Annotated in this window: 117 protein-coding genes and 2 pseudogenes (2 of these 119 running past the window's edge); 66 read left to right on the top strand and 53 right to left on the bottom strand. The window is 65.6% G+C overall.

Going from position 1 to position 111990, the window contains the following annotated elements:
- Both ACPXYO_RS17135 and ACPXYO_RS17130 read left to right on the top strand, forming a co-directional pair.
- Window positions 1-282: the 3' end of a beta-ketoacyl-[acyl-carrier-protein] synthase family protein gene (locus ACPXYO_RS17135; protein WP_423923139.1), read on the top strand. It extends 744 nt beyond the left edge of the window; only the last 282 of its 1026 coding nucleotides appear in the window; the start codon falls outside the window, past its left edge; the stop codon is at window positions 280-282.
- A gap of 228 nt (window positions 283-510) precedes the next feature.
- A pseudogene (locus tag ACPXYO_RS17130) lies at window positions 511-678 on the top strand (oxidoreductase); the annotation flags it as partial.
- A gap of 11 nt (window positions 679-689) precedes the next feature.
- Here ACPXYO_RS17130 and ACPXYO_RS17125 read toward each other — a convergent pair.
- Window positions 690-899 carry a type II toxin-antitoxin system HicA family toxin gene (locus ACPXYO_RS17125; protein ID WP_423923137.1) on the bottom strand — a complete coding sequence of 70 codons (210 nt, stop codon included), beginning with the start codon at window positions 897-899 and terminating at the stop codon, window positions 690-692.
- The gene (locus ACPXYO_RS17120) at window positions 896-1072 is read right to left on the bottom strand and encodes a type II toxin-antitoxin system HicB family antitoxin (protein ID WP_423923135.1); all 177 of its coding nucleotides are present in this window, start codon (window positions 1070-1072) and stop codon (window positions 896-898) included. The genes ACPXYO_RS17125 and ACPXYO_RS17120 overlap by 4 nt, the downstream gene beginning before the upstream one ends.
- Window positions 1073-1406: 334 nt before the next feature.
- On the opposite strand from ACPXYO_RS17120, the gene ACPXYO_RS17115 reads away from it, so the two are divergent.
- Together ACPXYO_RS17115 and udp are read left to right on the top strand one after the other, a co-directional pair.
- Window positions 1407-2639 carry a Fic family protein gene (locus ACPXYO_RS17115; protein ID WP_423923133.1) on the top strand — a complete coding sequence of 411 codons (1233 nt, stop codon included), beginning with the start codon at window positions 1407-1409 and terminating at the stop codon, window positions 2637-2639.
- Between the two features lie 16 nt (window positions 2640-2655).
- Window positions 2656-3426, top strand: a complete 771-nt coding sequence (gene udp, locus ACPXYO_RS17110) for a uridine phosphorylase (RefSeq protein WP_423923131.1) — start codon at window positions 2656-2658, stop codon at window positions 3424-3426.
- Between the two features lie 184 nt (window positions 3427-3610).
- Here udp and ACPXYO_RS17105 read toward each other — a convergent pair whose 3' ends face one another.
- On the bottom strand, window positions 3611-3826 hold the full coding sequence (locus ACPXYO_RS17105; RefSeq protein ID WP_423923129.1) for a hypothetical protein: 216 nt from the start codon (window positions 3824-3826) through the stop codon (window positions 3611-3613).
- Between the two features lie 331 nt (window positions 3827-4157).
- Between ACPXYO_RS17105 and istA the strand changes: the two genes are divergently transcribed.
- Together istA and istB are read left to right on the top strand one after the other, a co-directional pair.
- A complete protein-coding gene (gene istA, locus ACPXYO_RS17100; RefSeq protein WP_423918612.1) occupies window positions 4158-5642 on the top strand; it encodes an IS21 family transposase in 1485 nt (494 codons plus the stop codon).
- Window positions 5639-6403: an IS21-like element helper ATPase IstB gene (istB, locus tag ACPXYO_RS17095; protein WP_423916039.1), complete on the top strand. Its 765-nt coding sequence runs from the start codon at window positions 5639-5641 to the stop codon at window positions 6401-6403. The genes istA and istB overlap by 4 nt, the downstream gene beginning before the upstream one ends.
- Window positions 6404-7084: 681 nt before the next feature.
- Here istB and ACPXYO_RS17090 read toward each other — a convergent pair.
- The 5 genes from ACPXYO_RS17090 to ACPXYO_RS17070 all read right to left on the bottom strand — a co-directional run bounded on the left by ACPXYO_RS17090 (window position 7085) and on the right by ACPXYO_RS17070 (window position 12555).
- The gene (locus tag ACPXYO_RS17090; protein WP_423923127.1) at window positions 7085-7894 is read right to left on the bottom strand and encodes a D-2-hydroxyacid dehydrogenase; all 810 of its coding nucleotides are present in this window, start codon (window positions 7892-7894) and stop codon (window positions 7085-7087) included.
- 43 nt (window positions 7895-7937) lie between these two features.
- Complete coding sequence (locus ACPXYO_RS17085; RefSeq protein WP_423923125.1) at window positions 7938-8603, bottom strand: maleylpyruvate isomerase N-terminal domain-containing protein; 666 nt, start codon at window positions 8601-8603, stop codon at window positions 7938-7940.
- Window positions 8604-8657: 54 nt separating this feature from the next.
- A complete protein-coding gene (locus ACPXYO_RS17080) occupies window positions 8658-10016 on the bottom strand; it encodes an LLM class flavin-dependent oxidoreductase (protein WP_423923123.1) in 1359 nt (452 codons plus the stop codon).
- A 51-nt stretch (window positions 10017-10067) separates the two neighbouring features.
- A complete protein-coding gene (locus ACPXYO_RS17075; RefSeq protein WP_423923905.1) occupies window positions 10068-12077 on the bottom strand; it encodes a molybdopterin-containing oxidoreductase family protein in 2010 nt (669 codons plus the stop codon).
- Between the two features lie 70 nt (window positions 12078-12147).
- On the bottom strand, window positions 12148-12555 hold the full coding sequence (locus tag ACPXYO_RS17070) for an ester cyclase (protein WP_420623539.1): 408 nt from the start codon (window positions 12553-12555) through the stop codon (window positions 12148-12150).
- 112 nt (window positions 12556-12667) lie between these two features.
- Here ACPXYO_RS17070 and ACPXYO_RS17065 point away from each other — a divergent pair, with 112 nt between their 5' ends.
- Both ACPXYO_RS17065 and ACPXYO_RS17060 read left to right on the top strand, forming a co-directional pair.
- A complete protein-coding gene (locus ACPXYO_RS17065) occupies window positions 12668-13579 on the top strand; it encodes an isocitrate lyase/PEP mutase family protein (protein ID WP_423923121.1) in 912 nt (303 codons plus the stop codon).
- Window positions 13563-14036 carry a maleylpyruvate isomerase N-terminal domain-containing protein gene (locus tag ACPXYO_RS17060; protein WP_423923119.1) on the top strand — a complete coding sequence of 158 codons (474 nt, stop codon included), beginning with the start codon at window positions 13563-13565 and terminating at the stop codon, window positions 14034-14036. The genes ACPXYO_RS17065 and ACPXYO_RS17060 overlap by 17 nt, the downstream gene beginning before the upstream one ends.
- A gap of 99 nt (window positions 14037-14135) precedes the next feature.
- On the opposite strand, the gene ACPXYO_RS17055 is transcribed toward ACPXYO_RS17060, so the two are convergent.
- From ACPXYO_RS17055 to ACPXYO_RS17000, 12 genes are all read right to left on the bottom strand, one after another.
- Entirely contained in the window at window positions 14136-14489 is a 354-nt protein-coding gene (locus tag ACPXYO_RS17055; RefSeq protein ID WP_423923117.1) for a hypothetical protein, read from the bottom strand.
- Entirely contained in the window at window positions 14486-14731 is a 246-nt protein-coding gene (locus ACPXYO_RS17050; RefSeq protein WP_423923115.1) for a hypothetical protein, read from the bottom strand. Before ACPXYO_RS17050 ends, ACPXYO_RS17055 begins: the two co-directional genes overlap by 4 nt.
- A gap of 37 nt (window positions 14732-14768) precedes the next feature.
- Window positions 14769-15452, bottom strand: coding sequence for an adenylyl-sulfate kinase (gene cysC / locus ACPXYO_RS17045; RefSeq protein ID WP_423923113.1), 684 nt, complete (start codon window positions 15450-15452; stop codon window positions 14769-14771).
- Entirely contained in the window at window positions 15449-17338 is a 1890-nt protein-coding gene (gene cysN / locus ACPXYO_RS17040) for a sulfate adenylyltransferase subunit CysN (RefSeq protein ID WP_423923111.1), read from the bottom strand. Before cysN ends, cysC begins: the two co-directional genes overlap by 4 nt.
- Entirely contained in the window at window positions 17338-18261 is a 924-nt protein-coding gene (gene cysD / locus ACPXYO_RS17035) for a sulfate adenylyltransferase subunit CysD (RefSeq protein ID WP_423923109.1), read from the bottom strand. The genes cysN and cysD overlap by 1 nt, the downstream gene beginning before the upstream one ends.
- The gene (locus ACPXYO_RS17030) at window positions 18258-20564 is read right to left on the bottom strand and encodes an SDR family NAD(P)-dependent oxidoreductase (RefSeq protein WP_423923107.1); all 2307 of its coding nucleotides are present in this window, start codon (window positions 20562-20564) and stop codon (window positions 18258-18260) included. The genes cysD and ACPXYO_RS17030 overlap by 4 nt, the downstream gene beginning before the upstream one ends.
- A gap of 36 nt (window positions 20565-20600) precedes the next feature.
- Entirely contained in the window at window positions 20601-21785 is a 1185-nt protein-coding gene (locus ACPXYO_RS17025) for a hypothetical protein (RefSeq protein WP_423923105.1), read from the bottom strand.
- 110 nt (window positions 21786-21895) lie between these two features.
- Window positions 21896-22642 (bottom strand): sulfotransferase family protein, encoded by a 747-nt coding sequence (locus tag ACPXYO_RS17020; RefSeq protein ID WP_423923103.1) that lies wholly within the window; start codon window positions 22640-22642, stop codon window positions 21896-21898.
- 15 nt (window positions 22643-22657) lie between these two features.
- Window positions 22658-23716, bottom strand: a complete 1059-nt coding sequence (locus tag ACPXYO_RS17015; RefSeq protein WP_423923101.1) for a sterol desaturase family protein — start codon at window positions 23714-23716, stop codon at window positions 22658-22660.
- A 345-nt stretch (window positions 23717-24061) separates the two neighbouring features.
- Window positions 24062-24241, bottom strand: coding sequence for a hypothetical protein (locus ACPXYO_RS17010; protein WP_423923099.1), 180 nt, complete (start codon window positions 24239-24241; stop codon window positions 24062-24064).
- A gap of 189 nt (window positions 24242-24430) precedes the next feature.
- Complete coding sequence (gene vapC / locus ACPXYO_RS17005; protein ID WP_423923097.1) at window positions 24431-24838, bottom strand: type II toxin-antitoxin system VapC family toxin; 408 nt, start codon at window positions 24836-24838, stop codon at window positions 24431-24433.
- On the bottom strand, window positions 24810-25052 hold the full coding sequence (locus ACPXYO_RS17000) for a type II toxin-antitoxin system VapB family antitoxin (protein ID WP_423923095.1): 243 nt from the start codon (window positions 25050-25052) through the stop codon (window positions 24810-24812). The genes vapC and ACPXYO_RS17000 overlap by 29 nt, the downstream gene beginning before the upstream one ends.
- Window positions 25053-25179: 127 nt before the next feature.
- On the opposite strand from ACPXYO_RS17000, the gene ACPXYO_RS16995 reads away from it, so the two are divergent.
- Both ACPXYO_RS16995 and ACPXYO_RS16990 read left to right on the top strand, forming a co-directional pair.
- On the top strand, window positions 25180-25569 hold the full coding sequence (locus tag ACPXYO_RS16995; protein ID WP_423923093.1) for a hypothetical protein: 390 nt from the start codon (window positions 25180-25182) through the stop codon (window positions 25567-25569).
- Between the two features lie 28 nt (window positions 25570-25597).
- The gene (locus ACPXYO_RS16990) at window positions 25598-26728 is read left to right on the top strand and encodes a methyltransferase domain-containing protein (RefSeq protein WP_423923091.1); all 1131 of its coding nucleotides are present in this window, start codon (window positions 25598-25600) and stop codon (window positions 26726-26728) included.
- Between the two features lie 63 nt (window positions 26729-26791).
- Here ACPXYO_RS16990 and ACPXYO_RS16985 read toward each other — a convergent pair whose 3' ends face one another.
- Window positions 26792-27817 (bottom strand): aldo/keto reductase, encoded by a 1026-nt coding sequence (locus tag ACPXYO_RS16985; protein ID WP_423923089.1) that lies wholly within the window; start codon window positions 27815-27817, stop codon window positions 26792-26794.
- Window positions 27818-27913: 96 nt separating this feature from the next.
- Between ACPXYO_RS16985 and ACPXYO_RS16980 the strand changes: the two genes are divergently transcribed.
- The 5 genes from ACPXYO_RS16980 to ACPXYO_RS16960 all read left to right on the top strand — a co-directional run bounded on the left by ACPXYO_RS16980 (window position 27914) and on the right by ACPXYO_RS16960 (window position 32603).
- Window positions 27914-28336: a DUF1330 domain-containing protein gene (locus ACPXYO_RS16980; RefSeq protein ID WP_423923087.1), complete on the top strand. Its 423-nt coding sequence runs from the start codon at window positions 27914-27916 to the stop codon at window positions 28334-28336.
- A gap of 217 nt (window positions 28337-28553) precedes the next feature.
- On the top strand, window positions 28554-28955 hold the full coding sequence (locus tag ACPXYO_RS16975; RefSeq protein WP_423923085.1) for a heavy metal-responsive transcriptional regulator: 402 nt from the start codon (window positions 28554-28556) through the stop codon (window positions 28953-28955).
- A 43-nt stretch (window positions 28956-28998) separates the two neighbouring features.
- Complete coding sequence (locus tag ACPXYO_RS16970; protein ID WP_423923083.1) at window positions 28999-31161, top strand: heavy metal translocating P-type ATPase; 2163 nt, start codon at window positions 28999-29001, stop codon at window positions 31159-31161.
- 13 nt (window positions 31162-31174) lie between these two features.
- Complete coding sequence (locus ACPXYO_RS16965) at window positions 31175-32080, top strand: oxidoreductase (RefSeq protein ID WP_423923081.1); 906 nt, start codon at window positions 31175-31177, stop codon at window positions 32078-32080.
- A 79-nt stretch (window positions 32081-32159) separates the two neighbouring features.
- Window positions 32160-32603, top strand: coding sequence for an SRPBCC family protein (locus ACPXYO_RS16960; RefSeq protein ID WP_423923079.1), 444 nt, complete (start codon window positions 32160-32162; stop codon window positions 32601-32603).
- Here ACPXYO_RS16960 and ACPXYO_RS16955 read toward each other — a convergent pair.
- Window positions 32581-33225: a dimethylsulfonioproprionate lyase family protein gene (locus tag ACPXYO_RS16955; protein ID WP_423923077.1), complete on the bottom strand. Its 645-nt coding sequence runs from the start codon at window positions 33223-33225 to the stop codon at window positions 32581-32583. The two genes, ACPXYO_RS16960 and ACPXYO_RS16955, sit on opposite strands and share 23 nt — an antisense overlap.
- A gap of 66 nt (window positions 33226-33291) precedes the next feature.
- Here ACPXYO_RS16955 and ACPXYO_RS16950 point away from each other — a divergent pair, with 66 nt between their 5' ends.
- Window positions 33292-34503: an acyl-CoA dehydrogenase family protein gene (locus ACPXYO_RS16950; RefSeq protein WP_423923075.1), complete on the top strand. Its 1212-nt coding sequence runs from the start codon at window positions 33292-33294 to the stop codon at window positions 34501-34503.
- 160 nt (window positions 34504-34663) lie between these two features.
- The gene (locus tag ACPXYO_RS16945) at window positions 34664-35446 is read left to right on the top strand and encodes a phosphate/phosphite/phosphonate ABC transporter substrate-binding protein (protein WP_423923903.1); all 783 of its coding nucleotides are present in this window, start codon (window positions 34664-34666) and stop codon (window positions 35444-35446) included.
- 22 nt (window positions 35447-35468) lie between these two features.
- Here the strand turns inward: ACPXYO_RS16945 and ACPXYO_RS16940 are convergent, their stop codons facing one another.
- Window positions 35469-37823 carry an FtsX-like permease family protein gene (locus ACPXYO_RS16940; RefSeq protein WP_423923073.1) on the bottom strand — a complete coding sequence of 785 codons (2355 nt, stop codon included), beginning with the start codon at window positions 37821-37823 and terminating at the stop codon, window positions 35469-35471.
- Window positions 37824-37873: 50 nt separating this feature from the next.
- Window positions 37874-38566 carry an ABC transporter ATP-binding protein gene (locus ACPXYO_RS16935; protein WP_423923071.1) on the bottom strand — a complete coding sequence of 231 codons (693 nt, stop codon included), beginning with the start codon at window positions 38564-38566 and terminating at the stop codon, window positions 37874-37876.
- Window positions 38567-38632: 66 nt separating this feature from the next.
- On the opposite strand from ACPXYO_RS16935, the gene ACPXYO_RS16930 reads away from it, so the two are divergent.
- On the top strand, window positions 38633-39157 hold the full coding sequence (locus ACPXYO_RS16930; protein WP_423923069.1) for a PadR family transcriptional regulator: 525 nt from the start codon (window positions 38633-38635) through the stop codon (window positions 39155-39157).
- Complete coding sequence (locus ACPXYO_RS16925) at window positions 39141-39848, top strand: ABC transporter ATP-binding protein (protein ID WP_423923067.1); 708 nt, start codon at window positions 39141-39143, stop codon at window positions 39846-39848. Before ACPXYO_RS16930 ends, ACPXYO_RS16925 begins: the two co-directional genes overlap by 17 nt.
- 68 nt (window positions 39849-39916) lie before the next feature.
- On the opposite strand, the gene ACPXYO_RS16920 is transcribed toward ACPXYO_RS16925, so the two are convergent.
- Together ACPXYO_RS16920 and ACPXYO_RS16915 are read right to left on the bottom strand one after the other, a co-directional pair.
- Window positions 39917-40693: an SDR family oxidoreductase gene (locus ACPXYO_RS16920; protein WP_423923065.1), complete on the bottom strand. Its 777-nt coding sequence runs from the start codon at window positions 40691-40693 to the stop codon at window positions 39917-39919.
- A 138-nt stretch (window positions 40694-40831) separates the two neighbouring features.
- Window positions 40832-42058, bottom strand: coding sequence for an IS110 family transposase (locus ACPXYO_RS16915; RefSeq protein ID WP_423919580.1), 1227 nt, complete (start codon window positions 42056-42058; stop codon window positions 40832-40834).
- Between the two features lie 537 nt (window positions 42059-42595).
- On the opposite strand from ACPXYO_RS16915, the gene ACPXYO_RS16910 reads away from it, so the two are divergent.
- The 8 genes from ACPXYO_RS16910 (at window position 42596) to ACPXYO_RS16875 (ending at window position 51806) form a co-directional block, all read left to right on the top strand.
- Window positions 42596-43699, top strand: a complete 1104-nt coding sequence (locus tag ACPXYO_RS16910) for an HNH endonuclease (protein WP_423923063.1) — start codon at window positions 42596-42598, stop codon at window positions 43697-43699.
- A 277-nt stretch (window positions 43700-43976) separates the two neighbouring features.
- A complete protein-coding gene (locus ACPXYO_RS16905) occupies window positions 43977-45023 on the top strand; it encodes an LLM class flavin-dependent oxidoreductase (RefSeq protein WP_423923061.1) in 1047 nt (348 codons plus the stop codon).
- 86 nt (window positions 45024-45109) lie between these two features.
- Window positions 45110-45556: a Fur family transcriptional regulator gene (locus ACPXYO_RS16900; RefSeq protein ID WP_423923059.1), complete on the top strand. Its 447-nt coding sequence runs from the start codon at window positions 45110-45112 to the stop codon at window positions 45554-45556.
- Between the two features lie 117 nt (window positions 45557-45673).
- Complete coding sequence (katG, locus tag ACPXYO_RS16895; protein ID WP_423923057.1) at window positions 45674-47896, top strand: catalase/peroxidase HPI; 2223 nt, start codon at window positions 45674-45676, stop codon at window positions 47894-47896.
- 81 nt (window positions 47897-47977) lie between these two features.
- Complete coding sequence (locus ACPXYO_RS16890) at window positions 47978-48787, top strand: alpha/beta fold hydrolase (RefSeq protein WP_423923055.1); 810 nt, start codon at window positions 47978-47980, stop codon at window positions 48785-48787.
- Window positions 48788-49015: 228 nt separating this feature from the next.
- Window positions 49016-50242: an IS110 family transposase gene (locus tag ACPXYO_RS16885; protein ID WP_423923053.1), complete on the top strand. Its 1227-nt coding sequence runs from the start codon at window positions 49016-49018 to the stop codon at window positions 50240-50242.
- A gap of 103 nt (window positions 50243-50345) precedes the next feature.
- Entirely contained in the window at window positions 50346-50966 is a 621-nt protein-coding gene (locus ACPXYO_RS16880) for a hypothetical protein (protein WP_423923051.1), read from the top strand.
- A 243-nt stretch (window positions 50967-51209) separates the two neighbouring features.
- Window positions 51210-51806, top strand: coding sequence for a hypothetical protein (locus ACPXYO_RS16875; RefSeq protein ID WP_423923049.1), 597 nt, complete (start codon window positions 51210-51212; stop codon window positions 51804-51806).
- A 48-nt stretch (window positions 51807-51854) separates the two neighbouring features.
- On the opposite strand, the gene ACPXYO_RS16870 is transcribed toward ACPXYO_RS16875, so the two are convergent.
- Window positions 51855-53015, bottom strand: coding sequence for a Fic family protein (locus ACPXYO_RS16870; protein WP_423923047.1), 1161 nt, complete (start codon window positions 53013-53015; stop codon window positions 51855-51857).
- A 204-nt stretch (window positions 53016-53219) separates the two neighbouring features.
- Window positions 53220-53630, bottom strand: a complete 411-nt coding sequence (locus tag ACPXYO_RS16865; protein WP_423923045.1) for a hypothetical protein — start codon at window positions 53628-53630, stop codon at window positions 53220-53222.
- Between the two features lie 422 nt (window positions 53631-54052).
- Here ACPXYO_RS16865 and ACPXYO_RS16860 point away from each other — a divergent pair, with 422 nt between their 5' ends.
- Window positions 54053-56302: a xanthine dehydrogenase family protein molybdopterin-binding subunit gene (locus ACPXYO_RS16860; RefSeq protein WP_423923043.1), complete on the top strand. Its 2250-nt coding sequence runs from the start codon at window positions 54053-54055 to the stop codon at window positions 56300-56302.
- Window positions 56303-57087: 785 nt separating this feature from the next.
- Here the strand turns inward: ACPXYO_RS16860 and ACPXYO_RS16855 are convergent.
- The 4 genes from ACPXYO_RS16855 to ACPXYO_RS16840 all read right to left on the bottom strand — a co-directional run bounded on the left by ACPXYO_RS16855 (window position 57088) and on the right by ACPXYO_RS16840 (window position 61606).
- Window positions 57088-58152, bottom strand: a complete 1065-nt coding sequence (locus ACPXYO_RS16855) for an NAD(P)H-dependent flavin oxidoreductase (protein ID WP_423923901.1) — start codon at window positions 58150-58152, stop codon at window positions 57088-57090.
- A gap of 106 nt (window positions 58153-58258) precedes the next feature.
- A complete protein-coding gene (locus ACPXYO_RS16850; protein WP_423923041.1) occupies window positions 58259-59470 on the bottom strand; it encodes an LLM class flavin-dependent oxidoreductase in 1212 nt (403 codons plus the stop codon).
- A 56-nt stretch (window positions 59471-59526) separates the two neighbouring features.
- Window positions 59527-60270, bottom strand: coding sequence for an SDR family oxidoreductase (locus ACPXYO_RS16845; protein ID WP_423923039.1), 744 nt, complete (start codon window positions 60268-60270; stop codon window positions 59527-59529).
- 97 nt (window positions 60271-60367) lie between these two features.
- Complete coding sequence (locus ACPXYO_RS16840; RefSeq protein WP_423923037.1) at window positions 60368-61606, bottom strand: CaiB/BaiF CoA transferase family protein; 1239 nt, start codon at window positions 61604-61606, stop codon at window positions 60368-60370.
- A gap of 25 nt (window positions 61607-61631) precedes the next feature.
- Between ACPXYO_RS16840 and ACPXYO_RS16835 the strand changes: the two genes are divergently transcribed.
- Genes ACPXYO_RS16835 through ACPXYO_RS16820 form a run of 4 tightly spaced genes read left to right on the top strand, consistent with a single transcriptional unit; the run spans window position 61632 to window position 65074 of the window.
- A complete protein-coding gene (locus tag ACPXYO_RS16835) occupies window positions 61632-62372 on the top strand; it encodes a class II aldolase/adducin family protein (RefSeq protein ID WP_423923035.1) in 741 nt (246 codons plus the stop codon).
- Between the two features lie 17 nt (window positions 62373-62389).
- The gene (locus ACPXYO_RS16830; protein WP_423923033.1) at window positions 62390-63760 is read left to right on the top strand and encodes an aromatic ring-hydroxylating oxygenase subunit alpha; all 1371 of its coding nucleotides are present in this window, start codon (window positions 62390-62392) and stop codon (window positions 63758-63760) included.
- Complete coding sequence (locus ACPXYO_RS16825) at window positions 63757-64287, top strand: 3-phenylpropionate/cinnamic acid dioxygenase subunit beta (protein WP_423923031.1); 531 nt, start codon at window positions 63757-63759, stop codon at window positions 64285-64287. The genes ACPXYO_RS16830 and ACPXYO_RS16825 overlap by 4 nt, the downstream gene beginning before the upstream one ends.
- 10 nt (window positions 64288-64297) lie before the next feature.
- Window positions 64298-65074: an SDR family oxidoreductase gene (locus tag ACPXYO_RS16820; RefSeq protein ID WP_423923029.1), complete on the top strand. Its 777-nt coding sequence runs from the start codon at window positions 64298-64300 to the stop codon at window positions 65072-65074.
- A gap of 494 nt (window positions 65075-65568) precedes the next feature.
- Here ACPXYO_RS16820 and ACPXYO_RS16815 read toward each other — a convergent pair whose 3' ends face one another.
- The 6 genes from ACPXYO_RS16815 to ACPXYO_RS16790 form a co-directional block, all read right to left on the bottom strand.
- Complete coding sequence (locus tag ACPXYO_RS16815; protein ID WP_423923027.1) at window positions 65569-66228, bottom strand: TetR/AcrR family transcriptional regulator; 660 nt, start codon at window positions 66226-66228, stop codon at window positions 65569-65571.
- 68 nt (window positions 66229-66296) lie between these two features.
- Window positions 66297-67184 (bottom strand): class III extradiol dioxygenase subunit beta, encoded by an 888-nt coding sequence (locus ACPXYO_RS16810; protein WP_423923025.1) that lies wholly within the window; start codon window positions 67182-67184, stop codon window positions 66297-66299.
- Window positions 67181-67579 (bottom strand): protocatechuate 4,5-dioxygenase subunit alpha, encoded by a 399-nt coding sequence (gene ligA, locus ACPXYO_RS16805; RefSeq protein ID WP_423923023.1) that lies wholly within the window; start codon window positions 67577-67579, stop codon window positions 67181-67183. Before ligA ends, ACPXYO_RS16810 begins: the two co-directional genes overlap by 4 nt.
- Before the next feature lie 23 nt (window positions 67580-67602).
- Complete coding sequence (locus ACPXYO_RS16800) at window positions 67603-69501, bottom strand: alkyl/aryl-sulfatase (RefSeq protein ID WP_423923021.1); 1899 nt, start codon at window positions 69499-69501, stop codon at window positions 67603-67605.
- A 26-nt stretch (window positions 69502-69527) separates the two neighbouring features.
- The gene (locus tag ACPXYO_RS16795) at window positions 69528-70766 is read right to left on the bottom strand and encodes a cytochrome P450 (RefSeq protein WP_423923019.1); all 1239 of its coding nucleotides are present in this window, start codon (window positions 70764-70766) and stop codon (window positions 69528-69530) included.
- 170 nt (window positions 70767-70936) lie between these two features.
- Entirely contained in the window at window positions 70937-72076 is a 1140-nt protein-coding gene (locus ACPXYO_RS16790; RefSeq protein WP_423923017.1) for a hypothetical protein, read from the bottom strand.
- Between the two features lie 128 nt (window positions 72077-72204).
- Here ACPXYO_RS16790 and ACPXYO_RS16785 point away from each other — a divergent pair.
- The 3 genes and pseudogenes from ACPXYO_RS16785 to ACPXYO_RS16775 all read left to right on the top strand — a co-directional run.
- Window positions 72205-72384, top strand: a pseudogene (locus tag ACPXYO_RS16785) (TauD/TfdA dioxygenase family protein); the annotation flags it as partial.
- A gap of 96 nt (window positions 72385-72480) precedes the next feature.
- Window positions 72481-73602, top strand: a complete 1122-nt coding sequence (locus ACPXYO_RS16780; RefSeq protein WP_423923015.1) for an LLM class flavin-dependent oxidoreductase — start codon at window positions 72481-72483, stop codon at window positions 73600-73602.
- Between the two features lie 58 nt (window positions 73603-73660).
- Window positions 73661-74050 carry a RidA family protein gene (locus tag ACPXYO_RS16775; protein WP_420623600.1) on the top strand — a complete coding sequence of 130 codons (390 nt, stop codon included), beginning with the start codon at window positions 73661-73663 and terminating at the stop codon, window positions 74048-74050.
- 39 nt (window positions 74051-74089) lie between these two features.
- On the opposite strand, the gene ACPXYO_RS16770 is transcribed toward ACPXYO_RS16775, so the two are convergent.
- From ACPXYO_RS16770 to ACPXYO_RS16760, 3 genes are read right to left on the bottom strand one after another with little or no spacing between them, the layout of a single operon-like run.
- Window positions 74090-74476, bottom strand: a complete 387-nt coding sequence (locus tag ACPXYO_RS16770) for an alpha/beta fold hydrolase (RefSeq protein ID WP_423923013.1) — start codon at window positions 74474-74476, stop codon at window positions 74090-74092.
- Window positions 74419-74715 carry a hypothetical protein gene (locus ACPXYO_RS16765; protein WP_423923011.1) on the bottom strand — a complete coding sequence of 99 codons (297 nt, stop codon included), beginning with the start codon at window positions 74713-74715 and terminating at the stop codon, window positions 74419-74421. Before ACPXYO_RS16765 ends, ACPXYO_RS16770 begins: the two co-directional genes overlap by 58 nt.
- A gap of 56 nt (window positions 74716-74771) precedes the next feature.
- Entirely contained in the window at window positions 74772-75404 is a 633-nt protein-coding gene (locus ACPXYO_RS16760; RefSeq protein ID WP_423923009.1) for a GNAT family N-acetyltransferase, read from the bottom strand.
- Window positions 75405-75913: 509 nt separating this feature from the next.
- On the opposite strand from ACPXYO_RS16760, the gene ACPXYO_RS16755 reads away from it, so the two are divergent.
- The 5 genes from ACPXYO_RS16755 (at window position 75914) to ACPXYO_RS16735 (ending at window position 80995) form a co-directional block, all read left to right on the top strand.
- Window positions 75914-77590 carry an Eco57I restriction-modification methylase domain-containing protein gene (locus ACPXYO_RS16755; RefSeq protein WP_423923007.1) on the top strand — a complete coding sequence of 559 codons (1677 nt, stop codon included), beginning with the start codon at window positions 75914-75916 and terminating at the stop codon, window positions 77588-77590.
- A gap of 39 nt (window positions 77591-77629) precedes the next feature.
- Complete coding sequence (locus ACPXYO_RS16750; RefSeq protein ID WP_423923005.1) at window positions 77630-78199, top strand: hypothetical protein; 570 nt, start codon at window positions 77630-77632, stop codon at window positions 78197-78199.
- 60 nt (window positions 78200-78259) lie between these two features.
- Window positions 78260-79456: an ISL3 family transposase gene (locus tag ACPXYO_RS16745; protein ID WP_423923003.1), complete on the top strand. Its 1197-nt coding sequence runs from the start codon at window positions 78260-78262 to the stop codon at window positions 79454-79456.
- Complete coding sequence (locus ACPXYO_RS16740; RefSeq protein ID WP_423923001.1) at window positions 79456-79893, top strand: hypothetical protein; 438 nt, start codon at window positions 79456-79458, stop codon at window positions 79891-79893. Before ACPXYO_RS16745 ends, ACPXYO_RS16740 begins: the two co-directional genes overlap by 1 nt.
- A gap of 214 nt (window positions 79894-80107) precedes the next feature.
- Window positions 80108-80995: a phytanoyl-CoA dioxygenase family protein gene (locus ACPXYO_RS16735; protein ID WP_423922999.1), complete on the top strand. Its 888-nt coding sequence runs from the start codon at window positions 80108-80110 to the stop codon at window positions 80993-80995.
- A 34-nt stretch (window positions 80996-81029) separates the two neighbouring features.
- Here the strand turns inward: ACPXYO_RS16735 and ACPXYO_RS16730 are convergent, their stop codons facing one another.
- Window positions 81030-81602, bottom strand: a complete 573-nt coding sequence (locus tag ACPXYO_RS16730) for an FxLYD domain-containing protein (RefSeq protein WP_423922997.1) — start codon at window positions 81600-81602, stop codon at window positions 81030-81032.
- Between the two features lie 149 nt (window positions 81603-81751).
- Between ACPXYO_RS16730 and ACPXYO_RS16725 the strand changes: the two genes are divergently transcribed.
- The 6 genes from ACPXYO_RS16725 to ACPXYO_RS16700 all read left to right on the top strand — a co-directional run bounded on the left by ACPXYO_RS16725 (window position 81752) and on the right by ACPXYO_RS16700 (window position 87045).
- Window positions 81752-82429: a response regulator transcription factor gene (locus tag ACPXYO_RS16725; protein WP_423922995.1), complete on the top strand. Its 678-nt coding sequence runs from the start codon at window positions 81752-81754 to the stop codon at window positions 82427-82429.
- A gap of 50 nt (window positions 82430-82479) precedes the next feature.
- Window positions 82480-83733, top strand: coding sequence for a sensor histidine kinase (locus ACPXYO_RS16720; RefSeq protein WP_423922992.1), 1254 nt, complete (start codon window positions 82480-82482; stop codon window positions 83731-83733).
- 311 nt (window positions 83734-84044) lie between these two features.
- Complete coding sequence (locus tag ACPXYO_RS16715) at window positions 84045-84467, top strand: CopG family transcriptional regulator (RefSeq protein WP_423922989.1); 423 nt, start codon at window positions 84045-84047, stop codon at window positions 84465-84467.
- Window positions 84464-84844 (top strand): DUF5615 family PIN-like protein, encoded by a 381-nt coding sequence (locus tag ACPXYO_RS16710; RefSeq protein WP_423922986.1) that lies wholly within the window; start codon window positions 84464-84466, stop codon window positions 84842-84844. The genes ACPXYO_RS16715 and ACPXYO_RS16710 overlap by 4 nt, the downstream gene beginning before the upstream one ends.
- A 54-nt stretch (window positions 84845-84898) precedes the next feature.
- Complete coding sequence (locus tag ACPXYO_RS16705) at window positions 84899-86101, top strand: aminomethyltransferase family protein (protein WP_423923899.1); 1203 nt, start codon at window positions 84899-84901, stop codon at window positions 86099-86101.
- A 152-nt stretch (window positions 86102-86253) separates the two neighbouring features.
- Window positions 86254-87045 carry a hypothetical protein gene (locus tag ACPXYO_RS16700; RefSeq protein ID WP_423922984.1) on the top strand — a complete coding sequence of 264 codons (792 nt, stop codon included), beginning with the start codon at window positions 86254-86256 and terminating at the stop codon, window positions 87043-87045.
- A 182-nt stretch (window positions 87046-87227) separates the two neighbouring features.
- On the opposite strand, the gene ACPXYO_RS16695 is transcribed toward ACPXYO_RS16700, so the two are convergent.
- The 4 genes from ACPXYO_RS16695 to ACPXYO_RS16680 all read right to left on the bottom strand — a co-directional run bounded on the left by ACPXYO_RS16695 (window position 87228) and on the right by ACPXYO_RS16680 (window position 89584).
- Window positions 87228-87380 carry a hypothetical protein gene (locus ACPXYO_RS16695; RefSeq protein ID WP_423922981.1) on the bottom strand — a complete coding sequence of 51 codons (153 nt, stop codon included), beginning with the start codon at window positions 87378-87380 and terminating at the stop codon, window positions 87228-87230.
- 268 nt (window positions 87381-87648) lie between these two features.
- Window positions 87649-88668: a transposase gene (locus tag ACPXYO_RS16690; RefSeq protein ID WP_423922979.1), complete on the bottom strand. Its 1020-nt coding sequence runs from the start codon at window positions 88666-88668 to the stop codon at window positions 87649-87651.
- A complete protein-coding gene (locus ACPXYO_RS16685; protein WP_423922976.1) occupies window positions 88610-89200 on the bottom strand; it encodes a transposase in 591 nt (196 codons plus the stop codon). The genes ACPXYO_RS16690 and ACPXYO_RS16685 overlap by 59 nt, the downstream gene beginning before the upstream one ends.
- Before the next feature lie 45 nt (window positions 89201-89245).
- Complete coding sequence (locus tag ACPXYO_RS16680) at window positions 89246-89584, bottom strand: hypothetical protein (protein ID WP_423922973.1); 339 nt, start codon at window positions 89582-89584, stop codon at window positions 89246-89248.
- A gap of 156 nt (window positions 89585-89740) precedes the next feature.
- On the opposite strand from ACPXYO_RS16680, the gene ACPXYO_RS16675 reads away from it, so the two are divergent.
- The 6 genes from ACPXYO_RS16675 to ACPXYO_RS16650 all read left to right on the top strand — a co-directional run bounded on the left by ACPXYO_RS16675 (window position 89741) and on the right by ACPXYO_RS16650 (window position 93375).
- Window positions 89741-90868, top strand: coding sequence for a DNA cytosine methyltransferase (locus ACPXYO_RS16675; RefSeq protein ID WP_423923897.1), 1128 nt, complete (start codon window positions 89741-89743; stop codon window positions 90866-90868).
- A gap of 321 nt (window positions 90869-91189) precedes the next feature.
- The gene (locus ACPXYO_RS16670; protein WP_423922970.1) at window positions 91190-91711 is read left to right on the top strand and encodes a type II restriction endonuclease; all 522 of its coding nucleotides are present in this window, start codon (window positions 91190-91192) and stop codon (window positions 91709-91711) included.
- Between the two features lie 194 nt (window positions 91712-91905).
- Window positions 91906-92028: a hypothetical protein gene (locus ACPXYO_RS16665; protein WP_423922967.1), complete on the top strand. Its 123-nt coding sequence runs from the start codon at window positions 91906-91908 to the stop codon at window positions 92026-92028.
- A gap of 12 nt (window positions 92029-92040) precedes the next feature.
- A complete protein-coding gene (locus tag ACPXYO_RS16660) occupies window positions 92041-92700 on the top strand; it encodes a class I SAM-dependent methyltransferase (protein ID WP_423922964.1) in 660 nt (219 codons plus the stop codon).
- Window positions 92697-92846, top strand: a complete 150-nt coding sequence (locus tag ACPXYO_RS16655; RefSeq protein ID WP_423922962.1) for a hypothetical protein — start codon at window positions 92697-92699, stop codon at window positions 92844-92846. Before ACPXYO_RS16660 ends, ACPXYO_RS16655 begins: the two co-directional genes overlap by 4 nt.
- Window positions 92839-93375: a DUF1697 domain-containing protein gene (locus ACPXYO_RS16650; RefSeq protein ID WP_423922959.1), complete on the top strand. Its 537-nt coding sequence runs from the start codon at window positions 92839-92841 to the stop codon at window positions 93373-93375. The genes ACPXYO_RS16655 and ACPXYO_RS16650 overlap by 8 nt, the downstream gene beginning before the upstream one ends.
- 34 nt (window positions 93376-93409) lie before the next feature.
- Here ACPXYO_RS16650 and ACPXYO_RS16645 read toward each other — a convergent pair whose 3' ends face one another.
- Window positions 93410-93724, bottom strand: coding sequence for an alpha/beta fold hydrolase (locus ACPXYO_RS16645; RefSeq protein WP_423922957.1), 315 nt, complete (start codon window positions 93722-93724; stop codon window positions 93410-93412).
- A 15-nt stretch (window positions 93725-93739) separates the two neighbouring features.
- Between ACPXYO_RS16645 and ACPXYO_RS16640 the strand changes: the two genes are divergently transcribed.
- The 11 genes from ACPXYO_RS16640 (at window position 93740) to ACPXYO_RS16590 (ending at window position 105058) form a co-directional block, all read left to right on the top strand.
- The gene (locus tag ACPXYO_RS16640) at window positions 93740-94165 is read left to right on the top strand and encodes a PPOX class F420-dependent oxidoreductase (RefSeq protein ID WP_423922954.1); all 426 of its coding nucleotides are present in this window, start codon (window positions 93740-93742) and stop codon (window positions 94163-94165) included.
- A 190-nt stretch (window positions 94166-94355) separates the two neighbouring features.
- A complete protein-coding gene (locus ACPXYO_RS16635; protein ID WP_423922951.1) occupies window positions 94356-95933 on the top strand; it encodes an FAD-dependent monooxygenase in 1578 nt (525 codons plus the stop codon).
- A 42-nt stretch (window positions 95934-95975) separates the two neighbouring features.
- Window positions 95976-97442: a N,N-dimethylformamidase beta subunit family domain-containing protein gene (locus ACPXYO_RS16630; protein ID WP_423922948.1), complete on the top strand. Its 1467-nt coding sequence runs from the start codon at window positions 95976-95978 to the stop codon at window positions 97440-97442.
- The gene (locus ACPXYO_RS16625; RefSeq protein WP_423922945.1) at window positions 97442-98848 is read left to right on the top strand and encodes a carotenoid oxygenase family protein; all 1407 of its coding nucleotides are present in this window, start codon (window positions 97442-97444) and stop codon (window positions 98846-98848) included. Before ACPXYO_RS16630 ends, ACPXYO_RS16625 begins: the two co-directional genes overlap by 1 nt.
- A gap of 22 nt (window positions 98849-98870) precedes the next feature.
- Window positions 98871-99248, top strand: a complete 378-nt coding sequence (locus ACPXYO_RS16620) for an acyl-CoA dehydrogenase family protein (RefSeq protein ID WP_423922942.1) — start codon at window positions 98871-98873, stop codon at window positions 99246-99248.
- Window positions 99245-100018 carry a hypothetical protein gene (locus tag ACPXYO_RS16615; protein ID WP_423922940.1) on the top strand — a complete coding sequence of 258 codons (774 nt, stop codon included), beginning with the start codon at window positions 99245-99247 and terminating at the stop codon, window positions 100016-100018. The genes ACPXYO_RS16620 and ACPXYO_RS16615 overlap by 4 nt, the downstream gene beginning before the upstream one ends.
- Window positions 99958-100761: a hypothetical protein gene (locus ACPXYO_RS16610; RefSeq protein WP_423922938.1), complete on the top strand. Its 804-nt coding sequence runs from the start codon at window positions 99958-99960 to the stop codon at window positions 100759-100761. Before ACPXYO_RS16615 ends, ACPXYO_RS16610 begins: the two co-directional genes overlap by 61 nt.
- A 31-nt stretch (window positions 100762-100792) precedes the next feature.
- On the top strand, window positions 100793-101950 hold the full coding sequence (locus ACPXYO_RS16605) for a redoxin domain-containing protein (RefSeq protein WP_423922935.1): 1158 nt from the start codon (window positions 100793-100795) through the stop codon (window positions 101948-101950).
- A gap of 87 nt (window positions 101951-102037) precedes the next feature.
- A complete protein-coding gene (locus tag ACPXYO_RS16600) occupies window positions 102038-102337 on the top strand; it encodes a hypothetical protein (RefSeq protein ID WP_423922932.1) in 300 nt (99 codons plus the stop codon).
- Window positions 102338-102548: 211 nt separating this feature from the next.
- The gene (locus ACPXYO_RS16595; protein ID WP_423922929.1) at window positions 102549-102701 is read left to right on the top strand and encodes a hypothetical protein; all 153 of its coding nucleotides are present in this window, start codon (window positions 102549-102551) and stop codon (window positions 102699-102701) included.
- 74 nt (window positions 102702-102775) lie between these two features.
- Window positions 102776-105058 (top strand): arylsulfatase, encoded by a 2283-nt coding sequence (locus tag ACPXYO_RS16590; RefSeq protein WP_423922926.1) that lies wholly within the window; start codon window positions 102776-102778, stop codon window positions 105056-105058.
- 18 nt (window positions 105059-105076) lie between these two features.
- Here the strand turns inward: ACPXYO_RS16590 and ACPXYO_RS16585 are convergent, their stop codons facing one another.
- The 3 genes from ACPXYO_RS16585 to ACPXYO_RS16575 all read right to left on the bottom strand — a co-directional run bounded on the left by ACPXYO_RS16585 (window position 105077) and on the right by ACPXYO_RS16575 (window position 107181).
- The gene (locus ACPXYO_RS16585; protein ID WP_423922923.1) at window positions 105077-105421 is read right to left on the bottom strand and encodes a hypothetical protein; all 345 of its coding nucleotides are present in this window, start codon (window positions 105419-105421) and stop codon (window positions 105077-105079) included.
- Window positions 105422-105585: 164 nt separating this feature from the next.
- On the bottom strand, window positions 105586-106029 hold the full coding sequence (locus ACPXYO_RS16580) for a PaaI family thioesterase (protein ID WP_423922919.1): 444 nt from the start codon (window positions 106027-106029) through the stop codon (window positions 105586-105588).
- A gap of 60 nt (window positions 106030-106089) precedes the next feature.
- Window positions 106090-107181 (bottom strand): zinc-dependent alcohol dehydrogenase, encoded by a 1092-nt coding sequence (locus ACPXYO_RS16575; protein WP_423922917.1) that lies wholly within the window; start codon window positions 107179-107181, stop codon window positions 106090-106092.
- A 151-nt stretch (window positions 107182-107332) separates the two neighbouring features.
- On the opposite strand from ACPXYO_RS16575, the gene ACPXYO_RS16570 reads away from it, so the two are divergent.
- The gene (locus ACPXYO_RS16570; protein WP_423922914.1) at window positions 107333-108505 is read left to right on the top strand and encodes a mandelate racemase/muconate lactonizing enzyme family protein; all 1173 of its coding nucleotides are present in this window, start codon (window positions 107333-107335) and stop codon (window positions 108503-108505) included.
- A gap of 10 nt (window positions 108506-108515) precedes the next feature.
- Here ACPXYO_RS16570 and ACPXYO_RS16565 read toward each other — a convergent pair whose 3' ends face one another.
- The gene (locus ACPXYO_RS16565) at window positions 108516-108929 is read right to left on the bottom strand and encodes a c-type cytochrome (RefSeq protein WP_423922911.1); all 414 of its coding nucleotides are present in this window, start codon (window positions 108927-108929) and stop codon (window positions 108516-108518) included.
- Window positions 108926-109471 (bottom strand): O-acetyl-ADP-ribose deacetylase, encoded by a 546-nt coding sequence (locus tag ACPXYO_RS16560; RefSeq protein ID WP_423923895.1) that lies wholly within the window; start codon window positions 109469-109471, stop codon window positions 108926-108928. Before ACPXYO_RS16560 ends, ACPXYO_RS16565 begins: the two co-directional genes overlap by 4 nt.
- A gap of 583 nt (window positions 109472-110054) precedes the next feature.
- On the opposite strand from ACPXYO_RS16560, the gene ACPXYO_RS16555 reads away from it, so the two are divergent.
- Window positions 110055-110906 (top strand): ribonuclease Z, encoded by an 852-nt coding sequence (locus ACPXYO_RS16555; RefSeq protein WP_423922908.1) that lies wholly within the window; start codon window positions 110055-110057, stop codon window positions 110904-110906.
- A 4-nt stretch (window positions 110907-110910) separates the two neighbouring features.
- Complete coding sequence (locus ACPXYO_RS16550; RefSeq protein WP_423922905.1) at window positions 110911-111822, top strand: haloalkane dehalogenase; 912 nt, start codon at window positions 110911-110913, stop codon at window positions 111820-111822.
- A gap of 67 nt (window positions 111823-111889) precedes the next feature.
- Here the strand turns inward: ACPXYO_RS16550 and ACPXYO_RS16545 are convergent, their stop codons facing one another.
- On the bottom strand, window positions 111890-111990 hold the 3' portion of the coding sequence (locus ACPXYO_RS16545; protein WP_423922902.1) for a CoA transferase. The gene runs 2245 nt beyond the window's last position; the window shows 101 of its 2346 coding nt (coding positions 2246-2346); its start codon lies off the right edge, out of view; it ends in the stop codon at window positions 111890-111892.

Below are 111990 nucleotides of genomic sequence, written 5' to 3'. Positions count from 1 at the left end.
GCCCGCACTCGCGGTGCGCACGTCTTCGCAGATTTCGGTGGCCACGCCACCCTCGCCGACGCCTACCACCCTTCCCAATACCGCCGGAACCCGCAGTGTCGAACCTGCTGCCGAGTTCCGCATCGTGATCACCGAGCCCGCCAAGCTCGACGCCGCCATCGTTCAGATCAACGCCTTCGGGTTCGGCGGTCAGAACTCATCAATGCTGCTGCGCCGCTACGCCTGAACAACGCCACCGGCGACATCTGCCATGCCCACGCACCTGAAAGAGGAACCGCATGACGTCACCCCTGCATGACTCGCTGCGTTGATGTGCCGGTTTCGATGTCAGTGCCGAACCGATTCGCTCACGAAGGAGAATCGGCTGCTGTGCAGATGGGCGATCTTGGTTGGCTGACTGTCCGACCGTACGGGCGAGCGGCCGCCCCAGGCGCGTCACAACCGACCGGTTCTGAGGGAAGACTCATGATTTCTGCCGACCTTGAGTAGCGGCGAACCACCGTCACCGGAGGAGCCAGCGGTCTTGGCCTGGCGACCGTTGGCAACTTCGCCGAGTTGGGATCGGCCGCGGTCATGGCCGATCTCGACGGCGACCGGCTCCACGACGCAGCCGCATCACTGGCTCGGGAGGGGCTTGAGGTGTTCGCCGCCCCCACCGATCATCGTGATGGAGACTCAACTCGGCGCAGTCAGGCTCGATCAAAGGCTGTCTTGTCCAGTCCACGATCTCGCACGATCGCCCGGACCGTTCCGATGCGCAAATCCCGCCGACCCCAGTTGGGGATCGTGGTTCGAGTTCCTGTAGCCGGGTTGCGCCAGATCTCATGCGAACCTCGCGACTGGCGATCGAACTCGCAGCCGAGTGAATTCAGTTTCCGGTTCAGTTCCCGATAGGTCACACCGCGATGACGAGTTCGCCAGCAGCGGCAATGGACTGAGGCAGTTCGTCGCCATGTTGGTTGTACGACGCGATGAAGTCTGCCGCGACACCGTCGAGGTTGTGCAGCGCTTCTTCGGCGGTTTCGCCCCACGCACGGCACCCCGGCAGTACAGGCACTTCAGCCAGATACATGTGCTAGATTTCCTCTGAGGGGGCCTTGAGCGTGTAAGGCAATGTGTACGTCTTCGACATTGGCGATCCCCAAGAAGGCCGCTCGCGTAACGGCGAGGGTAGTTCCCGCATCGGCGCTGTTCCCCATCGCTGCTCGGCTCGGTCGGCCTTCGCAGGGAGTGCCAGCATCACCGGGCAGACAATCCACGTCGACGGCGGCTGGAGTGCCTGATCGCGACGAGCTCGCCTAATTGAAGAGTCATACTCCGCCAACCTAAACTCTTGCTCTTGAATATTAGGTAAGTGCTGCTAACCTTACATATGCCGTGTCGGTGTTGAAGCGTGGAGGCGGCCAGTGTCCCGATGGCCAGCAGCCCAGCTGCAGACCGCGACCGTGGAGAACGAGCTGTGGCGGTCGTGGGACGACGAGAGCTCGCGTACCATCACAGTTGAACGGACCGTGCCCGCCCTTGTTGCGGGTCTTGCGATCCCCGCGCTCGAGCCGGCCACGGGCGAGGCGCTTGCCGAGGCGACGCGGACGGTCAGCGAGCTGCGCGACCGCGCCGCCGAGACGACCGGGGTACTCGGCCACCTGAGCGCCGTGCTCATTCGAGCCGACGCAGTCGCCTCCTCGCAGATCGAGCACATCACGACATCCAGCGAAGCGCTGGCAGTCGCGCTCGCCGATCTCGGAGACGACGATCCCGACCGGAGCCCCTACCCGGTCGCGACGGAGCTGGTCGCTGCGAACGTCACCGTCGCGCTGAGCGCCCAACGTGGATCCGAGGATCTGACTGAGGACTGGTTCCACCGTCGCCACAGCAGCTTGCTCGCGGCGGATCCCGAAATAGAGCAGCGACACCTCGGCGCGTGGCGGGACTGTGCAGTGTGGATCGGTGAGAGCCGCCAAAGCGCAGACTTCGAAGGCCCGCCGTGGGACCGAGTTCCCGCGCTGATGGACGACCTGGTGCGTTTCGCTGCCCGCAGCGACGTGCACCCGGTCGCGCACGCTGCCATCGCGCACGCCCAGTTCGAGACGATCCACCCCTACGTCGATGGCAACGGCCGCATCGGACGGCTGCTCATCCACCGGCTGCTTGACCCCAGGCCCGCTGCGGCGACAGCGCCGGTGCCGGTCGCGCACGGATTGCTGCACAACCCGAACGGATATGTCGGCGGCCTGACCGCATACCGCCGGGGCGACCTCGACGACTGGATCACCGTCTTTGCCACAGCGGTCACCGACGGTGCGCACGCCGCTGTCCGCCTCGTGGACCGCATCGCCGGCATCGCCGGCGACTACCGCGAGCGTGTCCGCACCCGCCAGGGGTCCGCTGTCTCGCAGATTCTCGACGGGCTGCTGGGAACGCCAGCCATTACCGCCGGCGAGATCCAAGCCGCCTACAAGGTGACACCGGGCCGCGCCTCGCAGATCCTGCACCAGCTCGCCGACGCTGGCATCTTGCGGCTCAGCGATCATCGCGCCGGCCGATCCCGCGTCTGGGTCGCCCACGAAGTCATCGACGCAATCGACACTATCCCCCGACGCCTCATCGACACCCTCGAGCGCACCGGCACCAACGGCTGAGAAATAGGGTCGGGTGATGAGTGACGAGCGGGTGATGCACCTGGGTGTGAGCGCCGCCGATCTCGGCGGCGCCTCGCTTGCCATCGTGCCGGGCGACCCTGCCCGGGTCGGGAGGATCGCCGAAACGATGGCCGAGCCCGCGCACTTGGCCTCGAACCGGGAGTTCACGAGCTATCGAGCGTCGATCGACGGTCAGCCGGTGGTGATCTGCTCGACCGGCGTCGGCGGGCCGTCGACCTCGGTCGCGGTCGAGGAGCTGGCCCAACTCGGCGTGCGGACGTTCCTGCGGGTCGGCACCACCGGATCGATCCAGCCTGATCTGCTGATCGGTCACCTGGTCATCACCCAGGCCGCGGTCCGCCTCGACGGGGCGAGCCGGCACTTCGCTCCGATGGAGTACCCGGCCGCCTCCTCGTTCGAGTGCACCCGGGCCCTGGTCGATGCCGCGGTCGCCCTCGACGCTGCCCATCGGGTCGGGATCACGGCGTCGAGCGACACGTTCTACCCCGGCCAGGAGCGCTACGACACCATGGCCGCCGAGGTCGTCGGGTGGCTGCGGGGCAGCCTGGCGGAGTGGCGTCGCATTGGCGTGCTCAACTACGAGATGGAGTCGGCCACCCTGTTCACGATGTGCGCAGCCAACGGCTGGCGGGCCGGGTGCGTCGCCGGGGTGATCGCTCAGCGGACCGAGTCCGAGGCCGTCGTCGACGAGGCCCGCGTCGCTGCCACCGAGGAGCGGGCGGTCGGGGTGGTCGTCGAAGCCGCCCGCCGCCTGCTCCCCTCCTGAACTGAGGCGGGGCCCTCAGCCGACGAAGCGGTCGGCCAAGCCCCCAGAAGCTGGCAACCTAAAGGGCTCGCACTTTTGTCGATACTTCGTGTATCGTGTGTGCCGAGGTCATCAGAGCACTAAGTGCTCGTATTGATGGTCTGAGTCACGAGAGTGGCTTGCGAGAGCCCCCTTCATTGGGGGCTCATCGTGCTGTTGGGGGATAGTCGCGAATGCCGAGCCGCTGTGCGAAGCACGGGAGGCCGTCGACATCGATATCTCCAGGCCAGACGTGACCTGGGGCGTTGCCTGCGGGCAACAAAGTGGAGTACGCACGCTCGCGTAAGAATGAGTCTGCCGGCCCGATGCCACGGTCGTTAAGCACCGCATGGTGCGCCGAGTAGGCGATGAAGTCGGTCATCTGTATCAGATGACTCTCGGAGCTGTCATAGCCCCTTGGATCTTCGAGCACCCGGCGCGAGTACGGGAGAGCTCTGTGAACGGCTCGAGTAAATTGAGCCAGATTCTCTGCTGTGCCGTCGTACCAGGTAACGGCGTGTGTCGGCGGCCATGAGATCCTGCCCAGTGGCGGCCATGTAGCTGCCCGCTGGCGGCCGACGGTTCTGCCCAGCGGCGGCCAACAGAACTGCCCGCGTTGAAGTCCATTTCCCGTCGGGGTGCACCGCGGCGGGGTGCTCCTCCTACTCGAATAGCCGGTCACCACAACCGTGACCATCGAGCAGGAGGAGCAAGTGAAGTCTCGCGAGGAAATCATGAACATGTTGGAAGCGTTCGACCTGACTGGGTCGTTCCGGGATGCCGGCGAGCTGGCCGGTTGTTCGCATCACACCGTCGCCGCGTATGTGGCTGAGCGCGACGAGGGTCGGCTGGGGGGTGTGGGCCCGGTGCGGCGGAAACGGATCATCGATCCGTGGCTGCCGAAGATCGAGGAGTGGGTGGAGCGCTCCTGTGGCAAGATCCGCGCCGATCGTTGCCACGCCAAGCTGAAAGCGTTGGGGTTCGAGGGTTCGGATCGCACGGTGCGCCGAGCAGTGGCGGAGGCCAAGAAGAGCTTCCGGGCGGGTCGGCGGCGGGTGTATCGGCCGTGGATCCCCGAGCCGGGCATGTGGGCGCAGTGGGACTGGGGCGCGGGCCCGGTCATCGCCGGGCGGCGGACGAATCTGTTTTGCGCGTGGCTGGCGTGGTCGAGGTTCCGGGTGGTGATCGCGACCTGGGACCGCACCCTGCCCACGGTGATCGCCTGTGTGGATCGGGCGATGCGAGCCTTTGGCGGCGCTGCGACGTATTGGCTCACCGACAACGAGCGCACGGTCACGATCGACCACGTCGCCGGGATCGCCGTGCGCCATCCGGAGATCGTTGCGGTCGGCGGCCACTACGGCGTGACGGTCGCGACGTGTGTGCCGGCGGACCCTGAATCCAAAGGCGGCAGCGAGGCGACGGTGCGGGTCGCCAAGGCCGACTTGGTGCCAACCGACGCGAACCTGCGCGGCGACTACGCCAGTTGGGCCGAGCTGGTCGAGGCCTGCGAGGCGTTCACCGCTGAGGTGAACGAGCGGGTCCATCGGGTGACCCGGCGGGCGCCGGTGGAGATGCTCACCGAGGAACGGCACCGGCTGCACGCGCTGCCCGAACGCCCATACACGGCAGCGCTCGGGGAGACCCGGAAAGTCTCTTGGAGCTCCACGGTCAGCTTCGGCGGCGTGACCTACTCGGTCCCGCACACCCTCGCCGATGAGACGGTGTGGGTGCGCGTCGACGGTGACCAGGTCGTCGTCACCCACTGCGCACCGTCAGGCCCAATCGAGGTCGCCCGCCACCAGAGTTCGACACCCGGGCATCCGATGATCGACGACGCCCACTACCCGCCACGCCCGGCTGGGCCACTGGCGCGGCGTCCGAAGCCGACGAGCGCGGCCGAGACCGAGTTCCTCGCCATCGGAGACGGCGCCCGCACCTGGCTCGTTGAAGCAGCCGCCGCGGGCACGACCCGCATGAAGGTCAAGATGGCCCAAGCCGTCACCCTTGCCCGCCTCCACGGCCAGGTCCGCGTTGATTGGGCGCTCGGCCACTCCGCGATGTTCGGCCGCTTCGCAGACGGCGACCTGGCCTCGATCCTGGCTGCTGACCCGCCCGGACAACCCCGGCGCGCCGATGACGCGCACTCGCTGCAGCCCGGCACCGCCGCTTGGGGTCGCCTCGGAGGCGACCGATGAACCCAGCGCCGATCGACGAGGTCGTCGACTTGCTCCGCGCCCTGCGCCTACCCCACATGCGCGCCGCAGCACCGGACCTGTTGGCCACCGCCAAGGCACAACGCTGGGAACCGGCCGAAGCAATGAGGGCACTGCTGGCCGAGGAGCTCGCCGGCCGCCAAGCATCCTCAATCCGGGCCCGGCGCAAAGCGGCCGGGTTCCCCACCGGCAAGACCTTCGACATCTGGGACGGAACCGTCAGCTCGATCCCGGCGCCGACCCAGCGGGCGCTACGCACCCTGGAGTGGATCCACCGCCACGAGAACCTCGTCGTGTGCGGACCATCAGGCACAGGCAAGACGCACTTCCTTGAAGCGCTCGGCCAGGCCGCCGTCGATGCCGGCCACAAGGTGTCCTGGTTCAGTCTCGAGCACCTCGGCGCGCTCGTGCGCCGCCACAGCGCCGACGACACCGCCGCCAAGGCCATCCGGCGGATCATGCGCTCCGACGTCATCGTGATCGACGACATCGGCCTGCTCCCAGTCACCACCGAGACCGCCGAGGCGCTCTACCGGGTCGTCGACGCCGCTTACGAGAAACGCTCCATCGCCCTGTCGAGCAACCTTCACCCCGCCGGGTTCGACGAACTCATGCCCAAGACCATCGCCAACGCCACCGTCGACCGGCTGCTCCACCACGCCCACGTCGTCATGACCGCCGGCGACAGCATCCGCCTCACCCAAGCCACCGCCGGCAAGGGGGTGACGCCACTGACCAACTGACCCACGGGCAGAACACCTGGCCACCACCGGGCAGTTCTGTTGGCCACCAACGGGCAGTCCTGCTGTCCGCCACTGGGCAGATCCCACTGGCCCTTGACAGGCGTGTGACTCGTGGAACACACAGAACTCCTCGAGAAAGTCGACGAGCTGCGGGTAGAGCTTCCCCGATCCCTCCGCAACTGGCGCGAACACAGTCAGGACTCGCAGTTCTGCGATCGACCGGATCGTGCTGAAGGCGGAGCGCGTGATCTGGTTTCGATCGCCCGGTTCGAACGGAGGCAGCTCGCCCCGTCCTGCGTTCGAGTTGGTTCCGAGGTCTAACGCATGCAGCTCGGTGCTGGTCGGGATGTCAAACTGCTTCGCAACCCAGAGGCGGAACTTCTTCCAGGCTTGCAGTGTGTCTGCCCACACCGCCACGGGGATCGCCAGGGCAGTGAGGAGATCCTGGGTCTCATCTCCCGAATCATCGACGTAGACGAGGTAGGTCGTACCGAGCAAGCCGCCCGGTACGGGATTGTTCGGGTTCGTGTCGGGGGATGGTGGGCACACAGGCGGCGTCCCGGTCATCGTGGGGGAGGGCGTCGATGGAATGGCCGCTCGAAGGCTTCATTCGCGCCGCGAGCATTGCGCGACGGAACTGTGCAGTCGAGGGAATTGATCGACCCAGGTTGCGAGCAATGGTCAGAAGCCGAGGATCTTGTCGGCGACGACGTACTGGAGCGGCTCGCCGGCAAGCAGGCGGCGGCAGTTGCCGGCGACGAGCTGGAAGCGGCGCTGGTCGATGTCGGGGCAGACCATCGCAACGTGCGGTGTTATGAGCACGTTGGGCAGCGTCCAGATCCCGTGGTCGGGCGGCAGCGGTTCTTGGTCGAAGACGTCGAGGCCGGCGCCGGCAAGCTCGCCGACGTCCAGCGCGTCGACGAGGTCGTCGAGCACGACGGTCATGCCGCGGCCGATGTTGATGAACACCGCCGTGGGCTTCATCAGCTCGAACTGACGCCGGCCCAGCATCCCCTCGCTGTCGGTGGTGTGGGGAACGGTCATCACGACCGCATCGGCCAGCGGAAGCTGATCCTCGAGATCGTCGGCCCCGAACACGGCATCGATGGCTCCACCGGAGGTGGTCTCGGGGCGGGCGTCGACGGCCACGACCCTCGGCCCCCATAGCTGCAGGTACCGAGCTGCTTGGTGGGCGACGCCGCCGGCACCGATGAACAACAGGGTCGAGTCCGCAAGGTGCAGGACCGGCGCAACCCCACGCCGGTACTCCCGGTCGCGCTGGTCGTGTGCGTACTGCGGCAGCCCGCGGGCGAAGGCGAGCAGGAACGACATCACGTGGGTGGCGATGTGGTCGTTGTAGACGCCGCGCATGTTGGTGACGACGACGGCGTGGGCGGCGAGTTCGGTCGCCCACCTCTCGAGTACCTCCGAGTGCGGGATGGCTGGCGCCGAGGGCTGAGCCATCAACACGAACTTGGCGGTCGAACTCATGTCAAGTCTCCCTGGAGCGGGCGGTTGCGTCGTGGGATGGGGGTTAGAAGACGGGGAAGACTGCGGTGTCGCTGGAGCGTTCTGCCCGGGTCAGGGCGTAGAGGACGCCCCAGTCGCCGTTGCGGTCTCGGGCGATGTTCATGCAGATCTCGATGATGATCGCTGGGCCGAGCGGATCCGTGGCTGGGCGGGTCTGGCCGGTGCTGACGGCGAGGTCGTCGAGATGGAGGAGGACCTCGATCAGTCTGGTGCGGCAGAAGTCGTCGAGGGTGAGGAGTCGGCCTCCCAGTGCGGCCACGAGGCGGTCGGTGGGTTCAGCGGCCAGTCGTGTTTCCAGATCGGCGGCCAGCTGGCGGCATTTCTCCACAGTGGCCTCGTGGCCGATGGCCGATTCGGCGGCGGAGACGTCCTTGATCTGGTCGTGGATGGGGGAGTCGACTGCTGCGTGGAAGTAGGTGACCGCGGTGAGGAGGTCGGCGTCAGGGCGCCGGTCGGGCGGGGTGCGGTCGAGGTAGGCGATAGTGGCGCCGGCGGCGCGTACGAGGTGGGCGCAGAGTGCTCCGACCGTCATGCCTTCGAGGGCCGAAGGCTGGTCCCATTGCTCGGCTGTGGATGGGGCGGCCAGAAGTTCGGCTGCTTGGGTGACGGCTTCCACGACGAGGGCCCGGACGCGGGCTGAGTCGATCGACGGGTTGGCGGCGGGCGTCATGGGCTGATCTCGATTCGTTTCATGGATGGTCCGTTGGCGTCGGTGTCGCCCCCCTCAGCGCAGGCGGGGGTAGGTGGGGTGCAGGTGGCGTTGGCCGGCGCCGAAGAAATTCTCCCGGAATGTCGTGCCCTCGTAGCTGGTGCGGAATCGGCCACGCCGTTGGAGCTCGGGCACCAGGCAGTCGACCACCTGGGTGAACCCCCAGGGAACGGGCGCCGTTGTCACGTTGAACCCGTCTACGCCGGTGGTCTCCATGAAGGTCTCCATCTGATCGGCAACCGTGGTCGGCGAACCCACGAACCCCAGCCCGCCGGCAGTCTCCGAAAGCCGTCGGGCGACGTCGCCGACGGTCCAGGTCCTGTCGGGGTCTTCCAGCTTCCAGCGCTCGACCTGGGTCCGGATCGCGTTCGCCTCGATGTCATCGATCGGTGTGTCGGGCGGGTGACCGCCCAAGTCGATGCCCGTCCAGCCACCGTAGAGAGCGAGGTAGCCGTCCACGGAGAACAACCGCGACCACTCGTCGCGCATCGCCCGGGCCTCGGCATCGGTCTCTGCCACCACCACCCGCGCCACTTGCAGGGCCCTGATCTGATCAGGATCGCGACCGACTGCTACGGCACGTTCGCGCAGCGATGCCACAACGGCGGCACCCCGCTCGTTGCCTGGCACAGACATGAAGACGACCTCTCCCGTGTCCGCTGCGAACTCGATACCGCGCGCCGAGTTCCCCGCCTGATACAGCACTGGTGTGCGCTGAGGGGAGGGTTCGACCATGTGGGGGCCTTCGACCGTGAACCAATCACCGGAATGATTGATCTCGTGCACCTTCGCCGGGTCGGTGAAGGTGTCGGCCTCGGCATCGAGGACGATCGCGCCGTCTTCCCAGCTCTGTTCCCACAGCTTCAGGCAGACATCGACGTACTCGTCGGCCCGGTCGTAGCGAGCGTCGTGGGGCAGGATCTCGCCGAGTCCTTGACGTTGCGCATCGGACAGGTACGAGGTCACGATGTTCCAACCGACACGGCCTGCGGTGAGGTGGTCGAGAGTCGAGAACAGCCGGGCTGTGTGGTAGGGAGCGTGGTGGCTGGTCGACATGGTCACTGCGAAACCGAGGTTCTCGGTACACGCCGCCAACGCGGGGATCAACAGCGTGGGGTCGATGCCGGGAATCTGGACCGCACCACGCAAGGCAGCCTCGCGACTCGCCCCGTACACGTCGTAGGTGCCCAACACGTCTGCGAAGAAGATCCCGTCGAAGCAACCCCGCTCCAGGGTGCGCACGAGATGCTGCCACCAGCTCAGGGTCCGGTACCCCCACGACGTCTCGTCCGCAGGGTGTTTCCACATCCCCTTGATCTGATGATTCGGAGACGCCTGGATGAAGGCGCTCAGATGTATCTCGCCGCGACTCATCGGTCTAGGTGATCCGCGTCGGCGACCGTCACCGAGCGGGATTCGAGGGCGTCAATGCGCTGGTTCAAGCGTGACCCGCGTGCCGTGCACTGCGCTGCAGCCCTCGATGTCGGAAGATATGGCCTCGTGGAGGACATTGACGTTGCAGCCGCTGGGTTCCAGTTTGGGCCAACGTCCCTTGTAGCTGACGAGAACGCCACGAGGTGCAGCGTTCTCCACGTTTGCCTTGACCTCGAGTTGGCCTGCACTGTTCTGCATTCGGACCGGGTCGCCGTGGGCGATGCCGAGATCGGCCGCGTCTGCAGGGTGGATCGTGACGGTTGCAGGACCTGCTCGCCGGCCAATGGTGCGGTCGTTGGCGTGAGAGTCGTTGAGCCGCCACTGTGAGGCAGGCGACAGCAGCCGGAAGATCCCGTCGGCTTCACGGGCGTCAGCCGTTGGAACCGGAGCCCGCCGCAAGCCGGCCGCCGTTGCAGCGTCAGATGCGATTTCGATTCGGCCCGACGGGGTGCGGAAGCTTCGGTCGGCGAAGAAATCGACTGGCTCACGGGTCAGGTACACGTGGCCTCGCTCTGACAGATCGGCAAAGGAGAGGCCGAGGTCGAGTTGGTCGAGAAGTCGCTGGATCAACACATCGTCCGTCTCGTGGAGCTCTGGTTCGTCGAGGCCCATCGCCCCAGCGAGCCGGCGGAAGATCTCTTGATTCGGCAGCGCCTCGCCGATTGGCTCTCGGACCTTTTGTTGCGCTCCCACGATCGGTGACATATAGCTGAACGTGAGGTCGTTGAATTCCAGGAAGCTCGCGGCGGGGAGCACGATGTCGGCATAGTCGACAGTGTCAGTTGCAAAGCAGTCCACGACGACGGTGAACAGGTCCTGTCGGCACAGTGCAGCACGGAGCCTGTCCTGCTCGGCAGCCGAGGCGACCGGGTTTGTGTTCCAGCTGAACAACGCTCCGAATCGTTCGGGGTTTTCGAGCTTGGCTGCAAGGCCGATGTGGTTGACCTTGGGAACGCCGTTTGGGGCCAGTGACGTGCCGGACAGCTCGTCGAAGTCCGCGCCGAGCATGGCCGCCGCAACATTGAGGTAGCTGATCCCTGCGCCGGGCTTGCCGATGTTGCCAGTCAGCGCCGGCAGCAAGCCGACGGCGCGCATGACATTTGCGCCCGTGGGCTGACGTTGGAGTCCTTGACCGGCCCACAGAAGCGCCGGTCCGGCTGAATAGAGCCGGGCAGCCTGCCTGATGTCACCGGCCGGGACACCCGTTTGTTCCTCACCCCATTCCGGCGTGCACGTTTCGATGGCGGGGAGCACTTCGGTGACGCCTTGGACATGGTCAGCGATGAACTCGGTGTCGAAGGCCGCCATGGCGCCGAGTTCGTGCGCTATGGAAAACGCCAGTGCAGCGTCGGTGCCGGGGTAAGGCTGGAGATGAAGATCGGCACGGGCCGCGGTCGCCGTGCGTATCGGATCCACGACGACGACGGACCCGTTGAAGTCTCCCAGCCAGTGCCGGTCCATGTGCGGGGCGCTGTGAGAGGGGTTGGCACCCCAGACGAGAATGCACGATGAGTCGACCGCGGTACGCGGGTCGAATCCAGCGACGGACGTGCCGAACATGTACGACCACGCGATATGTCCGGCCAGATTGCAGATCGAATCCGGCTCTACTTCGGTCGCGCCCAAGCGGTGAAAGAACCGCAGCGGGAACATGAACGCCAGCATCGACATCGTTCCCGAGTAGTGGGTGTGGAGCACGGCCGCGGGGCCGCGCTCGTCGACGATCTGCTGCGTGCGTTCCGCGGTCTCGGCCAGAGCGTCTTCCCAGCTGATGGGTGCGAATACACCTTCGCCTTTCGGGCCGACCCGGCGGAGCGGAGTGGCGAGGCGGGCCTCGGGGTCCTGCCACACGCCGTTGTAGGCCGTTGCACACTTCGTGCACAGCGTTCCTCGGCTGACTGGATGATCGGGATCGCCTTGGACGATGACCCGACCGTCCTTGCCGGAGCGCACCACGATCCCGCAGTTGTCGTAGCAGTCACGTGGGCAGTTCGTCCGCATTGGCGTCACGATCTGGTCTCCTGGCACATCTCGACCCCGGCGGATCTGGTGGTAGGGCTGGCGTCGGAGTTCATGCCCAGCCGAGCTGCTGCAGTGCGACGCCTGAGTGCCAGATCTTGGTCATGTGAGCGATCTTGTCGCCCTCGAACCGCATGTCGTACACGTAGTCCGAGCTGGCTGCCTTCCCGGTCGGCGGAACCGGACCGCCGTCGCCCGTGTGGGTGCCGTTGAACACCGCATAGGCCAGGACGCTGCCCCGCTCCTCGTCGGTCGCGAACGACTTCAGGTCGTACGAGCCGTCTTCGAGGATCGTCAGGATGCCCTTCATCCACTCGGTGTAGGAGCGGAGGTCGGTGAGGTCGCCGATCGCTTCGGACTGTGCGGAGAACGTCGCATCGTCGGTGCAGTACTGGGAGCACCCGTCCCAGCCTTGTCCGCTCTCGCACGCGTCGAAGAATGCGGCGGCTGTTTCGTTCATCTGTGACATCTTGTGACCCCCTCAGTTGCAGGCGTTCTCGCCCAAGCGAAGCCTGTCAGACTGCGGCAACCATGTCCACGTCGCGCCGCGCGGCCCGAGGAGTCGACCCAGAGTGACGCTGTTCCCGAACCGCGGCGGTGGTGCGGGGCGATTGCGCGTGCTGCTGGAAACAGCAGCCCAGACGGGCTCTGTCGTGCAGGCCCCAGGGTGTTACGACGGCCTCTCCGCAAGGGTGCTCGAAGAGGCGGGATTCCAGGCCGGGTTCTTGGGAGGCTTTTCGGTAGCGGCGGCTCGACTGGGCCTGCCCGATCTCGGACTGCTGAGCTATGGCGAGATGATCGACCAGGCCCGCAGCGTGTGCGCTGCGACCTCGCTGCCCATCATCGGCGACGCCGACACCGGCTATGGCAACCCGATCAACGCGGAGCGGGCGCTGCTGGGCTGTGCCCAAGCGGGTCTGGCGTGCGTGATGATCGAGGACCAAGTGTGGCCGAAACGCTGCGGCCACACGGTGGGCAAGGAAGTGGTGGACCGCAGCGAGGCGGTGCAGCGCATCCGGGCGTGCGTGCGCACCCGGCAAGAACACGGGCTCGACACGTTGATCATGGCGCGCACCGACGCCTGTGCGACCGATGGTTTCGACGAGGCGCTGTGGCGTGCTGCGGCGTTTGCCGATGCGGGTGCTGACATCACATTTGTGGAGGCACTCGAGACCTTCGAGCAGATGGAGCGCTACTGCGCCGAAGTGCCAAGCCACAAGACCGTCAACCTCGTGGAAGACGGCCGAACGCCGTGGCTGGATCCTGCGTCGCTCGCTGATCTCGGGTATTCGCTCGTGATCTACCCGGTGTCGCTGCTGCTGGGCGGCATTGCGGCAATGGGACGTGCGGCGCGCAGCCTGGCGGCGAGCGGCGATGCCGGCGGGCCCCGGGCAACGTTCGACGAAGCACGGGTGCTCGTCGGCTGGGCTGACTACGAGGAACGAGTGCGAACGTTGGGAGCCGACGGTGACGGACCACGCTGAGAGGATCGTGGCGGCGCGGTCCGCCATTGACTACATCTGTGGTCGCAGCGACAAGGAGCAGGCGGTGCCGGTTCCGAACTGCCCTGGCTGGACGGTGTACAACGCAGCGTCACATATCGGTCGCGTCGGGATCGCATCGCAGGAGATGATCAGCTCGGCACCGGACGATCCTCAGTCCCGGGAACGTGGATACGAGCGGAGCGGCCGCAAGCCCGCCGGCGCTCCGATGGCAGACCTCGCAGCGTGGGCCCATTCGCCTGTGGACGGTCTCGTGGACGATCCCGATCGGCGCTGCTACTTCTCGATGACCGGCGGGGAAGGCACCGCACGGCTGTGGGCCTGGCACGCGGCATCCGAGCTGGGCATGCACCGCCTCGATGTCGAGGCGGCTCTGGGTCACGAGCATTCCATGACGTCGGCGCAGGCTCTCGACGCCGCCGACCCCATACGGGGATAGACGTCACCGACGGCGACCCCGAGGTCTGGCACCAGTGGCGTGCACTCCCTGGCGAAGCCTTCCAATTCGGCACCTGGGACTAGCAGCGACCCGCCGCCCTCAATAGACCTCGAAGCGGGCGTTCAGCGACGTCATGTCGTCGCTGTCGGTTGTGAGGATGAACGTGCCGAGTCGCTCGGCGACGACGGCGAGGTGCGCGTCGACGACATCGGAAGTACGCGACGCGGCTAACCGGCGCCCGACCGAGACCGATTCGTCGAGCGGATGTGCGTCGAAGTGACGTAGCGCCCGGGCCAGATTGGCTTGCTGGGCAGGGTCACGCCAGACTTGGGCGAGCACTGGGTGCGTTGTGTGCAACTCCTCGCCTCGTTCGGTTGCCCGCTTGATGAGTGCCCAGAGACGAGAATTCAGGCGTTCGCCGTCGACGATGAAGGGTCCTGCGTCGATGATCAATGCTCGACGCCTTGACGGTCGAGCACCCGGTCGGCCCAGTCGAGGTGCTCAGCGTCGATCGGTCCTTCCTGGGCTTCCCAGGACGAAATCATGTCCAGCATGGCCTGGCTGCGCCGGCGACGTTTGACCTCGGCGAGAAGCGATCGCTTGATCGCCAGCTTCTTCGTGCCGTCGAGCGCCACGAGCTCTCCTAACGCTGCTTCCATCTCGTCATCGAAGTTGATGGTTGTCTTGCTGGCCATACATGCATAGTAGCTGAACCATATAAGTATGGCTACTTCACTCGCTAGCAAGTTCAGGATCGCCGAACCCGGCGCGTGCATCTGCCCAAACATTCTTGGGCACGGCGTCGAGCAGTGCGCGGCGAAGGGCAGCGAGGAGTTGGGCGATGCAGTCGTCGAGGGGCTGGGTCGTGTCGATGATGATCTCGGGGGACTGGGGCGGCTCGTAGGGGGCGGAGATGCCGCTGAAGTCGGGGATCTCGCCGGCTCTGGCCTTTGCGTAGAGGCCCTTGGGGTCGCGGGCTTCGCAGACGTCCAGCGGGGTGTCGACGTAGACCTCGATGAACGTGCCTTCGGGGTGGATTACACGTACTTGGTCGCGGTCGGCGATGTACGGCGAGATGAAGGCCGTCAGCACGACGATTCCTGCATCCTGGAAGAGACGGCAGACCTCGCCGATGCGGCGGATGTTCTCGGTGCGGTCCTCGGGCGAGAAGCCGAGGTCGCGGTTGAGCCCGAAACGGACGTTGTCGCCGTCGAGCACGTAGGCAGCGACACCACGTTCGAGCAGCGCTTCTTCGAGGGCGAAGGCGAGTGTGGACTTGCCGCTGCCGGAGAGCCCGGTGAACCAGACCGTCACCGAGCGGTGGCCGAAGTGCGCTTGACGGTCGGCACCGCTGACCCGACCTTCGGAGCGGACGATGTTGCGCGAGACGGGTTCGCTCAACGTGCGCTCGCTCATGGCGCGCTCGGCCCCCGAAGGAATCCGCGGTCGGTCAGCACGCTCACGATCGCCGCCACGCATTCGGCCACGCTCTGGGTGGAGGTGTCGACGCGCAGGTCGGCTTCGGCGGGCCGGTCGTAGGGGGCCGAGACGCCAGGAAACTGGGGGATCTCGCCGCTGTCGGCCATGGCGTAGATGCCATGGGGATCACGCTCCCGGCAGACCTCGATGGGCGTGTCGACGAAGACCTCGACGTAGCGGCCGACGCCGACGAGGTCACGGGCGCGTTGGCGAACCTCGCTGTTGGGCGCCACCAGTGCGGCGATCGCGATGAGTCCTTGTCCGTTCACGAGCCGTGCGACCTCCGACACCCGGCGGAGGTTTTCGGAGCGTTCCTGCGCGCTGAAGCCGAGATCCCGCGAAATGCCCATGCGGACGTTCTCGCCGTCGAGGCGGATCGACACCCTGCCCCGGTCGAACAACTCACGTTCGAGGGCGGTGGCGAGAGTGGACTTGCCCGCGGCAGTGAGACCTGTGAGCAGGATGGTGCAGGGCTGCTGGCCGAACCGGATGGCCCGCTCGGCGTCGCTGATCTCCGAGATCTGCCGTACGAGCGCTGCGTCTGGAGTGTGGTCCCACGCCGATGCCGCGCCGATGATCATGCCAGCGGCAACGGTTGCGTTCGAGAGCCGATCGACCAGCACGAACGACCCGGTCGTGCGGTTGTTGCTGTAAGAGTCGAACAGCAGCTCCCGGTCCGACGCGACCACGCAGCGTCCGATGTCGTTGAGTCCCAGTGCCAGCGCTTGCTCGTGTCCGAGCGTGTTGATGTCTACGCGGTGGCGCAGGCTGCGGATCGTGCAGTTCGAGATGCCGTTAGCGGACTGCAGCAGGTACGAGCTGCCGGGTTCCATCTCGGCCTCGGCCATCCACACCACCATCGCGTCGAGCTCATGGGCACGCAGCGGCTCATCGCCACGTCTCACCAACATGTCGCCGCGGCTGATGTCGATCTCATCGGCGAGGGTGACGGTGACCGCTCGACCCGGCCCGGCAACGTCGAGGTCGCCGTCGAAGGTCACGAGCCGCTCCACCGTCGAGCCAAGCCCTGACGGCACGGCCACGACCTCATCGCCGGGCCGAATGGCCCCGGAAGCAACAGTGCCGGAGAACCCGCGGAAGTCAGGGTTCGGCCGGCTGACCATCTGCACCGGCATGCGGAAGTGCTCGAGATCTACACCGGCATCGACGTCCACTGTTTCGAGGTATTCCAAGAGAGGCGGCCCGTCGAACCAGCCGAGGTTGTCGCCCGCGTCGACCACGTTGTCGCCCAGCAGGGCGGAGGTCGGCAAGAAGTACGGCTCGCCGAACTCGAGCGTCTTGGAGAACGCTCGAAAGTCCTCGCAAATCGCGGCCAAGCGGTCCGCGGACCAGTCCACGAGATCCATCTTGTTGACCGCCACCACGACATGTTGGATGCCGAGCAGGCTGGCGACGTAGCTGTGGCGCTTGGTCTGGGGCAGCATCCCGTGGCGGGCGTCGATGAGGATGACCGCTAACTGGCAGGTCGACGCGCCGGTCGCCATGTTGCGGGTGTACTGCTCGTGGCCCGGAGTGTCGGCGATGATGAACGTACGCCGGGCCGTGGAGAAGCAGCGGTAAGCGACGTCGATCGTGATGCCCTGTTCCCGCTCGGCCCGCAGACCGTCCATGAGCAGCGCCAAGTCGACCCGGCTGCCAGCCGAGCCCTGAGTCTCTGAGTCGGCCTCAAGGCTGGCCAGCACGTCCTCGTAGATCATCTTCGAGTCAGCCAGCAGGCGACCGATCAGTGTCGACTTGCCGTCATCGGTGCTGCCGCAGGTAAGGAAGCGCAGAAGGTCCTTTTGGTGTGACTGGGGTGCCATCAGAAGTACCCCTCGCGCTTCTTCGCCTCCATGGAGCCCGACTGGTCGTAGTCGATCACCCGACCCTCGCGTTCGGAGCGGGTGGCGAGCAGCATCTCGCCGATGATCTCCGGCAGCGTCGTGGCCGTTGATTCGATCGCACCCGACAACGGGTAGCAGCCAAGCGTGCGGAATCGCACCGAGCGTAGGTCCGGCACCTCGCCTTCATTGAAGACGAACCGGTCGTCGTCCACCATGATCAGCACGCCGTCGCGTTCCACCACCGGCCGTTCCGCTGAGAAATACAGCGGCACGATGGGGATGTTCTCGGCCTGGATGTACTGCCACACGTCGAGTTCGGTCCAGTTGCTCAACGGGAACACCCGGATCGACTCGCCCGCCTTGACCCGCCCGTTGTACAGCTGCCATAGCTCGGGACGTTGATTCTTCGGATCCCAGCGATGATGCGCATCGCGGAAGCTGAACACCCGCTCCTTGGCCCGTGATTTCTCCTCGTCACGCCGAGCGCCCCCGAACGCTGCGTCGAACCCGCCCGCGTCCAGCGCCTGGCGGAGCGCCTGGGTTTTCATGATGTCGGTGTAGTTCTTCGACCCGTGATCGAACGGGTTGATGCCCTGCGCCACGCCATCGGTGTTCGTGTGCACAATCAGCTCGAACCCGATCTCATCCGCCATCCGGTCCCGGAACGAGATCATCTCGGAGAACTTCCACGTCGTGTCGAGGTGCAGGAGCGGGAACGGGATCCTGCCGGGGAAGAACGCCTTGCGGGCGAGGTGCAGCAGAACCGACGAGTCCTTGCCGATCGAATACAGCATCACCGGTCGCTCGAGCTGGGCCACCACCTCGCGCATGATGTGGATCGCCTCGGATTCCAGCTGCTGGAGATGGGTCAGCCGCAGCTCGACCGGCACGGAGGCTCTCATCTGAGCTCGCTCGACTTCGCCACCAGGGCTTCGCTGGCATCCCACAGCTTGGTTCCGTTTTCCGGATCCGATGCCGGGGGCGACACCTGCTTCCGGTGCATCATGTGCAGATACATCCCTGTGGAGCTGCCCGCTTCTTCAGCGCAGCAGAGGTACACGACCGGTCCGATGGCCTCTTCGGGAGACTGAAAGAACAATCGCAGCACCGGGTTGATGATCGCCTTCAGCAGTGTCGGCGATTCTCTGGCGATACCTGTGGCCACGCCTCCTGGGCACAACGCGTGTACTGCGACGTCGATTCCCTCGCCCTGGTTCAGGCGGCGGGACAGCTCGGTTGCGAACGTGCAGAGGGCCAGCTTGCTTTGGCCGTATTGCTGCAGACTTTCGGTCATCCCGTGTTCGGTGTAGGCACCGAAGCGATCGAAATCGATGGGGTCGCAGGACCGGTGGGATTCCGATGAGACGAACACGATCCGCGGGGCCTCACCGGACTGACTCGACGGGCGCATGACGCCGTCCTGGAGCCATCGGTCGATCATCACCCGTTTCGCTAGGAAGTTGACCGCGAACATGACCTCGTATCCCTGCGGGGTCTGCCTCGACCTGCGCGACAAGAGGCCGGCATTCATGACCGCAATGTCGAGGCGGGTGCCGCGCTCGTGCAGCTGGTCGCAGAAGCGATGCACAGAGCGGAGATCGGCGAGGTCCACTTCGACCAATTCCACGGTCTCGGACCCAGACTGTCGCTTGATCTCGTCGCAGATTCCGGCATGGCCAGGGCGGCAGGCCAGAATCATATTTCCGCCGCGCCGTGCGAGATCAATAGCAGCAGCTCGACCCACTCCGCTGTTGGCGCCGGTCACGAGGCACGTCTTGCCGTCAATCCGCACGTCGTCTGGGACCGGACTGAGGTCAGGGTTCTTCGAATCCCGGAGGTCCCGGAGAGCCGCGCTCATGGCGTTGACGATGGCGCTGCCTGGGAACTTTCGCTTCTCTTGTGTCATGCCAGAAGGTGCCTCGCCGGTCGATTGATGATTGGCGCTCGATGGCTGGCTCGAGGCCTCTTCGAACGGGATTGCATATGTCTCCCGGTAGCAGGAGAAGGCTTCATCGACGATCTGCTCGCTCAGTCCGAAATCGCTGAGCTTGTATGCATGCTTGCCGAAGCGGTGTTGCGGATTCGCCGCCATGTACTGCACGGCTTCCCGCTCGGCTTCGTCATCGAAACCGATCCCCGCCAGCCCGCAGATCCGCCGGACCTCGGCGATCGGGTCGTTCGTCAGGTCGTAGTAGGAGACGTCAACGAACTGTCCGGCTGGCGACTCGGCCCGGGTCTGCATGGCCAGTTGGACCATCCTGTGCGTCTTGTGGCACCAGTGTTGCCCGATTTCGGTCGGATTGACCCAATCGCTGAAGATGCCGCGGCCATGGGCAACCATGCTGCAAAAGGAAGCGAGCGTCACTCGGGGATCGCGGTGGGTCTGCACGATTGTCGCGCCGTCGAACACCTTCCCAAACACGTCGAGGTACTCCATGTGATGGGGGGTCTTGAGCACCCAGGCGCTGCCGGGACGCTGCCACGACAGCACTTTCAGAACCCGACGGAAGTACTCGTAGGTCTGCGTGTGGTCCTGTTCTTCCAGCCAGCGGGAATAGCTCGGCACACACATGATGGCTTCGGCTGACTGACTCATGAAGTTCAGATCGAGCAGCAGGACGTCTTCTTCGGCCTGGTCGTGCCCGACCGGATGGATCGCCATGAACTCAGGTGCCAGGTAGGAAATCGTCTTCTCGGCGAGCACCGCACGCCATCTGCGAGCCCGCTGTGCGCGTTCGGTCTCATTGTGAGTCGACACCGGCACCAGCGCTTCCGCGCCCGAGATGCCCCGAATCTCCGGATGGGAATTCAGCAGGCGCTGCAGCAACGTGGTACCGGTGCGCTGCAATCCGGTGACCAGGATGATCGTGCCGAGGTCGATGTCGTCGATCTCGGGGTGCCGCTTGAGCAGGTCCTCGATCCGCAGCCGGTGAACCAGCGCCCCGACGAGCCGCGACTTCTGTATCTGCCGGCCGGTCGGGGTCAGGCGGGCTTCGTCGTTGATTGACGTGACGAGCACCTCGAGGGCACGCAGGTGCCCGTCGTCGCCGAAGTCCGTCAAGCCGGTCTTGTGTTGCGCAGCCTCACGCAGTGCGCCGACTTCCAGGCGGTCCGAGAGCCCGAAGTGCAGACCTGCCGTGCCCAGCCGATTGAACATCCTGATGGGGACAGGACGATAGGGGTTCTCATAGTCCGTGGAAGTCACGACACCTTCCGGCTGCAGGAGTGAGCTGCCACTGGGCTAGTCCTGCAGGCTGCTCAGCTTGACCACTCGGCACCCCGGTTGGGGGTGCTCGGCGGCGCGCACCCACCGGAAGCACATAGTGCCGGACGTGTGGCCTGCGGTGTCGATCCAGTTCGGCAGGCCGGGGTCTTTGTGCGCCACGATCAGGCGCACCGAACCGTCGGCATCGCAGTGGGCGAGATGCTTGTTGGTGTGGATCGTGAAATGGCGATAGTCCAGCGACTCCATCCAGTAGTTGTTCAGCTGAAAGTTCCAGTGCTCGCACTCGGGAGGCGTGGCTTCGATGAGCAGCGCCTCGTCGGGCGCCAGTGCCCAATGGCTGTGGTAGTAGGTGATGTTCGGATCCCCGCCGGCGGCCAGTGACACGTCCGGATCGAACATCGGCAGTTCATTGCTGTGCTTGGAGAAGTCACGCGCCCACTTGGCGAACAGCAATGGTGCGCCCATCACCAGCGCCCCCGCTTTCTTCAACCCCTCATCCAGAGCCCGTGCCGTCAGGTGGGAGGGGCGGCGCTGGTCGGGGGGACAATTGATGCGCTCAATGGTCAGATCTGCCGGGGTTTCCGTAGTGCGGTCCCCAAACGTCTGGCGGACCACCAGCGTGCCGGTCTCGGACGTCATCGGGAGCCAGTTGGTGCCCTGTGGCGTGCTGCTGAGCACCAGTTCGAAGCACCCGTCGGGGTCCATCTCGATCTCGTCGGATTCGATGTATCCCGTGGGGGGCAAACCGCCGCCCTGGCCGTAGTTGCCGGACTGGGTTCCGAAACTCAGGTAGGCAATGTTGTTGCGCCGACCGGTGATCGTGTACTCGTAGTTCCCGTCCAGCGCGGCCGTCAGATAGAAGTTGTCGGGATTGTCCGCGCCTAGCTTCGTGGTCTCGTCGACAACACGATGCAGCTCGGGCGCGTTGGGGTCGGCGTGTTCGACGAACGCCGTCAGACCGGCGCGGGCGAGACGGCTGAGGTACCGGTATCCCTCAGCTTGGCTGAAAGGGTCCCGAGGAGCGCCGGGGAAATTCAACGCGGCTCCCGCCGCCTTCAACGAGTCGCAGAACTCGTTCCACGACTGGCCGCTCGTGACGCGCTGGGCGGCCACATCGTCGTGCGTCTTGCCACGCACCTTCCGCACGAGCCCCGAGACCCTTCGAAACGCAGCAAGGAGACTGATGGCGAACCGTCGCATGGCGCACCCTTACAGACGCGAGCGGCCCGGCGGCAACACCCGCCCAGCCCGCTGTTGTTCCATCGTGAACATGGCTACCTCGTCACCAGCAAGATCGGAAGATAGGGGAGTCAACCCGGCGGCGCGGCGGGATCCAGCTTGTGGGCGAGCATCTCTTCGTAGAGGGGCAGGCTTCGCTGGTAGAGCTCGTAGAGGCGAGGCGTGTCCTCCAAGGGCGGGTATTCAGTGGGGGGTTTGTAAAAACCGGTGCTCTGACGGAGCGCATCGTGCCATGGGCCGGCGCCCTCGCCGTACCAGCTCACTTCGGTGCGTTCACCCTGGGACCACTCGAGCGCTTCGGCGATGAACGGGATGCCGACGGCGTCGCAATAGGCCCGGATCGTTCCTCCAGGGTCGCCGGTCAGGTCGGAGGCGTCGATGACGGGCGGGGCCGTGCCGTCGCGGTCGGCGATCTGTCCGTATAGGCGGTGCAGCGACCCGAACCCGACCTCGTCCCACGTGCAGTCCGGCCAGTGATGGCCCAGCCCCTGGACCACCCGCTTCGGGTCCCGGATCAGGAACGTGTGGGTCGTCGCCGAGAGCTTGGCGTCGTCGAAGTCGTGCTCGACCGAATAGGCGAAGTCCTTCACGAACACGCTCTGAGCCTCGGCAAGCGCTGAGATCTCATCCCAGAACGACGCATAGTTGTGGCCCGGTCGAGCGGGGACATGGGCGTCGCGCTGCGACCGGCGGTCCTCGCCGTAGTAGTAGAGCTCGTTCCACGGCTCATGGAAGCACTCGAAGTCGCCTCGCTGGCGCATCATCCACTCGAACGCCGTCGAGATCGAGCGGGGCGTGGCCCACAGGATCAAGAACACTTGTTTGCCCCCCGCTCAGCCGGCTCCGGCACCGTGATCCCTTCTGGTGTCCCTTCTGGTCGTGCGGGTGCTCGACCGCTCGTGACGACTGCGCGACAGCGCCGCGTCGCCCTGCGGAGTTCCGTCGTGGAACGAGCCGATCATCTCGTCCAGCGGCGACTCGAGTCCGCCGTAGTTGCACTCGATGAACCGGTGGTGGAGCTGGTGGTGAAAATCGCCCAGCTCGAACCTGGCCTGGCGGTGGTTCTGCGGTCCCAGCAACAGGGCGTCGAAGCCGGTGTGCGACAGAGGCGCCCCGATGCCGTGGTGCATGGTCATGAAATAGAGGTGCACCGGGTGCGACGGCAACAGGAACAGCAGCACCACGTCGGAGAACAGGACAAGATGCTCGGCGGGATGCATCGCAAGTCCCGACCACGGCCCCACACTCACGTTGCGGTGGTGCCAGGAGTGGACGTGGCGGTACGCGGGGCCGGTGTGCAGCAACCGGTGGTGAGCCGAGAAGTACAGGACGGACCACCACGGGATGATCGCCAGAAACACCACGAACCAGGCGGGGTTGTCGCCGATCGTGATCGATGGTGCATACCCGTTGGCGTAGGCCCACAACAGCAGTGATTCGAAGCCGGTCCAGACCACGACGGCGGGTACGAGCGTGAGGAAGATGTTCTCCCGCACCTGATTTCCGAACAGGAACACCCGCTTGTTCCGACCGAACGGCCGGGCGTCATAGCGCAGGGAGTCTCCCTGGCGGCCCATGACGTAGAGCCAGACGTGAAGCCCGCCTGCTACGACGGTCACGAGGATCAGGTTGCGAAGCCAGACCTCGAAGATCCAGCCGAGCTCGAAGTGCTTGGTGCGCTCGAGCGACGGCATGAACCATGCCCAGATCCCGAACGACACAGCCAGCATGAAGAAGCGGGACCGCAGGGGGAGCCACGAGCGCACGAGGTGCTTTGCAATGGCGCCTGGTCGGGGAGGCCAGCGCAGAAACGGCGCTGAGCGCAGCGGCAGCTCCGGCGTGTAGTTCCACGTCGTGCGAGCGCCACCGGTCGACGATGGCGTCAAGGGCATCGCATCACCCCCGGACAGTCTCAGGCTGCCATTGCCAGGCCTGCAAACCTGCCACCTACACCAGTGTATGTTCGGCGCTGGCCTGTCGATTTCTCCGACGGCCTCGCGCCGCTTCGTGACACTGTGCAATCGCAGGTTTTACGCCGTTGTCAGCAGCTGGTCAGCTGCGAGCGCGGTCAGGACGAACATGAACCCCCCGATGATGGCCATGGGGACCACCGCGACTCGTGCTGTGACCGCGCCAAGCCACAGTGACATGGCGATTCTGTCAATACTGCGGCGTACGAAGCGCCCGTCAGGCCAGCAAGGCCGACGGAGCTTCGCCAGCGCCGGGGCCGCCATGTGTCAGCAACCGCTCCGGTTGCGCCCATTACAGGTGTTGGTCGGGCGGCCTCCCGGAGCGTTTCCGTCGCCGGCACCATTGGAAATGTCGTCGCCGTCGTCGTCGCCGTTGTCGGCCGGGGGTTCGGGATCATCGAACAGGCCACTGCCCATCTCGGCGGCAGCGGGCGCTGATAGCAACATCGCGGTCAGCGCCGATGTTGCCAACAAGGCGCCGAAGCGGAATCGACGTGTGATCGTTCTTGGCAGGTTCCGTTCCGGACGGAGCCGGTTACGCCGTTGGGATCGACTGGAACTCATTCGATTGCCTTTCCATCTCGGCGGGCCTGCCGGACGTGACATGGCTCACGTCGCCGTCGAACTCGATGTGATTCAGACGGCCACTACGCGCAGGGGCGTGTGCTGCGCGATGACGTCGAAATCGCGGTCACAGTGGAGGACAGGAATGTCGAGTCGGATGGCCACTGCAGCGATCACGGCGTCCAACTGAGAGCGAATGGTGATGCCTCGCCGCCGCAGCTCCCGGTAGATCGATGCCGCGGAGAGCCAGTCGCGCCGGGGCTCCAAAGCCTCGAAGTGCTGGGCTTCAATCAGTCGCAGCGTGCGACCGACTATCGCTGATCGAGTGCCAGCCATCACCTCGAGCAGTATCGGGTCGATAACCATCACCTCGTCGTCGGAGATCGCTGCGCGCATGCGAATCGCTGCCGGTGAACCGGTGCCCCTGAGGAACTCGACCCAGGTGGAGCTGTCAGCCAGCAGCATCGAAGTCCTCGTCATACCCCCAGTCTTCGAATCGCTTGGCGCGCATTGCGTCGAGGTCGCCTTCCCATCCGACGCCCTCCATGGCGAGCTGTTCTTCGATGCTCATCGGCTCGCCTCCGACGAGTTCCGTGAGCGCAAGATGCACTGCTTCGCGCTTGGTTCTTAGCCCGTACATGCTCATTGCTCGTCCGATCAGCTCGTCGTCGATGTCAATGTTGGTCCGGCCCACACGAGGATGCTACACCTAGTGGTGTATAGAGGTGTATAACGCCAGCACGTCTGAGGACCGGCAACGACGAGGCAGAGTAAGGGCAGGACAGTCGGCCTGGCGAACGAGTTTCTGGGAAGCTGGGGTGATGGACGAACCGGCAGCGCCGCAAGCCCAGCCGACCGAGGGGCGGAGTTTTCCGACCAAGGCACGCGGCGCGCGGCCGACGTTCTTCGATGACGAAGGCGCGACCGATGCGGTCCTGGCGATCGTGACGGCGTTGGCGGCCGAAGTGTGGGCCCTGCGGGAGCGGCAGAGCAGCCTTGAAGCAGTGCTCGACGCGGCGGGAATCGACGTCTCGGCGGCGATCGAGGCGTACCGCCCCGACGGCGATGCGGCCGTCGCCCGTGCTGCAGAAGCGGCGGCGTTCGCCAGTCGCGTGTATCGCGTCTTCGAGGAGATGCGTGAAGAGGCGCTGGCCGGCGAGACGCAAGACCGGTATCTGCAGGTCGTCGATCGCGCATTCGCGGAGCTGTGACAGGCAGCACAACAGGGGGAACAGACCGATGAGCCAGCAACGACACGAACTCCTCCCCACCGAAACCCACGACGAGCTCGCACGGGAGAGCTTCGTTCAGGCGCTGAAATCGCACATCGCGACCCGGGTCAGCCCCGGCGTACGGGAGATCTACGACCATCGGGTCCGGGATCGGTGGGTCTCGGAACACGGAGCCGAGCCGGCGGACCGCCACGAAGTCCGTGAAGCACTGAGCGCCGACACGTACTACCGGCTGTGGAGCTCGGTTCGGCGATCGAGCCAGCACCTGTTGTGGAGCTCGGTCGGCGACGCCGTGACGCGCCAAGCCGACGACCTCGCAGCCCGGGCACGAGTGGCCGATGCGGGGCTCGGGACTCTGCGCCTCGACCCGGATCTCGAGATCCCCTGGTACAACGCCGAGGTCGACATCCATGCAATGCCGGGGGGCTACCGCGGCGAGTACATGGCTGGCGACGTGTCGGTCGGAGCGGTGTACGACCGTGGCGTCTACGTCTATGCGATGGGCCAGATGGGTGCGCTCAACGACGACTACGGCCACTCGATCTGCCAGAACCTCCTGGCGGCCTCGTACCCCGAGTTCACACCGCGGCGGATACTCGACATGGGCTGCACGGTCGGCAACTCCACGCTGCCGTATGTCGACGCATTTCCCGATGCCGAAGTCCACGGCATCGACCTGGGCGCACCGGTGGTGCGGTATGCGCATGCGAGGGCGGAGTCTCTGGGCCGGGCGGTGCACTTCTCGCAACAGAACGCCGAGTGCACCGACTTTCCCGACGGTCACTTCGATCTGATCGTGTCGCACATCGTGTTGCACGAGATGTCGCCCGCGGCGCTGCGCAGAACTCTGGCCGAATGCCGGCGCCTCCTCGCTGCGGGCGGGCTCATGGTCCATGCCGACTTCGCCGGCTACGCGGGCGTCGACCCTGTCACCCAGGCGATGATCGACTGGGACACCTACAACAACCACGAGCCGTTCTGGGGCCCGATGCGTGACATGGATCTCGTCGCTGATGCCGTCAGTGCAGGGTTCGATGACGGCGCGGTCTCCATCGAAACGGTGCTGACAGGGCGAGTCCTGCAGACCGGCAAGCAGCAGCGAGCCGGGCAGCTCACCCTGCTCGTCGGCCAAGCCTGACCAGGCCGCGCCGAGCCTTGAAGACCCGCCGAACGGCGTGCGGCACGCAGTAGTTGCGTCGCGTCAGAAGCGCGAACGCCAGGGGCTGCCCTCGGTTGGATAGGGGTATTGCATGTAGTACTCGGACTTCATCTTCACGCACTCGTGCGCCACGTCGAATGCCTCGACGACAGCATCCGGCAGCGGGCCGCCGCCTGACGCCCTCATGATGGGCGCGAGCTGTTCGATGCGGGACACGCCGATGAGCACTGCATCGCCCAGTGACGCGTCGACCGCGGAGTGATGCTGGGTCCAACGCACCGCGGCCTCGAGCGTGCTGAGGCCGGCTTCTGAGGCAGCGGCGGTGATGGCATCGAGTGCGGTGAACATCTCGTCTCGGTGGAGGTAGCGCTCCTCGTACTGCCTGATCCGGCGCGACTGGGCGAAGCGGTCGACCCCCTTCACCGGTGCGACACCCTTGCGGTACTTGCCTGTGAGGAACCCGCTCGCGAGCGATCCGTGGGTGTAGTAGCTGATGCCGTAGTTGCGCAGCACCGGGACGAGCTCGTACTCCGCGGTGCGATTCAGGGCGTTGTACACCCCCTGGTACACGGTCGGCATCACGTACCCCTGGCGCTTGCAGTACTGCGCGATCTCGACGACCTGCCAGGCGGGGAAGTTCGACAGCCCGAATCGCTCGAATTGGCCGGCGGCATGGCACTCGTTCATTTTGGCGAGCGTGTCCTCAAGGGCGATCTCGGTCGAGGGCATGTGGATGTAGTAGATCGACACCGAGTCGCGCCGCAGGGCCGTGAGCGACTGCTCCATCTGCACAACCGGGCCTCCGTCGACGCTGGGGTGGTACTTGGTGCCCACCCTGATGCCAGCGCCTGCCGGCAACCGGCCGATGACCGCCTCGCTGTTGCCGTTCTGGTACATCCTCGAAGTGTCGAGCTCTTCGCCGCCGAGCTCCGCGAAGGCTCGAAGCAGGTCATTGCACGAGTCGTCGGTCGCCAGGGGATGGTCGCGAGTCGTTTCCTTGGGCTTGCCGAAGGCAATTGCACCCAACACGACGGGCGCTGCTTGGGTTCGTGTCACCAGATCGGCCATGGGTCCCCCCGATGTCGTGAGGAACCGACCCTAGATCTCTGGCTCAAGGAGGCTGTTGACTGATGGGGCCCACGCCCAGAAGAGGAGGGTGACCTGATGGAGGTCGTCAACGAAGTGATGCCCACGAGCCCGGAGCGCATCGACGAGATGATGCAGCCCGGTCCCGACGGGCCGATCTACATGGTCAACCTGCTGAGGTTCAAGGACAAGGCCGAGTACGAGGACGGGCGGGAATCCGACCTCACCGGCTACGAGGCGTACCAGCTGTACGGCCGTGCGGTGTCAAAGATCATCGGGGACTACGGCGGCGAGATCCAGTTCGCTGCGGACGTGACGTTCCTGGCGCTCGGCCAGGTCGAGGACCTGTGGGACGAGGTCGCCATCGCCAAGTACCCCAACCGCGGCGCACTCCTTGCGATGTCGTCCTCTAACGAGTGGCGGGCAGCCTCTGTGCACCGCACGGCTGGGCTGGCCGGTCAGCTCAACATCGAGACCGTCGCCCAGTTCACACGGGGCTGAACGCGGCCGGGACCGCTGCGGAAATGGTTCAGTCGTAGGTGATGACGGTGCGGCCTTCGGCACCCGCCATCGCCGCACCCATGATCACGCTCAGCCCGACGCTCACCGGACCGCTGATCGAATCGAGCACGACTGCAGTGATCTTCATCTCTGGTCCTCCGTCAGGATTCCTTCCGACTGGAAGGTTGAGGCGGGGAGGTCAAGTACGGTCGTGCGTATGAGAATCGGGGAACTGGGCGATCGCTGCCGGGTGAGCACGAAGACCATTCGATATTACGAGTCGATCGGTCTGCTGGATGAACCGGGCCGCACAGCGAGCGGCTACCGCGCGTACGCGGGCGACGCTGTGGAGCGGCTGCAGTTCATCAGGGATGCGCAGGCGACTGGGCTGACATTGGCCGAGATCTCTTCGGTGCTCGAGCTCAAGAGCGTCGGCGAGCGTTCGTGCGCGCATACCACAGCGCTCATCGAGGCCCAAGTGGATGCCATCGACGTCCAGATCGCCCAGCTCCGTTCGGCCCGCAAGGAGCTGGCGGCACTGCTGAAACGGGCACAGGGTCTCGACCCGGCGTCATGCACCGACCCCAACCGTTGCCAAGTGATCAGCCGGACTCGATAAGGGACTTGACCTTCCAGTGCAGTGGAACCTTTAGGGTGGGCACATGGCCACCGATGTGAAGGCCCGATCCGACCTGGCGATCGATGGGATGACGTGTGCCGCCTGCGCGAGCCGGATTCAGCGCCGATTGGACGAGCTGGACGCCGTGGCGGCGGCAAACGTGAACTTCGCCACCGGTCGGGCCACGATCACCCATGACGGATCGCTCGACGAAGCATTCGTCACAGCGGAGATCAAGGCACTGGGATACTCCGTCATCGCCCCCGATGAAGGCGACGCAGCCGAGCAGCGGCGCCAGGCGGACCTGCTGATCCGGCTGGTCATCGGTGTGGCGCTGACGGTGCCGTCGGTGCTGATCTCGATGATCCCGGCGCTGCAGTTCGGCGGCTGGGAATGGCAGGTCGCAGCCCTGGCAACGGTGGTGATCGTTGGATCTGGGTGGCCGTTCCATCGAGCGGCGGCGGTGAACCTGCGGCACGGCGCCACAACGATGGACACGCTCGTGTCGATGGGGTCGCTGTCGGCCCTGGCCTGGTCGCTGGCTGTGTCGATTGCCGGCGTCGGCGATGGCCATGTGTATTTCGAAACCGGCGCCGTGATTGTGACGCTGATCTTGCTGGGTAAGTGGCTGGAGCTTCGGGCCAAGCGCCGCTCCGGTGACGCCATCCGGGCGCTGGCCGACCTTGGCGTGCGGACAGCCCGCCTGGTCGACGGGCGTGAGATCGAGCTCGCTGATCTGGCGGTCGGGATGCGGTTCGTGGTCCGGCCGGGGGAGAGGATCGCCACCGACGGTGTGGTCTCCAACGGACGCTCGGCGGTCGATGCGTCGATGGTGACCGGTGAACCGGTGCCGGTCGAGGTCGAACCCGGCGATGAGGTGATCGGTTCGACGATCAATGCGAACGGTTCGCTCGTCGTCGAGGCGACGAAGGTAGGCGCTGACACGGCGCTGGCCCAGATCATCCGGCTGGTCACCCAGGCCCAAGGCAGCCGGGCAGAGGTGCAGCGTCTCGCCGATCGGGTGTCGGCGGTGTTCGTGCCCTTCGCTATCGCCGCAGCCCTCGTCACGCTGACGGTGTGGTTGGTGCTGGGCAACGTGGCCGGGGCAGCGTTCACCGCGGCCGTGGCAGTGCTGATCATCGCGTGCCCCTGTGCCCTCGGGTTGGCGACGCCGCTCGCGATCATGGTGGGCACCGGTCGAGGCGCTCAGCTTGGGGTCATCATCAAGGGAGGCGAAGTCCTCGAGGACACACGCTCGGTCGATGTCGTCCTGGTCGACAAGACCGGCACCGTCACTGAGGGAGCCATGACGCTCGCCGGTGTGCATGCGGGCGAGCTGTCGGTCGTCGAGCGTGATGAGGTGCACCGGCTGGCAGCGTCGGCAGAGGCGCTTTCAGAGCATCCGATCGCCCAGGCCATCGCCCATTCCATCGACGGGTTGGCCGACCGTTTGGCTGCCGTGGACGAGTTCGAGGTCATGCCCGGTTCGGGCGTGACGGCGACGATCGGCGGGATCGAGATCCGGGTGGGTCGGCGCAGCCTGTTCGACACCGTGCCCGGCCCTGTCGCTGAATTGGCTGGGACCGCCGAGGCCGCAGGCGCGACGGCCGTCCTTGCTGGCCGCAACGGGACAGCGGAGATTGTCATGGTGGTCGCCGACCGCATCAAGCCGACGTCGTCGGAGGCGGTCGCCGCGCTGCACGACCAGGGCCTGGCGGTCACGCTGCTCACCGGCGACAACGAGCGCACTGCCCGTACAGTCGCCGCCAAGGTTGGCATCGAATCTGTGATCGCCGAGGTCTATCCCGGTGAGAAAGCCGCCGTCGTGCAACAGCTTCAAGCCGACGGGAAGCGCGTGGCAATGGTGGGAGACGGCATCAACGACGCCCCGGCGCTGGCGCAAGCCGATCTCGGCATTGCCGTGGGAACCGGCACCGAAGTAGCCATCGAAGCCTCCGATCTCACCGTCGTGAGCGGCGACCTGCGAGCCGTGGCAGATGCCATAGCGCTGTCACGTCGGACGCTGTCGACGATCAAGGGCAACTTGTTCTGGGCCTTCGCCTACAACGCCGCCGCGATTCCTCTTGCGGCGTTCGGCATCCTGAACCCCATGATCGCCGCCGGCGCCATGGGCATCTCGTCGCTGTTCGTCGTGACGAACAGCCTCCGGCTCCGACGCTTCGCGGGCTACCGCCAGACGGTGTGATCGCGTGACCAGCATGAAGTGGACTGCTTCTGACATTCCCGATCAGTCGGGCCGGGTGGCGGTTGTCACGGGCGCCAACTCCGGGAATGGTCTCGAGACGGCGCGTGCCCTGGCGGGCCGTGGCGCATTGGTGGTGCTTGCGGTGCGGGATCTCGACAAGGGCAGGGCGGCGGTCGATGCGATTCGGGCCGATCATCCCGGTTCCGACCTAGTGCTTCAGGAACTCGACCTGGCGTCGCTGGACTCGGTGCGTGCAGCGGCGTCTGCCATCGGTAACCGGTTCGAGCGCATCGACCTGCTCGTCAACAACGCAGGGGTCTTTCACACACCACGCCGGCAGACCGCCGACGGGTTCGAAATCCGGATGGGCACCAATCACCTGGGCCACTTCGCCTGGACGGGGTTGCTGCTGGAGCGAATGCTGCCTGTTGCCGGGTCGCGGGTGGTGACGGTGAGCAGCGAGGCTCACCGGTACCGGTCGCGGATCGACTTCGACCGTCTCGGGGCTGCGCAGGATCGCAGCCAGGCTGCTGCGTACGGACGCTCGAAGCTGGCGAACCTGTTGTTCACCTACGAGTTGCAACGCCGGTTGCTGGCGGCAGGGGCTCCGGCTGTGGCGTTGGCGGCTCATCCAGGCTGGTCCGAAACGGAGATCCTGCGTCATTTCCCGGGCATACGAGTCATCCATCTGCTGATTCAGCCGCTGCAGCACAGCGCAGCCATGGGCGCCCTTTCGACGCTGAGGGCTGCGACCGATCCCGCCGCCTCTGGAGGCCAGTTCTATGGCCCGGACGGGCTCATGGAGATGCGAGGCCATCCGGTGGTGGTGACGTCGAGTGCCCGATCTCAGGAGGCAGCGTTGCAGCGGTGGCTCTGGGCTGCGTCAGAACAGCTCACCGGGGTGAGCTTCCCCATCTGACCGGCGACCAAAGGTGCGGGTCCGCTGGGGTCGACGTCGGTAGTATCACGCTAGCTACAACCCCGACAAGAGAGCACCCATGGTTGAGACCACCGCCAGCACAAGCATCGACATCGCCGCGAACCCCGAAGCGGTGTACGGGATCCTGACGGATCTGTCACGCATCAGCGAGATCAGTCCCGAGTGCTACAAGTCCGAGTGGGAGGACGGCTCGACCGAGCCTGTGGTCGGCGCAAAGTTCCGGGGATACAACCAGAACGGCGACATGAAGTGGGACGCCGGATGCGTCGTCGTCGCTGCTGAGCCCGGTCGCGAATGGGCCTTCGAAGTGCCCGCCCAGGACGGCCGCCGCACGCTCTGGCGCTACGAGATCGAAGCCACCGACTCGGGCTGCCGAGTCACCGAGAGCTTCGATTCTCCGATTCTCGATCTGGAGTTCTTCCAGAAGCACAATCGTTACAGCCTCCTGGTGAGCAACATCGCCCAGAGCCTGGAGAATCTCAAGGCCGTCGCTGAGGCATAGGCGATCCGGAAGGCCTGTCTTCCGACAGCACCGCGTCGGCCACTACGGCTCCGGTCCAGCAGTAGAGGAGCACCGTCGGCGTGGCGCCGAAGTCCTGGCAGTGCTCCTGCCAGGGCGCGTGATGCACGGCATCTCCGGGTTTGGTGGTACGGCGCACACCATCGCTGCCGCTGAACGACGGCTTGCCCGCCAGCACGTGGTACAGCTCCTCGGCTTCGTGATTGTGGCTGGGGTAATGGAGGTGTGGGCCCCACACGGCGATGCCGACTCGCACCGAATGATGCTCGACGATCGAGTCGGGACCCAGTAGCTGCACGTAGCCGTAGTTGTGGTGGAAGTCCTCGCTCAGCACGCCGAAATAGCCGGCGGTCTGGCGCCAAGGCAGCGCAGAGGCGAGGCAGAGAAACTCTTCGAGCACCGCGTCGATGGCGGTATCGCCGCTGAGTTCAACGGCGTCGAGGTGCCGGAGCACAGGCAGTTGGCGGGGCTCGACTTGGGCGGGGCTGCGTGCTTCGTCGAGCGCGTCGAGCACCTCAGCGACCATCGGGTACTCGGGGACCACCGGACGGCTGCGGTGGAACTCGGCGATGCGCCTAAGCAGCTCGTCGATGAAGCCTGACACCCCGGCATTTTCCCAGATACACACAGCCTGCAAGCCGACTTCAGAACCACAGCTAGGTTCCAAGCGGTGAACGCAACGCTGCCGCACGGGGATCGATCACCGGACGGGCGTCTCTCGCACGCTGACGTCGTGGCGTGGGCGGCGTCGATGGTGGAGCGCCTGGGTGAGCGGGCGGCTGAGGCCGAAGAGCTGCGCGAGCTTCCCCAGGCGACGATGGAGGACGCGGCATCGAGCGGGGTGTTCGAGATGTTGGTACCCAGCGAGCGCGGCGGCCACGGGCTCGGGCTCCGGTCGCTCGGCGAGATGACACGCATTCTCGCTCACGGTTGCGTCTCGTCTGCGTGGACGCTGTTGTTCCTCGTGCTGCACAACTGGTTCGTGGCACGAGGGCCGCGAGAGCTCCAGGCGGCGGTCTGGGGCGATCGCCCCTATGTGCTGATGCCAGGCACGCTTACGCCGACCGGGACCGCCACGCCGGTCGACGGCGGCTATGAGCTCACGGGCCGGTGGCAATGGGCAACGGGGGTGCAACACGCTGACTGGGTGATGCTCAATGGGCTGATCCGTCGGGACGAGGGACCCGAGGCGCGCTTCTTCCTGCTGCCGATCGCAGAGGTAGACGTCGTGGACGTGTGGCACACGTCGGGCATGCGAGGGACCGGCAGCAACGATGTGGTGGCTGATCGGGTGTTCGTCCCCGCCGACCAGACGCTCGCCGCCATCGAGCTTGCGGGCAATTCCCCGCCAGGGGCGGAACTCAGCGCCGATCCGTTCGTGCGGTATCCGATGGTGCCGGTGCTCACGCTCGTGGCCGCCGCCGCAGCATTGGGCGGCGCCGAAGCGGCCGTCGAGAACTTCCGAGAGCGCTTGTCGTCGCGGGTGCTTGCCTACTCGATGGGTGACCGCCAGGCCACCCAACCGGCGTCTCAGGTCCGCCTCTCTCAGGCGCAGGCGACGGTGCGAGCGGCACGTCTGGTGTGGGACGACGCGGTGGATCAGGTGTGCGACGTCTACGACGGGGGAGGGGTATTTGAAACCGTCGACCGGGGCCGAGTCCGCCTCGCGGCTGCCCAAACGGTTCGCCTGTCGATCGACGCCGTCAGCACCGTGCTGGAAGGGTCGGGTGCGTCCGTGCATTTCGCCGATTCGCCGCTGCAGCGCATTTCCCGCGATCTGCTGACGCTCCGAGGTCACATGGTCTTCGACTGGGACCGCACGGCAGAGCTTGCCGGCAAGCTGGAGCTCGGCCTCGATCCCGCACCAACAGACTTGCTCTGAAGGGGTCCCGGCCACTGCCACTAGGCGCGGCACTACGTTGGGCGGCGGGGGTGATGCGCCCATGTCCGAGAATCCGCGACCGCGTGCGGCGCCGCAAGTCCGCAGCCAACACCCTTCTGATCGGGGCGACTGCCGCTGATCCGAAGCGAGCCATCTTCATCTGGATCCGCGCCCGGCGCCCTACGCCATTCGCAAGTACTTCAACGAGGCCGGCCTCGAGATGGAGTACGCGTTGTACTCCACCTATGACGCACTGTGCAGCGCGGTGCTGGAGGGCCATGTCGACATTGCGTGGAATGCGCCGATGGCGCATGCCCAGCTGCTGCTGCAGTCCCCGGGCGCTTGTCGGACGTTGGCGATGCGCGACACGGACGAGGACGTTCACACCCTGATCGTCGCCCGAGCCGACGCCGGCATTGCTGATTTGGATGATCTGCGCGGGCGGCGCCTTGCTCTGGGAGTGGACGTGTCCAGCGAGCTGTACCTGCTGCCGGTTGCGCAGCTCGCAGAGGCTGGGTTCGATCTCGATTCGGACTGCGAACTTGTCGACCTCGAGCCGATCGAGTACCCGAACCTCCAGTCGTGGGTGGACGACTGGGCGATCTTCGGGGCCGTGGTCGACGGTCGAGCCGATGCAGGTGTGATCTTCGAGCCGTGGCTGCCGTCGCTGCTGCGACGCCACCCGGTGTCCGAGGACGACATCGTCGAGGTGTGGCGCACCCGCCCCTACAGCCATTGTGCCTTCACCGCCGGGCCCGATCTGGGCGACGACCTCAGCGCCCGGTTCGTGGATCTCCTTGTGGCTATGGACCCCGACGAGCCCGAGATCGCCGAGATGATGCGCATGGAACACCTCACCAAGTGGGTGCGAGCCACGGACGACGGCTGGAGCGACCTCATGGGCGCCGTCGAGGGCGCAGGCCTCGTGGGCAAGATCTTCTAGCCCTGCGCGGCGAGGCGAGGGCTCAGCGGGCGAGTGCGTTGAGGATGTCGAGTCGGGTGGCTCGGCGGCACGGCAGGACTGCGCCGGCTGCAGCGATGGCGATGCCGGTGACGATGGCGGCAGCGAACGCGGCGGGGCTGAAGGCGTAGTCGACGTCGAACGCGGTCGTGGTCTTGAAGGTGCGGACGAGAATGGCCTGGTAGCCGGATCCTGCGAGTGCGCCGAGGATTGCCCCTGTGAGGCCGATGGCAAGGGCCTCGGCCGCGACGCTTGTGAGGATGCGTCGTTTGGTGGCACCGATGGCCCGGAGCGCGGCGAATTCGTTGGTGCGCTCAAGTGTTGATGCCAGCAGCGTGTTGAGGAGCGCAATTGCGGCGCAGGTGACAATGACGAGCAGCATCATCGCGACGAGGACGAGGATTTGGTCGGCGGATCGCCGGAGGTCGCCGAGGAACTCCTCGCCAGTGAAGATCTGGATAGGAAGTCCTGCGATTGCGGTGATCCGGTCGAGTTGCTCGCGGACTGCGGCTGGGTCGGCGCCGGGTTCGAGTTGGATTTCGTACCGGGCGAAGCTGCTGATTCCGTAGTGGGTGGCGAAGAGGTCATGGGAGATGTTGATCATGCCGCCACTGCCGGGGGCGAGGGCGTCACTGATAGCGACGATCGGCAGTCGCAGGGCCGGTGTTGCGCCGGGGATGTCGATGACGTCGCCGACTTCTAGGTCGAATGTGAGAGCGGTCTGCTTCAGCACGATGGCGCCGTCGCCGGCCGCCATCTGGGCACGTGCGTCATCGCTGGCGAGTCGGGAGAAGGGGTACGCGGAATCGCCGTAGACACCGGAGATGCCAACGATGTGGGGTCCCGACTCAGCGGGGATCCAGGTACTGGCGGCGACGGAGCGCACGCCTGGTATGGCTTCGAACTCCGACGTCCAGGCCGGGGGAAGGCCGACGATGGCGATGGTGTCACCGCTAGTGGTGCCGATCCAGAAGTCGGTGTGAAGAGCCGTGGACAGGTTCTCGTTGGAGGTGTCGCGAAGGTTGATCGCCATGCCAGTGGTGGTGACGGCGACGGCGACGGCGACCATCACCACGGCCGTGGTACCCCACACGCGACGCGGGGAACGCTTCAGCGCTGTCGCTGCAAGCTCGCCGCTGGTACCCAACCGTCGGGCGACGGCAACGGTCATCGCCGTAATGAACGAGGCGGCGCCGGCAGCGATGCACAGGACACCGGCCATGGCCGCGCCGAGCGAAAGCTGGCCTCGTGGGATCACGAAGAGGGCGACGCCGAGGCCGATGAGCCACAGGCGGCTGGTGACACGATGCTCGGAGGGATCACCGACGTCGGGGCGGAGTGCTTCGAGAGGTTCGATACGAAGCGCCCTGCGGGCCGGAACGATGGCGGATGCCATTGCGGTGGCAACTCCCACAAGCCATGCGACGACGAGGAGCGTTGCCGGGACCGAGGTCTGCAGTGGTGTTCCGATGGCGCGAGCGAACGCATCAGGAACCGTGGCGATCACCGAGCGAGCCAGGGCTGCGCCCAGCACCAGTCCGAGAGCCGAGCCGACGGCCCCGAGCGTTGCGGCTTCGGCGAGCACGCCGGCAAGGATGGTTCGTCGACCGCCGCCGAGCGCCCGCAGCGACGCGATTTCGTGACGACGGTCGAGAACAGTCATGTTCATGGTGTTGAAGAGCAGGAAGCCGCCGACAACCAGTCCCATGGCCCCCAGGATCGAGAGCAAGGAGAACATGACATTGATGGTGTTGCGGGCTTGGACGACCCTGTTGTTGGCCTCGCGGATGTCCGCGTCGCCTGCGGCGGCCGCCAGAGCGGCTGGGTCGGGCTGGCCATAGACGAGTAGCGTTTCGGTCCCGGTGTGTCCGCGCAGTCCGAGCGCGGTATCGAGGTCAGCGGCCGCGAAGCGCCCGCCGTAGCGATCCTGCAGTTCGGGGTCAGCTCGGCCCGCGATCTGGCCGCCCGTGGGCTCCCCGGTCGGACCGGTGAAGACATGACGGCCAGACGCCGGAAGGGCTGAGCCAGTCCGGATGCCCGTGGTGGCCGCCAGGGCTTGTGCCTGGCGGGTAGTGACCCCAGCGCCACGGTCTTCAAGCGCGACAAGCCATCCTTGGTCGCCGTCGATCATGACGGGCACTTCGACATAGCGGCGGACGCCCTCGACATCTTCGACGCCCGCAATTGCGTCGCGTGCCCGGTCCAGGTCAGCTCCGGCGACGGTGACTTCGTAGCGGGCCCCGCCGAGGAGGGCCACGGTCGCATTGGCCGTCGCGGTCGCAGAGGTGAGCAGCGACGACATGGCGACGATGAGCCCGACACCTGAAGCGATCCCCAGGACCGACACGGTCGTGCGCATTCGGTGTTCCCGAAGTCGTCGAAGGTGAAGCAGCCGGAACCGGTCGAACCTCATGGCGTCGGCACCGGGTCGTCGGCGACCTGCCCGTCGCGCAAGCTGATCAACGTGGCGCCGGCGCTGGCATCAATCGCGGGTTCGTGGCTGACGACGACGAGGCTCCGCCCTCGATCGACGGTGAACTGGCGCAGCAACGCCAGGATGTTCGCCGAGTTGGCTTGGTCGAGCGCTCCGGTCGGTTCGTCGGCGAAGACGACCTCGGGGTCTGCCATGAGCGACCGGGCGATCGCGACTCGCTGTTGCTCGCCCCCGGAAAGCTCGTGGGGTGGATGGTCCCATCGGTCCGTCAGGCCCACGTCGTCGAGCAGCGCCATAGCCCTCGTACGTTGCGTACGCAGCGGCTTGCCGTCGAGCAACTCGGCGAGGGCAACGTTCTCCCACGCGGCCAGGCCCGGCAGGAGCAGGAACGACTGGAACACGAACCCGAACCGTTGGCGCCGGAACTGCGCGCGTTGATCATCGGAGAAGCCGGCGGTGTCGACGCCGTCGATGCACAGCGTGCCGGCGGTGGGGTTGTCGATGAGCCCGAGAAGGTGCAGCAGCGTCGACTTGCCCGAGCCACTTGGACCGGTGACGGTCACGAACTCGCCCGGGTGGATGTCCAGGGACACGTCGTCGAGGGCGACGACCTCGTGGGCTCCGCGTCGGTGAACTCGCCTGAGTTTCGTGGCATGGATGTTGGTCACAAGCAACTATACTACCTGTGTATACCTGGTGTGCATTGACCACTATCTTGTGCCACACTCGTGTTGATGAGCGTGCAACACGCCCTGCTCGGGTTCATGGAAGCCACCCCACGCCACGGCTACGACCTGAAGCGTTCCTACGACAGCCTTTTCGCCGAGATGCGACCGCTTCGGTTCGGCCAGATTTACGCAACGCTGTCACGCCTCGAGCGCGACGGTCTCGTCAAACTCGCCGAGACCGCCCCCGGACAGGGCCCCGACCGCAAGACCTATGCCATCACCGCCGATGGCGTTACCGACCTCAAGCGTTGGTATGCCGAGCCCGAACCGGCCCAGTCGCCCATCCACAGCGCCCTGTTCCTCAAGGTGACGCTTGCATTGCTGTCGGGCAGAGACGCCGGGCAGATCATCGAAGCGCAACGGGAACTGCACTCGGGGCGGATGCGCGAGCTCACGAGAGCCAAGTCCGACGCGGACGAGCACATGCGTGTACTGCTTGACTTCGCCCTGTTCCACCTTGAGGCAGATCTGCGCTGGATGGACCACACCGCCCAGCGGCTCGGCGAGCTCCGACGTGCCCTCGCCGTGTGACACGTTGCCGATTGTCGAGACCATCGGCGTCACCCGGATCTTTGGCACTGACGGGACCGTCACCGCACTCGACGACGTGTCAATCAGCGTCTATCCGGGCGAATTCGTCGCAATTCAGGGACCGAGCGGGTGTGGCAAGTCAACCCTTCTCCACCTGTTGGGCGGGCTCGACACGCCGACAGCGGGCACGATCCGCTTCGCCGGCGTTGACCTCGCCACATTGACCGACAACGAGCGCACCCGTCTACGTCTTCGCAGCATCGGCATCGTCTTGCCCATCGTCGAACTCGTCCCGACTCTGACGATCTGGGAGAACGTGGCGATCTCCTTACTGCTTGACGGCCGAGCCATGGCTGACGGCCGGGCTCGGGCCACCGAACTGCTCGATTCAGTCAAGCTCTCTCACCGCACCCACACCGTTGCCTCACGGCTGTCCACTGGGGAAGCCCAACGCGTCGCTGTCGCCAGGGCGCTCTACAACGACCCGAAGTGTGTCCTTGCCGATGAACCGACGTCGTTCCTGGACAGCGTGCGGTCCGACGAGATCGTCGACCTCCTCCGGACTCTCGCCAGCGACGGCCACACCATCGTCATGGCTACCCACGACGCCCGGGCCGCTGCCTTCGCCGACCGCTCTATTCGTCTCCTCGACGGACGCGTTGTCGAACTCCACGCCGTGCGTGACGGGTAGCGCTGGAACCGTGGCCGCAGCTGGTGAGGCTCAAGCCTCGCGGGGCGAGTCGACGATCTTGTGGCGCGTCAAGGCTGATTGAAGCGGTCGAATCCGCCTTCGGCGTTGATGACCTGGCCCCGGATCCAACCTCCGCTGTCGGTGGCGAGGAACTCGACGAGGTTGCCGATGTCATCTGGGGTGCCCCATCGTTGGTCAGGAAATCGCGACCTCACCGCATGGTGCGCATCGCCTTCGTCGTAACCGGTGTCAACGGGACCGGGGTTGATGCAGTTGGCCACGATGCGCGATTCCGAGAGTGAATGATTGATCGTCGCGGTCATCTGGTGGAGCGCGCCCTTGGACACGGCGTAGGCGATCTCCGTGCCCATTGGCGCTATGTGCTGGCCGCTGGTGAACCAGATCATGCGCCCGGACGGAGGCTCCGCCGGTGGCGCCGGCTCGTGAACTTGTGCGAATCGCTGGGCCAGCAGGACAATGCTGCGCACATTGACTGCCCAGCCACGGTCCAATTCGGTTGCCTCGACTTCGGACAACGGCTGAAACGAGGATCGGGCGTGTGCCGCGACGACGATGTCGAGTCGACCGTGAGCGTCGATGACCTCGTCGATGAGGGTGTGGTTGGTCTCGGCCTGCTCGAGATCGTGTTGATGGACGGTGAACGGCAGCGGTGACAGCGGTTGGTGGCCCCATGGCATCTCTCGGTCGCGAGTGGGCCAGCCGGTCGCGTGTACGACAGCGCCAAGTTCATGGAGCCGTCGAGCGACAGTCGCCGCGATGCTGAGGTCGCGGGAGATTCCGGTGACCAAGGCGATGCGTCCCGTGAGAGGTCCGGTTGGCGGCATGGCAGCTCGATCTCTGCGGTGCGGCTAGGAAAAAGCGTCGTTCCCGATAGTCAACCTGCCACGTAACCCGTCGCACCGTGAGTCAGTTCAGAGGCGCGCCTGCTGACCTCACAATCGTGAATGATGCTCCTATTGATGTCAAGCGGCGGGTTGGAGTGTGTTGAGCCAGTCGCGGTAGGCGGGCACGAGGGCGTGGTGGGGTGCTTTGCCTCGTTCGATCATGGAGATGGTTGCGGGCCAGGTGTTGAGCTGGTCGGCGGCGTGGGCGAGGCTGAGGCCGGCTGCTTGTCGGCGGTGTCGGAGTTCGCCTGGATCGCCGGCGCTGTTGGCGTGGTGGGGGTGGGCGAGCAGTGCGAAGACTTCGCGGGCGATGTAGCGCTTGAGGCATCGGATGATCTCTCGGCGTGATTTGCCTTCTGTTTGGCGGCGTTGGGCATACGCGCGTGTTCGGGGGCAGGTGGCGAGGCGGACCATGGCGATGCGCCACAGGGCGTGGTTGGCTTGGCGGTTCCCGCCGGGGTTGAGGCGGTGGCGGGTGGTCTTGCCTGAGGACGCCTCGATGGGTGATGCGCCGCACAGCGCTGCGAACGACGCTTCGCCGGTGAGCCGTTCGGGGTTGTCGCCGGCGGTGATGAGCAGGATCGACGCCGTGTCGGTGCCGATGCCTTTGGCGGCTCGCAGCGCCGGGTTGGCGGTCAAGGTGAGCTCGTCGAGATGGCGGCGCAGCTCGTCGAGATCGGCGTCGAGGACCTGATGTTGGCGGGCCAGGGTGCGCAAGGCGATCTTTGCCGCCTCGGCGGGCTCGGCGGGGTCGCCGGGACGGAACCGGGCGCAGCGAGCCACCCGCTGCGCAGTCGTGAGCGGCTCGAGGGCGCTGCGCAGCCGGTCCGGAGCAGTGACGACAAGATCGCGGATCTGATTGGAGACGCGGGTGCGATGGGCACGGGTCGAGCACAACGCGACCCGGATCGCCCGGATCGACTCCACAATCCCGTCGCTGCCCTTGGGAGCGGTGGTCGCGTCGCCGGCGAGCGCGGCGCGGGCCGCGGCCTCGGCGTCGACGACATCGGACTTTCCGCGGCGGCGACGCATCTGACGGTTCGGCCGGTTCACCTCGGCCACCTCGACGCCCGAGCCGACCAGATGACGCGTCAGCCCCGCCCCATAGGAGCCGGTGCCCTCGACACCGACACGCACCAGCGGCCCGAACGACCCCAGCCACTCTGCGAGCCGGCGATACCCCGCCGGGTCCGCCCCGAACGACGCCGTGGCGAGCACCCGGCCCGCCTGATCGGTCGCCGCAGCGACGTGGACCTCCTTGTGCGTGTCGACGCCTCCATAGACGCCGACTGGCTGATCAGCCATGATGAACCCCTGCCTTTCTCCCAACTGGGTGAGCGAGGCACCATCGGCCGGGACGGCGGACAGGACAGTCAAGGTGGTCTCCAAGGCTCCTATGAGGTCACGTCCGCCCGACCGGTCGGTGCGCGCCAGCAGCCGGGACACCAGGCCGACAGATCACGAACAAGGCACCAAGCCCGTCACACCCCGAGTCAAACCCAGGCCCGACCGCTGACCCTCCCATCATGACTGTCACACCCCTGTCGTACGTTTGTTCCAATGCACCCAAGTGCCGTCCCCGCTCCCGTCGCTGGCTTTGGCGCGTCAGCCGTCGCCACAGACCTGCTGTCTACTGGCGCCGCCTTGTCGCCCGCTGCTGTCGACACTGACCTGAAGCCCGCTGCGGCCGCCGCCAACCGGCCGCCCGCCACTGCCGCTATTGACCTGCCGTCGGCTGCCACCGCTGCTGACCTGTCGCCCGTTTCCCCGGCCTCTCGTTCGCCTGCGGCTGTCGCTATTCCTCCGCCGGGTTCGTGTGATTGTTCTGGTGGCGGTGTGTGCGTGGGTGTTGTGGATGTGGCGGGGTTGTCTGATGAGGGTCTGCGGGGCCGTTTGGGTGTGATCGGCCGTTCGGAGTCGACGTTGGCGGCGATGAAAACAGCGGTGCTGGGCGAGATCGCTCGCCGTCATGACACCGCGGCTGCGGAGCGCGCCGCACGGGTGGAGCTCGCAGCGTCAGGGCGTAGCGCGAGAAGCGACGTGCGCCTCGCCGTGAGCCTCGAGGCTCTGGATGCGACGCGTGAGGCGCTGGCGAGGGGTGCGATCCCCGCGGCGCACGCAAAGCTGATCGCCCGCGCCGCCGGCGAGGGCCCCATCAACGAGCAGTATCTGGCGGCCGCTGCGCAGCGGCAGGGCTATGACGAGTTCCGTCGCACGGTGCGCCGCCACCAAGCCGACCGAAACGGCGACGACGGCAAGTCGTTGCTGGAACGTCAGCGCCAGGACCGCTCAGGTCGAGTGTTCACCAGCACCGAGACGGGCATGGTGGTGCTCAACGCCCAGTTCGACCCGATCGCCGGTGCACAGATCTCCGCCATCGTGGCGGCTAAAGAACGAGAGCTTTACCGTGACGAAGACCCCACCGATCGGCCGAGTCACCACCAGCGCACCGCAGACGCCATCGCGAAGCTGATGCTCGAGCCCGACGCCAGGGGGCGCCCACGGCGTGGGGGCACCTCGCTGCTGATTGTTGCCGACTACGACACCGTCAACCGACAACTCGCCAACGCGCGCCTCGCGGACGGCACACCCATCCCAACCAGCGAACTCGTGCACCTCGCCTGCGACGCACAAATCCTGCCCGCCGTGTTTAACCGAGCCACCGGCGACATGGCAATGGGCCGAAGCCGCCGCATCGCCACCGACGCCCAACGGGCCGCACTGGCCTTTCGCGACCAAGGCTGTGTCGGCTGCGCCAAATCGCCGATCTACTGCGAAGCGCACCACATCATCCCCTGGGAACTCGGCGGACGCACCGACCTCAACAACCTCGTGCTCGTGTGCAACCGCTGCCACCACCACATCCACGACGACGGCTGGCAAGTACACCGCCACCACACCAACCACCGCTACGAACTCCACCCACCAAACCGAACACCCCCATAACCACCAACAGCCGGCCCCCGGCGGAACGAGTGGCGACTCGCTGGGTCGCGGCGGGAGGTGCTTGGCTGGTTGGGCCAATGGTCGCGGCTTACCCGTGATGCGTCGGTGAACCGGGCCGCGGCGGGCGGACCGGCAATAGGCCGACCGTCCCCCAACCGCCATCAGCCCACCAGTCCTTCAACCCACCAGCCGCTAGCCGGTGCGCCACGGCATGGCAAGCACATGTTCCCGTCAAGAAGGCAAGATCTTCTAGCACTGCACAACCGGGGAGACCCAGATGAGTCCGAACGAACCTCTGCCTACGACGCCCGTGCTGGGCCTGCTGCTCGGCTTCGAGGACTCGATGGCTGACTTTGTCGAGCTGGCCCGGGAGGGGGAGGCCGCGGGGATGGGCTCGATGTACACCGTCGAGGCTGGTCGGAGTGCGTTCGTGTCGGCGGCTGCGGTGATCGCTGCGACCGAGCGGGTCACTGTCGGCACCTACATCGCCAATGCCTACGCCCGCGAGCCGTGGCTCACGGGGATCGCGGCTCGTGACCTTGACGAGCTCAGCGGGGGACGGTTCACCTTGGGGATCGGCACCGGGAACCGCCACTTCAACGACTGGTACATGGGGGTCGACGACTTCCGGCCGCTCGCCAAGATGCGCGAGTACATCGAGATAGTTCGCAGCGTGGTCGCAGGCCAGACGGGGGAGTCCGTGCGCTACGAGGGCGATCACCACCGGATCCGCTGGCGGGCCACCTGGGAGCCGACGCGGCCGTCGATCCCGGTGTACCTGTCGGCCTCGGGACCCAAGATGGTGCGGCTGGCGGGCGAGGTGTCCGACGGCGTCGGCGTCGGGGTGATGGCGTCGGTCGGTTTCATGAGCGACATCGTCCGCCCGGCGGCTCGCAGCGCTGCGGCCGAAGCCGGCCGTGACCCCGACAGCCTGGGCTTCCTCATGGGTTCGTTTCTCAGCGTCAACGCCGACGAGGAGCTCGCCCGCAAGGTGACCCAAGCCGCCATTTGCGGGCTGTTTCACCCTGTGCCGCATCCGTACTACGACTCACAGCTCCGCCAGATCGGCTTCGACGAGTTCGCCGACGCAGCGGCACGGCTGGTCCCGCAGGGTCAGATGCGCGAGGCAATGGACCTGGTGCCCGATGAGGTCGTCGACACGATGAGCATCACTGGCACCCCCGCCCAATGCGCCGCACGCATCGCCGACTACACCGGTCTGAGCGACGAGATCATCCTGTACCGGCTGCCCCAACGGAACGATCCCCCCGGGCTTGCCGGATACGAACCGCTGTTCGAGGTCGTCTCGCTGGCCGGCGCCTGAGACGCGCAGCACCTCCGTCGATTGATCCTCTATACAGGATCAATCTAATTCTGGATATTGTCCAGAATTATTGATATGATGACGGCGTGATCGAGGACGCCCAGCAGCTGTTGCGAGCGCGCGGGATACAAGTGACCGCACAGCGGTTGGCAGTATTCGATGCCGTGTCGGCCCGTCCGCATGCCACTGCTGACGATCTGGCCGACGATGTGCGTGCGAGTATCGGGTCAGTATCCCGACAGGCAGTTTTCGACGCCTTGACCATGTTGACCACCGAAGGTCTGATCCGGCGCATTCAGCCGGCCCGGTCGGCGGCCCGATACGAGGACCGGGTCGACGACAATCATCACCACCTTGTGTGCCGCGACTGTGGCCGGATGGTCGACGTCGACTGCGCAGTGGGGTACCGGCCGTGTCTGGAAGCCGCCGATGACAACGGCTTCACCATTGACGAAGCCGAGGTCATCTACTGGGGTTACTGCCCCGCGTGCCTAGCCGCGTCCGATGTCGCGGAGAGCGATGCATGTGGGTGAGAGAGCAATCTCGCCGGACAGTCCACCGGTCAGCCACCGGACAGCCCGCCGGTCAGCCCAGCAACCAGTCGAGACAACAGTCCAACAAACAGCTCAACACTCAGCTAAGGAGCACCCATGACGATTGAGGACACAGGCACCGCCGCCGGAGCGACGCCAGCGGCCAGATGCCCGGTGCTGCATGACAGCGCCGCTGCGATGGGCGCGCTCGCAAATCAGCACTGGTGGCCTGAGCAACTGAGCCTGCGGCCGCTCGGCAAGAACTCCCCGCTGATCGACCCGACGGACGCCGAATACGACTACGCCGCAGAGTTCAAGAGCCTGGACCTCGCAGCGCTGAAGGCCGACGTCGTAGAGGTGATGACCACCTCGCAGGACTGGTGGCCGGCCGATTTCGGCCATTACGGGCCGCTGATGATCCGGATGGCATGGCACAGCGCCGGCACTTACCGAATCCATGACGGCCGAGGAGGAGGCGGCTCAGGCACGCACCGCTTCGCGCCGCTCAACAGCTGGCCTGACAACGCCAACCTGGACAAGTCACGCCGGCTGTTGTGGCCCGTCAAGCAGAAGTATGGCCGCAAGATCTCCTGGGCCGACCTGATGATCCTGGCCGGCAACGTCGCGCTCGAGTCAATGGGCTTCGAGACGTTCGGGTTCGGCGGCGGCCGCGAGGACGTGTGGGAGCCCGAGGAGGACATCTACTGGGGGCCCGAGAACGAATGGCTCGCTGATGAGCGCTACAGCGGCGATCGGGAGCTGGCCAACCCGCTCGGCGCCGTGCAGATGGGCCTGATCTACGTGAATCCCGAGGGGCCGAACGGCGAGCCCAACCCGCTCGCAGCGGCGAGGGACATCCGAGAGACATTCGCCCGCATGGCCATGGACGACACCGAGACGGTTGCTCTGATCGCCGGAGGCCACACCTTCGGGAAGACCCACGGCGCTGCCGACGGCGACCAACACGTCGGCCCCGAGCCCGAGGGCGCCAGCTTGGAGGAACAGGGCCTGGGCTGGACCAGCACCTACGGCAGCGGCAAGGCGGGCGACACGATCACCAGCGGTCTCGAGGGCATCTGGACACACACGCCGGTGACTTGGGACAACTCGTTCTTCGAGATCCTGTTCGGCTACGAGTGGGAACTGTCCCAGAGCCCCGCGGGTGCGTGGCAGTGGATCCCGACCGATCCCGCTGCGGCTGGCACCGTGCCCGACGCGCACGACCCGTCCAAGCGCCACGTACCGGTCATGTTGACCACCGACCTGGCGCTGCGGATGGATCCCATCTACGAGCCGATCTCGCGGCGCTTCCTGGAGCACCCCGACGAGTTCGCGGATGCGTTTGCCAGGGCGTGGTTCAAGCTCACCCATCGCGACATGGGTCCCGTTGCGCGCTACCTCGGACCAGAGGTCCCCGACGAGCAGCTGATCTGGCAGGACCCCGTCCCTGCCGTCGACCACGAGCCGATCGACGACGGCGACGTAGCGGCGCTCAAGGCCCAAGTCCTCAGCTCGGACCTCTCGGTGTCCCAGCTGGTCTCGACCGCCTGGGCTTCGGCCTCGACGTTCCGTGACAGCGACCTGCGCGGCGGTGCCAACGGCGCCCGGATCCGGCTCGCTCCCCAGAAGGACTGGGAGGCCAACGACCCGGCCGAGCTGGCGGCAGTGCTGGCGGCGCTCGAAGGGATCCAGGCTGGGTTCAATAGTTCGCAGAGCGGCTCGAAGCGGGTGTCGCTCGCGGACCTGATCGTCCTGGGCGGATGCGCTGCCGTCGAGCAGGCGGCGCGCGACGCCGGTCACGACATCGAGGTGCCGTTCTCGCCGGGGCGCACCGATGCCTCTGAGGAACAGACCGACGCCGAGTCCTTCGCCGTGCTCGAACCGACTGGGGACGGCTTCCGCAACTACTGGCGAGCCGGTGACAAGCGCCGACCCGAGGTGATGCTGGTGGACCGCGCGAGCCTTCTATCGTTGACGACTCCGGAGATGACGGCGCTCATCGGCGGGCTGCGGGTGCTGGGCGCCAACACCGGCGGCACGTCGCTGGGCGTGCTCACCGACCGGGCCGGGTCGCTGACCAACGACTTCTTCGTGAACCTGCTGGACATGGGCACGCAGTGGCAGGTGTCGGAGTCCGAGCACGTCTACGAGGGCCGCGACCGCGGAACCCGCGAGGTCACCTGGACGGCCAGCGCAGTCGACCTCGTGTTCGGCTCGAATTCCCAGCTGCGAGCCATCGCCGAGCTCTACGGGTCATCCGATGCCGAAGACAAGTTCGTGCGCGACTTCGTGGCGGCGTGGGCGAGGGTCATGGACCTGGACCGGTTCGACCTGGACTGAGGTCAGCGGCTCACGTTCGTCGACGGCTACTACCCGCAAGCGGGCCGGGGCTAGCTTCGGCGCCACAGCAGAGGTGGAGACATGGCCGAGCGGATGGTGAAAGCCAACGGGATCGACATCTGGACCGAGGATTTCGGCAACCCAGATGACATTCCCATCCTGCTCGCAATGGGCGCAAGCGCCCAAGCCATCCGGTGGGACGAGGGCTTCGTCGCCGGGCTCGTGGACGGCGGGCGCTACGTGATCTGGTTCGACAACAGGGACACGGGCCAGAGCACGAGCTTTGACCTCGAGAAGGAGACGTACGGCCTGGCAGACATGGCGAACGACGCGGTAGGTGTGCTCGACGCGCGCGGGCTCGACAGCGCGCACTTGGTGGGGGCCTCGATGGGCGGGATGATCTGCCAGCAGGTGGCGATCGATCATCCGGACCGGATCCGGACAATGACGTCCATCATGTCGTCACCTGCCGGCGGCGAGATCGGGCGGGCGATCTTCATGGGCGAGACCTCTGAGCTGCCGCCGCCGCACCAGAAGATCATCGACCTCAACATGAAGTACACGTTGGAGCCGCCGATCACTCGTGAAGACCGGGTGCAGTCGCGGCTGGAGAATTCCGGAGCGCTCGTCGGCAGCCGTGCCGAATTCGACGTCGAGGGCTTCACGGCGATGTTTGAGCGGGAGTACGACCGGGCCGCGAACTGGCCGGCGATGCACAACCACGCGTCGGCGCTCATGGATGAGGAGAACCGGTCCGAAAAGCTGCGAGGCATCTCCACGCCGACGATCGTCATCCACGGAACCGAGGATCCGATCCTCCCGTACCCCCACGGCGAGGCCACGGTGGAGGCGATCGAGGACTCCCGCATGGTGACGCTCGACAGGGTGTGACAGTCATGATGGGAGGGTCAGCGGTCGGGCCTGGGTTTGACTCGGGGTGTGACGGGCTTGGTGCCTTGTTCGTGATCTGTCGGCCTGGTGTCCCGGCTGCTGGCGCGCACCGACCGGTCGGGCGGACGTGACCTCATAGGAGCCTTGGAGACCGCCTTGACTGTCCTGTCCGCCGTCCCGGCCGATGGTGCCTCGCTCACCCAGTTGGGAGAAAGGCAGGGGTTCATCATGGCTGATCAGCCAGTCGGCGTCTATGGAGGCGTCGACACGCACAAGGAGGTCCACGTCGCTGCGGCGACCGATCAGGCGGGCCGGGTGCTCGCCACGGCGTCGTTCGGGGCGGACCCGGCGGGGTATCGCCGGCTCGCAGAGTGGCTGGGGTCGTTCGGGCCGCTGGTGCGTGTCGGTGTGGAGGGCACCGGCTCCTATGGGGCGGGGCTGACGCGTCATCTGGTCGGCTCGGGCGTCGAGGTGGTCGAGGTGAACCGGCCGAACCGTCAGATGCGTCGCCGCCGCGGCAAGTCCGATGTCGTCGACGCCGAGGCCGCGGCCCGCGCCGCGCTCGCCGGCGACGCGACCACCGCTCCCAAGGGCAGCGACGGGATTGTGGAGTCGATCCGGGCGATCCGGGTCGCGTTGTGCTCGACCCGTGCCCATCGCACCCGCGTCTCCAATCAGATCCGCGATCTTGTCGTCACTGCTCCGGACCGGCTGCGCAGCGCCCTCGAGCCGCTCACGACTGCGCAGCGGGTGGCTCGGTGCGCTCGGTTCCGTCCCGGCGACCCCGCCGAGCCCGCCGAGGCGGCAAAGATCGCGCTGCGCACCCTGGCCCGCCAACATCAGGTCCTCGACGCCGATCTCGACGAGCTGCGCCGCCATCTCGACGAGCTCACCTTGACCGCCAACCCGGCGCTGCGAGCCGCCAAAGGCATCGGCACCGACACGGCGTCGATCCTGCTCATCACCGCCGGCGACAACCCCGAACGGCTCACCGGCGAAGCGTCGTTCGCCGCTCTGTGCGGCGCGTCACCCGTCGAGGCGTCATCAGGCAAGACCACCCGGCACCGCCTCAACCCCGGCGGGGACCGCCAAGCCAACCACGCCCTGTGGCGAATCGCCATGGTCCGCCTCGCCACCTGCCCCCGAACACGCGCGTATGCCCAACGCCGCCAAACAGAAGGCAAATCACGCCGCGAGATCATCCGATGCCTCAAGCGCTACATCGCCCGAGAAGTCTTCGCCCTGCTCGCCGACCCCCACCACGCCAACAGCGCCGGCGATCCAGGCGAGCTCCGACACCGACGACAAGCCGCCGGCCTCAGCCTCGCCCACGCCGCCGACCAGCTCAACACCTGGCCCGCAACCATCTCGGTGATCGAACGAGGCAAAGCACCCCACCACGCCCTCGTGCCCGCCTACCGCGACTGGCTCAACACACTCCAACCCGCCGCTTGACATCAATAGGAGCATCACGAGCTGCCAGAGGTGATCTGGCCTCAGGTCTGGGAAGAGATCCTCGCCCACACCGCTGAGTAGCTGACCAAGAATAGGGGAGGGGGTGCTGATGCTGTCCGATCGCAGCCTCGGGTGGTTTCGCTACCTCGACCGCAAGGCCCACACGCCCGACGATTGGTCACGAACCGGCCGGCCCCATCCGCACTGGGACGACCGCTCCGATCCGCCGATGGCAAGCTGGCATCGCTTCGACCTGGTCGACTCTTCGTACGCCCTCGGCCTGATGGCCCACCGCACACCGGCTTGGACCGAGCGGTACGTGGCCATCTTGGACCAACTGATCGAGCGCCACACCGGGTGGTGGTCGGCAGCCGACTGGCTCACCCAGTTCGGCCCCGACCCCGACCGCGCCAACTACCCCGACGCCTACCGCCCCTTCATTCCTCGCCAACTGTGGGGGGACTACGACGTGCCCGGCTGGACAGCCAACGGCATCGAGCCGTGGGGCGTTCAAATGGACCCTGTTGCCGCCGACGGCATGCTCTTCTACAAGGGCTTCTTATTGGTACTGCTCGGCATCCGCGAGATGATCGCTGCCGAGAGCCGCTGGAACGAGCCGTTCGAGATGATCCGCGACGGTGAGAACACGTTCACCTGGACGCACTCACAGATCGCCGGTCACCTGCGGCAGCAGTGGCTGGCGGCGCCAATCGGCTGCCACTGAGAGAACACCAAGATCTGGCCGTTCTGACTGGCTGGAGCTGGCCTCGGTCTGAGGCTTCACGACAACCGCTACGGCACTGACCACCACCAGGCGGCCTTTGGGCCCTGGTGGGAGTACGCCCGTGAGCACTACCTGGATCTGGTCGGCGAGGCCGAGCCCACGACCACCACCTTCTATTACGACCCCCAGGTCGACGTGCACCATCGCCTGCCGGTCCGAGCCGCCCTGACCACGGCGTTCTACGTGGCCCCCCAGCAGGCCGAAGAGGCCCGGCGCCTGTTCGACGCCGCATGCCGGTCGGCCCGCCTCGACCAGGATCCCGAGCTTCCGCTGGCCGCCGGACGCGGACTCGGCTCGGCGTTGGTGCTGGCACGCGAGTGGGGGCTGACCGATCTGGAGGAGCGGCTGACATCGGCCATCGAGGCGTCGTACGAGCCGACATGGGATGACGACCGGGGAGAATTCACCTGGGGCATGGGACTGGACGAGGAGCACCCGAGGGGTCAATTCAACGCGTTCCTGGCCACGGCGGAGGCGGTCGGACCGGGACGCTGGACTGCGCTGTCAGCCGCGCCGCTGGACCGCTGCCCCCAAGTGGTCGACGTCGACTTCCCCCGAGTCGCCCTCCGCCGGGCCGAGTGGGACGGCGGCGCGCTCCGGCTTGGCCTCGCGCCACTGCAGGAGAACCCACGGCAACGGACCGAGTTCCGAATCGTCGGGGTCCAGCCCGGGCACTGGCAGATCGCCGGTCCCGAAGGCGCCAGCGTCCGCTCGACCGATCAGGGACTCGTCGTCGACACACCGCTCGTGGCGGCCGATCTCGAGGTCGCCGCAGAGTGATTCACCTTGGGCTTGTGCAGGCTCTCGGTTGGGTGAATCAGACTTCGGTCAGATCTGGAGTTCCTCGGAGAGGGGGCCTCGTACGAGGCCGCGTTTGGGGTTCGAGTCGTCTGCGGCGGCCAGGAGACGCCGTGGAATGGAGGCGTTGATGGTGTCGACGGCGTCGATCACCGCATGGGCCACCCAAACGCGCGCCCGGCCTGCCCGGTGAGCGCTTTGACGCAGAATGCTCGCCTCGGCGAGTTGGTGCAGGATCTGTGAGGCCCGTCCCGGCGTCAGTTGGTAGGTGGACTGGATCTCGCCGGCCGTGATGGCCGGCGTATGCAGCAAGCCGTCGAGGATCTGCGACACCGCCGACCCGGAGCGAGTGCGGATGCGCTGGTGGTACTCGCTGGCGATGCCATCGATGCGGTCCACGAGGCGGACGGCGGCTCGCGCTCCGTCGCAGAGCGCTAACGCGAACACAGTGACCCAGGCGTCGAGATCACCATCTCGGTAGGCCATCAGGCCGTCGACGTAGCCGGTCGGGTTGTGCACGAGGCCATGGGCCACTGGCACCGGCGTCGCCCCGGCGTCGAGGAGCTGGTGGATCAGCAGCCGTCCGACGCGGCCGTTGCCGTCGGCGTAGGGGTGGATCGTCTCGAACTGGGCGTGTGCGATGGCAGCGTGCACGACGGGATGCACATCGTTGCGACGCATGAAGCGCACAAGGTCGTCCATCAGTGCCGGAATTCGCCCATGCGGTGGGCCCTCGAAATCCGCGGTCTGTCGGGATGGGCCGATCCACACGGCGGAGTCCCGCCACGCGCCGCGGTTGTGCGGCAGCAACTCCGGATGTGCGGCCAACAGGCTGCGGTGGCGGCGGTGGAACCAGTCCGACGTGACGTCTTCCTCGGCCCTGTAGGACTGGAGCGCCGTCGTCACGTTCGCTGCCACCAATTCGGTGTCTGCCGGGTAGGGATCGGGCTCTTCGTCGCTCAAGTCCGCGAGAGCGACCGCCAGCGCCTCACTGGAGGTCGTGATGTGCTCAATCTGTGACGACGCCACTGCGTCGGCCCGGATCAGCACCGCACTCAAATGACCTAGGACGCCAGTCGTCTTGGCCGCATGGGCACGAAGATCGTCAACCGCCTGGGTCGCTGCCCCGACAGCGGCCCCCGCCGTCGCTCCGAACGCCGGGACCGGCCGGTCCGCGATCCGCGCTGGCATCGTTTGAGTCACGACGATTCTCGGTGTGCTTTCGTCATCCCACGACCGCCACAACTCGTTTTCGACAGTGGCGGTCAGCCGCCGAGCCGCAGGCCATCGGGGCATGAACAACCTCTATGTTTCCGGTTGTCAGTGTAGGTTAACAGCTAAAACCTAATTGTTACAGGTAAATATTTAGGTATCCTGTCACCGTTGCCCATGCTGCTACTGGTCGTCCTTGCGCATCTGCCGTGCGTTCTGCGTGACGGGAAGCCGCAGCACCACGTCCCTCTCGTAAACCTGCAGCGTGTCGCCGAACCCTGCGAGCGTCAGGGGCGAGGTCGGCGGCGTCAGGGGCAAGGTCGGCGGCGCCAGGGGCAAGGTCGGCGGCGCCAGCGGCTTGTAGGAGAGGATCCCGTCGATGTCGTAGAGCTCGATCGCTGCGACCACCAGCCCCTCAGGCACTGGATCGCTGTAGAGGTGCTGACCTTCGGGCACCCGGAACGTGGCGACGATCTGGCGAGTGACCCCCATCGGCAGCCGATCCCCGTCAATTGTCACCTCCACTGACACCCGGTCAACGGGCCGTTGTGCGGCCGCGACCTCGAAGTCCTGATCCAGTGCAGCAGCGAGCATCTGCTCGGGACCGCAGCGCACCGCGAAACCGCAGATCGGGAGAACACCACCACGGCCGGCTGACCTATCCGGTCAGCGTGCACGTCTACCTGCCGGCCGGACTGGTCGGTCGCAACGATGTCAGGCAAGCGATTTCGCACCTCGGGGCCGGTCGGGAAGTCGCCCAGCGGAATCCGACGACTCCCATTGCCAGGCATCTCCGACAGGTTGAAGCCCTCGGCGTCCTCGAAGCACGGGCCATTCGACGGGCCGCTCCCGGTGTCAACCTTGATCTCCATCACACGCTCAGATCGCCTTCCGAGAATTGTCGATCATTGCACGCCGGCCGTCCAGCGTCCCGAGTACGAGAGGGAGTGCGGACTCGCGTCGGCATGATTTCCAAGTACTCCCTGCGTCAAGGGCTGGGAAGCTACGTTGCAGCCGTGGACACATCAGGATTCAACGGGCGGCGCGAAGACGAGCCGCTGCTGCGCGGCCAGAGCACCTACATCGACGGACTCGATGCCCCCGAGCTGGCCGGCGCGGCACATGCCACCTTCGTGCGCTCGGCTGAAGCCCATGCGCGGATTGCCTCCGTCGACGTGACCGAGGCACGGGCGGCCGGCGGGGTGATCGCGGTCTACCTCGGACCCGAGGTCGACGGCTGGCCGCTGCCGCCCCGGCTGCCGTCGATGAACCGCGACCTGTGGCGACCGCTCATGGCCCATGACACCGTGCGTTTCGTCGGCGAGCCCATCGCCCTGATGATCGCCGAGACGCGTGCGGCGGCGGTGGACGCAGCCGAACTCGTCATGGTCGACTACGAGCCGCTGCCCGCAGTCGTCGACCTCGATGCCAGCCTCAACGGCGAGACCTTGCTGCACGAGCACGCCGGCACGAATGTCGCCCTGGCGTGGGAACTCGAAGCTGTCCCCGACGAGGTGTGGGCCGGCTGCGACGTGACGGTGGAGTTCGACTTGGTCCACCCACGACTGGGCCCGCATCCGATCGAACCGCTCGCCGGCGCATCGAGTTGGGGCGCCGACGGGCGCTGCACAGCGTGGGTGTGCTCGCAGCGACCGGCGGGAGCCAAATACGTCATCGAGACGCTGCTCGGCCTCGAACCCGGCACGGTGCGGGCCATCTCGCCCGATGTCGGCGGCGGCTTCGGCGCCAAGGGCGGATGGGGCTGCTATCCCGAAGACGTGGTCGTGGCGTGGGCGGCACGCGAGCTCGGTCGGCCGATTCGATGGGCGCAAACCCGCTCAGAAGCGTCGCTGGCGATGGGTCACGGGCGAGCCTCACGCCACCGAATCCGTATCGGCGGCGACCGCGACGGCACGATCGTGGCCTACTCAGTGGATGCGCTGCAGGACAGTGGTGCGTACCCCGCCATGGGCACCAACGTCACCACCAACCTGCGCAACAGCGGAACCGGCGTCTACGACATCGCACACGCAACGCTGCGAGGCACCTCGGTGGTCACCAACACCACGCCCACGGTTGCGTTTCGAGGCGCCGGCCGTCCCGAGGCAGCCTGCTCGATCGAGCGGGCGGTCGACCGTTTCGCCCGAGCGATCGGCCGCGACCCGCTCGAGGTGCGCATGGCCAACCTCGTGCCGGCCGATCGCTTCCCGTACCGGACAGCCGTCGGAGCCACCTACGACAGCGGGAACTATCCCGAGACACTGCAACGGGCCGTGGCAGAAGCGGACTACGAGGGGCTGCGCGCCGAGCAGGCGGGCCGGCGGGCCGGCGGCGACAGCGCCGTGCTCCTTGGGGTCGGCGTGAGCTGTACCGTCGAGATCACCGGTGGCGGCGAGGGGGAGCGGGCAACAGCCCGACTGGAGCCGGATGGTCGCGTCGACGTCGTCGTGGGCACTTCGCCTCACGGTCAGGGCCACGAGACGACCTTTGCTCCGGTTGTCGCCACCCAGCTCGGCCTCGATGTCGACCGCATCACCATCTCGCACGACGACACGGACAGGTCCCCAATCGGCGGGGGAACGATCGGGTCCCGTTCGGCGCAGCTCGGCGGTTCGGCCGCCCACGGCGCGGCCGTCGACCTTGTTGCGGCGGCTCGTGAGCGTGCGGCGGAGCTCCTCGAGGCCGACCCCGACGATGTCACGCTCGACACCGGTCGCGGGCTGTTCCACGTGGTGGGGACCCCGGCCCTTTCCCTCGGCTGGGCCGACCTGGGAGAACTCACCGTCGACCATCACTTCAGACCCGAAGGCGGAGCCGGATCGTTCTCATTCGGCGCCTGCGTGGCCGCAGTCGAAATCGACACAGCAACCGGGGAGGTGCACGTGCGGCGCCTGGTGAGCGTCGACGACGCCGGCGTCATCCTGCAGCCGGTCCTGGCCCACGGGCAGGTGCACGGCGGCTTGGCGCTCGCTGTGGGTGCTGCGCTGTACGAGGAGATGTTCTACGACGACGAGGCGATCCCCATGACCGTCGGCCTCGCCGACTACGCCCTGCCGTCCGCTGCGGAGCTTCCCTTCTTCGAGTGCTACGAGACCGAGACGCCATCGCCCCTCAATCCCCTGGGCGTCAAGGGCATCGGCGAGTCCGGGACCGTTGTTGCCACTCCCGCGATCCACAGCGCCGTGCTTGATGCTCTGGCGCCGTACGGCATCGAGCACCTGGATCTCCCGCTGACTCCCGAGAAGATCTGGCGCTCGCTGCAGTGATCCGGTCGAGGTTGGCGTATCACCCTCGTGCGTTGGGTGGCGCTCGTGCGCCAGTTCGAGCGAGTCGCCGGCCCGTGAGCGGTGCAGGGCTGTGGAGGGGCGACAGCCGGATGACCTCGGAGCTTCGTGTGCCGAGTCACCGGACCAGCTCAGCCGAGTCGAACGCCTGGTGCTCGCTGCGGTGACGTCGTCCGCCGGTCTCCGCAGCGTTGCGGGCGTTGCCAGGGCCGCAAGGGTGTCGTGGTCAGCGGCGCGCCACGCGCTGAACACGCTGTCCGCACGCGGCACGGTGAGAATTCGTGCCTCGGAGCGGGGCAGCCGCAGTGGCGTGTGTGAGGTCAGTGTTCGGGAGCCTGCGGTTGCCTCCCCTGATTTCGAGCAGCTGCTTGCTCAGGCCAAAGGTGTACGGCTGCCTCCGCCATCGCCGACGCGGGTGCATTCGGGACCTCGATGTCCTCGTGCATGAAACGTTCGAACCAGAGGCGGTCTTGGACGACCTGCGAACCGCGGCAGAGGTCTCGGCCATCGCACTCGCAGACGGCACGCTCAACTGCTGACGACCCATGGCTTGCAGAGGCAGCGCCGGAGGCGAGCTTCACGACAGTCTCGTCCTACTGGCACCAGCGCCAACCGGAACTGGCTGCCTGGCTGGCCACCGCATTTGATTGACCGGACGGCCGGGCGCGATGCTGAGCGCACCAGCGCGATTGTCCGCATTCTGGACCTCGACAGCGACTCGGCTTGGCGAGCGCCGCCGACGGGTCGAGAAACGGCAATCGTCGCTGTCACCGGCCCAGGAGCTGTCTCGCTTCCTCGACGACGCTGATGACGACGTCGCCGGCTCCCGGCAGGTCGTCCAGCAGATCGAACCCGGCGCCGGCATACAGCGGTTGCATCTGGTCGTCATCGGCAGCCATGGCGGCCCGTTGCAGGTCGGCACGTGCCGCCGCCTGCAGCAGGCCGGGCAGCGGTGTTCCGCCATGTTCTGACCAGTGGTCGGTGAACTCCGATTTCAGCACCCGGGCCCACTGGCCGGTGAATCCGTCGGTGACCACGGTCGTGCCGCGTCCCGAAATGAGGCGGTCCTTCCACATTTGGCTGGCCTGTGATTCTGCGGTGGCCACGAATCGGGTGCCCATGAGCACGCCCGCCGCGCCGAGCATCGTGGCTGCCGCAAGGCCGCGCCCGTCGACGATGCCTCCGGCTGCCACCACGGGAACCCGGTCGTCGATCGCCTCGACGACCTGGGGGACCAAGGTGAACGTCCCGGTGCCGACGGTCTGCGCAGCGGGGAGCTTGCGGCCGTGGCTGCGGTGCCCGCCTGCTTCGAGACCCTGCGCGATCACCACGTCGCTGCCCTGCGCGACGGCGGTGTTGGCGTCTGCTGTCGTCGCGACCATGGTCACGACCCGAGTGCCAGCCTCGTGGAACCGGTCGACCAGTTCGGGCTCCGGAATGCCGAGGCCCGCAGAGAACACGGGAATGCGTTCCTCGATCATCACCTCCAGCGCGTCGTCGACGAGATCGGGCATCGGCCGCGGAGCTTCGAGCGTTGCAGGGAGATCGAATCGGGGGCGGAGCTCGTTGAGAACGCTTTGCACGGAGCGAACCAGGTCAGAGTGCTCCATGACGTCAGGCGGCGTCCGAACGTCATCGTGGAGCCAGATGTTGACGCCGAACGGCTGATCGGTGAGGTCACGCACCCGCGTGATCGCCGCACGCACGGCGTCGGGCCGAAGGTTGAGCGCGGCAAGAATCCCGAGTCCACCGGCGTTGCTCACCGCAGCGACCAGCTCAGGGCCGGCCACACCGCCCATGCCTGACTGCAGGACAGGTGCGGCGACACCGATGACGGCTTCGAGCCGCGCGGGATCCCCAGGAGTCAGAATTCCCGCACCCTAGGCGGGCCAGCGTTGGTCCCGGTCGGGCTCCGGCGCCGGTGAGAAAGTGCGGCTGTCAGTCAGTATCGGCGCCGAGGCGGGGCGTGAATGCTGTATTCCCGGTGCCGCCGCCCTTTAGCGCAGCGGCAGCGCGCTCGTTGTCCAGGATCTTCGCCAGGATGGCCTTGCCTGCCCGGTCGAAGTACCCCCGGTTCTTGATCACGAACTTGTTCGACTCCTGCATCGATGTGAGCTGACCGCGCACCGCCGGGATGACGTGGCGTGCAACCAGATCCCAGCTGCGGAACATGGCCTCGGGTTCGGCCCAGTCGTTGACGAAGCCCATCATCACGCCGAACCCGCCGCTGATCTCCTGCATCCGCAGGATGTTCTCAACCAGGTCGTCCGGCGTGCCGATCACGCCCGCGGCGGTGTCAGGGTTGGCGTAGAAGTCGATGGCCTCCGCAGTGGACGCCAGCGGTTCGAGGCCCGGACGCTGCAGCGTGTCGACGTTGTATTCGTTGTGCCACCGCAGCAGCCCGTGCTCAACATCGCGATGGGCCTGCTCGCGGGTGGGAGCCACATGGAAGTTGAACATCACCCGCCAGTTGGCCCGGTCCACAACTTGGTCGTGCTTCTGCGCGGCTTCTTCGGCGAAGCTCCACTGCAGCGGGAGCGATGCCAGACCGTCGGTGGACATTGACCCGATCGACAGCACGCCCATGCCGTACTTGCCCGCGAGCGTCATGCCCGACGGGCTGATCATCGACGCCGTCGTCATCGGTATCTCGTGCTGGTACGGCAGGATCTGCAGCTTGGCGTCGTACATCGAGAACCAGTCGCACTCGTAGGTGAAGCGCTCGCCGCCTGCAAGCAGCCGCTTGATGACCGGGATGGCTTCGTCCTGGCGGTCGCGCAGCAGCATGGGATCGATGCCCAGGGTGTGGGCATCGGACGGCAGCGCGCCCGGGCCGGTGCCGAGCATCGCCCGCCCGAAGCTCATCTGGTCAAGCTGGACGATGCGCTGGGCGACGTTGAAGGGGTGGTGGTAAGGGATGGAGGTGACGCCCGTGCCCAGCTTGATACGGCTGGTGCGCATGGCTGCGCCGGCCAGGAACATCTCGGGCGAGCCGATCGTCTCCCAGCCGGTCGAATGGTGCTCGCCGCACCAGAATTCGTCATAGCCCAACCGGTCGAGGTGGGTGACGAGGTCCAGGTCTCGCTGCAGCTGCAACGCGGGGCTCTCGCCAAGAAGGTGATGGGGAGCCAGGAAGGCGGCGAACTTCACCGTCGGGACCCTACCGAAGCGCTGCGGTGCCGGAACGATTGATCATCTCTGCGCCCCTAGCTGATGCTGCGCCCGCCGTCCACGTCGAGGCAGACGCCGGTGAGGAAGCCGGCCTCGTCGGAGGCCAGGAACATCACGGCGTTGGCGACGTCGATGGGGTCGGTCATGCGGCCCATGGGGATGCCGTCGATGATCGATTCCTTCAGCGGTTCGGGCAACGTGTCGCTGCCGGTCGCCCGAACGAAGAAGGCGGTCTCGGACGCCACGGGTGCGACGCAGTTGATCCGGATGTCGGGCGCGAACTCCTCGGCCAAGCCTCTCGTCAGGATGATCGCCGCCGCTTTGGACGCGTTGTACGGCGTGAAGCCCTTGCGGGGCCGCTTCCCGCCGATCGATGCCGTGCTCACGATGGAGCTCCCCGGCGGCATGTGCGGTGTGAAGTGCTTCACCGCGAAATAGATGCTGCGCGTGTTGACCGCCCACATCAGGTCGAATTCGTCAGTAGGGACGTTCAGTGTGTAACCGGCCCGGTGAGAGAACCCGGCGTTCGTGGCCACGATGTCGATGCCGCCCCAAGTGTCCGCCATTAGCTGGGCAAGCTCGGCATGGGCGTCCTCGTCGGTGACATCGAGCCGGAAGGTCAGCGCCCCGTCCAGATCCGCGGCGACTGCGTCGGCGCCGTCGATGTCGATGTCGGTCACCATCACGTGGGCGCCGCGACCGGCGAACCCCTGGCTGATGGCTCGCCCGAAGCCGGACGCCCCGCCGGTCACGATCACCCGCTTGCCGCCAAAATGCATCGTCGCTCCGTTCTGTCGTGAATCGCTCGGCAAGGAGCCGTTCTCCCGTGAGCGGATCGTAGGTCGGGCTCTGGCGAGCACTCTCGGTGCTCACCGCTCAGGGTGACGCAAGGATGCCCTCGGCTTCGAGTTCGTCGATCGATGTTGCGTGGTAGCCGATCTCGGACAGGATTTCGCGGCCGTGCTCGCCGATGCCGGGCGCAGGTCGCCGGATGCCGGCAGGTGTCTCGGAGAACTGCTCGGGAGGCGGGATGACCCGGTACGGACCTGCGACGGGGTGCTCGTCGACCGGGAGCTGCTCGATGAGCTCGTCGAGCGTGGTGGCCTCAGTCGCCGGGATCCCGTGCGCTTCGCAGAATTCCAGCCAATCGACGGTCGTGCGCTGGCTGAGCACGGTCGTGGCGTCGCGGTACAGGCTGTCGCTGTGGACGACGCGCTCGATGGGCGTCGCGAAGCGTTCATCAGTGGCGAGATCGAGGCGACCCCCGGCTTCGAAGAGAGCGACGTAGTGCGCCTGGTCGTAGGGGAGGATGTTGATCCAACCGTCAGCAGTCGGCTGCGGCTTGCGCTCGGGCGTCAGGATGCGGGCATAGCCGGCGTCCGCGACGGGAGACTCGGAGATCGCGCCCGAGCCGTGCTCGGTGAGCACGAAGGCCCGCATGACGTCGATCATCGGGATCTCGATGCATTGCCCCTCGCCGGTGAGGGACCGGTGGTACAGGGCGGCGAGGACAGCGTTGGCGATGGTCAGTCCGCAGACCTTGTCGGCGACGAGGCTCGGCAGCAGGCTCGGCTCGGCGCCCATGCGGCGGAAGAGATCGCCGACGCCGCTGGCGGACTGGATGATGTCGTCATAGGCGGGAGCGTTCGCCTGGGCGCTCGATGACGGATAACCGTGGGCCCGGCAGAACACGATGTCGTCTCGGACTTCCCGTACCGCCTCGTAGTGCAAGCCGAGCCGGCTCAGCGGGCCGGGGCGGAGATCGGTGATCATCACGTCGCAAGTCGAGGCGATGTCCAGAAATGCCTGGCGGCCGCGGTGATGCTTGAGGTCGATCGCAATGCTGCGCTTGTTGCGCAGCAGATTGAGCGAGATGCCCGAGAGCTCCTCGGCAGGACCGGACCCCATGGTGCGGTTGCGGTCGCCCTTTTCGGACTCGACGAAGATGACATCGGCGCCGAGGTCCCCGAGCATGCGCGTGGCAGCCGGACCCATCAACACCGACGAAAGGTCAAGAACCCGGACCCCCGCCAGCGGCCCGTGAGTCTTCGTGTCCGGGTTGGACTCAGTCGAAGGTCGGTCGCGTTCGGGATGCGCAGAGTCGTCGGGTGTCATGACAGTGCGGTTATAGCCTCAAATCGTGAGCGGCGGCCTTGATCGGCTTCGGCGTGAGGTTGCCATTGGGTGTCGGGTGATGGCCTATCGCGGGCTGGTCGAGAACATCTTGGGGCACATCAGCTTGCGGCTCGACGGCAACCGGGCGCTGGTGCGGTGCCGTGGGCCCGAGGAAGCGGGACTTCGGTTCACGACGCCAGAAGACGTGCGCGTCGTCGATGTCGACTCGGGCGAGATCATCGACGATCCCGGTGGCGACTACAGGGTGCCGAGCGAGCTGCCGATCCACACGTCGGTGCTTGCGGCCCGTCCTGACGTTGCCTGTGCGGTGCACGCCCATCCGCCCGATGTCGTGGTGGCCAGCCTTGCGGGGTTCGCACTCGAGCCGATCTTCGGCGCCTACGACATCCCGGCGACCCATCTCGCAGCCGCCGGCATCCGGGTGCACCCGCGTTCGGTTCTGATCCGCACCGACGAGCTGGCCGCAGAGATGGTGGCGTCGCTGGGCAGCGCCGAGGCCCTCGTGCTGAAGGGGCACGGCGTGGTGACCATCGGGGCTGACGTCGCCGAGGCGGTGCTGCGGGCCCTGCAGCTCGACACGCTTGCCCGTATTCACCTGCGTGTGCGCTCCGCAGGCATGATTCCCGAGGCGATTCCGAGCGCCGACCTGGCCGAACTGCCGGACCTCGGCGGGGCCTTCAACCGTGAGACCCTGTGGCGACACCATCTGGCGGCTCTCGAACAGGACCGAATTGGGCTGAACTAGGGCACGGGGGAGGACTTATGGAGATCGACGAGGTCACCGCCGCGGTGCGTCAGGGCCTCATTCCTGCATACCTGTACAACGACGCCGAAGTGTTCGAGCTGGAGCGGGCTCGGCTGTTCGGCCGGTCGTGGAACTTCCTGGCCCACGAGTCCGAGATCGCCAAGCCGAACGACTACGTCGTCCGCAACATCTTGGACGATTCGTTCCTGGTTACCCGCGACAGCGACGGACAGATTCATGTGATGTTCAACATGTGCGTCCACCGAGGCATGCAGGTCTGCCGTGCCGAACGGGGCAGCGCCCGGACATTCCGGTGCCCGTACCACGCATGGACCTACCGCAACGACGGCCAACTCGCCGGGCTGCCGTTCCACGCGGACGCCTACGGCGGCGATGCGGGCTTCATCAAGGAAGGTCAGGCACTCCTGCCGGCCCCGTCGATCGCAGTTCGCAACGGAATGATCTTCGCCAGCCTCGACCCGGACGCCCCCGACTTCGAGACCTGGCTGGGGGACTTTGCGTTCTACCTCGACTTCTACACCGGCCAGAGCGCTGCGGGGATGGAGTTCCGCGGCCCGCAGCGCTGGCGCATCGAGGCGAACTGGAAGATCGGCGCCGAGAACTTCATGGGCGACAGCTACCACACGCCCCACACCCATGCGAGCGTGGTCGACATCGAGCTCTTCGGCGAGCCGAAGCCCTACAAGCGCAAAGAGGGCGTGCTGTGGCACGCGGGACCCGGCGGCGGCACCACCTACAAGCTGCCGGCCGGCAGCGGGTTCAGGACAGGACTGCAGTACGTCGGCTACCCCGACGAGATGATCGATCGCATGGGGGAGAGGCTGAGCGCTCCTCAACGTGCGCTGGCAGGGGAGTCGGGCTTCATGCCGTCGGCGGCGACGCTGTTCCCCAACCTGAGCTTCGTCCACAACTGGCCCCAGACCGACGGCGAAGGGCGGATCACGCCGTTCATCTCGGTGCGCCTGTGGCAGCCCGTCGGACCCGGCGAAACCGAGGTGTACTCGTGGTTCTGCGTGGCGGCCGATGCCCCGGACGACTACAAGGCCGCTTCGTACAAGGCGTACTTGATGTGTTTCGGGTCGTCGGGGATGTTCGAGCAGGACGATGTCGAGAACTGGGTGTCGATCACGACGATGGCACGGGGATCAATGGCACGAAACCTGCTCCTCAACAACCGCATGGGCCTGACGCTCGACGGCGATCCGATTGTCGAGCAATTCGAGGGCTTCGGTGGCCCAGGCACGGCGTATCAGGGCTTCGGCGAGCACAACCAGCGCCACTGGTTCTCGATGTGGGCCGAACTGGTCTCCCGGCCAGCACCCGAACGCGAGATGATCGCCTTCGGCATGGGGGAGACGCTCGCATGAGTTTGCAGCGGGCCCGGGCCCCGCTGCCATACAGCGACTCGCGGCACCAGTCCGCTGCGCAATTCCTGGTGGAGGAAGCGCACCTTCTTGACAGTGCCGACTTCGAAGGATGGCTTGAGCTCATGGATCCGCAGATCCGCTACCGGATGCCGGTGCGAGTCACGGCCGTGAAAGCAGCCGACGAGGCCGATCTGCAAACGATGGATCACTTCGACGAGGACTGGTTCTCGCTGTCCAAGCGAGTGCAGCGGTTCGGGACCGATTACGCGTGGACCGAGGATCCCCAGAGCCGGATCCGCCACCACATCTCCAATGTCCGGACCTTCGAGGGCGACGGCGACGAGCTCATCGTGGAATCGGCGGTGCTGCTGTATCGCTCTCGTGGCGACCGGACAGCACCGAGCTTGCTGTCCGCCGGTCGGACCGACGTCCTGATACCGACGCCGGACGGGATGCGCCTGCGATCGAGGGACATCCAGATCGACGAATCGGTGCTGCGCACCCAGAACCTGGCCATCTTCCTGTGACGATCTCTCCATGAGCAGGCTGGCCGGCAAACGAGCACTGATCATCGGGGCAGGCTCAGGCATCGGCCGAGGTGTGCATGACGCCTTCTTGGCCGAGGGAGCCAGCGTGGGCACGCTGGAGATCGATCCGCTCAAGTGCGAGGCGTTGGCCGAGGCGTCGGCCGGACCTGTCATCTGCGGCGACGCCACGAGCGCGAACGACAACGACGCCGCTGTGGCGGCGATGCTCGACGCATTCGGGGGCATCGACACGCTGGTGAGCTGCGTCGGGCTCTTCGACTACTACCTCGGGCTGGCCGAGCTTCCCCATGACGGCCTCGACGAAGCGTTCACCGAGGCCATGGACGTCAATGTGCGTTCCATGCTGCTGGCGGTCCGAGCCAGCATCGAACCCCTGCGAGAGAGCCGAGGGTCGGTGATCCTGACCGGTTCGACCAGCAGCTTCACGCCCGGACGCGGGGGAATTCTGTACGTCGCCAGCAAGTTCGCGGTGCGCGGCTGCGTCGTGTCGCTGGCCCATGAGCTGGCACCCGAAATCCGGGTAAACGGTGTGGCCCCCGGCGGCACCCACAGCACCGACCTGCGGGGCCTGCGCTCCCTCGGCCTGTACGACCGATCCCTTGGGCACGAACCTGACCGAGTCGAGTCCATCCGTCAGCGCAGCCCGCTCGATGTCGCCCTCGGCCCTGCGGACCACGCCGAGAACTACGTGTTCCTTGCATCCGAAGCGTCGCGAGGCATGACCGGTCGCTTCCTGCACAGCGATGGCGGCGCCAACATCGCCTAGTGAACGGCACGGAGGAGTCACGGCTTGGATCGCGACGCCTCCCGACTCTCTGTGCAAATTTGCCGCCTGAGGCGGCATTTCTGCACAGAGAGTCGAGGTCGATGAGCGCCGCCGCAGGGGTCCGAGCGGCTCGCCTGGCCCGACTGGTCCGAGTAGAACGGGACCTCATGCGACTCGGAGCGGCCTTCGGCAACATCAACACGGGCACCGACTGGGGCGTGATCCGCGGCCTGGTCGGTGAACTCGAGGGGGCCGGCTTCGACGGCATCTCCACCAACGATCATGTGATCGGCGGGCGTCCCGAACGTGCCGAGCTCGCGACGGGCGTGCTGTTGCTGCCCCAGCGCCAGACCACCCTGGTCGCCAAGCAGTGCGCCGAATCGGCGCTACGCATCTCAAGGTCTTCGCGGCCGGCGACGGGCCTGCCGAGATTGTGGCGCTCATGCGCAGGTGGCTCGACACCGTCGGTCCGGTGGCGAAGGCCGCCTGAAGGCTCAGGCTTCTGGCGCCATCCCCCACACCGCAACTCGAACGGCGTCTTCGAGCTGCGTCACCATCTCGTCGTAGGCGATCCTGTCCGTGACGAGGCGCCGCATGAGGACCTGCCAGAGCGAATAGAGGTTGAAGGCCAGCGTGTACTTGGGGACGTCGGGATCGAGCATGCCGTTAGCGCTCGCGTCGTCGAGCAGCGAGGCGAGCCGATTGGAGAACCAGCCAGTGAATGCATCGGTACCGGCACGGCCGGACGTGCTCACGTAAGGGAGCTCCTTGAAGAACGATCGAGCCAGCCGGCGATCCGCTTCGTGATGGTCGGTGACGTGGAGCAGCAGCGTCATGATCTGATCGACCACACTCGCTGAGCGGTCGACGAGCTCGAACGCTTCGGTCCACGCCTCGCCTGCCACGTTGACGAATGCGCTGACCAGCAACTCCTCTTTCGACTCGACGTAGAGATAGAGCGTGCCCGCGCCAATTCCTGCGGCCGTAGCGATCTCGGCAGTGGTGGTGTCCTCGAAGCCCTTCGCTTGGAAGAGGGCGGTGGCAGCGGCGACGATGCGCCGCTGCTTGTCCAGCTTGTTGCGCTGGCGTTTGCCCAATTCGGTGACGTCGAGGTCGGCGTCCTCGCCGAGAATTGGGTCACCCGTGAACGACATCGCCGTCTAACGCTAGCGACGCTGGTAGCGCCGGATTCTCAGTGTCGCCGGACACGGGCGCTAGAGCGCTAGGAGTGATCTTCCAGGATGAGTTGGCCGACGGCGGTGTTGCTGGCCGGCACGTGATACAGGCGGTGGACAACTGAAGGCGCTGCATCACCGGAACGGCCGGCCGGGTCGGCGACATCAGCACAGTCGGCCATCGCCCCTCGTGCAATGAGCCACATGACCAGCTCGATGCCTTCGGAGCCGGCCTCGCGGACGTAGTCGATATGGGGCATGCCGGCTAGATCGGCGGGATCGGCGACCAGTCGGTCCATGAACGCCTTGTCCCACGGCTGGTTGATGAGACCGGCGCGAGGCCCTTGGAGCTGGTGGCTCATGCCGCCGGTGCCCCAGATCTGAACGTTGAGATCGTCGTCGAAGCTCTCGACGGCGCGCCGGATGGCCTGGCCGAGCTGCAAGCAGCGCCAGCCCGACGGAACCGGGTACTGCACGACGTTGACAGCGAGCGGCACGACCGGGCAGGGCCATGCCGGGGGCTGGCCGAACATGATCGACAGCGGGACCGTGAGCCCGTGGTCGACCGTCATCTCGTTCACCAGGGTCAGATCGAAGTCCTGCTGGATCACGGAGTGCGCGATGTGCGCCGCCAGCTCCGGGTGGCCGTGGACGGTCGGCACGGGCCGGGGACCCCAGCCTTCGTCGGCTGGTTCGTAGCTCGCTGCTAGGCCGAGGGCGAACGTCGGGATCATCTCGAGCCCGAACGCGTTGGCGTGGTCGTTGTAGACGAGGATCACTGCGTCGGGCGAGTTCTCCCGGATCCACGCACGTGCCGGTTCGAACCCCGCAAACAGGGGCTGCCAGTAGGTTTCGCCGGTCTTGCCCTGGTCGATGGCGACGCCGATGGCGGGCACGTGGCTCGTGAAGACACTGGCGGTGATGCGAGCGCTCACTGCTGCGCCTCCCACTCGCTCAGGTAGCGGTTGCCGTCGGGAGATCGGCCGCCAGCGAGCATCATCGCCTTGTGGCCCTCCTCGTCGTTCTCGGTCATTGAGCTGACGATTTGGACGAACGACAAGCCGTCGGTGGCGCCAATCTTTGCCAAGAAATAGATATTGCCGCCGAGGCCGATCAGGCGGTTGAAGTCGCGGTCGAGCACACCGGCCTTCTGCTCATCGGACATGTTCCATTCCTCGACGTAGGCACGCTCGTCGGCACGGAACCGCTCGCGGTTCGCCTCACTCATCAACGACATGCAGAACTGGTTGAGCCAATAGCCCTTCCGGGCTTGTTCGGTATCGAAAATGGTGGTGCCGGGCACGTCGAGGTAGGGCTTGTCGAGCGGCATGGGTGTCTCCCAGGGTGCCGGGGTCAGGGTTCGATCAGGGGTGCCGTGGTGAACACTGTCAGGCTTTCGAGCAGCGCTCGCACCAACTCCTGATTGCCGGAGATTTCGGCTCGCTCGAGCGCTGCCACATCGTTGAGCGCCGCAGCCAATGTTGCCCGGTCGGTGCGGATCGAAGCCGAGGCATCGGGATCGACGGCATTGGGCCTGTGGTGGATGGCCGAGCGGCCGACGCCGAACACGTGGTTCTCACCGAGATCGGTGAGGTGGACATTCAACGTGAACGGACCTGCGTCGAACGCAGCAGGATCAAAGCGGACGCCGATCACGTCGAACAGATGCTCGGCGGTCATGGCCCCTGACATGTCCCGGGTGGGAAGTCGGCCCCAGTCGGGACTGCCCTCGCGGAGCTCCTTTGCACCCATGAGATAGGCGTTGCGCCACGTCGCCGACTCGGACTGGTAGCCGAGTTGCTCGAGCGCGTCGGCCTGCAGGTTGCGAGCTTCCTGGTTCGACGGGTCGGCGAAGACCACGTGATTGACGACCTGGGTCACCCAGCGGTACTCGCCCCGCTCGAAGCACGAGCGAGCTCTTGTGAGAACGTCCTCTGCTCCGCCCATGAACTCGACGTAATTCGTGCCCGCCTCGGCCGGCGTCAGCGGATCCAGGTTGGCCGGATTGCCGTCGTACCAGCCGAGATAGCGGTTGTACACCGAGCGGCAGTTGTGCGACACCGTGCCGTAGTACCCCTGCACGTGGGACTGGTCGAACTCGGCGGGCAGGCGAAGCTGGGCTGCGATCTCGGTGGGCCGCAACCCTTGGTTGGCCAGCCGCATCGTCTGGTCGTGCATCCAGCGGTACACGTCTCGCTGCAAGGAAAGGAAGGCCCGCACGTCGTCCTTGCCGAACCGGGGCCAGTGGTGGCTTGCGAACATGACGTCGGTGTCGGCGCCCCACAGGTCCGTCGCTTCTTGGATGTACTTGCTCCATGCGAGTGCGTCACGGGTTTGCGCACCGCGGATCGGGTACAGGTTGTGCAGCGTGTGCGTGCAGTTCTCGGCCATGCACAGCAGCCGCTTGTCCGGGAAGAAGAAGTTCATCTCGGCGGGTGCCTCGGCATCGGGCGTGTTCTGGAAGACGATCCGGATGCCGCTGAGGGTCTGTTCCTCGCCGGTCTCGGTGATGGTGTCAGTCGGGGCCAGCAGGTCTGACCGTGCCAAGCCCATCGCCGAGCCCAAGCCGCAGTCGACATGCCCGAGCGGTCCGGGCGCCAGCAGGGGACCGAACTGGTATGCCGCCCGCCGGCCCATGATCGGCCCTGCGATGACGAACTCGCTGACCACTTCTTCGAGGAATCCATCGGGGGCGACGATCTGGACGTCGCCGCTGGCTACGGCTTCGTGAGTCGTCACGCCCAGCACGCCGCCGAAGTGGTCGACGTGGGAGTGGGTGTAGATGATCGAGGCCACCGGGCGAGGGCCGAGGGTGCGGTTGGCTAAGTCCAGCGCGGCCGCAGCCGCCGCCGCATTGGTCAGCGGATCAATGACCAGCCAGCCGTCGGTGCCGGCCATGAACGTGATGTTTGCAATGTCGTAGCCCCGGACCTGCCATACGCCGTCGGCCACCTCGAATAGCCCGTGGTTGACGTTGAGGCGGGCCTGACGCCACAGCCCCGGATGCACTGAGGACGGTGCCTCGTCTGTCTCTGTGACGAACGAGTGACGGGCGACGTCGAACACGACATGATCGCCCATGGTGACTCGACCGCCGTCGAGCTGGGCGATGAGTCCCCGGGTTGCTCGATCGAAGTCGCCAGGGTCGTCGAAGGAGATCGCAGCCGCCGCGGAGTTGGCCGAGGCGGTGAACGGCGTCGGCGCCTTTGGATCCATCGGATCGGCGCTGGCCGCTTTGTCGTCGTTATTCATGGAGGGCACGCCGCATCTGCGTAGCGTCAGCCGATGGACGGGAAGCGGATCGGAAGGTAGCGGGGGCCGCGGACCTGCCCACCGGCCCAAGTCACCTGGTCGGGCTCGCTCACCTCAAAGTCCGGGATGCGTTCGAACCACGTGCGCAGCGCAATGTCCATCTCGAGGCGGGCCAGGTTTGAGCCCGCGCAGCGATGGATGCCCGCGCCGAACGCGATGTGGCGGTTGTGCGGACGATCCAGGATGACGTCGTCGGGGCGCTCGAACATCTCGGGGTCGCGGTTGGCACCCGGGAAGTTCATCAGCACCTTGCTCCCCTTGGGAATTGTCACGCCACGGATCTCCACGTCCTCGGAGGTTCGGCGGCCCATCGTCACCGGCGAATAGAAGCGCAGCAGCTCCTCGATGGCTGACGGCCACAGCTCCGGCTCGGCCACCATGCGCTTACGATCGTCGGTGTGAGTGCCAAAGTGCCACAGGGCCGAGCCGATCGAGCTCCATGTGGTGTCAATGCCTGCAATGAGCTGCAGATTGAGCATGCCCACCACCATCATGGGATCGATCGGGTTGCCATGGTCGTCAGTGCCCGCCAGCAGCGACGAGACAAAACCGTCGTCGGGATTGGCCCGTTTCTCCTCAACGACTTCATGGAAGAACTTCCGGATCACCCTTCGGTACTCGATGCGAAGTTCGGGTTTGGCGAGCCCCAGTTCCAATATGCATCGCACCCAATGGGTGAACTCATCCACCCGGCTCTCGTCGATTCCCAGGAGGTGAGCGATGACACGGGGCGGAATCTGCTGGGCGTACTGCCCGGCTCCGTCGACCTTGCCCGCATCAATGAACTCATCAATCAGGCGATCGGCGAGCTCCTGGGTGTACTGGCGGTGTGCCTCCACTGCCTGTGGCGAGAAGTGGGGAAGCAGCAGGCGGCGGGTCCAGCCGTGGATGGGCGGATCTTCGGAGATGGGAGCGGCGTTGGTGCCGTACTTCTCGAAGTCCGGGTCTGCTCGAAGCTCCTCGATGACTTCCGGCGGCGACGACGTCACCAAGATGTCTCTGCTGGACAGCTCAGGCACCATCTTGGCGAGGGCTTGGACATCGTCGTACTTGGTGGGCAAGTAGGAGCCGCCCCACCTTTCGCTGTGGGCGATGGGGCATTGGCTACGCAACTCCTCCCACACGGGCGCCGGATCGGTCACGTATCCCGGGTCGAAGATGTCGTAGTCGGTATCCCAATCGTCTACAGGTGCCGTGTCGGTCATCGAGCGTTCCTTTGCGGTTTGGGCGTGTCAGTTCGTGAAGAGGTCGCCAGAGCGTGTGCGTCGGACTGAAGGGTTCAGCGTAGGAGGTGTGCTCATGCCCCAGAGAATCCGGCGACCCGACCAGATCTCCGGTCCTGGCTCGCAGATCTTGGCTTTGGCTTGCCGTGACGTCACTGACTTGCATCCTCAAGAAATCGGCGAGCGGCTGCGAGGGCGACTGTTGTCGCCAGGTGGAGCGCCTCTAGCGTCGTGGCCCGCTCAGGTGTGTCGTGGGCGGTGTGAAAGAGCGTGAACGGTCCCAGGAACGACAACACCGGAGCTCCGGCTTCCTGCCACGTGCCGCCTTCGCCCGGCCAGGGAGGCTCGACGTCGCGCAGGGTCCAGTTGGCACCTGTCGTCAATTCGGCGATATCTGCCCTGCATGGTCCGGTAGCGGTCGTCAGCGCCATCCGCGTCGAAGCAAGCTCGAGCGCTCCCGAGACGCCGGGCTCAACCGCTCCAGCGCCGATCGATGCGCCGAAGTGGATGACTGGCACGCTCCGCACGTCACGCTGAGCGAGGTGATGGCGAAGACCGATGTGGTCAATCTCATGCCCGCTGCACGCCGAGAAGTGCACTGAGTACTCGCTTGACAGCTCCACCGCGACAGCGAGGGCGGCTGCGAGCCCGGTGCCCCGCTCGCCGGCAGCGGGCGTCCATCCAGTCAGCGGGGTAGTGACGGCGATCACCGGCGAATCCGCTGATCCGAACGTGGCAAGCACGTTTGCGCTAGTCGCCGGCTCGATCGAGGCGTCAAACCGGAGTCTCAGCTGGGCCTTGCCGAGCCGATCGAACCAGTTGCCGGGCACGATCACGCCTGGCACACCGAGCATCTTGGTCGGGAAGCGATTGCACTGCACCGGCAGTTCGTCGGGCCCGTCGACGGCGATGACAACGGCTCGTGAGTCCAGGCTGCGCAGCCGCTCCTCGAATGCCGACGCCGAGCCTGCAACGCCAGCGCCAAACCTGACCACCTGCACGTCGTCGGTGTCGAAGCTGCCAGTCGCGCTGTAGTAGAGCGGAACCGACGGCACCGCTCGGCCGTTGGTAACCAGCTTGGCCCGCACGTCGAAACGGTCAAAGGCGAAGGGCTCGAAAGTCGCCGTTCCGCCGATCTCACAGATCAGATTCGTGAGCCAATCGGCTGTGGAGCGATCTGCATCTGTGCCTGTCAGATGCGCGCCGAAACCCGCATAGTCGACGACGATCTTGTACAGCCAGTCCGGCCGGCACAGCGACACGGGGCCGGCCGGAGGTGTCGTTCTGCTCATGTGCACTCACTTGCGCGATGAATCGACCATTGCTGACAGTATGTGTCGCGAGCCTCGGAAGGGGAGTGACGTGCGTGTCGATGCGGTGGAGCCGAACGAGTACAACCGCATACGAGTAGAGCCGCCCGTTGCGACGGCGGCTGTACGACGAGGCGAGCAGGCCCGAGTACCAGTGCCGGTTCCGGTGGCGGCCGGAGTCGATCGCGCAGTGGGACAACCGCTGCACCCAGCACTACGCCGTGCCAGATCACGGCGGCATGCACCGGCGCATGGAGCGGGTGACCCTCATCGGCGACCGCCCTTTCTGATCAACCATGCGCGCCCCGGGCCTCCGCAAGAGGCCTGTGCAAGGATGATTGCGCCGCGCCGGGGCATCAAAGCGCGCACGCCGGGGGAGTTGACTCATGCGGTTCGGGTTCTTGAGCGAGGGAACGACACCGCGGGGGATGACGCATCATCACCGGCTGCACGAGGTCATCCGCGAGGCGGAGCTGTGCGAGGAGACGGGGTGGGACTTCTGGGGAACCTCTGAGCAGCACTTTGCCCCTGGTGCCACGATCGCTGCGCCCGAGACGCTCTACGGCGCAGTCGCGATGCGCACGAGCCGGATCAAGCTCCGATTCATGTCGATCCTGATGCTGAAGTTCAACCACCCGATCAAGGTGGCGAATCACTTGGCGACAGTCGACATCCTGTCTCACGGTCGAGTCGAGCTGTGCACGGCTCGATCAAACAACGTAAAGACGCTGGATCCGTTCGAGGTCGACCCTTCCGACACCCGGGCTCAGTGGCGCGAAGGCCTCGAAGTGACAGTGAAGGCGCTCACGGAGTTCCCGATGGAGCACCACGGCGAGTTCTACAAGATCCCGCCGATCGAGGTGACCCCGCGGCTCTACCGCGAGGAGCTCTTTCCGATCTGGGTCGTCACCATCAGTCCCGAGACGCACACGATTGCGGGGAACATGGGACTGGGCGCCATCACCAATGACTCGTATTTGGGCTGGGACCACCTCGGGGAGTTGATTGGGCTGTACCGCGACGCCTGCAAGACGCCCGACCCGATAGCGCAGTACCCGGTCAACACGGCGCTGTGCTTCTGCCCCCTCACGAGTCATTGTGCGGCGACCCGCGAGGCGGCCGTCGAGGAATCCCGCCACGACGTCACCCGGTTCTTCCGCAGCACGTATGACATGTACGACCAGCTGGATCAGCGGTCGGGCTTCGAGGGCATCAACGAGATCCGCAAGATGAAGGAACACGAGAACGATCCCCTGGCCCTTGCGGAGTTCACCCCGACGATCATGATCGGCACGCCCGACGACCTTGTCGAGCGAATCAAGCGTCTCGAGGCGATGGGTGTCGACGAGATCGTCTTGCGTATCGACGATCTCGGCGTCTCACAGCACCTGAAGGCGATCGAGCTCATCGGCAAGTACGTGATACCGGAGTTCCGCGGACCCAACGCGATCAGACGACAATCGATGTGGGGCGACTACGGCGTGGAGAAGCCTCGGTTCTTGACCTGATGGTCGTGGGAACATGACGAGACCAAGAATCGCATCCGATCACAAGGGGGAATGATTGATGGCTGGCAAGGTCATAGTTTCAGAAGCACTCATCGAGGCCCATCCGGTTCCTGAGCTCATCCGATCAGGGGCTTTCTCCGTAGCGGTGCGAGCCGGACCGTCCATCTACATCTCGGGTTCCATCGCGAACGACTTGAGCAAGGGAATGGGCGGGCAGACCGAGGAGATCTTCGACTACATGAGCCTCGCGCTGAGCGAGGAAGGCTTCTCGATGTCCGATGTCGTCAAGCTGCAAGCGTTCATCACCGGCGCCGAGCAGTACGGCGAGTACAGCGCAGCTCGGAAGAAGTACTTCCCGACGGACCCGCCCGCAAGCACGACCGTGATCGCCGGGATCATCATTCCCGGGGCGCTCATCGAGATCGAAGTGGTCGCCTACAAGGAGTAGTTGTCGCCAGCCCCGAGGCGACCGGCTGCGCTCGGCCGGCTACGCGTCGGCGCGTCGCAGGATGCGCTCGACGATCTCGGGGCCGTGAGTGAATTGCAGGAAGTGGCCGGCGTCGGGCAGCACGTCGATCGGTGCATTCATCTGCCGGGCCCAGGTGCGACCCCACTCCTCGTTGAAGCCTTCGTCTTGGGCACCCCAGACGAAGTGGGTGGCCTTGTTCCAGCCAAGCAGCACCCGGTAGTGCAGGGTCTGCCCGGCGCCGTTGCCGCTGTCGTAGTCGCCGACGGGGATGGACAGCGGGAACCAGCGGGCGCCGTTGAATCCTTCTTCGGGCAAACCGCGGAAGGGCGCGGAGAAGCCTGCGTACCTCAGGGCAGCCTCGCCCTCGAGGTCCGGTTCGACGCCGGCCTTGATCGCGGGAACCACGTAGCGCAAGCGGACGAAGCGGCTGCCAGCAGGGGCACGAGCCCGATGCTCGGGATCATGGTGCGGTACAGGTACGCCCAGGTCGGCATGCCGTGCAGGAGCAGCATGACAGGTGCGTCGCTCGGCCCCTCGTCGATGCAGTGGACGCGCAGGTCCTTCCACTGGTGGTACCGGAGCTCGTAGTTCCAGTCGCTGAGTGCGTCGAAGTGCGCGTCGTCGGTGCGAACGAAATCAGTCACGGTCATCCCCCTGGGATTTGTCGGAACCGGCGAACAATGCCAGCTACGGCTGCGGGTCAGCGCAGGTCGAGCGCCATTCGCTGTTCCATCGGGATGCCGTGGCTGTGGGGGACGGGCGCGATGGTCTGTGCCAGCGCCTCGAAGCCGAATGCCTCGTAGAACTTGACGGCAGGGTTGTCGGACAGCACATCGAGGTGGACGACCCGGTATCCCTCGTCGGTGGCCCGTTCGATGGCGTCCTTCATCAGCGCAGCGCCGATTCCTTGGCCGTGCCGATCGGGCCGGACCGCCAGCGCATGGATGTAGTAGGCACTTGAGGGGATGACGACGTTGAGGTAGCTGGCGAGGTAGGAGCGTCGGCCGATCTCGGCAAGCTCGTCGTGCGTGACCACGCCGTCGTCGAGCATCGGTTGCCACAGCGGCCGCAGGGTCTTCTTGCGACGGTCGAACTCCGGACCGGAAAACCCGATCTCGATGCCCAGCAGATCGTCGCCGTCGAGGGCGAGCATGGTCTCGTCGTAGCCATAGAGCGTGCCTCTGGCGAGCCACGAGTCGCCCAGCAGGCGGTCCAACGCCGTGCGGGAGCCAAATTGGTAGTCATAGGTCGACGGTCCGGTGGCGTAGACCAGCTCCACGACCTCGCCGGTGAACTGCGCAGCCCGGTCGTGGTCGACGTTGACGATGTCCATCGGTACCCCCTGAATCCTCGATTGCCCTCGCTCAGCGACACTACTCGGATCAGTTTCGCCCTCAGCTGACGCCGTTTGGGTAGCGGCGCCCTCTGTCGATCAACCGAGTGCAACGTATAGGGCAAGGGAGACATAAAGAGCAAGGAACAACAACGGCAGCGCTCGCTCGATTTTCGCTCGATGTCCATAACGAGATTAGAGAGGGGGTGTGACGGTCATGATGTTTGGGCCAGTGGTTCGGGCCTGGGTGTGACCCTGGGTGTGACGGGCTTGTCACAGGGGGCCTTAGAGGCTGCGCCAATAGGTGCTGACCTGCGGAAACGCTTCGCCAGCCTCCTGGACGCGTACGTCCCTGACCAGCGCGTTTACTGACGCTGTCGGCCAGTGACACCGAATGGGCCGAAGTCGCCCTCACCTATTGGCGCGGCCTCTTAGCGTCGCGGCTTGTGGGAGCTACACGGATGTAGTTTGGCGATAGGAGTCGGGGCTCGGCGATGAGGGGTACCCAGTTGACGTTGACGAGCGAGGCACTGCCGCCTCCGGCGTGGACGCCGAACCCAGAGGGCGAGCACGGCGAGGTGTTCACGCGTCGCTGGGTGGTGGACCTCATCCTTGACTTGGTCGGGTACCGGCCTGAGGCTGACCTTGGTGCCTCTACCATCGTGGAACCGGCGTGTGGCTGCGGGGCGTTCCTGCTTCCCATTGTCGAGCGGCTCTCGGAATCCTGCGCAATTCATGGGCGAGTGCTCACTGATCTCGACGACGTAGTCCGCGGCTTCGACCTATTGGCGCATAACGCCGAGCACACGCGCAAGGCCGTTACGGCGAAGCTCTTGGAACTCGGTGAGCCAGTAGGGACTGCCGAGCACCTGGCTCAACGCTGGGTCACGACGGGCGACTTCTTGCTCACCGATCACGGGAACGACGTCGCCGACTTCGTGGTTGGCAATCCGCCGTATGTCCGGCTGGAGCAGATACCGGACGAAGTCAGCGACGCCTACCGGTCCGAATGCTCGACGATGCGGGGCCGAGCAGACTTGTTCGTCGGGTTCTTCGAGAAGGGCTTGGCACTGCTGGCGCCAGGTGGCCGTCTCGGGTTCATCTGCGCTGATCGCTGGATGCGGAACCAGTACGGCGCCCGATTGCGCCAGCTCGTCGGTGACCGGTACGCACTTGAAGCGCTCATCGAAATGCACGACGCCGACGCATTCGAAGCCTCCGTGTCCGCCTATCCAGCCATCACCGTGTTGCGCAATGCGCCGCAAGGCCGGGTGAAGCTCGTTGAGGCCAGTTCTTCATTTGACGAAGCGGCAAGTCGCCGTCTTGCACCCTGGCTTCGCTCGGAAGCGGACGAGGAGCCGGCCGACGCTTCCTTCGAGGTCACGGAGCTGAGGGGATGGCTCACAGGCGGCGACCACTGGCCGACGGGTTCGCCGCACGTCCTCGAACTGTTGGCCGACCTCGAATCCCGATTTCCTCCGCTCGAAGATCCGCGGACTGGGACGCGAGTCGGAATCGGCATCGCGACCGGCTGTGATGAGGTCTACATCTCTGACGCCCCGCAGGGCATCGAGGACGATCGGCTGTTGCCTCTCGTGACTGCCGGCGACATCGTCAGCGGGCAACCGAATTGGGGCGGCCGCTACTTGATCAATCCGTGGGAAGACGGACGACTCGTCGACCTCGTCGAGTTCCCCGGTCTTGCTGATTACTTCCGAGTTCACGAGTCACGGATACGCCGTCGGCACGTTGCGAGGCGACGGCCGAGCACTTGGTACAGAACAATCGACCGTGTGACCCCTGGTCTGCGGGAACGACCCAAGCTGCTGATTCCGGACATCAAGTCATCTGCTCATCCGGTGCTCGACGAGGGGCACTACTACCCCCACCACAACCTTTACTTCGTCGTCTCGGATGTCTGGGATCTCGAAGTGCTTGGCGGCCTCCTGCTGTCTGATGTTGCGAACCTCTTCGTCGGGGCCTACTGCGTCAAGATGCGAGGTGGGACGTATCGCTTCCAGGCGCAATACCTGCGCAAGATCCGAGTTCCGCACCTGCCGTCAATCAGCGCAGACGACAAGAGCCGGCTGCGGCGAGCTTTCAGGACGCGCGACCGAGCGGCGGCAACCGCGGTGGCGCAGTGCATCTACGGTGTAACGCTGCCCGCGGAGCGGGTTGCGGCGTGACGCCGCACGCCACGCAGCGCTGACCCGACGGGGACCTCAATGGCCCAACCGCAGAAGCTTGACCGCTTCGACGCATTCATTCCGGGAGAGCCTTTCGTCAATCCGTGGCGGCGCGACGGAAGCTACGCGCCCGACTTCGAGTTGCTCTCACTCCTGCTCAGAGAAGCGGTCGGCACAGAACAGAGCTCTGGCATCGTGGCGGGCGCCACCGATGTGTGGGCTGCAGAAGAACTCCGTCGAGCTGGCTTCGACGCCGATGATGTCTGGCCCCGGCGCCAGAGTCCGCGAATTCTTCCACGTGATGTGCGTGAGTTCGTCGAGAGAGGCCTAACCCGCAGCCTCCGTTCGCAGGTCGAAGGCCGATACAACACGCAGGGGGCACGGCGAGCGCTGCCTGCTGAGGCCCGCGTGATGGGCAGCGCCTATCTCAAGCAGGGAGATGTGGTCATCGCGTCATGGGCGGCGGGCGTCGAGGTGCTGATTTCGACCAAGACGATGCTGTCGAGTTACGCCAAGAACCTGCGGAACCGGTTCGAAGAGGGATACGGCGACGCAAAAAACCTGAGCCTGCGCGGAAACGTGGGGATTGGGGTGGTTGAGGGTCCCTGAGCAGGGGTCGAGGCCCTGCTGGGATCGGTGATTGCAAGATCACGATCCAGGAGGGCCTCGATGGCTGCCGATGTTATGCGGGTGCGGTTGCACCTGCGTCAGATACGCGTGCTGAGTGTGCTGGTCGACGAGGTCGACGAGCTGTGTGTGGAGGTCGCGTCCACGGTCCGGCGGGCTCGGTGCCCGGGGTGCGGGCTGGGCGGCGCGGGGGTGCATGACACGCGTCGCCGCGAGATTCGCGATCTGGAGGTGTCGGGTCGGCTGGTGACGCTGGTGTGGCTTAGGCGCCGGTTCGTTTGCGGTGACTGCGACAGGCGCTGGGTGGAGGACCACCCCGAGTTCGAGGGCCGCTTGACGCGGCGTCTGGCGCGCAGGCTGGTCACCGACGCCAAGGTGATGCCGATCCGAGCGGTGGCTCGCCGTCACAAGGTGGGCTGGCACGCGGTGATGACACTGGTGGCGAGCTGGTCGGCGCTGGTCGCGTGCCATCGCCGCGGTCGCCGCTGCCGGGTGCTGCTGGTCGATGAGACCTCGATGCGCAAGCGGCACCGCTATGTGACGGTGATCCAAAACGGCGACACCGGCGAGACCCTGGCCATGGTCCCCCACCGCAGCGCAGCGGCGCTTTCGGGGTTCCTGGCAGCTCAGGGGCCTCGCTGGTGCAAAGGCGTCAAGGTCGTGGTCTCCGACGGCTCCAAGGCGTACAAGGCCGCCATCGAGGACCGCCTCGGCCACGCCCGTCACGTGCTGGACCGGTTCCATGTGATCCGCTGGTTCAGCGCCGGGCTGACAGCTGTGCGCCGCGACGTCCAGCGCCGACAGCCGCCCGGCGTCAAGCCCGCGTTCGACCGCGAGGTGTTCCGGTCACGGTTCTTGCTGCTGCGCCGCGGCGACCAGCTCAACCCAGCCGACCGTGCACGCCTCGAGAAGCTCTTCGACGACCATCCCCGCCTGCGAGCAGCCTGGGAAGCCCTCCAGGAACTGCACGGCCTCTACCTCGCCGACGACGAACAAGGCGCCCTGGCCGCCCTGGACCGGTTCGCCGATCTCTACGCCACCGGCGAGCTGCCCGAGCTCAGCTCCGTCGTGGACACCGTCATCGCCTGGTCCACCGAGATCCTCGCCTGGCACCACACCGGCCGACCTTCGAACGGCCGAATCGAAGGTGCCAACAACCTCCTCCAAGTGCTGCGAAGAACCGCCCACGGCTTCACCAACCCCGCCAACTTCGCCGCCCGCGGCATCCTCACGACATAATGACCCCCACCGATCCCGGCAGTCCCAATCCCACAAAACCGCGCAGGGCCAAAAACCTTCGAGGTCGCCATCCACTGTCCTCACTCGGGTTCCTCTTCGTTGCCGGCGCCGACATTCCGGACCAAGAACTTGACTTCGCGATCGACATGCTCCGAAAGCTCACGTCAGAGCCCGATGTCTACGACTGTTGCTGCTTGCTGCTCTTCGGAGTGGCGGACAAGACCGAGATCACGGAGTCGGGTTCAGCAGCGCGATCGATCGCCGCCGACGAATCACCTCGGGAGCCGAACACAGAGGTCGAGTTCGTGCACGACAGGACGCCGGAGGATCTCTCGGCTGGTGCGTTCTTTCGGCGACTCGTCTCCAAAGCGCTCACCCATATGCCGGTAAGCGTGTACCCGCAGGTGCGTCAGCGCCAAGCCACGGCGACCCATTGAACGTTCGGACTCTCAAGTCAGGGGTCGTTCAGTCCTTCTAGAAAGGTGGACTCGGGCTACGCCACCGTAGAAACAAGCCCCTCGTGGTCGACGTGCATTTCGGGCTAGCGGACTTATCGGCGCAGCAGGCACATCAAGGGTTACGACACGACTGGAGGAGTAGCGTCGTTGTGGATCGCTCGATGGCGGGCGAGAGACGATGAGACGTGTTGCCATGAGCATGACCGCGACTCGTTCGCTCCGCAGGACCCCGGCCGCAGCCGGGCTCGAGCCCATCCTCAGGGCGCTGCGTGACGACGGAGGCGTGATTGTCGAGGGGATGTTCGGAGCCGAACACATTGCCCAGATACGTGCCGCTGCCGACGAATTCGCCGAGGGTGTCGAGCCAGGAGGTGCGACACAGGGACTCGGCGAAGACGGCAAGCGGTTCGTTGGGGCGAACACGATCCGCTTTTCGAGCCTGGCCCGGCTCTCGCCGGCATTCTTCGACATTCTCGACAACGAGCTGTATGCAGCGATCGCCGATGCGATGCTGCTGCCTGTCTGCGGCTCGTACTGGCTGAACACGGCGCAGGTGATGTACATCGGGCCGGGGGAGCCGGAGCAGATGCTGCACCGCGACGCAAACAACTGGTGGGCGTTCGTGAAGGCGACATGGCCGAATTCCCCGGAGGTCACCGTCAGCGCCATGATCGGTCTCGATGAGATCACCGAGGAACTCGGCGCGACCCGGGTGGTGCCGGGCAGCCATCGGCAGGCCGAGCTTGCTCGCTATGAGGAGCACCTCTCGGTGCCGGCTGAGCTTGGGCCCGGCGACGCGCTGGTCTACTCGGGATATGTGCTCCACGGGGGCGGCGCCAATCTCACTACGGATCGGTGGCGCCGGGCGATGCACGTCAGCTTCGTAGCTGGCTGGCTGACCCCTGAGGAAGCCAGTCCGTTGGACTTCAGCCTCGGCGAGCTGTCCGGGTGCAGCGAGCGCGTCCAGCGGCTGCTCGGGCACCGCTCCTACGACCCTCGCCCGTACAACGGGGGTGGCCTCTGGCTGCGTCACGTCCGCGAGATGCAGGACGTGGTGACCCAGGACGGCAACCCAGCCTGAGCCGACCGTCCTCGGGCGACACGTGAGCCGCGATCTAGTTGGACGACTCGTCGTGCTCGGCGTCCTCTTCGGTGCCGTGCTCAGCGTTTCCCTCGGTGCCGTGCTCGTCGCTGCCTGATTCGGGATGGGCGCTCCAGGCGCCGAATTGCTCACCGTCCGCGGGGAGGGTGATCTGGGCTGACTCACCGGGTTGCAGGTCGCCTGGGGTCGTAGGTCCGAGTTCGACTCCGTTGGACAGGTGGACTTCGACGCGGACTCGGTCGAGGACAGCGTCGGTTGTGTTGGTGACGGTCCCCACGAAGGCATCTTGGTCGGGGTCGTAGCGAAGGACGAGTCGGGCACCCCTACGGCTCTCGTCGAACGACTCGTCCTTGGCGTAGCGGGTGCCGGATTCCTCGTCGTCTTCAGCGCTCTCGGTGCCGCCGGAGTGTTCGCCGGAGGACTCTTCACCACCGTGCTCACCGGAGGACTCGCCGCCGCCGTGTTCGCCCGAGGACTCCTCCCCGCCGTGTTCGCCTTCGGATTCGTTGTCGCCTCCGCAGGCGGCAAGCAGCAGGCCCAAGCACAGGGCCAGTGCGGCGAAGAGAGAGCATTTGCGATTGGTCATGAGTGAAGAACTCCTTGGTTTCGATCGCGGAAGCGACCTCATCGAGACGCATGGTCGCTCCCGAACACTGAGAGGTCGGTAAGAACGAGCACCTGTCTTCTCAGTCTTCTCTCAGCTTCCTCTAGGCATACGTCGGCCAAGATGGACACGTGCGCGTGCTGCTGGTTGAGGACGAAGTCAACCTGGCGGAAGTGATTCACGACGGTCTGGCAGAGCACGGAATGTTTGCAGACGTCGAGCATGACGGCGCTGCGGGCCTGTGGCGAGCTCGCGAGGGCAGCTACGACGTGATTGTGCTGGACATCATGCTGCCTGGCCTCAACGGCTATCTGATCTGTCGGACACTGCGGGAAGAAGGCGACTGGACACCGATCCTGATGCTGACGGCGAAAGACGGCGAGTGGGACGAAGCCGAGGCGCTCGACACCGGTGCAGACGATTTCCTGGCGAAGCCGTTCTCGTTCGTGGTGTTGCTGGCGCGTTTGCGGGCACTCGCTCGCCGACCGCCGACTCCGCGGCCGGTGATGCTGGAGGTGGGGGACTTGGTGTTCGATCCGGCGACTGTCTCAGTTCGGCGTCAGGGTCACGAGATTGGCCTGAGCCGGACCGAGTTGGGAGTGCTGGAAGTGTTGATGCGTGCCGGCGGGGCTCCCGTATCGAAACGCGAGATCTTCGCCAGGGTGTGGGGATTCGACACTGACGTGGATCCCAAGATCGTCGAGGTGTACATCGGGTACCTGCGCCGCAAAATCGATGAGCCCTTCGGAGTCAGGACGATCACCAACCAGCGTGGCGTCGGATATCGGATAGTCGAGCCGGCGTCGTGAGGCTCCCGAGGCTCGGCTCTGTCCAGGTTCGGACCACGTTGGCGGCAACGGTGGCGACCGCGCTCGTGCTGGTGACGGCCTCGATAGTGATCGTGCAGCTCGTGGAGCGGAACCTTGCCAACAATGCGCGGGCTGCACTGGGCGATGCACTGGAGTCGGCTTCGCATGCGGCCAGCGGCGAAGGATCCAGCGAAAGCGACGACGCAGAGAGTGCCGCAGGCGGTGCAGCCCACGACGACGGCGCACCCATGGCCGAGCGGGATGCCGATGGCTCTGCTGGCGACCCAGAGCAAGCCTCAAGCAGCGATCTGCGAAACGAGCAACTTGCTGAGGCATCGATCCGAGAGGTTCGCGACGGTGTCGACGCCGTGGCAGATGCGCTGAAGATCATCGTGCCGGTTGTCGTGCTGTTCCTCGGCGCCGCGATCTGGATCACTGTCGGGCGGACGTTGCGACCAGTGCGCGACATCTCCCGTCGTGTCGCAGCAATCAGCGGATCGACGCTTGATGAACGGGTACCGGAACCCAGCGGTGACGACGAGATAGCAGAGCTGGCTGGATTGATGAACGAGATGCTGGACAGACTCGAGTCCGCCTCGGAACGCCAGCGAGCGTTCGTGGCAGACGCCAGTCACGAACTCAGGTCACCCCTGGCGACCATCGTCGCCGTGTCGGAGATTGCCCAGATCAGCAGCGATCCCCAGCGACTGGCTGCGTTGGCCCCGAAGATCGAGACCGAGGCCCTGCGAATGCAGGGTCTGGCAGCAGTTTTGCTGGACTTGGCTCGGCTCGATGCACAGCGCGATGACCGGGATTTCTCGACTGTCGATCTCTTGGCGGTGTGCCGGGAGGTCGTTAGCCGGCTGGACGATGCCGATATCGACATAGCTGTCTCCTCCAATGGGTCCGCTCTGGCACTTGGCAACAGCACACAGATCGAACGTGCGGTATTCAACGTCGTGGAGAACGCCGTTTGCCACGCCGCGAGTCGAGTGCAGATCACCACGATGAGTGCTGCCGACGCCGTGCGGGCAGTGGTCGAGGATGACGGGGCTGGCATCGCCGCAGCCGACCGAGAGCGGGTGTTTGACCGGTTCGTCCGGCTCGACGAGTCCCGGCAGCGTGACTCCGGCGGCGCCGGTATCGGTCTGTCCTTGGTCAAGGCAATCGTCGATCGGCATTCCGGAACCGTTGAGATCGGCGAATCGGCTGTGCTGGGCGGTGCTGCGGTGGTGGTTGAGCTGCCACGCGGCGCAGCGGTGGAACTTGTTAACCCTGCCACGGCAGAACGAATCGAGCCTTGACGGCGACGACTCGGCCTGAGAAAACCCGAATCGCAATGCGGGTCGCCAGAGTCTGGTCTCGTAGTCGATGGGACGACCGAGAGCGCTGTGACCGCCTCGGCCCAGAAGGTGGACCCAGACGCCGAAGGTGGTGCCGAAGCGCTGCCGAGCATCACGAATGGCCCTGGTCGGCATCCTTGAAAATCAAGAGTTCCAAGAAGGAAATTCATGGATACCGGCGTAGCCATCGCCGGTGCGAGGGATTCGGACACTGACAGGCAGAGCGGCTCGACCAAATCCACTGTGCGGTGATACCTGACTACAATGTCACCATGACCGTGCTCTCGATCCGGTTCCGACGTCCGGGCGCCTATGACCGGCTGAGGCGTCGAGCTGATCAGGGAGCTGAGTCGATTTCTGCGGTAGGGGAGCGTCTGATCGACGAGGGTTTGCGCATGGAAGCGCATCCCGGCGTCTGTTTCCGCGATGGTCCGAGCGGCCGCCGTGCCGGATTGGCTTCCGGGCCTGACGTCTGGGAGGTCGTTGGGCTGCTGCGAGGTCTTCGCGGCAGCGTCGAGGAGCGCGCTGCATCGTCGGCAGCTCAGATGGGTCTCACTTCTGCGCAGGTCCGCGCTGCCGGTTGCTACTACGTCGAGTTCACCGACGAAATCGACTCCGAGCTGGCCCACAATGACGAGGCGGCCGAGCGCGAAATGGCGGGTTGGGAACGCGAGCGCCAACTGCTGTCGGGGTGAGGCTTCTACTTGACGAGATGCACTCGCCGGCCGTTGCGGTCGAGCTGCGGCGACTCGGCCTCGACGTCGTTGTCGTCAAGGAAGTCGCTGAGCTGATCGGGTTCCCGGATGCAGAACTGCTTCGTGCTGCAACCTCGGATCGACGAGCCGTCGTCACCGAGAACATCAAGGACTTCGCAGCGCTCCATAAGACGATCGCTGCTGCAGGGCAAAGGCACTCGGGACTGGTGTTCACCCACGCTGGCCGGTTTCCTCGTTGGGCTGGCGATCATGTGCCGACCCTGATCGATGCCCTCGGCCAGTTTCTTGCCGAGCAGGGCGGCGCTCTCGATGACGTGGAGTCGCTCGTGTGGTGGCTCGAACGAGCGCAGCGTTGAGGTGCCCGATAGTCCGCCACTCGTCAATGCCGTTGGCATGCTGTGCCGGTGACGATGCCGCCGTTGAGGTTCGTGGTGAAGGCGCTGCCGGCCGACGGCGTGCCGCCAAGCGAGTTCTCTCGGACGATGGCGCCCCATCCGCTGATGTACCAGGAACTGCCTCACGATCCGGAGTACCAGCTGTACAACGACCGGCTGACGCCGGTGCGCTTCGCCGACGTGACGGCCGACGAGATGTACTGGAAGGTGCGCTGCGAGGTGGTGCTGCGGCACACGGGTGAGATGCCGATCGAGTTCGTCGGCCCCGACGCCGAGCGGCTGGCGAACCGTGTCTTCCCTCGGGACGTGTCCAAGGTGCGGGTCGGGCGGTGCAGCTACCAGTTCGCCTGCTATCACGATGGCGGCATGATCAACGACGGCGTCATGCTGCGTTTGGCCGAGGACCGCTTCTGGATGGCCCAAGCCGACGGAGATCTCTACAGCTGGTACCGGGCCCACGCGGCGGATCTCGACGTGGAGGTTCGTGATCCCGATGTCTGGGTGAGCCAGGTTCAGGGGCCGCATTCGCTGGAGGTGCTCGCGGCTGTCGTCGATGGCGATCCGCCCGATCCGTTCCGCTATTTCGACATCGCCGAGGTGTCGATTGCGGGCCAGCCAGTGACGGTCACCCGCTCGGGCTTCACCAACGAGCTCGGGTGGGAGTTCTACCTCGGACCCGACATCGACCGTGAAGCTGTCGGGGACCGAATCCTTGAGGTGGGTCGGCCATTCGGAATGATCATCACGTCCGCGCAGGTGTTCCGAGCCCGCCGCATCGAGGCCGGGCTGCTCAACGCCGGCTCCGACTTCGACCGCACCGTCACCCCGTTCGAAGCGGGGCTCGGTGGATTCGTCGACTTCGACAAGAACGACTTCATCGGCCAAGCCGCTCTCGAGCGGGCCGACCGTGCATGCCGCACGTGCGGGTTGCGTACCGAGAGCGGCGTCGCACAACTCGGCCGTGCCGTCAGCCGTGATGGTGCGCCGATCGGTCAAGTTTGCTTGACCGCATGGTCGCCATTCCAGCAATGCGGCGTGGCCATCGCCCGCATGGACGATCCCGCCGACGGACCAGGCACTCAGCTCGATGTGGAGTCCTACGACGGCAACATGCTGCGCGGCGCGCTGTGCACGCTGCCGATGTACGACCCCGGCCGCCTCATCCCACGAGGCCGCCTCGTCGACATCCCCGACACAACCGGCCACGGACGGCAGTGACTGTCCGCTCTTACCCATCTACACCGGACATCAGCGTCTAGACCCACGGCTGGCTACTGATGGCTTGGATCAGACTCGAACCCACTGCGGCCGTTTGACGTTCTCGCGGGGGTCCACGACTTGGAAGCGGGCGGATCTACGGTCACGTGACTGTGAACGAGATTCCATATGACGACCTCGTAGCCCGGATGCCGCCCGACGCCCTTGAGCTCTTTCAAGAAATGGCGGCTGCGCATCTCGAGTCCACTGGCAATCGGTTGTTCATCCGAACAGACAGCCTTGCTGGCACTGGCATGACCTTCACTGGCGATGGCTCGAATCGAGAGTTTGACGGTTTCGACGGCGGCGCACTCGAGGAACTCGCGGGCTGGAGTCTCTTGCGCGTGAGCTACGGCTCGCGAGGCTCAGAGAGTTACCGCGTTACCGGTGAGGGGCAACTCTTCTTTCGGTGGCTGAAGGAGAGTAGGGGATCCGCGCCAGCGCAGGTCGAAGATGAGGTCCAGAAAGTCGTGAATAGTGCCCAGTTCGCACTTTCGTGCCCGGGTGCCGCCCGTCACTTGAGTGAGGCATTTGGACTGCTATGGAGCGGAGAAACGAATGATCAAGTTGTGTCCGAAATCGGAGATCACTTACGCAAGGCTCTCATGGATGCGACCAGCGAGGTGTTGGGCGATGAGGCACGAGGTAGCCAGGAGAAGCCAATCGATCGTCTGGAGCGGCATCTTGAGGATCTCCAGCTCCCATCGCGAGAGTCCGGAGTGCTCATTCAGCTTGCCGAACTTGCACGGTCCGTTCTGAGCCTCGATCATCGACTGAACCACATTCGCGATGAGGCTGACACTGGGAGAGCCGAGGTGTCGTGGGAGGAAGTTCGCCGCGCAGCGTTCACCACGGCTTTCGTCTGTTACGAACTTGACCGTCTCCAGGTCCGTCGGCCCACCTGATTGGCGCGCGAGAGAGCGCCCTACTGTCGACAACGTCGATCCTTGATTCGTGCGAGCTTGAACTCTTGCTCCCGGGCCGTCCGGACGTTGCTACTTGGCACAGTGAGGGCAATGCATCCGGTGTTGCCGTAAGGGGTGTGACGGCGCCAGTCCAGGACTGAAGCGCACTTGGGCTGCCAGGCCTAGGAGCCTGTCAGGATCTCCCAGCTGCAGACGCATCCCGATGCGTGCACGGGGTGGATCAGGCCTTCGAAGCCGGCTTCGTTTCTCGGTCCCAGCTCGGCACGCTGGCAGGCGAGGGTCTCGAAGGCGTCGATGGCGTCGATGAGTGGCATGTCGGCGTCCTCGTAGCCATAGATCAGGATTGCCTTGCGATGTGTGAACCCAGACTCGCCGAGCTTTACGCAATCGGTGACGGCGCTGCGGTGCTTGGCCTAGGAGGGTGGTCGGCAATTGGGGTGTGGTGTGTGTTGTTTGTTGAGCGTGCGCGGTTGTCTGGTCGGTGGTTCGGGGTGGGTTGGGCGCGGGTGTTCTGCTTGATGATGCCCAGGCGCATCGTCGGTCGGCCAGTGGGGGCCGGGGTCGCCGGTCGGGGCGGGTGTTTTACCTGATGATGCCGAGGCGGCCGGCGCGGTCGAGGTTGAGGGCGGCGATTCGCAGGTCGAGCCACAGGTTGGCCTTGTCGAGGCCGCGCCAGGGGACGTTTTTGGTGCGGGACTTGATCTGAGCGATTTTGCGTTCGGCTTGGGTTCGCAGTCGGTATCGGCTGAGGAACTCCGGTGTCCATCGTTGCGCTCTTGCGGGGGCGAGGAGTTCTTCGTGGGGGTTGATCTCGACGATTCGGCCGCCGTCGCGTGTGGTGCATCGGGGCTTGAGCTCGCATGCTGCACAATCGGTTGCTGCGAACCGCGCCTGGCGCCGTTTGGCGCCGCGCGGCGGCGGGATGGGTGCGGTGTTCCCTTGCGGGCAGGTGACCGTCGCTGCTTCGAGGTCGATGTCGAAGTCGGCTTTGGTGAGCTTGTCGCCGCGGGCCGGGATCGGCTGGGCGGGGGCGACGAGGTGGATGCCTCGGTCGGCCATCGCTTGGCGGGTGGGCCCCGATCCGTAGTGGGTGTCGGCGATGATCTCGGCGACCGGGACCGGGTCGGCGTCGATGAGGTCTTCGATCACAGCGGCGTCGTGGGTGGTCGCGAGCGTCGCGGCCGCTGAGCAGACCAGGTCCGAGTCCACATCCGCGGACACGTGCAGCTTGTAGCCGTCGTAGCGGTCGGTGCGCGAACGGTGCCCGTGCCGAGCGTCGGGATCGACCGTGGAGATGACCCGGTCCGGGGCCACCCGTTGAGCTATCCGCGGGGTCTGGGCTCCGTCGTCGTCGGCGGCGATCTCGATGTCCTGGCCCGCCACGACCCTCAACAGCTCGACCGCCCCAGCCAGGCCCGGGTCCCCGAAACGGGCGCAGAACCCGATGACGGTCTCGGCGTCGCCGAACAGCTCCGCGACCAGAGCCGCCCGTGCTTGGGGGTCTGCCCACATGATCTGCGGCTTGGCCCCCCGGTCGTAGTCGTCACGCGACAACAGCCCCGCCAGCTCCGCCCCGGCATCGGCGTCGATCCCGCCCAGCACCCCGACGCACCTGCGGACCCCGGACCTGATGAGCGTGATCGTGTCCTGGGTCAGCACGCAGTCCGCCACACCGGTCGAGTCCATCGTGCGGCGATGGCCGATCACCCCGGCGCGCTTGGCAGCGATCTTGACACGATCCCCCAAAAAAGGACTCCATCCCGGCGCGAACCAGACGCGCTCGGAACTCCACCAGCACCACATGAGCAATCCCCCGATGCTCCAGCGGCAAACCCAAAGCCGCTTTCCACGACATGTCGAACCGCGAACGCCGCTGCGCCTCACGGTCCGACACGCCATAGAACAACTGCAACAACAACAACGCCGCCACCACCGACGGCGGATGCGACGGCCGACCCCGGCCAGACGCATACAACGCATCAAAATCGGCATCACAGAACAGCTCGCCCCGAGCCTGCCCCAACGTCACCAAGAACCCCTCGGTGTCGAGCAGGCCGCCCACCAACACCCCGACATCGAAAATCGAACCCTGACCATCAGCCGAACCGCGCACCCCACCATCATCCGCGATCACGCCCCCCAACACGAGGACCCACCCCCGGACTTTCCGACCACCCTCCTAGGGCGATAGCAGGTGAAGCAGCATGTTGTCGTTGGGCTTGTTGTTGTCCCCGCGAAAGCGGAGCATCTTGACCTCGATCGCCCAGCCTGGCTCGCCAGTAACGACTAGATCACACTTCTGGCGAGCGATTCTCGGGTACGGGACCTCACGCTCCATTGGCGGCAGCCGGCCGGAGTCGAGCGCCGCAAGCACGAGGCCGATCGTCGCGCTCTCGGTGTGGGGGCCGATGCCAGGTCGGAACGGCACACCTGATCGCTGGTTGACAGCAACCGGTCCCGCGACATCGGCAGCCTTCATGCCATCGGCAAATGCTTGGACGAATTCCGAGAGGTCCACGCTCAGCCTGTCTCCTCAGATGCTCGGTGATGAACTCGTATGTGACCAGCGCTAGCGATTCCTGTCACACCGTGTTTCTAGCTTGGCGGTATGAAGATCCGACGCCGAGACCGTCGCACGAATGGCGTTCAGCTCAGTCTTGGGACGCCCTCACGTATGCGCGCCTCGGATGCCGCGGCAGGCCACACTGAGTCGGTGGAGCTGGGTTCGGCCGTCTCTTTGTTCTCCGGTGCTGGCGGGCTCGATCTCGGCCTCGAATCAGCCGGTTTTCGTACGACCGTGGCTGTCGAGTGGGATGCCGACGCCGCGGACACCATGGAGAAGAACGCTGGAGCCTATTTCCCCGGACTGCGTGAAGTTCTGCGTGCCGATTTGTATCCGCTTGCTACGGGACGTGCCGGAGGCGTCACGGCCGAGGAGATCCTTCGCGTCGGGGGGTTCGGAGCAGGCGAACGGCCAGACGTGCTCGTCGGAGGACCGCCGTGCGTTGCCTTCTCGAAGTCGGGATTCTGGCTCGACTGGAAGCGCGATGGCGTCGACCCCGCGGCGAGCCTCCTTCAGGCGTACACAGCGGTGCTCGCCCAGGCAAGACCCCGGTTTTTTATGCTCGAGAACGTCTACGCACTCACGTTCAACAACAAGGCCAGCCGTCCGGCATTCGTGCGCCTGAGGAATGAGATCAGGGCAGCGGGGTATGACCATCGCTGGGCGGTGCTCAATGCCGCCGACTACGGCGTACCGCAGTCTCGACCCCGGTTGTTCGTCGTCGGTGCCCGCAGAGGCGAGCGCCTTCCCGAGCTGCCGACGGCGACTCATCATGGCGACTGGGAGCGGCGGAAGACAGGCGGAGGACCACGACCGCACGTGACAACCGGGGAAGCCTTGGCTGGGCTCGTCACCGAGCCTGAGCCGGAGGAAATCGTTCGAGGACGTTGGGGGCATTTGTTGGAAGAGGTCCCGCCCGGCGACAACTATCTCCACTTCACGGCTCGGCGCGGACACGCTGAACCGGTCTTCGAGTGGCGGTCTCGGTTCTGGTCGTTCCTGCTCAAGCTTGATCCGAGTCGCCCGTCGCCGACCATTCAGGCGCAGCCCGGTCCGAATGTGGGCCCATTCCATTGGGAGAACAGGCGGCTGCGGGTACCCGAGCTGAAGCGGCTTTTCACGTTTCCTGATCAATTCGAACTCGTGGGCAAACGCACGTCGGTCCAATCCCAGATGGGCAATGCAGTTCCTCCGCTCCTGGCGGAGAGGGTGGCCGCTGGCCTCGTCGCGCAGATGTGAGGTCGGGCTCCTTCGGGGGTTCCGCGGCTCGGCTCGCTGAGATGCAGCACGCTTGACCCGAGGACTCCCCGCTTCTGGATTGGCTCCGTGAACAAACGCATGGTTGGAGGCCGTCAATCGTCGGCGTGTTCCGCGAGCATGCACCCCATGATCGCTGGCCTCTACAGGCCAGCTCATCCGAAGACTTGCGCGCCCAGCTGGCGGATCTTGGCCACCTGCTGCCACTGCCCAGTGAACCGGCAGCGCTTGCCAACGTCATGGAAATCGAGCTTCGGCAGCACTTGACGCAACAGGTCACAGAGCTGCAGGGCGCCTCGATCGTTGAAGGCAGATTCCGAACGGTCGTACCCTGACCTCGAGTTCTTCGGAGCGCCTTTCGGGGGAGGGCCGCGGGCCGTCGACATCAAGTGCGCTCGACGCAAGCTATCCACTAGAGGAACGCCAACCGGCAATCTGAATAATCGAATCGCCCTCTATACGGGGAACACCTATTTCTTGTGGCCGCAACTCAAGTTCTCCGGTATCCTGCGGCCGTTCGATGAGTACGAGGAATTGATCTCCGTAGTCGTGCTCTACACCTTTGACGCCACACGCCCGGAACGCATCACGGACGTGGAAGTCACTGCCCACGAGACGTGGCGGATCGCCTCCCGCTCTAGAGCGTCGGCCACCCGGGAGTACATCGGATCGATCGCGAGGATTGAAGACCTTGTCGCTGGTGACGGTGAGTTCGCCTCAGCCGATGACTTCTACTCGTATTGGCGGGCACCGCGCATTAGGTGGAAAAAGTCGCCCGAAGCTGAACGACTGTTGCGTCGGGCGCTCGGCACCCAGGAGACGTAGTGGTAGCGCCGGGAATGGTCGCTCCGTCGCTGATGCGCAGGTTGGTCGACATCTCCGAACGAACCGAGTAGCTGCAGCTGGCCGTAAGTCGGCTTCGGCCATCCATCCATGCTCGTCTTGGGCTCATATGCTCACCTCTTGTGTCAGCCGCCGCATGCGAGCCGAATCAGGAGCCCCAAACGCGCTGTCGAAGTGTGGAGACCGTCGCGCACGAACTACAGGCCATCGGCGAGCGTTGTGCGGGGCTCATTGGCGACGGCCCTTCGTCCGTCGAGCACGGAGATGTGCTCTACGACGAGCACGGACTGCCCAAGTGATCGTCGAGGTGCATGCCGTCACCGCGCACCGACTCAGTGGCTGACGGTCGACAGGCGTTCAACGAGATTGCCACCGCCTACAGCCGCGCCCGTACTGAGTATCCCGAGTCGCTGTGGGCTGCACTGGGTGGCGCACTCGCTGACCGCCCTGTTCCGCAGGTGGCAGCTGATATCGGTTCGGGCACGGGCATTTCGACCCGCCAGCTCAAGTCAGCGTTGCCTCACTGGCGCATCATTGGGATCGAACCCGGTACCGGCATGCGCGCTCAGGCCATCGCTGACAGCCGCGGCACCGAGATTGAGTTCCGCGAAGGTGGTGTCGAGGACTTGCCTCTTGAGTCTGGCTCCGCAGGTCTCGTGATCACAGCACAGGCACTGCATTGGTTCGATCGGCAGCGCTTCTACGCCGAGGCCGGACGGGTATTGGCCTCGACTGGACTGATCGGGATCATCCAGAACAACCGAGTGCAGAACCGCTCCTCATTTCTGGACGACTACGAGGACTTCCTGGAAGCGAACAGCCCGGGCTACTCGCGCGACTACCGCAGCTTCGATGTGGCGGGCGAGCTGAACGAGGCGGGCTATGTCGGCGTCACGTTGACCACCACCGAGTGGACCCGGCCGATGTCCATGAGTTGGTCATCGAGAGTTTCCGATCGACAACCAAGATGAAGGCCGCAGTCAAAGCGATCGGTGAAACCGAAGCCGTCGGACACATCGAGACGCTCCTTGAGCGCCACCACCCGTCAGGCCATCTGGAAGTTCCCTACGTCTCTGAACTGTTCACCGGGCAGCGTTGGGACGGCCTCGATGACTGAGTGCTTTCTCGTGATGCCACGCGGCATCAATGTCGGGACTCGCAACCGGGTTCCCATGGCGGAGCTCAGGTCGCGGTTGACCGACGAGGGCTACTCCGGCGTGGCCACGGTCCTGCAGAGCGGGAACGTGATTGTCTCGGCTGAATCGACCCGGCCCGACGAGGTCACCGCTGTAGTGAAGCGATTGCTCAGCGAGGCGTTCGATGTCAACGTTCCCTGCGTCGTCCGGACGGCGGACCAGGTTCGTGCGGTGCTCGACCGCAATCCGCTGCGAGCGGTCGTTACCGACCCTTCGCGCTACTTGGTGAACTTTCTCTCCGGCAAACCCGACCCCGAGGCGGCGGCGGCGCTCCTGGAACAGGACCACGGCCCCGAGGCCCTCGCGATCGAAGGCACCGAGGCATACGTCTGGACACCGGACGGCGTCAAGGCAATGACCCTCTCGTACGCCCATCTCGAGAAGCGGCTCGGCGTCGTCGCCACGGCCCGCAACTGGAACACGTTGGGGAAGATCGTCGCCAAGTTCTGAAGGCTCCGCGATCCTTCATGCCATGGCTGCTCACTCAGAATTCCTGAAGGGAAGTTGGAGGCAATGAGCAAGACGAGGGCTCAACGCGCCGAAGCCCCTGAAGCGTGGGCCGACCGTGTCGACGCAGCGGATCTGACACCGATCGAACTTCGTTCACGGAGGCGACGAAATCGCGGATTGCGTCGGCGCAGGCGGCGGGGTTCTCGATGATGTGGAAGTGGGCTGAGTCCGGGATCAGGGCGAAGCAGCTCATCCGGGCGTTGGGCTTCAGCTGCAGCAGCTTGTAGAGGCCCCGGTCGTCAAGCAGCTCGTCACGCTCGCTTACGGTGAGCCCGTCCGGTTGATCCACAAAGCGAGAAGACCTATGACCACGCCATCACCGAAGATCATGAGTGCTGAAGCCCAGAACTTGGTGCGCAGTCCGAACTTCGCCCATCTTGCGACTCTCCGTGCGGACGGGTCGCCCAAGCTCGACCCGGTCTGGATCGATCTCGCCGACGAATCCACCGTGACCATTGCGACGGGACAGGACTCGCTGAAGACGCGCAACGTGCTGCGTGACCCGCGTGTCGCCATCTCGATCGTCGACATCGACAACCCCTATGAGGAGTTGCAGCTGCGCGGCACCTGCGTGGTAGAGCCCGACCCTGCCATGGCGGCCTTGGATGCGCTCAGCCACAAGTACACGGGCAAGCCGTTCCCAACGCGCGGTGACGACGGCGTCGTGCTGCGGGTCACCGTCAACCAGTACCAGTACCAAAACCTGCCCTTCGAGCACACCCCGGCATAGGCGGCAGCCGCACAACGACCCTGGCGCGTCACCGCCCGGCGGTGCCGTGTAGAGGCCGCGTCCATAGGTGACGTCTCGGAAAACTGATGTCACGCTTTCTGTATGCAAATTTGCCGTCTGTGGCGGCATTTCTGCGCAGAGTCGAGGACGTCGGGGCTGCCGGTTGCGCCACCCGCTTAGGGTTTCGGCGGTGTCAGGGACGCTCGCTGATCGGCAGCACTACGACGCGGTCGTGGTCGGCGGCGGGCCGGTCGGATGCGTCGCCAGCCTGCACTTGGCGAGAGCCGGGCTGCGCGTCGGCCTCATCGAGGAGAGCGAGTACCCGTACCCGTATCCGCGGGCGGTCATGTTCGATGCGTACTCCTGTGCCATCCTCGCCGAGATCCTGGGTAACGACTTCGAGCGCATCTCCCTGCGGCGGACCCCAAGGGCGGGCTACTACCTCGACAAGGACAGGCTCAACGAGCCGTTCGCGCAGACCGCCCTCGAAGTCGGCGACACCCGCAACTGGTTCGTGCAACCGCAGGTGGAGGACGTCCTGCGAGGCGTGATCGGTGCCACCGACGGCATCGACACGTTCTACGGCTGGAGTGCTCGCAAGCTCTACAGCGACGAAGAGGCTCAGCTCACCATCGAGAAGCTCACCAGCGGCGAGCTGCGCGAGCTGAGCGCGACATACCTGCTCGGATGCGACGGGGCGAACAGCTTCGTTCGCAAGCAAGCCGGAGGCAGCCTGTCCCTGCTCGGTGACAACGTGTCGTTTCTGGTGGTCGACGCCATAGCTGCACCCGAGCACCGCGTCGGCGACGACGGGTGCGCTTACCAGATCGTGGATCAGGAGCGACCCACCACCTACCTGCCGATGGGAGTCGAGAACCACGTGCGGTGGGAGTTCAGGATCAATCCCGGCGACGACATCCTCGAGCTCCAGTCGCCGGAGCGGATCCGGGAGCTCATCGCCCCGTTCTCAGACCCCGACCACACCGAGCTGATCCGCCACACCGTGTACAAGTTCTACTCGCTCATTGCGAACCGCTGGCGATTCGGCAATGTGTTCCTCTGCGGCGACGCTGCCCACCAGACCTCGCCGTTCCTGGGGCAGGGCCTCAACATGGGCATCCGCAACACCCCCAATCTCTGCCAGAAGATCGAGCTGGTGGCTGTAAGCGCAGCCCCGAGTTCGCTGCTCGACCGCTACCAGGCCGAGTGCTTCGAAGACACGAAAGGCACGATCAAAGAGGCCCTCAAGATGGGCAATCTGCTGTTCAACACCTCGCCCCCGGCGAACGCCCTGCGCGCAACGATCAGCCGCCTGCGACGCGGCAAACCGATCGACATCACCGCCCAGATCGCCCCGACAGCACGCGCCCTCGACTCGGTCAACGATGTGCCGGCCAGCCTGCGCAAGCTGCTTCCGCGGGTGCGGGTGGAACCATCCGGCGGCCCGGCGACGTTCCTCACCTTGCTGCATCCCGAGCGGGCCAAGATTGTCTCCGATGGGCCGATCGCACCGGGCGAATTCGACGGGCTCGAATCGCTGCCCGCCTCCATCCGCCCCGATCTGTACGCCGTCGTCGATGGCACGCGAACGCAGTCAGAGGGGACAACGCTACTGATCCCCGATGAACGCCAACGCAAGGCGCTCTTCGGCGAGTCGGCTTATGTCGCCATGCTCGAGAACAGCGTGCTGCTCGGCCGCTTCGTCGGCGGCGCCGAGCGCTCGGTGTGCGATGCCTATCGAGCGGCATTCCAGCTGACCGCCGGCTGAGCTGCCGAAGCGTCGCGGCGGAACGGTCGCTACGGTCGCCGCATGATTGCGGGCTATTGCTGGCCACAGAGCGGCGTGGCGGGAGACACCATCGACCTGATGATCAGCGCCGCCGGCGGATCGTGTCGGGTCGAGGTGCTGCGAATCGGTGCCGATGAGACTTCGGTGGGTTCCTGGAAGCTGCCGGTCACCGAACAGCCGGTGCCTGACGACTGCGCCACCGAGGGCTGTGGCTGGACCCCATCGCTCTCGCTCGAAATCGACCCGCAGTGGCAGCCGGGCTTCCACCTCTTGCGTCTGCGGTCATCTGGTGGTGAGGTCGCCGAAGCGTTCTTCGTCGTACGGGCCACCGAGCCGGGCGAAACTCTGCTCGTACTGTCCACCTCAACCTGGGCGGCCTACAACGACTGGGGCGGGCCGAGCTTCTACACCGGTGGCCACGAGTCCTCCCAGCAACGTCCGCTGCCGCGCGGCTTCCTCGACAAGCCCGACCCTCATCGCTATCGCGTCGCCCGCTTCGGTCAGTTGCCCCGCGCCGAAGTCGACGACTACTTCGACAACTACTCGTTCTGGTCCGCCGCCGCGGGTTGGGCCAACTGGGAGCGGCTCTTCGTGAGCTGGGCCGAGCGCAATGGCGTGAGCCTCGACTACGCGACGAGCCTCGACCTCCACACCCAACCCGACCTGCTTGAGGGGCGCCGCCTCTACTTGAGCGTCGGGCACGACGAGTACTGGTCGGCCGAGATGCGCGATCACGTCGAGAGCTGGGTCGAGGCCGGCGGCGCTGTGGCATTCTTCTCCGGCAACACTTCGTTCTGGCAGGTCCGTTTCGGCGAGGAAGACCGGGTGATCGGCTACAAGCTCGATTTCCACCTCGACCCCGTGATGGGCACCGAGGTAGAGCACACGGTGTCCACCATGTGGAGCGACCCCCTGACAGGACGGCCCGAGTCCGAGATGACCGGCGTCAGCTTCACACGGGGTGGCTATGCCCATTGCCGCAGCGCGCCGAAGGGATCCGGCGGGTACACGATCTGGCGACCGAGCCACTGGGCGTTCGACGGTCTGCGGCTGATAGCCGGCGACGTTGTGGGGGCAGAGCCGGTGGTGGTCGGCTACGAGTGCGACGGCTGCGAGCTGGCCCTGGTCGACGGGCTACCGGTCAGCACCGGATCCGGTGGCACCCCGGCGAACTTCGAGGTGCTGGGCACGGCGCCGGCGCACCTGTGGGAGACCTCGGAGGCACCGCCAGGGCTGCCCGACAGCTACGTCGGCGAGCTCAACTGGGTGACTGAGCGCCTCGGCGGCGGCGACACACCAGAGAACCGGGAACGCTTCGCCTATGGGGCCGCCGTGATGGGATGGTTCCGGCGGGGCCTCGGCGAGGTCTTCACGACGGGCTGCACCGACTGGGCCTATGGCCTTGAGCACGACGACGTCGCTACCGTGACTCGCAACGTCATAGGCCGGCACGTCGATCTGGCTGGCGACAAACCGGGAAGTCCCTGATGACTGACACCGCCGAAACCGCCGAGGCTGCCGAGGCAAAGCCTCAGAACAACTACACCGAGGGCAACTTTGCTCGTGTGACTGAAGAGGTCACTGCGTTCGACCTCGAGGTGATCGGGGAGATTCCCGCAGCCTTTGAGGGCCGCTACCTGCGAAACGGGCCGAACCCGGTGGTGCCGACCGATCCGGCGACGAGCCACTGGTTCACCGGCACGGGCATGGTGCACGGCGTTCGGCTGCGAGGGGGCCGCGCCGAGTGGTATCGCAACCGCTGGGTCCGCGGTCACGACGTCACCGAGACGTTCGGCGAGCCCCCGGTCCCCGGACCCAGCCGTGGCCTCGACTTCTCACCGAACACCAGCGTCGGCGGCTACGCAGGCACTACCTGGGCGCTTGTCGAGGCCGGTGGTCTGCCGGCCGAGCTCGGCTACGAGCTGGACACGGTGTGCCGCAACGACTTCTTCGGGACGCTGCAGACCGGCTTCACCGCTCATCCCAAGGTGGATCCCGCCACCGGCGAGATACATGCCATCTGCTATGCGTGGCAGGACCTGCTGGATCACATCGAGTACGTCGTGATCGGCACGGACGGCCAGGTGCGCAAGACGGTGGATATCCCGTTGGGTGGCATGTCGATGATCCACGACATGTCCCTCACCGAGAACTACGCGGTGGTGTACGACCTGCCGGTCACGGTCGATCTCGAGATCGCGCTCAGCGGGAAGTCGTCGTTCCCCTTCCGGTGGGACCCCGACTACGGCGCCCGCGTTGGGCTGCTGCCGCGAGAGGGCAGCGCCGACGACATCATCTGGTGTGACGTCGGGCTCTGCTACGTGTTCCACCCGCTCAACGCCTACGAGGACGACGACGGGCGCGTGGTGCTCGACCTGTGCCGCTACGACAAGATGTTCGACCGGGATCTGCTGGGTCCAGCAGGCGATTCCAAGCCGACGCTGGACCGCTGGATCGTCGATCCGGTGAGCCGCCGGGTGTCGGAGCAGCGGGTCGACGACCGGTTCCACGAATTCCCCCAGGTACGGGGCGATCGAACCGCCCGCAAGCACCGCTTCGGCTACACGGTCGGCGTCGCCGACGGCCTCATTCCCGGCGCCAACTACAAGATCGACTACGACACCGGCATAGCGGTGTTTCACGATCACGGCCCCGGCCGGGGGAGCGGCGAGGCGGTCTTCATTCCCGATCCCGACGGGACCGCCGAGGACGACGGCTGGCTGATCTCGTTCGTCTACGACGAGACAAGCAACGGCAGCGAACTGGTCATCCTCGACGCTCGGGATCTCGGCCGTGCTCCTGTAGCCCGGGTACCGCTGCCGCAGCGTGTGCCCTACGGCTTCCATGGCAACTGGGTGCCCGACGCCGCTGTCGCGCCGCCCGAGGCGACCTGAGCACCCGGCGGCAACACAGCTGATGACAGACCACGCGGAACTTGTCGGCCGGGCTCGCGAGCTGGAGCCCGTCGTCGCGGAGCGAGCAGCCGATGCGGAGGCCATGCGCCGTCCGCCCGACGAGACGATTCGCGAACTCATCGACGCTGAGCTGTTCTCGATCCTGGTGCCCCGGCGCTGGGGCGGCTTGCAAGGCTCGCTGCACACCCATCGTGAAGTCGTGGAGATCATCAGCGCAGCCTGCATGTCCACCGGCTGGATCCTGGCCTTCTACAGCGGCCACAACTGGATGGCTTCTCTGAAGAGGCCCAAGCAGAGTTCTTCGATGGCAAGAACTACGCCCTCATCCCGGTCACCACGGCGCCCACGATCCGCATCGAGCCGACCGATGGCGGTGTGATCGCCTCGGGACGTTCACCGTGGGGCACGGGAATCGTCCATGCGGACTGGGTGTGCACCGGCGGCCGGGGCACCGACGGCGAGATTTACATCGTGGCGATGCGTGCGACCGAGACCACTCTCGTCGACAGCTGGCACATGGCCGCGATGTCCGGCACCGGCAGCAACGACTTCGAGATACGCGACGTCTTCATTCCTGGGCACCGGGTGCTGCGGCTGATCGACTTCGTCGACGGCGACACGCCGGGCGCACGATTGCACAACGACCCGCTGTACCTGTTGCCGCTCATGCCATTCATCTACTGCGAAGCCATGCCGGTGTTCTCGGGCGGGCTGCGGGGCGCGGCCACTGCCTTCGAGCACATCGTCAAGAACCGGGTGCGGACGCACTCGCGTGCCGTCGTGGCAGACGACAAGTTGGCGCACGCTCAGCTCGGCGAGGCTGCTGCAGCGGCCCTGGTCGCGGAACGGCTGGTTGCCGATCAGGTGCGAGAGACCATTGAGCTGGCCAACTCTGGCCACACGTTCAGCCTGTCGGATCGCATTCGATTCAAGGCACAGGCGGGCTTCGTGGTGGACCACTGCCGTCGGTCGGTGAACGACATCATCCACCACTCGGGCACGTCCAATTTCGCCGCCGACTCGCCGGTGCAGCGGTTCTTCCGGGACATCAACATGCTGGCCACGCACGCCTTTTTCGAGTCGGACATGTGCCGCGAGCAGATGGGCCGGTCACTGCTCGGCTTGAAGCCGACGACGCCGCTCATCTGATTGCCGGCCGGTGGGCCTGGGGCAGCGGCGTTGAGCACTCCGACTGGGTGATGATGCCGGTGTTCTGCGACGGACCGCCGCTGATCAGGGCGCTCGTGCCCGCGAGCGAGGTGATCCTGCACGACAACTGGCACACCCTGGGCATGCGCGGCACGGGCAGTTGCGACTACGAGCTGGACGATGTGTTCGTGCCTGATCGGTTCGCCATTGATCTGCTGGGTCCTCAGCACATGCGGGGAGGGGCGCTGCACCGCCTGGGTTTGCCCGGCTACGTGATCAACGAGCACGGCAGCTTCGCGTACGCCCTGGGTCGCCTGGCACTGCAAACCATGAGCGAAGCCGCCATCGAGAAGAAGCGTGGCTACCTTGGCGCAGTGAGCATCGCCGATCGGCAGGTGTTCCAGCGAGCCATCGGCCAGAGCACCATCCGGATGAACGCGTGCGCAGCCGGGATGGCCGAGGCAATTGAGGCCATGTTCGACTCGGCGGCCGAGGGGCCACCGGACCCAGCGCTCGTCACTGAGGCCCAAGCAGTCGCCGTGTGGTGCACCGACGAGGCGATCGACGTCGTGAGCGGGCTGTTCCGGTATGCCGGCGGCAGCGCGGTGATGCTTGCGAACGACATGCAGCGCATCCTGCGGGACATCTACACGGTGCAGTCGCACCTCATGGTGACCGACGCCGTTTATGAGCGGTACGGCCGGGTGGTGCTGGGTCTGGAACCCGGCGGGGGTCTTCCATAATGAGGGTGATCGGCCGAGGCAAGGGCGCGCCGTGATCATCCTGGCCAACGACAAGACCAGCACCGTCGCACAGCGCACCGATGACACGCGTGCGCTGTGGGTGCGGGTCGATGAGCTGTCCAAAGCCACCGGCTGGCAGCTGAAACCCGAGGGGGTGTGCCTCGGGGAGCTGTGCGTGCCGCTATTCCAGCCCGAGCGTGAAGCATGGATCGCCGATGCCGATGATTGGGTGTGGTTCTGCTACTCGGCCTTTGCCGACAAGATCGGCCAGAAGCATGTGCGCGACGGCGGTGCGTGGAGCCTGGGCTCGGTGCCGGAGATTCGCCGATCTGGGTTGGAATCGGGGCTTGCCCCCGACTTCGAGATAACCGAGCGCGACGGCAACACGCTGCGAATGTCCGAGTTACGCGGTCGCAAGGTGGTGCTGTTCACTTGGGCCTCTTGGTGAGGTTGCCGGATCAGCCTGCCGGTCTGGCAGGAGCTCTACACCTCGATCGGCCCTGACCGATTCGAGTTGATCGGTGTGGCCCAGGATTCAGGAGGCGAGGCCGCAGCCGGCAAGTGGCTCGACCGGGCCTCGCCGACGTACCGGAGCGTTGTGGACCCGACGCACCGGATCAGTTCGTTGTTCGGCTGGGTCAACGTGCCGTCGGCCGCATGGATCGACGAAGAGGGGCGCATCGTTCGCAGCAACGAAGGCGTGTACCCGGCCGAGACCACGATCAAGTTCGGACTCGGCAAGGTCCGCATCGGCAGCGACGCGTTTGCCTCTGCGACTCGCGACTGGATCGAGCGAGGAACGGACAGCGAGTTCGTCTGGTCCAGCGAAGAACTGGCCGCTCGCCGCAAGCCGGTCGACGATGACACGCTGCTGGCGGAACCGGCGTTCAAGCTCGCGCTGCACTTCGAAGCGGGAGGCGACAGTGAGCGTGCACTGCGGCACTTTGAAGCAGCGCAACGCTTGGCACCGGACAACTGGAACTACCACCGGCAGGGCTGGACACATAAGGGAACCGCCTACGCACACATGCAAGTGCTGAAGCGGACGACGGACATGCGCAAGAACTCTGACAAGAACTACTACGACCCCATGGAGCTGCCCGGCGAGAATCATCACCAAGTCACGCAGCCGGATTGGATCTGGACACCCGCCGTCAAGCGGATCAAGAGCCTGCTCAGCCGCAGGTGACGGGGAGGCTCATGCCTCCCACAGATACGGCGGCGATGGACCTCGCGGCAGGCCACGCAGGTGCGCGTATGAAAATATGATGAAGGTATGACGAAGCGCCGAATTACCGTCACCGTCGATGAAGATCTCATCGAGGCTGCGAGTAACGCAGTGAATGCCGGGGACGCATCGTCTGTGAGTGCGTGGGTGAACGAAGCGATGGCAGCCAAGAGCGAGAAGCGGCGTCTCCTCGCAGCGTTGGCCGAGGCTATCGAGGACTATGAAGCCGAATTCGGCGAGATCACCGACGAGGCGCTGGAAGAACGACGACGCCTTGATCGCCAAGCCGCGGCACAAGTCCGGGCGAGATTGCGCGAACGGAAGGCGCGAGGTGAGTTTGGTACTTGATTCGGGGGCGCTGATTGCCCTCGAACGCAACGATCTTGCAACTTGGGAGCGATTGTCGATAGCGCATCGCACGGGCCGTCCACCCATGACGCACGGGGGCGTGATTGCTCAGGTATGGCGAGGCGGAACGGGCCGTCAAACCCGACTGGCCAGAGCGTTGCGCGGAATTCGAACGGAGCCTCTCGATGATGCGCTCGGGCGACGGGCGGGAGTGCTACTCGCGCGCTCGGGCCTCGCCGATGCGATCGATGCGGCGCTCGTCGCATTGTGCGACCACGACGATGAGATCTTGACCTCCGATCCTGACGATCTCAGTGCACTCGCCGACGCCGCAAGGCTGCGCGTCGACATCATCGCTGTCTGAGGGGCGGCCACTGTCTCGCATGCCGCGGGGACGGTGGCATAGCGTCGGGCGATCATGCCGACGAGAGGGCACTGATGGCCATCCCCAGTGCACACCCGTCATTCCAAGGCCGCATCGGTCGAACCATCACCGAGTCTGAGCCGTGGTTTGAGGAACACCCCCATGCGCCTCCTGCAGCCCCGAATGTCGTGTTTGTCCTGCTCGACGACACCGGTTTTGCCCAGTTCGGCTGCTTCGGGTCAGACATCGACACGCCGCATGTGGATGCTCTCGCCGCGAACGGCGTCCAGTTCACGAATTATCACGTCGCACCGCTGTGCTCGCCGACCCGGGCGTCGTTGCTCACGGGGCGAGCGCAGCACGCTGTCGGCATGCGATCAGTAGCGAACTTCCAGACCGGCTTCCCGCATCAGATCGGGCACATCACCAACCACGCGGCCACGATCGCCGAGGTACTCGGTGCCAGGGGCTACGCCACGTTCGGTGCAGGCAAGTGGCATCTTGCGCCGACACAGGACTGCTCGGCCGCCGGACCGTTCGACCAATGGCCGCTGGGCCGGGGCTTTCATCGCTTCTACGGGTTCCTCGAAGGCGAGACCGACCAGTTCTTCCCCGAGCTCGTCGCTGACAATCACCCCATCGACCCGCCTGGACGGCCCGAGGACGGGTATCACCTAAGCGAGGATCTCGTTGATCAGCTGCTGCAGATGATCAACAACAGCAAGGGAGTGCGGCCGGATCGGCCGTTCTTCGCGTACCTGCCGTTCGGTGCCACCCATGCCCCGCACCAGGCGCCGCCGGAATACCTCGCCAAGTACCGGAGCCGCTACGACGAGGGCTGGGATGTGGTGCGGCAGCGCTGGTACGACCGGCAGCTCGAGCTGGGTGTCATCCCGCCGCACACCGTGTTGGCGCCGCGCAACCCAGGCGTGAAGCCATGGGACGAGTTATCTCTGAACGAGCAGAAGCTGGCGTGTCGGCTGCAGGAGGCGTTCGCGGCGTTCTTGGACCACACCGACGATCAGATCGGCCGTTTCGTTGCCGGCCTCGAGCATCTCGGCCTGCTCGACGACACGATCTTCATCGTTATGGCCGACAACGGCGCTTCCCAGGAGGGCGGACTGTTCGGCGTCATGCACGAGTTCAAGTTCTTCAACGGGCTTCCGGAGTCGGTCGACGAGGTCGTCGAGCACCTTGACGACATCGGCGGACCCAAGAGCCACACCAACTACCCGTGGGGATGGGCCCAATGCGGCAACTCGCCATTCCGCTGGTACAAGCAGAACACCCATGAGGGCGGGGTGCACGTGCCGATGGTCGTGCACTGGCCTGCGGGCATCGCCGCTGATCAGCGAGGTACAAAGCGCAGCCAATTCGTCAATGTCTCCGACGTGACCCCCACCCTCTACGAGCTGCTCGGTGTCACGCCGCCCGAGTCGTTCCGGGGGATGGATCAGCTCCCTGTCACAGGCAGTTCGTTTGCGTCGGTGCTCGCGAACCCTGGGGCCCCAGCCACGAACACGCTGCAGTACTTCGAGAATTCCGGGTCACGTGCCTTGGTCGCGCTCCTCGACGACATCTGGTGGAAAGCGGTCATACGGCACGTTCCGGGCGACGACTTCGACACTGAACAGTGGGAGCTCTTCGACCTCGGGGCCGATCCCTCTGAGTGCAACGATCTCGCGGGCGACCAGCCCGAACGCCTTACCGAGCTCATCGGCCTGTGGTGGGCCGAGGCCGAGCGCCATGGCGTCCTGCCGCTCGACGATCGTGGCATCGGTCTCTTTGCGGCGCCGCTGCGGGAGAATTCGCCGCACCCGTCGAGCCGGCGTTACCTATACCGGCCGCCGATGTCCCGGATTCCCTCGCAAGCGTCCCCGTCTGCCGGCGGGCGAATGTTCGATCTCGTCGCCCGAGTCAGTCGGCAGGCGGGCGAAGACGGTGTCATCTGGGCGACGGGCAGTGCGGGCGCCGGCGTTTCGGCCTTCGTCCAGAACGAACGCCTCGTCGTGGACTACAACGCGTTCGCGGATCATACGATCGTGGAGTCGTCCATCGAAGTGCCCGAAGGCGACTGCGAGTTGTCGGTGCGTTTCCGACGTACGGAAGGCGCAGGCGGAATCGTCGAACTGGGGGTCGATGGCCAGCCGGCAGGCGAGGCAGAGCTGCCGTTCATGATGCGGATGATCTCGTCGTTGGGTGCCAGCATCGGCCTCGACTACGGGTCGACGGTGTCAGAGCGCTATGAGGGCTCGTTCCCATTTGCCGGAACCCTGCATGAGGTCGAGATCAACCTCGCGGCGCGCACTGCAGCAGACATCGCCGCCACCGCCCGAGCCGAGATGGCCCGCCAGTAGGCACTGCTGCACCTGGGCTTAGGCGGTGCTGAGCTGGGCGGCTTCGAGTGAGGTGATGCGCTCGCCATAGTCGGCGAAGCGGCTGAGCTGTCGGCTGTGCTCGCCGACAATGCCCTCGAGCCGTGCGACGGCCTGCTGCAGTTGAGCGATGTCGGCGCGCACAGCGGCGAACTCAGCATGCATCTCGGCGCACACGGCGGCGAATTCGGCGCGTATCTCGGTGCGCAGCGCGGCGATCTCGGAGCGGATGTCGGTCTGCAAAGTGCGGATGTCGTTTCGCAGGCCTCGCATGAACACGCCAAGCATGGCGAGGAAGCCCGCTCCCAGCACGCTGATGATTGCCGCGATCACAGTGGAATCCATCGTAGTGCCTTCGTTGATGCGGCCCGGTGGGAGCGCTGGCCTGCACCCGGAAGATACTGAAACACATCAAAAACATCCGAATGAATATCCCGCGGCAGCCTCAATCTCCGAGATACTCGGCACCAGTACTTCGTAGCGACCTAGCCCGCACCAGCGGGCGCTGCCTACGAAGCGTTCTTGGGAGCGACGATGGTGGTTGTGCCCTGAGCGACGGCGACCATCCGCTCGCCGTTAGTGATCTCGACACGCACGACGGCAAGTCGCTTGCTCATCGAGATGATCTCGGCGGTGGCGACGCAGGTGCCGCCCGTGACGGGAGCGAGCAGGTTGATCTTGAACTCGGTCGTCGCTGCCCAATAGCCGGGCGGCATGACTGGGTACATGACCACGCCGAGCACGTGATCGCACATGGCAGACAGGCAGCCGCCGTGCATGGTGCCCATCGTCGTGATCAGTTCGTCGGTGATCGGCATCTCGCATACGAGGCGGCCTGCTTCAAACTCCACCGCCTTGATGCCCAGATAGCCGTCGATGCCCGAGCGGGACACGCGGCCGATGACCTTGTCGGCCCACTCCTGATTGAAGGTTTCAAAGACCGGACGGCTCACGGGATGGCTCCTAGAGGTGGGAGGTTTCAGGCGCAAAAACGCCGTGCTGTGTTTGATGGTTCACGGCGCAAAGACGCCGTGAACTGGCGGCACGCCGGAACGTTCTCCGGCGAGTAGCTGAATCAGCGGCTCAAGGTCGTCGAAGCCGGCGACTTGGCGAGGCAGGTCTTCGAATGGGTAGCGGCCTGAGACCAGCAGGTCGAGCGCCTTGCGGTAGGCGCCGACGTCGACGCCGAGGGCTCCGATGATCCGCAGCTCCTTGTAGACGATGTGATCGGGGTCGAAGCCCGGTGTCTCGGGCGAGCCGCGGGTGCCAGCGAGCACGATGGTGCCTCCGGGGCGGGCGAGCTGGACAGCCTGAGCGAATGCGGCGGGCGCCTTCGCAGTGACGTCGACCACGACGTCGGCCTTGCGCCCGATCGCTTCGCGTAGCGCACGATTCGGGTCGGTCTCTGACACATCCACGGCGAGGTCCGCACCGAACGAGGGTGCCAGGGCTAGCCGTTCTGCATCGCGAGTTCCGAGGCCCGTGATCATGATGAAGCTCGCGCCGGCCTCCTTCACGGCTGCCGCGGCGCACAGGCCCCGAACACCCGGTCCGAGGATCGCCACGACGTCACCCGGCTGGGTCTCGGGGATCTCCACCGCCCAGCGGATGCCGGCACCGAGCGGGTTGAACAGCGTGGCGGTGACCGGATCGAGCTCGTCGGGCACCGGCATCAGCATCGAGTCGGGTCCGAGATACAGATGCGAGGCGTAGCCGCCGCCCAAGCCCGGTTGCGTGTCGGCATCGGTGAAGCCGATCATCGTGCGCAGCCCGTTGCGTTCACAGCGCCGATACACGCCTGCCCGGCACTGCACGCATTCCCGGCAGGACAAGAACACCTCAACGGCGACTCGCTGACCAGCGTTCACACCCCAGCGCCCAGCGGCAGCGTTGCCCAGTTCCTCCACCACGCCGATCACCTCGTGACCCGGAATGAACGCATGCGGGTTGGTGATGTGACCGGTGTATTGCTCGTGATCTGTGCCGCACAGGCCGCATGCCTCGATGCGCAGCAGGCCGTCGCTGGCGCCGATGTCCGGCAGGTCGAAGCTGCGCTGCTCGAACGAGCGAGGTGACGTGAGTACCAGTCCAGTTGCAGATGTCATCGAAGCTGACCCTCATCTGGCGACAAGCAGCGCGGTGGTGCCGACGCCAGTCTGTGGCGTGCCCGGCATGCCGCAGAAGACGTTAGGTCACCGGCGCCGCAGAGCCGGCTGCAGGACACATCATCAAAGCGGGCACCCGTACGCTGCGACGATGACCGCGACGATCGTTGAGGTGACGGCGGCGCCGCTACGGCGGCCTGAAGTGCTCGGGCGAACCGCTCCGCTCACGATGTCGTGGGACTCGACAGGCATGATGCATGCGCTGTCGAGCGACCGCAGCTTCGCCGGCCAGGCGATGCGATTCGAGCCTCCCTGGGACGACGTTCTGTGCGTCGTCACTGCCTCTGATGGCAGCTTCGGCGTCGGCATGACCAGCCAGGCAGGGCCGGTTGTACCGATCATCAACGATTTCTTCGGCCCCATGATCGCCGGCGAGAGTGTTCTCTCCATCGAACGGCTGTGGAACATGATGAGCCGGAGTTCTAACAGCGCTTTTGGGACGGCGGGACTGGCTGCCTACGCCCTCAGCGCGGTCGACCTCGCCCTGTGGGACCTCAAGGGCAAGGTCCTGGGCCGACCCGTCTACGAGCTCATCGGCGGCCCAGCCAGGGAACGTACACGCTGCTATGCGACCGGCAATGACCTCGACGACTCGCGCAACCGGGGATTCGACGCCTTCAAGCTGGCCGGCTCGGTCGGGCCCGGATCAGGCACTGCCGGCATTGCCGAGACCGAGCGTCTGGTGGCGAGCGCTCGCTCAGAACTCGGGCCCGATGCCGACATCATGCTCGACTGCTGGTCGTCGCTAGATGCCTCCTACACCGTGCGCCTCGGCGAGGCACTGGCCCCGTACCGGCTGACCTGGCTCGAGGACTACGCCCAGCCCGACGACTGGCCCGGATACGCCGACGTGCGCCGACGATTGCCCACGCAGATGCTGGCTGCGGGCGAGCGCTGGCTGACCGACCGGGCCTTCGCCTACGCCGCCCAGCAGCGACTCGTGGATGTGCTGCAGCCGGACATTCAGTGGGTGGGGGGTGCCACCGCAGTGCTGCGGATAGCGGCTGTCGCCGCGTCGTCGGGCATCGAGATGGCCCTGCACGGGGGCTGCAATGACAGCTACGGTCAGCACCTCAGCCACGCCCTGCCTCAGAACCGCTGGGCCGAGATGTACGTCGGCTGCCCGCCGGGCGAGACGCTGATGAACGCCTGGCGCTCCACCCCCGGCATGTCGCTCCCCGAAGATGGCTGGCTCGTGCCCAGCGACGCACCCGGCTTCGGCATCGAGCTGACCCGCGAGCAGATCGACGCAGCCACGGCGTAGGCGCAGTGGGCTATTCCTCGAAGCCGAGGCGTTCTTGCTCAGCGCGGACGAACGAGATGACCGCTTCGATCTCGTCATCGGAGATGCCTTCGACTGGCGGCATGTCACCGAACCACCAGTGGTGCTCGGGCGCGCCTTCGCTGATGGCTGAGCGGAAGGCGTAGTCGCTGTGGTGGCCGGGTTCGTAGATGATGGACAACTGCGACGGGCCTTTGTCGGTCCCGCGTAGGTCGACCCCGTGGCACTCAGCGCAGTACTGCTGGTAGGTCGCCGCGCCGTCGACGGGAGCGTCGGTGCTTGCTGTCGAATCGGCCTGAGTGCCGATCGCGGCCTCCGACGTTGCATCCGTAGAGCCGCATCCCGAGGCGACGAGGGACGCTGCGAGAACCGCGACAGCAAACGCGTGGGACCGCTGCGCCTTCATGGCGTGGGGCCGAGGGCGGCGTGGTAGGCGCTGAGGGCCTCGTCGTTGAAGCAGACGAAGCGCACGAGTTCGACCTCGGTGGGTGTGCTGCGGACGGTATCGACCGCAATCTGCGTGGCAGGCGCGATGGGGTAGCCGTAGACGCCGGTGGAGATGGCCGGAAACGCAACGGTGCGAGCGCTCGCCTCGTCGGCCCTGGCCAGTGATTCCCGGTAGCACGAGGCCAGCAGTTCGGCCTCGCCGTGAGAGCCGCCACCCCAGATGGGACCGACAGTGTGGATCACCCAGCGAGCAGGCAGCCCGAAACCCGGCGTGATCTCGGCCTGCCCGGTGGGACAGCCCCCGAGTGTGCGGCAGTGTGCGAGCAGTTCTGGCCCCGCCGCGCGGTGAATCGCGCCGTCCACACCGCCGCCGCCCAACAGCGTCTCGTTTGCGGCATTGACGATGGCGTCGACGCGTTCAACAGTGATGTCGCCGAGCACGACCTCAAGGAGCGGGCCGATGCGGCGAAGTCGAGCGGTGTAGCCGAGGTACTCCCACATCATGTGCTCGCCATCTCGCCAGCGCTTGACCTCGATGTCCATACCGATCGGCCGCAGGACATGAACACCGTTCTCGTAGGTGGCAATCACACCGATGGGGGTGAACTTGTCGAACTCGGCCACGTCGTGGACACCGTTGGCCTCGGTGCCGTCACATCGCATGTCGTGGATGATCCCGCCGCCGGTGACCACCACTCGATCTCCCGCCTGCTCGATGCGCTGGACATGGTTGAGTCCGGGATGATCAGGCACGTTCTCGCCGTCGACAACCACATCGACCGTCTCCCACAACCCACCGATGGCTGGTGCCCCATCGGGGATCGGCTCGACGCATCCAGCAAGCACCGGCGCAGGGAAGGCGTCGTACCCGCCCGGGGGTGTGTAGGCGACCGGGATGCTGTCGATTGTCGGCTGAGTCATCAGTGGGGCGCTCGGTTCCTCGGCGATGTGACCAATGGACAGTGTGCAGCATCAAACCTGTAACACACGGGTGCACCACTAGCTTCTGGCGCGCCGAGGACGACGCGTCGGGACATGGGGTGCTCGCGGGCCGAGGCTTCGAAATTCACGATCGGATCGCCGCATGAGCCTCGCCGTCACTCTGCTGGGTACGGGCAGTCCATTGCCTGACCCAAACCGGGCTGGGCCGGCGACGCTGGTCTCGGCGGGCGACGAGCACTACCTGGTGGACGCCGGGCGCGGCGTGCTGATGCGGATGGCGGCCGCTGGCGTGGGCGCGCCGAACCTGAGTGCGGTGCTGCTGACACACCTGCACAGCGACCACATCACTGACCTCAACGACGTCATCACGACCCGGTGGGTGATGACGTTCGAGCCGACGCCGCTCGTCGTGGTGGGTCCTGTCGGCACGGCGGCCGTCGTGGAGCATCTGTTGGCGTCGCTCGGGCCAGACATCGGCTACCGCATCGCCCACCACGCCGACCTCGACTACCCGCCGCCGGTCACCGTGACCGAAGTGAGCGACGGCCCGATCGAGCTCGGCGGTGCGGTGACGCTGGTGTGCGCTCCGACGGACCACCGCCCAGTCGAGCCGAGCGTGGGATACCGGTTCGAGCATGACCGTGCCGTGGTGGTGACCGCAGGTGACACGGTGCCGTGTGATGGGCTGGATCGCCTGTGCGACGGTGCCGATGCGCTCGTGCACACGGTGATCAACAAGGACGTCATCGCTCAGCTGCCGTTCCAGCGGATCAAGGACACCCTCGAGTACCACTCATCGCCAGCCGAGGCGGCCCAGACCGCCCAGCGAGCGGGCGTGGGCACCCTCATCCTCACGCATTACGTGCCGCCGTTCCCGCCCGGCGGCGGAGCTGAATGGCACGACATGGCGGCAGCCCACTTCGACGGCGTGATCGAGGTCGGCGACGACCTGCATCGTGTCGATGTCCCATCCGAAACCGACAACGGAGACTGAGCTCATGCACACCTTGCGCACACTCGACGAACGATTCGAGGGTCTTCCCGACTTCGACTTCGAACCGCATTACGCCGAAGTCCCCGACGGTGTCGGCGGCACGCTGCGGGTGCACTACCTGGACGAAGGGCCAGCTAGCGCCGCTCCAGTGCTCTTGCTGCACGGCGAGCCTTCATGGGCGTATCTGTACCGGCACATGATTGAGCCGCTCGCCGATGCAGGCCATCGGGTGATCGTCCCCGACCAGGTTGGCTTCGGGCGCAGTGACAAGCCCGCAGAGATGATCGACTACAGCTACGCCCGCCATGTCGACTGGATGTCGAGCCTGGTGTTCGACTGCCTCGATCTGGGTGACATCACGTTCTTCGGCCAGGACTGGGGCGGTCTGATCGGCCTGCGTCTCGTGACGGCCCAGCCCGATCGCTTCGCTCGTGTGGCGATCTCCAACACCGGGCTGCCCACAGGGGACCGCAGGCCCAGCGATGCGTTCATGGCGTGGCAGAAGTACTCCCAGGAATCGCCCGTCTTCCCGATCGGAGACATCGTGAACGGCGGGTGCCTGACCGACCTTTCTGCGGAGGAGGTCGACGCGTACAACGCGCCGTTCCCTGACGATTCCTACAAGGCTGGCGCACGCATCTGGCCGTCCTTCGTCTGCACTTCGCCCGACGATCCCGAGGCTCCTGCCAACCGTGAGGCCTGGGGCCTGCTTGAGCAGTTCACGAAGCCGTTCCTCTGCTGTTTCAGCGACAGTGACCCGGTCACTCAAGGTGCTGACAAGCCGTTCCGGACTCGGATACCCGGCGCACAGGGTCAAGCCCACATAACTCTCGAGGGCGCCGCGCATTTCGTCCAGGAAGACAGCGGCCCCGAGCTGGCCGCTGTGCTGGCCAATTTCATCGCATCTACAAGCTGAAACCCCGGTTCGCCGCGACGTCGCGAAGGTGGCGCGCTGCGCCCAGCGCAGCCGCCGGCCCGACGGCTTACTCCAGCACCTCTGCGGCGGCCAGGTCGGCGATGCGATCGGTGTCGTAGCCGAGCAGGTCGCCGAGGATCTCTATGGCGTGCTCGCCGTAGGTGGGGC

Source organism: Candidatus Poriferisodalis sp. (genome assembly GCF_965237655.1).
GTDB lineage: Bacteria > Actinomycetota > Acidimicrobiia > Acidimicrobiales > Poriferisodalaceae > Poriferisodalis.
Note: the sequence above shows the minus strand (reverse complement) of the source record. Positions and strands in the feature narration are given on the sequence as shown.

Coding starts and splice junctions, on each gene's coding strand:
- ACPXYO_RS17120 (WP_423923135.1), bottom strand. CDS start 1,072: ATGTATCTGGCTGAAGTGCCTGTACTGCCGGGGTGCCGTGCGTGGGGC.
- udp (WP_423923131.1), top strand. CDS start 2,656: ATGAGTGACGAGCGGGTGATGCACCTGGGTGTGAGCGCCGCCGATCTC.
- ACPXYO_RS17105 (WP_423923129.1), bottom strand. CDS start 3,826: ATGACCGACTTCATCGCCTACTCGGCGCACCATGCGGTGCTTAACGAC.
- istB (WP_423916039.1), top strand. CDS start 5,639: ATGAACCCAGCGCCGATCGACGAGGTCGTCGACTTGCTCCGCGCCCTG.
- ACPXYO_RS17090 (WP_423923127.1), bottom strand. CDS start 7,894: ATGAGTTCGACCGCCAAGTTCGTGTTGATGGCTCAGCCCTCGGCGCCA.
- ACPXYO_RS17085 (WP_423923125.1), bottom strand. CDS start 8,603: ATGACGCCCGCCGCCAACCCGTCGATCGACTCAGCCCGCGTCCGGGCC.
- ACPXYO_RS17080 (WP_423923123.1), bottom strand. CDS start 10,016: ATGAGTCGCGGCGAGATACATCTGAGCGCCTTCATCCAGGCGTCTCCG.
- ACPXYO_RS17075 (WP_423923905.1), bottom strand. CDS start 12,077: ATGCGGACGAACTGCCCACGTGACTGCTACGACAACTGCGGGATCGTG.
- ACPXYO_RS17070 (WP_420623539.1), bottom strand. CDS start 12,555: ATGAACGAAACAGCCGCCGCATTCTTCGACGCGTGCGAGAGCGGACAA.
- ACPXYO_RS17050 (WP_423923115.1), bottom strand. CDS start 14,731: ATGGCCAGCAAGACAACCATCAACTTCGATGACGAGATGGAAGCAGCG.
- cysC (WP_423923113.1), bottom strand. CDS start 15,452: ATGAGCGAGCGCACGTTGAGCGAACCCGTCTCGCGCAACATCGTCCGC.
- cysN (WP_423923111.1), bottom strand. CDS start 17,338: ATGGCACCCCAGTCACACCAAAAGGACCTTCTGCGCTTCCTTACCTGC.
- cysD (WP_423923109.1), bottom strand. CDS start 18,261: ATGAGAGCCTCCGTGCCGGTCGAGCTGCGGCTGACCCATCTCCAGCAG.
- ACPXYO_RS17025 (WP_423923105.1), bottom strand. CDS start 21,785: ATGCGACGGTTCGCCATCAGTCTCCTTGCTGCGTTTCGAAGGGTCTCG.
- ACPXYO_RS17015 (WP_423923101.1), bottom strand. CDS start 23,716: ATGCCCTTGACGCCATCGTCGACCGGTGGCGCTCGCACGACGTGGAAC.
- ACPXYO_RS17010 (WP_423923099.1), bottom strand. CDS start 24,241: ATGTTGCTATCAGCGCCCGCTGCCGCCGAGATGGGCAGTGGCCTGTTC.
- vapC (WP_423923097.1), bottom strand. CDS start 24,838: ATGACGAGGACTTCGATGCTGCTGGCTGACAGCTCCACCTGGGTCGAG.
- ACPXYO_RS16995 (WP_423923093.1), top strand. CDS start 25,180: ATGGACGAACCGGCAGCGCCGCAAGCCCAGCCGACCGAGGGGCGGAGT.
- ACPXYO_RS16990 (WP_423923091.1), top strand. CDS start 25,598: ATGAGCCAGCAACGACACGAACTCCTCCCCACCGAAACCCACGACGAG.
- ACPXYO_RS16985 (WP_423923089.1), bottom strand. CDS start 27,817: ATGGCCGATCTGGTGACACGAACCCAAGCAGCGCCCGTCGTGTTGGGT.
- ACPXYO_RS16980 (WP_423923087.1), top strand. CDS start 27,914: ATGGAGGTCGTCAACGAAGTGATGCCCACGAGCCCGGAGCGCATCGAC.
- ACPXYO_RS16975 (WP_423923085.1), top strand. CDS start 28,554: ATGAGAATCGGGGAACTGGGCGATCGCTGCCGGGTGAGCACGAAGACC.
- ACPXYO_RS16970 (WP_423923083.1), top strand. CDS start 28,999: ATGGCCACCGATGTGAAGGCCCGATCCGACCTGGCGATCGATGGGATG.
- ACPXYO_RS16965 (WP_423923081.1), top strand. CDS start 31,175: ATGAAGTGGACTGCTTCTGACATTCCCGATCAGTCGGGCCGGGTGGCG.
- ACPXYO_RS16960 (WP_423923079.1), top strand. CDS start 32,160: ATGGTTGAGACCACCGCCAGCACAAGCATCGACATCGCCGCGAACCCC.
- ACPXYO_RS16940 (WP_423923073.1), bottom strand. CDS start 37,823: ATGCGCACGACCGTGTCGGTCCTGGGGATCGCTTCAGGTGTCGGGCTC.
- ACPXYO_RS16930 (WP_423923069.1), top strand. CDS start 38,633: ATGAGCGTGCAACACGCCCTGCTCGGGTTCATGGAAGCCACCCCACGC.
- ACPXYO_RS16920 (WP_423923065.1), bottom strand. CDS start 40,693: ATGCCGCCAACCGGACCTCTCACGGGACGCATCGCCTTGGTCACCGGA.
- ACPXYO_RS16915 (WP_423919580.1), bottom strand. CDS start 42,058: ATGGCTGATCAGCCAGTCGGCGTCTATGGAGGCGTCGACACGCACAAG.
- ACPXYO_RS16905 (WP_423923061.1), top strand. CDS start 43,977: ATGAGTCCGAACGAACCTCTGCCTACGACGCCCGTGCTGGGCCTGCTG.
- katG (WP_423923057.1), top strand. CDS start 45,674: ATGACGATTGAGGACACAGGCACCGCCGCCGGAGCGACGCCAGCGGCC.
- ACPXYO_RS16890 (WP_423923055.1), top strand. CDS start 47,978: ATGGCCGAGCGGATGGTGAAAGCCAACGGGATCGACATCTGGACCGAG.
- ACPXYO_RS16885 (WP_423923053.1), top strand. CDS start 49,016: ATGGCTGATCAGCCAGTCGGCGTCTATGGAGGCGTCGACACGCACAAG.
- ACPXYO_RS16870 (WP_423923047.1), bottom strand. CDS start 53,015: ATGCCAGCGCGGATCGCGGACCGGCCGGTCCCGGCGTTCGGAGCGACG.
- ACPXYO_RS16865 (WP_423923045.1), bottom strand. CDS start 53,630: ATGCTCGCTGCTGCACTGGATCAGGACTTCGAGGTCGCGGCCGCACAA.
- ACPXYO_RS16845 (WP_423923039.1), bottom strand. CDS start 60,270: ATGCATTTTGGCGGCAAGCGGGTGATCGTGACCGGCGGGGCGTCCGGC.
- ACPXYO_RS16840 (WP_423923037.1), bottom strand. CDS start 61,606: ATGACACCCGACGACTCTGCGCATCCCGAACGCGACCGACCTTCGACT.
- ACPXYO_RS16830 (WP_423923033.1), top strand. CDS start 62,390: ATGGAGATCGACGAGGTCACCGCCGCGGTGCGTCAGGGCCTCATTCCT.
- ACPXYO_RS16825 (WP_423923031.1), top strand. CDS start 63,757: ATGAGTTTGCAGCGGGCCCGGGCCCCGCTGCCATACAGCGACTCGCGG.
- ACPXYO_RS16820 (WP_423923029.1), top strand. CDS start 64,298: ATGAGCAGGCTGGCCGGCAAACGAGCACTGATCATCGGGGCAGGCTCA.
- ACPXYO_RS16815 (WP_423923027.1), bottom strand. CDS start 66,228: ATGTCGTTCACGGGTGACCCAATTCTCGGCGAGGACGCCGACCTCGAC.
- ligA (WP_423923023.1), bottom strand. CDS start 67,579: ATGCCGCTCGACAAGCCCTACCTCGACGTGCCCGGCACCACCATTTTC.
- ACPXYO_RS16800 (WP_423923021.1), bottom strand. CDS start 69,501: ATGAATAACGACGACAAAGCGGCCAGCGCCGATCCGATGGATCCAAAG.
- ACPXYO_RS16795 (WP_423923019.1), bottom strand. CDS start 70,766: ATGACCGACACGGCACCTGTAGACGATTGGGATACCGACTACGACATC.
- ACPXYO_RS16790 (WP_423923017.1), bottom strand. CDS start 72,076: ATGAGCAGAACGACACCTCCGGCCGGCCCCGTGTCGCTGTGCCGGCCG.
- ACPXYO_RS16780 (WP_423923015.1), top strand. CDS start 72,481: ATGCGGTTCGGGTTCTTGAGCGAGGGAACGACACCGCGGGGGATGACG.
- ACPXYO_RS16775 (WP_420623600.1), top strand. CDS start 73,661: ATGGCTGGCAAGGTCATAGTTTCAGAAGCACTCATCGAGGCCCATCCG.
- ACPXYO_RS16760 (WP_423923009.1), bottom strand. CDS start 75,404: ATGGACATCGTCAACGTCGACCACGACCGGGCTGCGCAGTTCACCGGC.
- ACPXYO_RS16750 (WP_423923005.1), top strand. CDS start 77,630: ATGGCCCAACCGCAGAAGCTTGACCGCTTCGACGCATTCATTCCGGGA.
- ACPXYO_RS16745 (WP_423923003.1), top strand. CDS start 78,260: ATGGCTGCCGATGTTATGCGGGTGCGGTTGCACCTGCGTCAGATACGC.
- ACPXYO_RS16740 (WP_423923001.1), top strand. CDS start 79,456: ATGACCCCCACCGATCCCGGCAGTCCCAATCCCACAAAACCGCGCAGG.
- ACPXYO_RS16735 (WP_423922999.1), top strand. CDS start 80,108: ATGAGCATGACCGCGACTCGTTCGCTCCGCAGGACCCCGGCCGCAGCC.
- ACPXYO_RS16730 (WP_423922997.1), bottom strand. CDS start 81,602: ATGACCAATCGCAAATGCTCTCTCTTCGCCGCACTGGCCCTGTGCTTG.
- ACPXYO_RS16715 (WP_423922989.1), top strand. CDS start 84,045: ATGACCGTGCTCTCGATCCGGTTCCGACGTCCGGGCGCCTATGACCGG.
- ACPXYO_RS16705 (WP_423923899.1), top strand. CDS start 84,899: ATGCCGCCGTTGAGGTTCGTGGTGAAGGCGCTGCCGGCCGACGGCGTG.
- ACPXYO_RS16695 (WP_423922981.1), bottom strand. CDS start 87,380: ATGCCACTCATCGACGCCATCGACGCCTTCGAGACCCTCGCCTGCCAG.
- ACPXYO_RS16675 (WP_423923897.1), top strand. CDS start 89,741: ATGCGCGCCTCGGATGCCGCGGCAGGCCACACTGAGTCGGTGGAGCTG.
- ACPXYO_RS16660 (WP_423922964.1), top strand. CDS start 92,041: ATGCCGTCACCGCGCACCGACTCAGTGGCTGACGGTCGACAGGCGTTC.
- ACPXYO_RS16655 (WP_423922962.1), top strand. CDS start 92,697: ATGAAGGCCGCAGTCAAAGCGATCGGTGAAACCGAAGCCGTCGGACAC.
- ACPXYO_RS16650 (WP_423922959.1), top strand. CDS start 92,839: ATGACTGAGTGCTTTCTCGTGATGCCACGCGGCATCAATGTCGGGACT.
- ACPXYO_RS16640 (WP_423922954.1), top strand. CDS start 93,740: ATGACCACGCCATCACCGAAGATCATGAGTGCTGAAGCCCAGAACTTG.
- ACPXYO_RS16630 (WP_423922948.1), top strand. CDS start 95,976: ATGATTGCGGGCTATTGCTGGCCACAGAGCGGCGTGGCGGGAGACACC.
- ACPXYO_RS16625 (WP_423922945.1), top strand. CDS start 97,442: ATGACTGACACCGCCGAAACCGCCGAGGCTGCCGAGGCAAAGCCTCAG.
- ACPXYO_RS16620 (WP_423922942.1), top strand. CDS start 98,871: ATGACAGACCACGCGGAACTTGTCGGCCGGGCTCGCGAGCTGGAGCCC.
- ACPXYO_RS16600 (WP_423922932.1), top strand. CDS start 102,038: ATGACGAAGCGCCGAATTACCGTCACCGTCGATGAAGATCTCATCGAG.
- ACPXYO_RS16590 (WP_423922926.1), top strand. CDS start 102,776: ATGGCCATCCCCAGTGCACACCCGTCATTCCAAGGCCGCATCGGTCGA.
- ACPXYO_RS16585 (WP_423922923.1), bottom strand. CDS start 105,421: ATGGATTCCACTGTGATCGCGGCAATCATCAGCGTGCTGGGAGCGGGC.
- ACPXYO_RS16575 (WP_423922917.1), bottom strand. CDS start 107,181: ATGACATCTGCAACTGGACTGGTACTCACGTCACCTCGCTCGTTCGAG.
- ACPXYO_RS16570 (WP_423922914.1), top strand. CDS start 107,333: ATGACCGCGACGATCGTTGAGGTGACGGCGGCGCCGCTACGGCGGCCT.
- ACPXYO_RS16565 (WP_423922911.1), bottom strand. CDS start 108,929: ATGAAGGCGCAGCGGTCCCACGCGTTTGCTGTCGCGGTTCTCGCAGCG.
- ACPXYO_RS16560 (WP_423923895.1), bottom strand. CDS start 109,471: ATGTGGGAGTACCTCGGCTACACCGCTCGACTTCGCCGCATCGGCCCG.
- ACPXYO_RS16555 (WP_423922908.1), top strand. CDS start 110,055: ATGAGCCTCGCCGTCACTCTGCTGGGTACGGGCAGTCCATTGCCTGAC.
- ACPXYO_RS16550 (WP_423922905.1), top strand. CDS start 110,911: ATGCACACCTTGCGCACACTCGACGAACGATTCGAGGGTCTTCCCGAC.